The sequence below is a fragment of the Escherichia sp. XD33 genome, assembly GCF_019375075.1.
GTDB lineage: Bacteria > Pseudomonadota > Gammaproteobacteria > Enterobacterales > Enterobacteriaceae > Enterobacter > Enterobacter flexneri_A.
Genome location: NZ_JAENDM010000003.1, coordinates 57,672 through 173,014, shown reverse-complemented (window position 1 = coordinate 173,014; position 115,343 = coordinate 57,672). Strand labels below are relative to the sequence as shown.

The following is a 115,343-nucleotide window of genomic DNA, read 5'->3' as shown; positions in this document are numbered from 1 at the left end:
GTACGTCAGGTGGCTTCATTCCCGCGTCACAACGGTGCACCTGCATTCTCGCCAGACGGCAGCAAACTGGCATTCGCCTTGTCGAAAACCGGTAGTCTGAACCTGTACGTAATGGATTTGGCTTCTGGTCAGATCCGCCAGGTGACTGATGGTCGCAGTAACAATACCGAACCGACCTGGTTCCCGGATAGCCAGAACCTGGCATTTACTTCTGACCAGGCCGGTCGTCCGCAGGTTTATAAAGTGAATATCAACGGCGGTGCGCCACAACGTATTACCTGGGAAGGTTCGCAGAACCAGGATGCGGATGTCAGCAGCGACGGTAAATTTATGGTAATGGTCAGCTCCAATGGTGGGCAGCAGCACATTGCCAAACAAGATCTGGCAACGGGAGGCGTACAAGTTCTGTCGTCCACGTTCCTGGATGAAACGCCAAGTCTGGCACCTAACGGCACTATGGTAATCTACAGCTCTTCTCAGGGGATGGGATCCGTGCTGAATTTGGTTTCTACAGATGGGCGTTTCAAAGCGCGTCTTCCGGCAACTGATGGACAGGTCAAATTCCCTGCCTGGTCGCCGTATCTGTGATAATAATTAATTGAATAGTAAAGGAATCATTGAAATGCAACTGAACAAAGTGCTGAAAGGGCTGATGATTGCTCTGCCTGTTATGGCAATTGCGGCATGTTCTTCCAACAAGAACGCCAGCAATGACGGCAGCGAAGGCATGCTGGGTGCCGGCACTGGTATGGATGCGAACGGCGGCAACGGCAACATGTCTTCCGAAGAGCAGGCTCGTCTGCAAATGCAACAGCTGCAGCAGAACAACATCGTTTACTTCGATCTGGACAAGTACGATATCCGTTCTGACTTCGCTCAAATGCTGGATGCACATGCAAACTTCCTGCGTAGCAACCCGTCTTACAAAGTCACCGTAGAAGGTCACGCGGACGAACGTGGTACTCCGGAATACAACATCTCCCTGGGTGAACGTCGTGCGAACGCCGTTAAGATGTACCTGCAGGGTAAAGGCGTTTCTGCAGACCAGATCTCCATCGTTTCTTACGGTAAAGAAAAACCTGCAGTACTGGGTCATGACGAAGCGGCATACTCCAAAAACCGTCGTGCGGTACTGGTTTACTAAGAGAATTGCATGAGCAGTAACTTCAGACATCAACTATTGAGTCTGTCGTTACTGGTTGGTATAGCGGCCCCCTGGGCCGCTTTTGCTCAGGCACCAATCAGTAGTGTCGGCTCAGGCTCGGTCGAAGACCGCGTCACTCAACTTGAGCGTATTTCTAATGCTCACAGCCAGCTTTTAACCCAACTCCAGCAACAACTTTCTGATAATCAATCCGATATTGATTCCCTGCGTGGTCAGATTCAGGAAAATCAGTATCAACTGAATCAGGTCGTGGAGCGGCAAAAGCAGATCCTGTTGCAGATCGACAGCCTCAGCAGCGGTGGTGCAGCGGCGCAATCAACCAGCAGCGATCAAAGCGGTGCGGCGGCATCAACGACGCCGACAGCTGATGCTGGTACTGCGAATGCTGGCGCGCCGGTGAAAAGCGGCGATGCAAACACGGATTACAATGCAGCTATTGCGCTGGTGCAGGATAAATCCCGCCAGGATGACGCAATGGTGGCATTTCAGAATTTCATCAAAAATTACCCTGATTCAACTTACCTGCCAAACGCCAATTATTGGCTGGGTCAGTTAAACTACAACAAGGGTAAAAAAGATGATGCGGCGTACTATTTTGCTTCGGTAGTGAAAAACTATCCGAAGTCACCAAAGGCTGCTGATGCGATGTTTAAAGTCGGCGTCATCATGCAGGACAAAGGTGACACCGCAAAAGCGAAAGCCGTATACCAGCAGGTTATCAGTAAATACCCTGGTACTGATGGCGCTAAACAGGCACAAAAACGTCTGAACGCGATGTAATGCATAACACACGACCAGAAGTCGCATTATTTCTGGTCGTGTCGTGCGAATCATAAGCAGTTGAGTGATCTGCATCGAAATTTTTGTTGCGCTCAAGTCTGAAATCAGTAATATATGCCGCCGTTGCCACGGGATATCAAACAAACCGAAAGCAACGAAAAAGTGGGTCGTTAGCTCAGTTGGTAGAGCAGTTGACTTTTAATCAATTGGTCGCAGGTTCGAATCCTGCACGACCCACCAATCGCTAAGGTGGAAGCGGTAGTAAAACGTGAAGGATAACGTTGCATCAGCAACGGCCCGAAGGGCGAGACGAAGTCGAGTCATCCTGCACGACCAACCACTAACATAGTTAGTTGTAGTATCCAGCGTAGTATTGGGTGATTAGCTCAGCTGGGAGAGCACCTCCCTTACAAGGAGGGGGTCGGCGGTTCGATCCCGTCATCACCCACCACCGGGTCGTTAGCTCAGTTGGTAGAGCAGTTGACTTTTAATCAATTGGTCGCAGGTTCGAATCCTGCACGACCCACCACTAATTACGGTGGGTTCGGTGGAAGTAGTTTGTAGTATCCAGCGCAGTATCGGGTGATTAGCTCAGCTGGGAGAGCACCTCCCTTACAAGGAGGGGGTCGGCGGTTCGATCCCGTCATCACCCACCACTCGGGTCGTTAGCTCAGTTGGTAGAGCAGTTGACTTTTAATCAATTGGTCGCAGGTTCGAATCCTGCACGACCCACCAGTTTTAACATCAAACTCAGATGTTAAGCGTGAAGGATAACGTTACGCCAGCAACGGCCCGTAGGGCGAGCGAAGCGAGTCATCCTGCACGAGCCACCAATTTTAAAGATTGGTTCCGAGTAGAAATCTTTCAGGTAACACCCATATGGGTCGTTAGCTCAGTTGGTAGAGCAGTTGACTTTTAATCAATTGGTCGCAGGTTCGAATCCTGCACGACCCACCAATTTAAAGGTGGTTACTGGTAGAGAACGTGAAGGATAACGTTGCGTTAGCAACGGCCCGAAGGGCGAGACGAAGTCCAGTCATCCTGCACGACCCACCATCCTGAATGATTAAAGCAGCATAATCCCGCAAGGGGTCGTTAGCTCAGTTGGTAGAGCAGTTGACTTTTAATCAATTGGTCGCAGGTTCGAATCCTGCACGACCCACCAATGTAAAAAAGCGCCCTAAAGGCGCTTTTTTGCTATTCAGGCATCTCTCAATTTCAATTCTTGACCCTGATGACATACTCCGCGCTTGCTGCGTAAACAACTTTACGTCGGAGGAATAAGACGCAAAGTGTGGCATTCGGCATCTCATACGTAATTCGAGTGACTTTTCCCCACCATTCGACTATCTTGTTTAGCATATAAAACAAATTACACCGATAACAGCGAATATTACGCTAATGTCGGTTTTAACGTTAAGCCTGTAAAACGAGATGGTAAGATGAGCGTAATGTTTGATCCAGACACGGCGATTTATCCTTTCCCCCCGAAGCCGACGCCGTTAAGCATTGATGAAAAAGCGTATTACCGCGAGAAGATAAAACGTCTGCTAAAAGAACGTAATGCGGTGATGGTTGCCCACTACTATACCGATCCCGAAATTCAACAACTGGCAGAAGAAACCGGTGGCTGTATTTCTGATTCTCTGGAAATGGCGCGCTTCGGTGCAAAGCATCCCGCTTCTACTTTGTTAGTCGCTGGGGTGAGATTTATGGGAGAAACCGCCAAAATTCTCAGTCCGGAAAAAACAATTCTGATGCCGACACTTCAGGCTGAATGTTCACTGGATCTCGGCTGCCCTGTTGAAGAATTTAACGCATTTTGCGATGCCCATCCCGATCGTACTGTCGTCGTCTACGCCAACACTTCTGCTGCGGTAAAAGCGCGCGCAGATTGGGTGGTAACTTCAAGCATTGCCGTCGAACTTATTGATCATCTTGATAGTTTGGGTGAAAAAATCATCTGGGCACCCGACAAACATCTGGGGCGTTACGTGCAAAAACAGACGGGTGGAGACATTCTATGCTGGCAGGGTGCCTGTATTGTGCATGATGAATTTAAGACTCAGGCGTTAACCCGCTTGCAAGAAGAATACCCGGATGCTGCCATACTGGTGCATCCAGAATCACCACAAGCTATTGTCGATATGGCGGATGCGGTCGGTTCCACCAGTCAACTGATCGCTGCTGCGAAAACATTGCCACATCAGAGGCTTATTGTGGCAACCGATCGGGGTATTTTCTACAAAATGCAGCAGGCGGTGCCAGATAAAGAGTTACTGGAAGCACCAACCGCAGGTGAGGGTGCAACCTGCCGCAGCTGCGCGCATTGTCCGTGGATGGCCATGAATGGCCTTCAGGCCATCGCAGAGGCATTAGAACAGGAAGGAAGCAATCACGAGGTTCATGTTGATGAAAGGCTGCGAGAGAGGGCGCTGGTGCCGCTCAATCGTATGCTGGATTTTGCGGCTACACTACGTGGATAACGAATAATAAGGCGTAACGTTACGCTTTGGGGGAAAGATGGATTTTTTTAGTGTGCAGAATATCCTGGTACATATACCAATAGGGGCAGGCGGTTATGATCTCTCATGGATCGAAGCGGTAGGCACGATCGCCGGGTTGCTGTGTATTGGCCTTGCCAGTCTGGAGAAGATCAGCAACTACTTCTTTGGCCTGATCAACGTCACCTTGTTTGGCATTATTTTCTTTCAGATTCAGCTGTATGCCAGCCTGCTATTACAGGTGTTTTTCTTTGCCGCGAATATTTACGGCTGGTATGCGTGGTCGCGACAAACCAGTCAGAACGAGGCGGAGTTGAAAATTCGCTGGTTGCCATTGCCGAAGGCGCTAAGCTGGTTGGCGGTTTGCGTTGTTTCGATTGGTCTGATGACGGTATTTATCAATCCGGTGTTTGCATTTTTGACCCGCGTGGCAGTCATGATCATGCAAGCATTAGGATTACAGGTTGTGATGCCTGAACTGCAACCGGACGCTTTCCCGTTCTGGGATTCATGCATGATGGTGTTATCTATCGTGGCAATGATTCTGATGACGCGTAAGTATGTGGAAAACTGGCTGTTGTGGGTGATTATTAACGTGATTAGCGTCGTTATTTTTGCACTTCAGGGCGTTTACGCCATGTCTCTGGAGTACATCATCCTGACCTTTATTGCGCTCAACGGCAGCCGGATGTGGATCAACAGCGCACGCGAAAGAGGCTCACGCGCGCTGTCCCATTAATGGTGATGATGTGAATGGCCAGACACCCCTTCATTCAGGTGGCAGTCTGGCCCATGACAAGGTTGATATTCCATCTGAATGGTGGCGTGCTCAATCTGATAGTGATCCATCAGGTAGTGTTGGAGCTGATCCAACAAGGCATCGTGATCGTGTGGCGGGATCACCTGCACATGCAGCGTCATCACCGGCTTCTCGCCTACCATCCATACATGTACATGGTGCACATTGCGGACTTCCGGGATTTCCCGGCACATACGACGCTTCAGTTCAGCGATATCCAGCGATACCGGTGCACCTTCAAGTAATTCATTCACGCTATCTTTCAACAGTCGCCACGCGCTACGCAGAACCAGAAGCGACACCAGTATCGAGAGAATGGGGTCAGCAGGTGTCCAGCCAGTCCAGATAATAATCAACGCGGCAATAATAGCCCCAACCGAACCCAGCAGGTCCCCGAGCACATGCAGTGCCGCTGCTCGTACGTTGAGGTTTTTCTCTTCGCTGCCGTGATGAAGTAACCAGAAAGAAAGTATATTTGCCAGCAACCCAGCCACGGCAATTGCCATCATCATGCCGCCCTCGACCGGACGCGGCGTGCGGAAGCGTTCTATCGCCTCCCAGACAATCAAAATGGTAATTACCACGAGGGCTATGGCATTCACAAACGCCGCGAGCGTGGTCAGTCTTAGCCAACCGAAAGTGTGGCGAATGGTGGGAGGACGACGTGAAAATTGCACGGCGAGTAGGGCGAAAAGCAGGGCGGCAGTATCGGTCAACATATGACCCGCATCGGCCAGCAATGCCAGAGAACCAGAAAGAAAACCACCAACGACTTCTACCAGCATAAACCCGGCAGTCACGCCGAAAGCATACAACAAGCGACGAGCATTATTATCTTCTGGCAGGTGTGAGGACGTGTGTGAGTGTGAGTGCGCCATGACGAGTCATCCCTTAATTATTCTCACTTAACTTTATGACATCATACTGCTTTTAGAAGTGAAAAATTAAAAGGGAGAGACTCCGCTCTCCCATTATTGGCTATTTTGCAGGGTTACTGCGTGGTACCGTCGGTTTTGGTATCGACATCATTATTGATGCCATCACCGGTTTGTACCTTTTTATTGATATCCGGACAGCGACCATCTTTGCACATGGTGTTCTTGTGCTCTTCATCTTTGGTCATTCCGTCATTGTTCATTGAAGAACCATCCGAATGCAGCATTGTGCCGCCAGAACCGGTATTTACCCCGTTATTGTCGACGTTATTTGGCGCGACATTTTCACGGGCGTCAGGGGCTACCTGGCCCGCATCAGCTGCGGCGTTTGCCTGGCCGTTATTAGTTTGCGCTCCGCTATCGGCAGCCAGTGCGGCACCGCTGGCAAGGCTTAGAGTGGCAGTCAGAAATAATGTGGCCAGTTTTGTCATTTTCATAGGATGCTCCTGTTATGGTCGTTATGTCGGATAACCTCTTCCAACAGTGCATTTGCAGGTGAATATAAGGCATTGGTTTAAGATTTCAGCCAGGTTATGAAACGCAGCAGAGAATCTTGAAATAATTAACAAACAAAGGAGTTACAGTTAGAAATTGTAGGAGAGATCTCGTTTTTCGCGACAATCTGGCGTTTTTCTTGCTAATTCCAGGATTAATCCGTTCATAGTGTAAAACCCCGTTTACACATTCTGACGGAAGATATAGATTGGAAGTATTGCATTCACTAAGATAAGTATGGCAACACTGGAACAGACATGAATTATCAGAACGACGATTTACGCATCAAAGAAATCAAAGAGTTACTTCCTCCTGTCGCATTGCTGGAAAAATTCCCCGCTACTGAAAATGCCGCGAATACGGTTGCCCATGCCCGAAAAGCGATCCATAAGATCCTGAAAGGTAATGATGATCGCCTGTTGGTTGTGATTGGCCCATGCTCAATTCATGATCCTGTCGCGGCAAAAGAGTATGCCACTCGCTTGCTGGCGCTGCGTGAAGAGCTGAAAGATGAGCTGGAAATCGTAATGCGCGTCTATTTTGAAAAGCCGCGTACCACGGTGGGCTGGAAAGGGCTGATTAACGATCCGCATATGGATAATAGCTTCCAGATCAACGACGGTCTGCGTATAGCCCGTAAATTGCTGCTTGATATTAACGACAGCGGTCTGCCAGCGGCAGGTGAGTTTCTCGATATGATCACCCCACAATATCTCGCTGACCTGATGAGCTGGGGCGCAATTGGCGCACGTACCACCGAATCGCAGGTGCACCGCGAACTGGCATCAGGGCTTTCTTGTCCGGTCGGCTTCAAAAATGGCACCGACGGTACGATTAAAGTGGCTATCGATGCCATTAATGCCGCCGGTGCGCCGCACTGCTTCCTGTCCGTAACGAAATGGGGGCATTCGGCGATTGTGAATACCAGCGGTAACGGCGATTGCCATATCATTCTGCGCGGCGGTAAAGAGCCTAACTACAGCGCGAAGCACGTTGCTGAAGTGAAAGAAGGGCTGAACAAAGCAGGCCTGCCAGCACAGGTGATGATCGATTTCAGCCATGCTAACTCGTCCAAACAATTCAAAAAGCAGATGGATGTTTGTGCTGACGTTTGCCAGCAGATTGCCGGTGGCGAAAAGGCCATTATTGGCGTGATGGTGGAAAGCCATCTGGTGGAAGGCAATCAGAGCCTCGAGAGCGGGGAGCCGCTGGCCTACGGTAAGAGCATCACCGATGCCTGCATCGGCTGGGAAGATACCGATGCTCTGTTACGTCAACTGGCGAATGCAGTAAAAGCGCGTCGCGGGTAAGGTTTAATTGTCGGATGCGCCGTCAGAGTGGCGTATCCGATGAATCACCACAGGCCTGATAAGTCGCGCAGCGTCGCATCAGGCAATGTGCTCCATTGTTAGCAACAAAAAAGCCGACTCACTTGCAGTCGGCTTTCTCATTTTAAACGAATGACGTTTACTTCGCTTTACCCTGGTTTGCAACCGCCGCTGCTTTCGCTGCGATCTCGTCAGCATTACCCAGATAATAGCGTTTCAGCGGTTTGAAATTCTCGTCGAACTCATACACCAGCGGCACGCCAGTCGGGATATTAAGCTCAAGAATCTCTTCTTCGCTCATGTTATCAAGATATTTCACCAGCGCACGTAAAGAGTTACCGTGTGCAGCGATGATCACGCGCTCACCGCTCTTCATACGCGGCAGAATAGTTTCATTCCAGTAAGGGATCACGCGGTCAATGGTCAGCGCCAGGCTTTCCGTCAGCGGCAGTTCTTTCTCGCTCAGTTTCGCGTAACGCGGATCGTGACCCGGATAACGCTCATCATCTTTAGTCAGTTCCGGCGGAGTCACTGCAAAACCACGACGCCACTGTTTCACCTGCTCGTCGCCATACTTTTCAGCAGTTTCCGCTTTGTTCAGACCCTGCAATGCACCGTAGTGACGTTCGTTCAGTTTCCAGGATTTCTCAACGGGCAGCCATGCCTGATCCAGTTCGTCCAGCACATTCCACAGGGTATGGATAGCGCGTTTCAGCACAGAAGTGTAAGCAAAGTCAAAGCTGTAACCTTCCTCTTTCAGCAGCTTACCTGCTGCTTTTGCTTCGCTTACGCCTTTCTCAGACAGATCCACGTCGTACCAACCGGTGAAACGGTTTTCTTTGTTCCACTGACTTTCGCCATGACGAACCAGAACCAGCTTAGTTACAGCCATATACTTACTCCTCAAATCATCTTTTAATGATAATAATTCTCATTATATTGCCGCGACGAAGCAACAGCAATGCTTACGCATAACCATAGCGAAAATAGTGGCGCAGTGTAAGGTTGTTGTGAATATTGAGTTGCAAATATGTCGGTGTTTGCTGGTGATTTGAACAATATGAGATAAAGCCCTCATGACGAGGGCGTAACATTACTCAGCAATAAACTGATATTCCGTCAGGCTGGAATACTCTTCGCCAGGACGCAGGAAGCAGTCCGGTTGCGGCCATTCAGGGTGGTTCGGGCTGTCCGGTAGAAACTCGCTTTCCAGAGCCAGCCCTTGCCAGTCGGCGTAAGGTTCGGTTCCCCGCGACGGTGTGCCGCCGAGGAAGTTGCCGGAGTAGAATTGCAGAGCCGGAGCGGTGGTGTAGACCTTCAGCTGCAATTTTTCATCTGCTGACCAGACATGCGCCGCCACTTTCTTGCCATCGCCTTTGGCCTGTAACAAGAATGCGTGATCGTAACCTTTCACTTTGCGCTGATCGTCGTCGGCAAGAAACTCACTGGCGATGATTTTGGCGCTGCGGAAATCAAAAGACGTTCCGGCGACAGATTTCAGGCCGTCGTGCGGAATGCCGCCTTCATCAACCGGCAGATATTCGTCCGCCAGAATCTGCAACTTGTGATTGCGCACGTCAGACTGCTCGCCGTCAAGATTGAAATAGACGTGATTAGTCATATTCACCGGGCAAGGTTTATCAACTGTGGCGCGATAAGTAATGGAGATACGGTTATCGTCGGTCAGACGATATTGCACCGTCGCGCCGAGATTACCCGGGAAGCCCTGATCACCATCATCTGAACTCAGGGCAAACAGCACCTGACGATCGTTCTGGTTCACAATCTGCCAGCGACGTTTGTCGAACCCTTCCGGCCCGCCGTGCAGCTGGTTAACGCCCTGACTTGGCGAAAGCGTCACGGTTTCACCGTCAAAGGTATAACGGCTATTGGCGATACGGTTGGCATAACGACCAATAGAGGCCCCCAGAAACGCGGCCTGATCCTGATAGCATTCCGGGCTGGCACAGCCGAGCAGCGCCTCGCGGACGCTGCCATCGGAAAGCGGAATACGGGCGGAAAGTAAAGTCGCACCCCAGTCCATCAGCGTGACTACCATCCCTGCGTTGTTACGCAAAGTTAACAGTCGGTACGGCTGACCATCGGGTGCCAGTGCGGGAGTTTCGTTCAGCACTGTCCTGCTCCTTGTGATGGTTTACAAACGTAAAAAGTCTCTTTAATACCTGTTTTTGCTTCATATTGTTCAGCGACAGCTTGCTGTACGGCAGGCACCAGCTCTTCCGGGATCAGCGCGACGATACAGCCGCCAAATCCGCCGCCGGTCATGCGTACGCCACCTTTGTCGCCAATCACAGCTTTGACGATTTCTACCAGAGTGTCAATTTGCGGCACGGTGATTTCGAAATCATCGCGCATAGAGGCATGAGACTCCGCCATCAACTCGCCCATACGTTTCAGGTCGCCTTGCTCCAGCGCGCTGGCAGCTTCAACGGTGCGGGCGTTTTCAGTCAGTATATGACGCACGCGTTTTGCCACGATCGGGTCCAGTTCATGCGCAACAGCGTTGAACTCTTCAATGGTGACATCACGCAGGGCTGGCTGCTGGAAGAAACGCGCACCGGTTTCGCACTGTTCACGACGGGTGTTGTATTCGCTGCCAACCAGGGTACGTTTGAAGTTACTGTTGATGATGACGACAGCCACACCTTTGGGCATGGAAACTGCTTTGGTCCCCAGTGAGCGGCAATCGATCAGCAAGGCATGATCTTTCTTGCCGAGCGCGGAAATTAGCTGATCCATGATCCCGCAGTTACAGCCTACAAACTGGTTTTCTGCTTCCTGACCGTTAAGCGCGATTTGTGCGCCGTCCAGCGGCAGATGATAAAGCTGCTGCAATACGGTTCCGACCGCGACTTCCAGTGAAGCGGAAGAACTTAACCCGGCACCCTGCGGCACATTGCCGCTGATCACCATGTCCACGCCGCCGAAGCTGTTGTTACGCAGTTGCAGATGTTTCACCACGCCACGAACGTAGTTAGCCCATTGATAGTTTTCATGTGCGACAATGGGCGCATCGAGGGAAAACTCGTCGAGCTGATTTTCATAATCGGCTGCCATCACGCGAACTTTACGGTCATCGCGTGGTGCACAACTGATCACGGTTTGATAATCAATCGCGCAGGGCAGAACGAAACCGTCGTTGTAGTCGGTGTGTTCACCAATCAAATTCACGCGGCCAGGCGCCTGAATGGTGTGAGTGGCAGGGTAGCCAAATGCGTTGGCAAACAGAGATTGTGTTTTTTCTTTCAGACTCATTTCTTACACTCCGGATTCGCGAAAATGGATATCGCTGACTGCGCGCAAACGCTCTGCTGCCTGTTCTGCGGTCAGGTCTCGCTGGGTCTCTGCCAGCATTTCATAACCAACCATAAATTTACGTACGGTGGCGGAGCGCAGCAGAGGCGGATAAAAGTGCGCGTGCAGCTGCCAGTGTTGATTCTCTTCGCCATTAAATGGCGCGCCGTGCCAGCCCATAGAGTAGGGGAAGGAGCACTGGAAGAGGTTGTCATAACGACTGGTCAGCTTTTTCAACGCCAGCGCCAGATCGCTGTGCTGGGCGTCGGTCAAATCGGTGATCCGTAAAACGTGGGCTTTGGGCAGCAGTAGCGTTTCGAACGGCCAGGCAGCCCAGTAAGGCACGACGGCTAACCAGTGTTCGGTTTCGACAACGGTACGGCTACCGTCTGCCAGCTCGCGCTGAACATAATCCACCAGCATTGGTGATTTCTGTTCGGCAAAATATTCTTTTTGCAGGCGGTCTTCGCGCTCAGCTTCGTTAGGCAGGAAGCTATTTGCCCAAATCTGACCGTGCGGATGCGGGTTAGAGCAGCCCATCGCCGCGCCTTTGTTTTCAAAAACCTGCACCCATGGGTACGTTTTCCCCAGTTCTGCGGTTTGCTCCTGCCAGGTTTTGACGATTTCCGTCAATGCTGCAACGCTGAGCTCTGGCAGCGTTTTACTGTGATCCGGTGAAAAGCAGATCACCCGGCTGGTGCCGCGCGCGCTCTGGCAACGCATCAGCGGATCGTGACTTTCTGGCGCATCTGGCGTGTCAGACATCAAAGCCGCAAAGTCATTAGTGAAAACGTAAGTCCCGGTGTAATCGGGGTTTTTATCGCCTGTCACCCGCACATTACCTGCGCAGAGGAAGCAATCTGGATCGTGCGCAGGTAACACCTGTTTGGCTGGCGTTTCCTGCGCCCCCTGCCAGGGGCGCTTAGCGCGGTGCGGTGAAACCAGAATCCATTGCCCGGTGAGCGGGTTGTAGCGGCGATGTGGATGATCAACGGGATTAAATTGCGTCATGGTCGTTCCTTAATCGGGATATCCCTGTGGATGGCGTGACTGCCAGTGCCAGGTGTCCTGCGCCATTTCATCGAGTGTGCGCGTTACGCGCCAGTTCAGTTCACGGTCGGCTTTGCTGGCGTCCGCCCAGTAGGCCGGAAGGTCGCCCTCGCGACGCGGTGCAAAATGATAATTAACCGGTTTGCCGCAGGCTTTGCTGAAGGCATTAACCACGTCCAGCACGCTGTTGCCTACGCCAGCGCCGAGGTTGTAGATGTGTACGCCTGGCTTGTTCGCCAGTTTTTCCATCGCCACGACGTGACCGTCCGCCAGATCCATTACGTGGATGTAATCGCGTACGCCAGTACCATCTTCGGTCGGATAATCGTTACCAAAAATCGCCAGCGAGTCGCGACGGCCTACAGCAACCTGGGCGATGTATGGCATCAGGTTATTCGGAATGCCTTGCGGATCTTCGCCCATATCGCCCGACGGATGCGCGCCAACCGGGTTGAAGTAGCGCAGCAGGGCAATGCTCCAGTCCGGCTGGGCTTTTTGCAGATCGGTGAGGATCTGTTCCACCATCAGCTTGCTTTTGCCGTAAGGGCTTTGCGGTGTGCCGGTCGGGAAGCTTTCAACGTATGGAATTTTGGGCTGATCGCCATAAACGGTGGCGGAGGAGCTAAAAATAAAGTTTTTGACGTTAGCGGCGCGCATGGCGCTAATCAGGCGCAGAGTGCCGTTGACATTGTTGTCGTAATATTCCAGCGGTTTTTGTACCGATTCGCCCACGGCTTTCAGCCCGGCGAAGTGGATCACGGTGTCGATAGCGTGATCGTGCAGGATCTCGGTCATCAACGCTTCGTTACGAATATCGCCTTCAACAAACGTTGGATGTTTGCCGCCTAAACGCTCGATAACAGGCAGTACGCTGCGCTTACTGTTACAGAGGTTATCAAGAATGATGACATCATGACCGTTTTGCAGTAATTGCACACAGGTATGACTTCCAATGTAACCGCTACCACCGGTAACCAGAACTCTCATAATTCGCTCCATTAGGCTTATGGTATGAAATAACCATAGCATAACAAAGATGCGAAAAGTGTGACATGGAATAAATTAGTGGAATCGTTTACACAAGAATTTAGCCGTTTTTTATGCGCGATTAAGTGATTATAAAACAGAGGGTTTATGAATGATTGCGCTTTTTATCTGAAAAAAGACGCGGTTTCATGCCTGCATGCGTCGAACCGTTGGCCGGAGAGGGCGCTAAGGCCGCCTCCGGCAAGGTCAGCACTACCGACTCAATATATTTTTGTCAGCACATAGCGATAGAGTCCACCGTCCGGCACGAACTCAAGACGATGGGTAATACAGGCAGGCGCATCTTCAGCGTGGTGCGAAACAAACAACAATTGCGTTTCACCTTCGCTAATCAGCACATCAACAAAACGGCGGATAAGCTGGCGATTCAGCGGATCAAGCCCCTGTAGTGGTTCATCGAGAATAAGCAACGTCGGATGTTTCACCAGTGCGCGGACAATCAGCGCCAGACGCTGCTGTCCCCAGGAAAGACTATGGAACGGAGCGTCAGCCGTGCGTTTATCAATGCCGAGAATATCCAGCCACTGCTGCACCAGTTTTTGCTGGCGATCCGAAACGGCCTGATAAATGCCAATCGAATCAAAATAGCCAGAAAGAATCACATTACGCACGGTAGTGCTGACCCGGTAATCCAGATGCAAACTACTGCTGACGTAACCGATATGCTTTTTGATATCCCAGATGGTTTCGCCGCTGCCGCGACGTCGTCCGAAAAGCGTCAAATCGTTGCTGTAACCTTGCGGATGATCGCCAGTAACCAGGCTTAATAACGTCGATTTTCCTGCACCATTTGGCCCGACAATTTGCCAGTGTTCGCCTGGATTCACCTGCCAGCTAAGGTTATTAAGAATGGGGCGATCGTTATAAGAAACCACGCCATTGTTCAGCACAATGCGCGGTTCGTTGGCGGGTAAGGCGTGACGTGCTGAAGGTTCATCCGGCTCCGGCAGTTGCACACCTTCAAGCTGTTCACTATGCGCCAGTTGCGCGACGAGTGCTTGTTGGAGCAGTTCCTCTTTAGCGCCAGTTTCCGCTAACGTGCAATCCGCCAGCACGCCAGCAAACTGGACAAACTCCGGGATCTCATCGAAGCGATTGAGCACCAGTACCAGAGTAATACCGGACTGATGTAACGAGGCGAGTCGCTCAGCCAGCTGCTGACGTGAGGCAACATCCAGGCCATCGAACGGCTCATCAAGAATCAACAAGTCAGGCTCCGACATCAGCGCCTGACACAGCAGGGTTTTTCGCGTCTCGCCAGTGGAAAGGTATTTAAAGCGTCGGTCGAGGAGGGCGGTAATACCGAACTGCTGCGCCAGTTGCATGCAACGCGGTGCATCCTTTACTTCATCCTGAATGATCTCAGCCGTAGTGCGTCCGGTGTCATCTTCGCCAGGGCCGAGCATATCGGTGTTATTCCGCTGCCATTCGTCGCTGACGAGTTTTTGCAATTGCTCGAAGGAGAGACGAGTGATGTGGGAAAACTGGCTTTGCCGTTCACCTTTCAAAAGCGGAAGTTCCCCCGCCAGCGCGCGGGCCAGGGCCGATTTCCCGCTTCCATTCGAACCGACAAACGCCCAACTATCACCCGCGTTTAACGTTAGCTGAGGCAATTGCAGCGTTTTTGTGTCGCTAAGACGAAACGTGCCTTGCAAAATTTGCAACGATGACATTTTATATCCCACTTTGTGCAGCGATTACTGACAGGGATACGTGTTTCATAACAAATTGTCAACACGCTTAGCACAGCGTGGCGATAATCACGCTGTCGGCATTAAAGTAGGCCGTGACATTCTGTCCTTGCTGAAGAGAAGTCGCTTCATTTACCGGCACTGTGGCGCACAGTGTTTGCCCGTCGGGTAGCGCCATTAATACTTCGCACTGCTCTGCGCCGCGCTCAATATGACTAATAATACCCGGTAATTGGTTGTCAGCGTTTTGCGCGACCGCCTCGTCCTGAGTAATACCTACCCACGGCGCTTTTAGCAATATCAACACTTCTTTGCCTTCATCCAGCCCCAGACGCGCGCCGCTTTGTGCGGTAATTGCGACTTTCAGGCGTGTTTTTCCGTCAGCCAGTAAGACATCAACATGCTGTTGAACGTCATCATGATCGCGGGCGGTGATGGTACCGAACCACTGGTTACGGGCGCTGGTTTGCAGTGAAAAACGTGAGATCGCGGCCAGCAGGCTGTTCAGCGGCAGGGCGTCATCGTCACTTAACACATCAAAGGCTTTTTGCTGGATTTGCGCCAGTAAGTCATAGAGCTGAATCAGTCGCTGACCATAGCGGGTCAGTACTGCGCCGCCGCCACCTTTACCGCCTGTTGCGCGCTCGACCAGAATATGCTCACTTAACTGATTCATCTCGTTAATGGCATCCCAGGCGCTTTTATAGCTAATACCGGCATCTTTCGCTCCCTGGCTAATGGAACCGGAAAGCGCAATGTGTTTTAGTAGCGAAATGCGGCGCGGGTCGGCGAATAATTTTTGTTGGAGCTTAAGGGTGAGAAGGATTTCGGCCTGCATAACAATGTCCTGGCAAAAGTCTTATTGTGACGGAAAACGAACGCCACGCAAAGCTGACCGCACAAAAGGGGAGTGCTTTTCTGTGCTTAGCGGTTAGAATAGTCTCATGACTATATCTGGAGTTGACCATGTTAGAGTTATTAAAAAGTCTGGTATTCGCCGTAATCATGGTACCTGTCGTGATGGCCATCATCCTGGGTCTGATTTACGGTCTTGGTGAAGTATTCAACATCTTTTCTGGTGTTGGTAAAAAAGACCAGCCCGGACAAAATCATTGATTCCCTGAATGCCCGCTTAGTCGGGCATTTTCTTTTTCTCAACTTCCTGCTTTTCCTGCCGATATTTTTTCTTATCTACCTCACAAAGGTTAGCAATAACTGCTGGGAAAATTCCGAGTTAGTCGTTATATTGTCGCCTACATAACGTTACATTAAGGGGTTACCAATGGCTCGTAAATGGTTGAACTTGTTTGCCGGGGCGGCACTCTCTTTCGCTGTTGCTGGCAATGCACTGGCAGATGAAGGGAAAATCACGGTGTTCGCCGCCGCATCACTGACTAACGCAATGCAGGACATTGCTACGCAGTTTAAAAAAGAGAAAGGCGTGGATGTGGTTTCTTCTTTCGCTTCGTCATCTACTCTCGCCCGTCAGATTGAAGCGGGTGCGCCTGCGGATCTGTTTATTTCTGCCGATCAGAAATGGATGGATTATGCGGTTGATAAAAAAGCGATCGATACAGCTACGCGTCAGACACTGCTCGGCAATAGCCTGGTCGTTGTAGCACCGAAAGCCAGCGTGCAGAAAGATTTCACCATCGACAGCAAAACCAACTGGACTTCACTGCTGAATGGCGGTCGCCTGGCGGTTGGCGATCCGGAACATGTTCCCGCTGGCATTTATGCAAAAGAAGCACTGCAAAAACTGGGCGCATGGGATACGCTCTCTCCGAAACTGGCCCCAGCGGAAGATGTTCGTGGGGCGCTGGCGCTGGTCGAACGTAACGAAGCGCCTCTGGGCATTGTCTACGGTTCTGACGCAGTTGCCAGCAAAGGGGTAAAAGTGGTTGCCACCTTCCCGGAAGATTCACATAAAAAAGTGGAATATCCGGTTGCTGTTGTGGAAGGGCATAACAATGCGACAGTGAAAGCATTTTATGATTATCTGAAGGGACCGCAGGCAGCGGAAATCTTTAAACGTTACGGATTTACAATCAAGTAATGATACTGACCGATCCAGAATGGCAGGCAGTTTTATTAAGCCTGAAAGTTTCTTCCCTGGCTGTGCTGTTTAGCCTGCCGTTTGGGATCTTTTTTGCCTGGTTACTGGTGCGTTGCACGTTTCCGGGCAAAGCTCTGCTCGACAGCGTACTGCATCTACCGCTGGTGTTACCGCCCGTGGTCGTCGGTTACTTATTATTAGTTTCGATGGGACGGCGCGGATTTATCGGTGAACGTCTGTATGACTGGTTTGGTATTACCTTCGCCTTTAGCTGGCGCGGCGCGGTTCTCGCTGCCGCCGTCATGTCGTTTCCGCTGATGGTGCGGGCAATTCGTCTGGCGCTGGAAGGGGTTGATGTCAAACTGGAACAGGCCGCAAGAACACTGGGGGCCGGGCGCTGGCGCGTTTTCTTTACTATCACGTTACCGCTGACCTTACCGGGAATTATTGTTGGTACGGTACTGGCTTTTGCTCGTTCTCTCGGTGAGTTTGGTGCAACCATCACCTTTGTGTCGAACATTCCTGGTGAAACGCGAACCATTCCTTCTGCCATGTATACCCTGATCCAGACCCCCGGCGGGGAAAGTGGAGCGGCGAGACTGTGCATTATTTCTATTGCGCTGGCGATGATCTCCCTGTTGATTTCAGAATGGCTGGCCAGAATCAGCCGTGAACGGGCGGGGCGCTAATCATGCTGGAACTGAATTTTTCCCAGACGTTGGGCAACCATTGCCTGACTATTAATGAAACGCTGCCCGCCAATGGCATCACTGCTATCTTTGGCGTCTCCGGTGCCGGAAAAACTTCGCTGATTAACGCCATCAGTGGACTGACGCGCCCGCAAAAAGGGCGGATTGTCCTCAATGGGCGGGTACTAAATGATGCCGAAAAAGGTATCTGCCTGACGCCGGAAAAGCGTCGCGTTGGCTATGTTTTTCAGGATGCGCGGCTGTTCCCGCATTACAAAGTGCGTGGCAATCTGCGCTACGGCATGTCGAAAAGTATGGTCGATCAGTTCGATAAGCTGGTGGCGCTTTTAGGCATTGAACCGTTGCTTGACCGTTTACCAGGCAGCCTGTCCGGAGGCGAAAAACAGCGCGTGGCGATTGGTCGGGCTTTGCTGACAGCACCGGAATTGCTGTTGCTGGATGAACCGCTGGCGTCACTGGATATTCCGCGTAAACGCGAACTGTTGCCTTATCTGCAACGGCTGACACGGGAAATCAACATTCCGATGTTGTATGTCAGCCATTCGCTGGATGAGATCCTCCATCTGGCAGACAGAGTGATGGTACTGGAAAACGGTCAGGTGAAAGCCTTTGGCGCGCTGGAGGAAGTGTGGGGCAGTAGCGTGATGAATCCGTGGCTGCCGAAAGAGCAACAAAGTAGCATTCTGAAAGTGACGGTGCTTGAGCATCATCCGCATTACGCGATGACCGCGCTGGCGCTGGGCGATCAGCATTTGTGGGTCAATAAGCTGGACGAACCGCTGCAAGCTGCGCTACGTATCCGCATTCAGGCTTCCGATGTTTCTCTGGTTTTACAACCGCCGCAGCAAACCAGCATTCGTAACGTATTGCGGGCAAAAGTTGTTAATAGTTATGACGACAACGGCCAGGTGGAAGTGGAACTGGAAGTCGGCGGTAAAACGCTGTGGGCGCGTATCAGCCCGTGGGCCAGGGATGAACTGGCGATCAAACCTGGCCTGTGGCTGTACGCGCAAATTAAAAGTGTGTCGATAACCGCCTGATTAAATCAGGTGGCTATAAATGAACTGGGCAATGCTGTCGGTGGTGTTATCACCAATCACAATGTTGGCGCGCGCTTTTACCGCGTCATCGGCGTTGCCCATCGCCACGCCTGTACCAGCGGCTTCCAGCATACTGATATCATTAAAGTTATCGCCGAATGCCACGACGTTTTCCATCGACCAACCTTGCGCCTCAACCCATTTCGTCAAACGTTTACCTTTGCTGTTGCCGCCGCGTGCAATATCAACCTGATCGTGCCAGGACCATTCACACTCCAGTCCCAGTTCATGTTCGACATGCTTACCAAAATGCTGCAATTGCGGCAGGTCATCGTGCGTCAGGGCGAACTTCCATACGGCGTTAACTTGTTGCGCCGTTTCAGCCAGAGAAGCGACTTGTGTGAAAGTCGGACGCTGTTCCGGCGGCAGGGTTTGCGCCCAGTTAGATGTGCGAATGACATGCCCGGTCGGGTGCTCATAGACCATTGCATCATCGACATACATCAGACCGTGAATGTGGTGTTCATTCAGCATCTCAATGAGTTGCAGGGCTTTAATAACGGGCATTGGGTCCGCTTCCAGCACGGTTTTTGCATGATAATCATACAAATAGGTGCCATTACAGCAAATAGCAGGTGTATCCAGCGCCAGCGCCTGATAAAAAGGATGAATAGCGACGTGATGGCGACCTGTGACGATGATTAATTGATAGCCTGCTTCGCGAGCGCGGGCCAGGGCTTCTATCGATGAAGGAAGCAGGGTCTTTTTCGGGGTCAATAAGGTGCCGTCTAAGTCGAGAGCAATCACGCGTGTGGTCATGGCGTATTCCAGATTAAGGTTAAGAATTTTCGTCTGCGCGAATGGTACACCGATACCACTATCGGACAAAATTCTGCGTTTTAATTCAGCATTCACCGCCAAAAGCGACTAATTTTAGCTGTTACAGTCAGTTGCTAAATGCAAAGGAGCATTCATGAAGCAAACAGTTTATATCGCCAGCCCTGAGAGCCAGCAAATTCACGTCTGGAATCTGAATCATGAAGGCGCACTGACGCTGACACAGGTTGTCGATGTGCCGGGGCAGGTGCAGCCGATGGTGGTCAGCCCGGACAAACGTTATCTCTATGTTGGTGTTCGCCCTGAGTTTCGCGTCCTGGCGTATCGTATCGCCCCGGACGATGGCGCACTGACCTTTGCCGCAGAGTCTGCGCTGCCGGGTAGTCCGACGCATATTTCCACCGATCACCAGGGGCAGTTTGTCTTTGTAGGTTCTTACAATGCGGGTAACGTGAGCGTAACGCGTCTGGAAGATGGCCTGCCAGTGGGCGTCGTCGATGTGGTCGAGGGGCTGGACGGTTGCCATTCCGCCAATATCTCACCGGACAACCGTACGCTGTGGGTTCCGGCATTAAAGCAGGATCGCATTTGCCTGTTTACGGTCAGCGATGATGGTCATCTCGTGGCGCAGGACCCTGCGGAAGTGACCACCGTTGAAGGGGCCGGCCCGCGTCATATGGTATTCCATCCAAACGAACAATATGCGTATTGCGTCAATGAGTTAAACAGCTCAGTGGATGTCTGGGAACTGAAAGATCCGCACGGTAATATCGAATGTGTCCAGACGCTGGATATGATGCCGGAAAACTTCTCCGACACCCGTTGGGCGGCTGATATTCATATCACCCCGGATGGTCGCCATTTATACGCCTGCGACCGTACCGCCAGCCTGATTACCGTTTTCAGCGTTTCGGAAGATGGCAGCGTGTTGAGTAAAGAAGGCTTCCAGCCAACGGAAACCCAGCCGCGCGGCTTCAATGTTGATCACAGCGGCAAGTATCTGATTGCCGCCGGGCAAAAATCTCACCACATCTCGGTATACGAAATTGTTGGCGAGCAGGGGCTACTGCATGAAAAAGGCCGCTATGCGGTCGGGCAGGGACCAATGTGGGTGGTGGTTAACGCACACTAACCGCTGATTTACCCGGCGCAGTCTCTCCTGCGCCGGTGTATTAACCTATCTCCTGTAACGCGTGTCTCTGGCGTTCGACGATATTGGTCCACAAATTGTCTTTATCGTCAGTCCATAAATTAATCAGCAAGGCAAAAAAGCGTTCTGCTGCTGGAGAAAGTACGGCATCTTTACGGCGAATTATTCCCAATGTTCGACGTATAACGGGTTCCACCAATGGGATACCAATAATCGAAGAATAGGGCGCATGAGGCATTGCCAGGCCAGGAAGCGCCGAAATCCCCAGTCCCGCCTCCACCAGTCCTAATGACGTCGAAAGATGACGCACTTCGTAAAACCAGTCCAGCTTCCAGGGCTTGTCGGCCAGCTGTTGTTCTATCAACAGTCGGTTGCCGCTGGAGGAGCGTACGCCAATCATTTTGTAACCCACTAACTCCTGCCATTCTACAAGCTGCTTTTTGGCCAATGGATGGTCACGCCGACAGGCCAGCACGAACGGCTCGTTGACCAGTGGGGTAAAATCAATGGATGAATTTGTGACGTTGTTCATGTTTATGCCAAAGTCTGATTCGTTACACAGCACCGATTCCATGCAATTATTCGTGCCTTGTTCCAGAATCCGCACTTTAATATTGGGATACAGCTCATTAAATTTACCGATTGCCAGCGGTAAAAAATAAAATACTGCGGTCGGAATACACGCTAACGTCACCATACCACGATGATAAGCATTCATATCACGAATATTAAAAAGCGTTTCATCGAATTTCTTTATTAATTCCCGCGCCTCCGGGAGCAACCTTTTTCCTGCTTTTGTTAACGTAACCTTGCGAGTTGTACGCTCAAATAGTTGAATATGTAAATCTTCCTCCATCTTTTTTATTCTTCGCGTTAATGCAGGTTGCGTAATATTGAGTAATTTAGCGGCATTGTTAAACGAACTGGACTCTGCCAGTATGACAAATGCCTTCATACTTGATAATTCATGCTTCATTATTACTCCGGAAAATGGAAGCGACGATTTTGGGTGGCTGGCCGTTAAAAATTTTAACTGCATTTAGCCAACTTAAATTAATGAAAAAATGTTATTAATCGTTGAGCTAAAGTCATTAGAGATGCTTTGCCCTTAATGTAACCATATCGCAATAAGTTATGTTTTTAAATTGAGGGCATTATTATGAAAAAAATACCCTGCGTGATGATGCGAGGTGGAACCTCGAGGGGCGCGTTCCTGTTAGCGGAACATTTACCCGAAGATCAAACGCAGCGCGATAAAATATTGATGGCAATTATGGGTTCCGGTAACGATCTGGAAATTGACGGTATTGGCGGCGGTAATCCACTGACCAGTAAAGTCGCCATTATTAGCCGTTCCAGCGATCCGCGTGCTGATGTCGATTATCTGTTTGCGCAGGTAATCGTTCATGAGCAACGTGTCGATACCACGCCTAACTGCGGCAATATGCTGTCTGGTGTTGGGGCATTCGCCATTGAAAATGGTTTGATTGCAGCGACTTCGCCAGTTACTCGCGTACGTATCCGCAACGTCAATACGGGTACGTTCATCGAAGCTGATGTGCAAACGCCAAATGGTGTTGTCGAGTACGAGGGTAGCGCCAGAATTGACGGCGTACCGGGTACTGCCGCACCGGTTGCGCTCACTTTCCTGAATGCCGCTGGAACCAAAACCGGAAAAGTTTTCCCGACTGATAATCAGATTGATTATTTTGACGATGTCCCGGTGACCTGTATCGATATGGCGATGCCAGTCGTCATTATTCCGGCTGAATATCTGGGAAAAACAGGTTATGAATTACCGGCGGAACTGGATGCCGACAAAGCATTATTAGCCCGCATTGAATCTATCCGTCTACAAGCGGGTAAAGCAATGGGCTTAGGTGATGTCAGTAATATGGTTATCCCTAAACCTGTGCTTATTTCTCCAGCGCAGAAAGGCGGGGCAATTAATGTGCGTTATTTTATGCCGCATTCTTGCCATCGCGCGCTGGCGATAACCGGTGCTATTGCTATTTCCAGTAGTTGTGCATTGGAAGGCACCGTCACCCGACAAATCGTCCCTTCTGTAGGATACGGCAATATCAATATTGAACACCCCAGTGGTGCGCTCGACGTTCATTTAAGTAATGAAGGTCAGGATGCCACGACGTTACGCGCATCTGTTATTCGGACGACCAGAAAAATATTTTCCGGTGAAGTTTATCTTCCCTGAAAAAATTCGTTGTCAGGATAAGGACAATCAATAAAGGACTTCTGTATGAGTCATACAGAAAGAACAGGATTTTAAATGAATAAGAAATCGTTATGGAAGCTAATTCTGATATTAGCGATCCCATGTATTATTGGTTTTATGCCAGCTCCGGCAGGATTAAGCGAACTGGCGTGGGTGCTTTTTGGTATTTACCTGGCGGCCATTGTGGGGCTGGTTATCAAGCCTTTCCCGGAACCTGTCGTACTGTTAATTGCCGTTGCTGCCTCAATGGTGGTGGTCGGTAACTTATCCGACGGTGCGTTTAAAACCACCGCCGTATTAAGCGGTTACTCTTCAGGTACCACCTGGCTGGTGTTCTCGGCGTTTACCTTAAGCGCCGCATTTGTGACCACCGGTTTAGGTAAACGTATTGCCTATCTGCTGATTGGTAAAATCGGTAACACCACGCTGGGTCTGGGTTACGTTACGGTATTCCTCGATCTGGTACTGGCTCCGGCAACACCGTCTAACACCGCGCGTGCGGGCGGCATTGTGTTACCGATCATCAACAGCGTGGCGGTGGCTTTGGGGTCCGAACCGGAAAAAAGTCCGCGTCGTGTCGGACATTACCTGATGATGTCCATTTACATGGTCACCAAAACCACCAGCTATATGTTCTTTACCGCAATGGCGGGGAACATTCTGGCGCTGAAAATGATCAACGACATTCTGCACCTGCAAATTAGCTGGGGTGGATGGGCGCTGGCAGCCGGATTGCCGGGCATCATTATGCTGCTGGTCACCCCGCTGGTGATTTACACCATGTATCCACCAGAAATTAAGAAGGTGGATAACAAAACCATCGCTAAAGCGGGCCTTGCCGAACTAGGACCGATGAAAATCCGCGAAAAAATGCTGCTCGGTGTCTTTGTGCTGGCGCTGCTGGGCTGGATTTTCAGTAAGTCTCTGGGGGTTGATGAATCCACCGTGGCAATCGTTGTTATGGCAACCATGCTGCTGCTGGGTATCGTTACCTGGGAAGACGTGGTTAAAAATAAAGGCGGCTGGAATACCTTAATCTGGTACGGCGGTATTATCGGCTTAAGCTCCTTATTATCGAAAGTTAAATTCTTCGAATGGTTAGCTGAAGTCTTTAAAAATAACCTGGCATTTGATGGTCACGGTAACGTTGCTTTCTTCGTTATTATTTTCCTCAGCATTATCGTGCGTTATTTCTTCGCTTCCGGTAGTGCCTATATCGTTGCTATGTTACCGGTATTTGCCATGCTGGCGAACGTCTCCGGCGCACCGTTAATGTTAACCGCGCTGGCACTGTTGTTCTCCAACTCCTATGGCGGCATGGTTACTCACTATGGCGGCGCGGCAGGTCCGGTCATCTTTGGCGTGGGTTATAACGATATTAAATCCTGGTGGTTGGTCGGTGCGGTACTGACGATATTAACCTTCCTGGTGCATATCACCCTCGGCGTGTGGTGGTGGAATATGCTGATCGGCTGGAACATGCTGTAAATATTCTCGTCATACTTCAAGTTGCATGTGCTGCGTCTGCGTTCGCTCACCCCAGTCACTTACTTATGTAAGCTCCTGGGGATTCACTCGCTTGTCGCCTTCCTGCAACTCGAATTATTTAGAGTATATCCATTTATTATCTTTCTGCGCACTTCACGGTGCGCAGATATCTGGAGCATTTGATGATCAAGTTATCTGAAAAAGGCGTGTTTCTCGCCAGTAATAACGAAATAATTGCCGAAGAACATTTCACCGGCGAAATTAAAAAAGAAGAAGCCAAAAAAGGCACTATTGCCTGGTCTATTCTCTCTTCGCATAATACGTCCGGAAATATGGATAAACTTAAAATTAAGTTTGATTCATTAGCCTCTCACGATATTACCTTTGTTGGTATTGTACAGACCGCTAAAGCGTCCGGTATGGAACGTTTCCCGCTGCCGTATGTGCTGACCAACTGCCATAACTCACTCTGCGCCGTCGGCGGCACTATTAACGGTGATGACCATGTTTTTGGTTTATCGGCGGCCCAGCGTTATGGCGGTATTTTTGTGCCTCCGCATATTGCGGTCATCCATCAATATATGCGTGAGATGATGGCAGGCGGCGGCAAAATGATCCTCGGGTCAGACAGCCACACCCGTTACGGTGCATTAGGGACAATGGCAGTCGGTGAGGGCGGCGGTGAGTTGGTAAAACAGCTGCTTAATGACACCTGGGATATCGACTATCCGGGCGTGGTTGCGGTGCATCTGACCGGAAAACCTGCGCCGTATGTGGGGCCACAGGATGTGGCGCTGGCTATCATTGGCGCGGTGTTCAAAAACGGTTACGTCAAAAACAAAGTCATGGAGTTCGTTGGACCGGGCGTTAGCGCGCTCTCTACCGATTTCCGTAACAGCGTTGACGTGATGACCACTGAAACGACCTGTTTAAGTTCTGTCTGGCAAACCGATGAAGAAGTCCATAACTGGCTGGCGCTGCACGGTCGCGGCCAGGATTACTGCCAGCTTAACCCTCAACCGATGGCGTACTACGATGGCTGCATCAGCGTTGATTTAAGCGCCATCAAACCAATGATTGCGCTGCCGTTCCACCCGAGCAACGTGTATGAAATCGACACACTGAACCAGAACCTGACCGACATTCTGCGTGAGATTGAAATTGAGTCCGAACGCGTGGCGCACGGTAAAGCCAAACTCTCGCTGCTGGATAAAGTGGAAAATGGTCGCCTGAAAGTGCAGCAGGGGATTATCGCGGGCTGTTCTGGCGGTAACTACGAAAACGTCATCGCGGCGGCGAATGCACTGCGCGGTCAATCCTGTGGCAATGACACCTTCTCGCTGGCAGTTTACCCGTCATCACAGCCGGTGTTTATGGATCTCGCCAAAAAAGGTGTGGTAGCAGATTTGATTGGCGCAGGCGCAATCATCAGAACCGCGTTCTGCGGCCCATGCTTTGGCGCGGGCGATACGCCAATCAACAACGGTTTGAGTATTCGCCACACCACGCGTAACTTCCCGAACCGCGAAGGCTCTAAGCCAGCTAATGGGCAGATGTCAGCGGTGGCGTTGATGGACGCTCGTTCTATCGCTGCGACTGCGGCAAACGGTGGCTATTTAACCTCTGCCAGCGAACTTGATTGCTGGGACAACGTGCCGGAGTACGCCTTCGATGTAACGCCGTATAAAAACCGTGTTTATCAGGGCTTTGTGAAAGGGGCAACTCAGCAACCGCTGATTTACGGGCCGAACATTAAAGACTGGCCGGAATTGGGTGCGCTGACTGACAATATCGTCCTGAAAGTGTGCTCGAAGATCCTCGACGAAGTGACCACCACCGACGAACTGATTCCTTCCGGTGAAACCTCTTCTTATCGTTCAAATCCGATTGGTCTGGCGGAGTTTACCCTGTCTCGCCGCGATCCCGGTTATGTTAGCAGAAGTAAAGCGACTGCTGAGCTGGAAAATCAGCGTCTGGCGGGGAATGTCAGCGAGCTGACAGAGGTGTTTGCGCGCATTAAGCAGATTGCTGGTCAGGAGCATATTGATCCGCTGCAAACTGAAATTGGCAGCATGGTCTATGCGGTGAAACCAGGCGATGGTTCTGCGCGTGAACAGGCGGCGAGCTGCCAGCGTGTGATTGGCGGTCTGGCGAATATTGCCGAGGAGTACGCGACTAAACGCTATCGTTCTAACGTCATCAACTGGGGGATGTTACCGCTGCAAATGGCGGAAGTACCAACCTTTGAAGTGGGGGATTACATTTACATCCCTGGCATTAAAGCGGCGCTGGATAATCCGGGTACGACGTTTAAAGGTTATGTGATCCATGAAGATGCGCCGGTAACGGAAATTACGCTCTATATGGAAAGTCTGACTGCTGAAGAGCGCGAGATTATCAAGGCGGGTAGTTTGATTAACTTCAATAAAAACCGTCAGATGTAAAAAGCGCCATGTGAATGTAGGTCGCATTCGGCACTTATTGTCGGATGCGATGCTTGCGCATCTTATCCGACCTACGAATCGCATCGAATCTGTAGGCCAGATAAGGCATTTTCGCAGCATCCGGCACTTATTGTCGGATGCGATGCTTGCGCATCTTATCCGACCTACAAATCGCATCGAACCGTAGGCCGGATAAGGCGTTTACGCCGCATCCGGCAAATAGTTAATTGCTCTTACTTCTTCGCCTCTGCAACCACTTTACTACCCACGCCGCGGTTATTGTATTCCCACATGCGGTTGTAGTTAGTGTCATTCAGATTGCGCTGTATTTCGTCGTTATCATCTACGCTGCCGGTATTACCCGCAAACGGACGATTAGAGATCACCGCATCGGCCCACGGTTTAGCCGTGTTAAAACCTTCGTTGATGGCGCTATCACGGATCACCACCTGACCGTTGGTATTGGCATCAACATCCAGCGAGCGGCCCAGTTGCGCCACACCATCACCGAAAGCATTGAAACGGCTGTTTACGGCGAGGAAACCGTAGTAAATGTTGGACAGCGTAGCCGGTGCAAACACATACGCTTCTTGCTGAGTACGTGAGTTCACCACGCGGAATTCGGTGTTATCGAACACCACTGCGCCGCGACCAGAAACGATATCCACATCCCCTTCAATGTAGCTGTTGGTCACCAGCGTACGCGGCTGACGATTCGTTTCCAGACGGTTCTGCACACCGCTGTTGGTGACAAAGAAGGTGTTCTGACGACCGAGAATGTTAACGTTGTTAATCTGTACCTGGTCACCATCAGTACGCAGTGCCACCGCCGGATGGTTACCTGCATCTACGCTATCGCCCAGCGTGTTTTCGATGGTCAGATTTTGCAGTTGCAGGCCATTGTTTTGTGACCAGAAGACCGCAGAGCAGAGAACACCGATACTGTCGCTGCGTTTGCTCTGGCAGCTATCGTACATATACCACGCTGGTTTACCTGGCATATATTTGCCGCGCGGGTTGACGTCGTGACGCCAGTCGGCAGGGCTCATGCCACCATCAAGGGAAAGCCCAATCTTCACATCAATCGGTTTTTCACCTGTACCGTACAGAGTAATTCCACCCGGAGCGGCAGGGACATATACCGTTCCCTGATACTCACCAGGCATCACGGCAATATACTGGCGCTTGTTGGTACGCTTGATAATTGCCGCATCTACCGCCGCCTGAATCGTGGTATGCGTTACACCTTGAGTGCCCGCCGGGCCGACAACAAAGTCAGGTTGCGCAGGCAGGGTAATCGGGGAAGGATTCCACGCTGCAGCACCTGGTGTCAGGGATGCAAAATAGTGTTGAGCATCGAAATTCTGCGCTTCTTTTGCCGACAGAATCGGGCGAGAAGAGGTACCAGGCGCGGTTTGATCAGAAGGACGTTGATCGGGCGGGGTTGAGCTACAGGCGGTCAGCGTTACGCCAAAAGCCAATGCCAGCGCCAGACGGGAAACTGAAAATGTGTTCACAGGTTGCTCCGGGCTATGAAATAGAAAAATGAATCCGTTGAAGCCTGCTTTTTTATACTAACTTGAGCGAAACGGGAAGGTAAAAAGACAAAAAGTTGTTTTTAATACCTTTAAGTGATACCAGATGGCATTGCGCCATCTGGCAGAGTGATTAACTAAACATCGCAGTAATCGAGGCGCTTGCCAGAGAGTGGAAATGAACGTTAAACCCGACCATCGCGCCGCTGGCACCTTCATCGACATCAATACGTTCTATATCCAGCGCGTGAACGGTAAAAATGTAGCGATGAGTTTCGCCTTTCGGCGGTGCTGCGCCATCGTACCCGGTTTTACCAAAGTCGGTACGCGTCTGCAAAACGCCGTCTGGCATTGCTACCAGACCAGAGCCAAACCCTTGCGGTAATACGCGGGTATCAGCGGGTAAGTTAACAACTACCCAGTGCCACCAGCCGGAGCCGGTTGGCGCATCCGGGTCGTAGCAGGTGACAACAAAACTTTTCGTTCCCGCAGGAACATCATCCCACGCCAGATGCGGTGAAATATTATCGCCATCGTAACCCATGCCGTTAAAGACATGACGATGCGGCAATTTATCGCCATCGCGCAGATCGTTACTGATGAGTTTCATGAACCCTCCTTTCTTGTTTGCAGAAAGTGTAGCCAGAAACCCTCACGCGGACTTCTCGTTATTGGCAAAAAAATGTTTCATCCTGTACCGCGCGGTTAACCGCTGCGGTCAGACGCTGCAACTGTTGCGGGAGAATAATATAGGGCGGCATCAGGTAAATCAGTTTGCCAAAAGGCCGGATCCAGACACCCTGTTCGACAAAGAATTTTTGCAGCGCCGCCATATTCACCGGATGAGTGGTTTCGACCACGCCAATGGCCCCCAGTACGCGCACATCGGCAACCATTTCGGCATCACGGGCGGGGGCAAGTTGCTCGCGCAGCTGTACTTCAATATCCGCCACCTGTTGCTGCCAGTCGCCAGATTCGAGAATCGCCAGGCTGGCGTTTGCTGCCGCGCAGGCCAGCGGATTGCCCATAAAAGTTGGCCCATGCATAAAGCAACCGGCTTCACCGTTACTGATGGTTTCTGCAACCTCGCGCGTGGTGAGTGTGGCGGAAAGGGTCATTGTGCCGCCGGTTAAGGCTTTACCGAGGCACAAAATGTCCGGCGCGATTTCTGCATGTTCACAGGCAAACAGTTTCCCGGTACGACCAAATCCAGTGGCGATCTCGTCGGCAATCAGCAAGATACCTTCGCGATCGCATATTTTGCGGATTCGTTTTAACCATTCCGGATGGTACATGCGCATCCCGCCTGCGCCCTGGACAATCGGCTCAATGATCACCGCCGCGATTTCATGACGATGCGCCGCCATCAGGCGGGCAAAGCCCACCATATCGCGCTCATCCCATTCGCCATCCATGCGGCTTTGCGGGGCGGGAGCAAACAGGTTTTCTGGCAGGTAGCCTTTCCACAGACTGTGCATTGAGTTATCCGGATCGCACACCGACATCGCGCCAAAGGTATCGCCATGATAACCATTGCGGAAGGTCAGAAAACGCTGGCGCGCTTCGCCTTTGGCTTGCCAGTACTGCAACGCCATTTTCATCGCCACTTCCACCGCTACGGAACCGGAGTCCGCGAGAAAAACGCACTCCAGCGGTTGCGGCGTCATCGCCACCAGTTTGCGGCACAGCTCAATGGCTGGCGCATGGGTGATACCGCCAAACATCACATGCGACATGGCATCAATTTGCGACTTCATCGCCGCATTAAGCTGCGGGTGATTGTAGCCGTGGATCGCCGCCCACCAGGACGACATACCGTCAACCAGGCGTCTGCCGTCAGACAAAATCAGCTCGCAACCTTCGGCGCTCACCACCGGATAAACCGGCAGAGGGGAGGTCATGGATGTGTATGGGTGCCAGATATGGCGTTGGTCAAAGGCAAGATCGTCCGTTGTCATAATCGACTTGTAAACCAAATTGAAAAGATTTAGGTTTACAAGTCTACACCGAATTAACAACAAAAAACACGTTTTGGAGAAGCCCCATGGCTCACCGCCCACGCTGGACATTGTCGCAAGTCACAGAATTATTTGAAAAACCGTTGCTGGATCTGCTGTTTGAAGCGCAGCAGGTGCATCGCCAGCATTTCGATCCTCGTCAGGTGCAGGTCAGCACGTTGCTGTCGATTAAGACCGGAGCTTGTCCGGAAGATTGCAAATACTGCCCGCAAAGCTCGCGCTACAAAACCGGGCTGGAAGCCGAGCGGTTGATGGAAGTTGAACAGGTGCTGGAGTCGGCGCGCAAAGCGAAAGCGGCAGGATCGACGCGCTTCTGTATGGGCGCGGCGTGGAAGAATCCCCACGAACGCGATATGCCGTACCTGGAACAAATGGTGCAGGGGGTAAAAGCGATGGGGCTGGAGGCGTGTATGACGCTGGGCACGTTGAGTGAATCTCAGGCGCAGCGCCTCGCGAACGCCGGGCTGGATTACTACAACCACAACCTGGACACCTCGCCGGAGTTTTACGGCAATATCATCACCACACGCACTTATCAGGAACGCCTCGATACGCTGGAAAAAGTGCGCGATGCCGGGATCAAAGTCTGTTCTGGCGGCATTGTGGGCTTAGGCGAAACGGTAAAAGATCGCGCCGGATTATTGCTGCAACTGGCAAACCTGCCGACGCCGCCGGAAAGCGTGCCAATCAACATGCTGGTGAAGGTGAAAGGCACGCCGCTTGCCGATAACGATGATGTCGATGCCTTTGATTTTATTCGCACCATTGCGGTCGCGCGGATCATGATGCCAACCTCTTACGTGCGCCTTTCTGCCGGACGCGAGCAGATGAACGAACAGACTCAGGCGATGTGCTTTATGGCAGGCGCAAACTCGATTTTCTACGGTTGCAAACTGCTGACCACGCCGAATCCGGAAGAAGATAAAGACCTGCAACTGTTCCGCAAACTGGGGCTAAATCCGCAGCAAACTGCCGTGCTGGCAGGGGATAACGAACAACAGCAACGTCTTGAACAGGCGCTGATGACCCCGGACACCGACGAATATTACAACGCGGCAGCATTATGAGCTGGCAGGAGAAAATCAACGCGGCGCTCGATGCGCGGCGTGCTGCCGATGCCCTGCGTCGCCGTTATCCGGTGGCGCAAGGAGCCGGACGCTGGCTGGTGGCGGATGATCGCCAGTATCTGAACTTTTCCAGTAACGATTATTTAGGTTTAAGCCATCATCCGCAAATTATCCGTGCCTGGCAGCAGGGGGCGGAGCAATTTGGCATCGGTAGCGGCGGCTCCGGTCACGTCAGCGGTTATAGCGTGGTGCATCAGGCACTGGAAGAAGAGCTGGCCGAGTGGCTTGGCTATTCGCGGGCACTGCTGTTTATCTCTGGTTTCGCCGCTAATCAGGCAGTTATTGCCGCGATGATGGCGAAAGAGGACCGTATTGCTGCCGACCGGCTTAGCCATGCCTCATTGCTGGAAGCTGCCAGTTTAAGCCCGTCGCAGCTTCGCCGTTTTGCTCATAACGATGTCACTCATTTGGCGCGATTGCTTGCTTCCCCCTGTCCGGGGCAGCAAATGGTGGTGACAGAAGGCGTGTTCAGCATGGACGGCGATAGTGCGCCACTGGCGGAAATCCAGCAGGTAACGCAACAGCACAATGGCTGGTTGATGGTTGATGATGCCCACGGCACGGGCGTTATCGGGGAGCAGGGGCGCGGCAGCTGCTGGCTGCAAAAGGTAAAACCAGAATTGCTGGTAGTGACTTTTGGCAAAGGATTTGGCGTCAGCGGGGCAGCGGTGCTTTGCTCCAGTACGGTGGCGGATTATCTGCTGCAATTCGCCCGCCACCTTATCTACAGCACCAGTATGCCGCCCGCTCAGGCGCAGGCATTACGTGCGTCGCTGGCGGTCATTCGCAGTGATGAGGGTGATGCACGGCGCGAAAAACTGGCGGCACTCATTACGCGTTTTCGTGCCGGAGTACAGGATTTGCCGTTTACGCTTGCTGATTCATGCAGCGCCATCCAGCCATTGATTGTCGGTGATAACAGCCGTGCGTTACAACTGGCAGAAAAACTGCGCCAGCAAGGCTGCTGGGTCACGGCGATTCGCCCGCCAACCGTACCCGCTGGTACTGCGCGACTGCGCTTAACGCTAACCGCTGCGCATGAAATGCAGGATATCGACCGTCTGCTGGAGGTGCTGCATGGCAACGGTTAATAAACAAGCCATTGCAGCGGCATTTGGTCGGGCAGCCGCACACTATGAGCAACATGCAGATCTACAGCGCCAGAGTGCTGACGCCTTACTGGCAATGCTTCCACAGCGTAAATACACCCACGTACTGGACGCGGGTTGTGGACCTGGCTGGATGAGCCGCCACTGGCGGGAACGTCACGCGCAGGTGACGGCCTTAGATCTCTCGCCGCCAATGCTTGTTCAGGCACGCCAGAAGGATGCCGCAGACCATTATCTGGCGGGAGATATCGAATCCCTGCCGTTAGCGACTGCGACGTTCGATCTTGCATGGAGCAATCTCGCAGTGCAGTGGTGCGGTAATTTATCCACGGCACTCCGCGAGCTGTATCGGGTGGTGCGCCCCAAAGGCGTGGTCGCGTTTACCACGCTGGTGCAGGGATCGTTACCCGAACTGCATCAGGCGTGGCAGGCGGTGGACGAGCGTCCGCATGCTAATCGCTTTTTACCGCCAGATGAAATCGAACAGTCGCTGAACGGCGTGCATTATCAACATCATATTCAGCCCATCACGCTGTGGTTTGATGATGCGCTCAGTGCCATGCGTTCGCTGAAAGGCATCGGTGCCACGCATCTTCATGAAGGGCGCGACCCGCGAATATTAACGCGTTCGCAGTTGCAGCGATTGCAACTGGCCTGGCCGCAACAGCAGGGGCGATATCCTCTGACGTATCATCTTTTTTTGGGAGTGATTGCTCGTGAGTAAACGTTATTTTGTCACCGGAACGGATACCGAAGTGGGGAAAACTGTCGCCAGTTGTGCACTTTTACAAGCCGCAAAGGCAGCAGGCTACCGGACGGCAGGTTATAAACCGGTCGCCTCTGGCAGCGAAAAGACCCCGGAAGGTTTACGCAATAGCGACGCGCTGGCGTTACAGCGCAACAGCAGCCTGCAGCTGGATTACGCAACAGTAAATCCTTACACCTTCGCAGAACCCACTTCGCCGCACATCATCAGCGCGCAAGAGGGCAGACCGATAGAATCATTGGTAATGAGCGCCGGATTACGCGCGCTTGAACAACAGGCTGACTGGGTGTTAGTGGAAGGTGCTGGCGGCTGGTTTACGCCGCTTTCTGACACTTTCACTTTTGCAGATTGGGTAACACAGGAACAACTGCCGGTGATACTGGTAGTTGGTGTGAAACTCGGCTGTATTAATCACGCGATGTTGACTGCACAGGTAATACAACACGCCGGACTGACTCTGGCGGGTTGGGTGGCGAACGATGTTACGCCTCCGGGAAAACGTCACGCTGAATATATGACCACGCTCACCCGCATGATTCCCGCGCCGCTGCTGGGAGAGATCCCCTGGCTTGCAGAAAATCCAGAAAATGCGGCAACCGGAAAGTACATAAACCTTGCCTTGTTGTAGCCATTCTGTATTTGGTTAAATTGCGAGCGAGATCGCGTCTTCGATTGACTGCAATTTAACCAATTAAATTCTAAAATAATCACGAAAAAAATTTTACTTCCGCCTCATGCGGCGAATGTGGGAATTGCCCAGGCGGCGGGGGATAGGGGCTGGAGACAGTTATCCACTATTCCTGTGGATAACCATGTGTATTAGAGTTAGAAAACACGAGGCAAGCGAGAGAATACGCGGCTTGCACGCGAATTGGCGTTAAAGACGGCTCAAAGAAATATCTTTTATTTTTTAACTGGTTAGATAAATGCAATGGCAGTCACTGAACAGGCATCTCTTGCCATAAAACTGTCATCACTCATCTTGACAAATGTTAAAAAAGCCGTTGCTTTGGGGATAACCCGGTAAGGCCGGAGTTTTATCTCGCCACAGAGTAAATTTTGCTCATGATTGACAGCGGAGTTTACGCTGTATCAGAAATATTATGGTGATGAACTGTTTTTTTATCCAGTATAATTTGTTGGCATAATTAAGTACGACGAGTAAAATTACATACCTGCCCGCCCAACTCCTTCAGGTAGCGACTCATGAGTAAACCGTTCAAACTGAATTCCGCTTTTAAACCTTCTGGCGATCAGCCAGAGGCGATTCGACGTCTCGAAGAGGGGCTGGAAGATGGCCTGGCGCACCAGACGTTACTTGGCGTGACTGGCTCAGGGAAAACCTTCACCATTGCCAATGTCATTGCTGACCTTCAGCGCCCAACCATGGTACTTGCGCCCAACAAAACGCTGGCGGCCCAGCTGTATGGCGAAATGAAAGAGTTCTTCCCGGAAAACGCGGTGGAATATTTCGTTTCCTACTACGACTACTATCAGCCGGAAGCCTATGTACCGAGTTCCGACACTTTCATTGAGAAAGATGCCTCGGTTAACGAACATATTGAGCAGATGCGTTTGTCCGCCACCAAAGCGATGCTGGAGCGGCGTGATGTGGTTGTGGTGGCGTCTGTTTCCGCGATTTATGGTCTGGGCGATCCTGATTTATATCTCAAGATGATGCTCCATCTCACGGTCGGTATGATTATCGATCAGCGCGCGATTCTGCGCCGACTGGCGGAGCTGCAATACGCTCGTAATGATCAAGCATTCCAGCGTGGTACTTTCCGCGTTCGTGGCGAGGTGATAGATATCTTCCCGGCAGAATCGGATGACATTGCACTTCGCGTGGAACTGTTTGACGAGGAAGTGGAACGATTGTCGTTATTTGACCCGCTGACCGGGCAGATTGTTTCCACTATTCCACGTTTTACCATCTACCCGAAAACGCACTACGTCACACCGCGCGAGCGCATCGTACAGGCGATGGAGGAGATCAAAGAAGAGCTGGCCGCCAGACGCAAAGTGCTGTTGGAAAACAACAAACTGCTGGAAGAGCAGCGGCTGACCCAGCGTACCCAGTTTGATCTGGAGATGATGAACGAGCTGGGCTACTGTTCGGGGATTGAAAACTACTCGCGCTTCCTCTCCGGTCGTGGACCGGGTGAGCCACCGCCGACGCTGTTTGATTACCTGCCTGCCGATGGGCTGCTGGTCGTCGATGAATCTCACGTCACCATTCCACAAATTGGCGGCATGTATCGCGGTGACCGGGCGCGTAAAGAGACACTGGTGGAGTACGGCTTCCGCCTGCCATCAGCGCTGGATAACCGTCCGCTTAAGTTTGAAGAGTTCGAAGCATTAGCGCCGCAAACCATCTATGTTTCGGCGACGCCGGGTAATTACGAGCTGGAAAAATCCGGCGGCGATGTGGTGGATCAGGTGGTGCGTCCAACCGGATTGCTTGACCCGATTATCGAAGTGCGGCCGGTGGCGACACAGGTTGATGATCTTCTTTCGGAGATTCGTCAGCGAGCGGCAATTAACGAACGCGTACTGGTCACCACACTGACCAAGCGGATGGCGGAAGATCTTACCGAATATCTCGAAGAACATGGCGAGCGCGTGCGTTATCTTCACTCAGATATCGACACCGTCGAACGTATGGAGATTATCCGCGACTTGCGTCTGGGTGAGTTCGACGTGCTGGTAGGGATCAACTTACTGCGCGAAGGTCTGGATATGCCGGAAGTGTCGCTGGTGGCGATCCTCGACGCTGACAAAGAAGGCTTCCTGCGTTCCGAACGTTCGTTGATCCAGACCATTGGTCGTGCGGCACGTAACGTTAACGGTAAAGCGATTCTCTACGGCGATAAGATCACCCCATCAATGGCGAAAGCGATTGGCGAAACCGAACGTCGCCGTGAGAAACAGCAGAAGTACAACGAGGAACACGGAATTACGCCGCAAGGCTTGAACAAGAAAGTGGTCGATATCCTGGCGCTGGGGCAGAACATTGCCAAAACCAAAGCGAAGGGCAGAGGAAAATCGCGCCCGATTGTTGAGCCGGATAATGTGCCGATGGATATGTCGCCTAAAGCGTTGCAGCAGAAAATCCATGAGCTGGAAGGGTTGATGATGCAACACGCGCAGAATCTGGAGTTCGAAGAAGCGGCGCAAATTCGTGACCAGTTGCATCAGCTGCGTGAGCTGTTTATCGCGGCATCGTAACAGGATAGCGAAGAAGACTGATGACAAACGGAAAACAGCCTGATGCGCTACGCTTATCAGGCCTACATTTTCTCCGCAATATATTGAATTTGCGCGGTTTGTAGGCCGGATAAGGCGTTCACGCCGCATCCGGCATAAACAACGCGCACTTTGTCTTCAATAGGAAGCCGGAATTTTCCTTCGGATTTCCGTTAACCTAAAGCCTGTAACGCCTTTTCCAGCGCGTTATGTAACAACTGGCGGTCATGACGATACGGAATATCGCTGGCCTCCAGTACCTCCTGGATCACAATCCGCTCTTTCACCGCCGAGACATCCACTTTTGGCCCGACGATGACCGCATCAATGACCTTTTTACCAACATACTGCTCCATAATTGCCAGCTTGCTTTCCAGCTTCAAATTAGCCGCAGGTAAACTCAACTCACGCCCCAGATTGCCGATATAAACCATCGGCGCTGGCGTGCGGCGTAATGCCTGGGCGATTTCCTTCAGCAGCAGAATTGGCATCAGGCTGGTATAAAAACTGCCAGGCCCAATAATGATGAGATCCGCTTCATTGATAGCGTGAACCGCCTCACGCGTTGCGGGTACATTAGGCGTTAACAATAACTCTTGAATCGGCGTAGTTAACTGGTCGATATTGACCTCGCCGTAAACTTCATGTCCCTGATCGTCAATCGCCATCAGATCAACAGGATGCTCTGACATTGGAATCAAATGCGTATCCACTTTCAGCAGATTACGAATTAAATTGATGGCTTCCAGAGGCCGCACGCTAAGGTGATCCAGCGCCTTTAACATCAAGTTTCCGAGATTATGACCGGAAAGTTCGCCATTGCCACCAAAACGGTATTCAAACATCGCGGAGGCGACGCTCGGTTCCGTTATCAGCTGGTTGAGGCAGTTGCGCATATCGCCCCAGGCAATGCCGCCTTCTGAACGGCGAATACGCCCCGTCGAGCCACCATTATCGGTGGTGGTGACGATACCCGTTAAACGAGAACCCAAAGACGAAAGTGATGAGAGAACGCGTCCCAGTCCATGCCCTCCGCCGAGAGCAACGACACGATCAAGATCAGCCAGCGTACGATTGCGCATATAGTTTCCTGGAGTCAGATTATCCGCGCTACAGTAGCGCAAATTGCGGGGAAACAGCAATTAACCTGCCAATATTGAGGATACAAACTATTTTCTTCTACCTCTAAAGGACGATGCACGCTATGCCTCCCTGATGATGTATATCAAAGTAAAACCGCCATTTTCCCTTATTCTGTAGCGAAATAGCACGATCATGACGCTATATACATGATTACATAGCGAAAGTGTGGATGGTAAAAATCTCATTTACACGCTAGTATCGGCATAACCACTAAACACTCTAGCCTCTGCACCTGGGTCAACTGATACGGTGCTTTGGCCGTGACAATGCTCGTAAAGATTGCCACCAGGGCGAAGGAAGAAATGACTTCGCCTCCCGTATCTGGAAAGGTGTACATGGCTTCACAACTGACTGATGCATTTGCGCGTAAGTTTTACTACTTGCGCCTGTCGATTACCGATGTGTGTAACTTTCGTTGCACCTACTGCCTGCCGGATGGCTACAAACCGAGCGGCGTCACCAATAAAGGCTTTCTTACCGTCGATGAAATTCGCCGGGTTACGCGCGCCTTCGCCAGTCTGGGCACCGAAAAAGTGCGCCTGACAGGAGGAGAGCCGTCTTTACGCCGCGACTTTACCGATATCATCGCCGCTGTGCGGGAAAACGACGCTATCCGCCAGATTGCGGTCACAACCAATGGTTACCGTCTGGAACGCGATGTGGCGAGCTGGCGCGATGCGGGACTTACTGGCATTAACGTCAGTGTCGACAGTCTGGACGCCCGCCAGTTTCACGCTATTACCGGGCAGGATAAATTCAACCAGGTCATGGCAGGGATTGATGCTGCATTTGAGGCCGGTTTTGAGAAGGTCAAAGTCAATACCGTGCTGATGCGTGATGTTAATCATCACCAGCTCGACACCTTTCTGAACTGGATCCAGCATCGCCCTATCCAGCTGCGTTTCATCGAACTGATGGAAACGGGCGAGGGCAGCGAGCTCTTCCGTAAGCATCACATCTCTGGTCAGGTTCTGCGTGACGAGCTACTGCGTCGCGGCTGGATCCACCAATTACGTCAACGCAGCGACGGTCCCGCGCAAGTCTTTTGCCATCCAGATTACGCCGGAGAGATTGGCCTTATCATGCCGTATGAAAAAGACTTCTGCGCCACTTGCAACCGCCTGCGCGTTTCCTCCATTGGTAAACTCCATCTCTGCCTGTTTGGTGAAGGCGGCGTTAACCTGCGCGATCTGCTGGAAGACGATACCCAGCAACAGGCGCTGGAAGCGCGTATTTCAGCGGCGCTGCGGGAGAAGAAACAGACCCATTTCCTGCATCAAAACAACACCGGTATTACGCAAAACTTATCGTACATTGGCGGCTAAAACGTCAAAAGGAGAGATCAGATGAGTCAGGTAAGCACTGAATTTATCCCGACCCGTATTGCTATTCTTACGGTTTCTAATCGTCGCGGTGAAGAAGACGATACCTCCGGTCACTATCTGCGCGATTCGGCGCAAGAAGCGGGCCATCACGTTGTCGATAAAGCCATTGTGAAAGAAAACCGCTACGCTATTCGCGCTCAGGTATCTGCGTGGATCGCCAGCGACGATGTACAAGTGGTATTGATTACGGGTGGTACTGGCCTGACGGAAGGTGATCAGGCTCCCGAAGCATTGCTGCCGTTGTTCGACCGTGAAGTTGAAGGTTTTGGTGAAGTGTTCCGGATGTTGTCGTTTGAAGAGATTGGCACTTCCACGTTGCAATCTCGTGCGGTAGCGGGCGTCGCCAACAAAACGCTGATTTTCGCCATGCCGGGTTCGACCAAAGCGTGCCGTACCGCATGGGAAAATATCATCGCGCCGCAGCTGGATGCCCGTACGCGTCCGTGTAATTTCCATCCACATTTGAAGAAATAAGTATGTCGCAACTGACCCATATCAACGCCGCTGGCGAAGCGCACATGGTGGATGTCTCCGCCAAAGCGGAAACCGTGCGTGAAGCGCGGGCGGAAGCCTTTGTCACCATGCGCAGCGAGACGCTGGCGATGATTATTGATGGTCGCCACCACAAAGGCGACGTATTTGCCACTGCGCGTATTGCCGGTATTCAGGCGGCAAAACGCACCTGGGATCTGATCCCGCTCTGTCATCCGCTGATGCTCAGCAAAGTTGAAGTCAATTTACAGGCCGAGCCGGAGCACAATCGGGTGCGTATAGAAACCTTATGCCGCCTGACCGGGAAAACCGGTGTCGAAATGGAAGCATTAACCGCGGCCTCCGTGGCGGCGCTGACCATTTATGACATGTGCAAAGCGGTGCAAAAAGATATGGTGATTGGTCCGGTGCGTTTGCTGGCGAAGAGCGGCGGCAAGTCGGGTGACTTTAAGGTGGAAGCGGATGATTAAAGTTCTTTTTTTCGCCCAGGTGCGCGAGTTGGTGGGAACAGATGCAACCGAAGTGGCTGCGGATTTCCCAACTGTTGAAGCGTTACGCCAGCACATGGCTGCGCAGAGCGATCGCTGGGCGCTGGCGCTGGAAGATGGCAAATTACTGGCTGCCGTCAACCAGACGCTGGTGAGTTTTGACCATCCGCTGACTGACGGCGACGAAGTAGCTTTCTTCCCGCCGGTAACCGGAGGTTAAGATGGCAGAAACCAAAATTGTTGTTGGTCCGCAGCCGTTCAGCGTAGGAGAAGAGTACCCGTGGCTGGCGGAGCGTGACGAAGACGGTGCGGTAGTCACCTTTACTGGTAAGGTGCGCAACCATAACCTGGGCGACAGCGTCAACGCATTAACCCTCGAACACTATCCGGGGATGACTGAAAAAGCACTGGCAGAAATTGTTGATGAAGCGCGTAACCGCTGGCCGCTGGGGCGCGTCACTGTGATTCACCGCATCGGGGAATTATGGCCGGGCGATGAAATCGTTTTTGTCGGTGTCACCAGTGCGCATCGCAGCAGTGCGTTTGAAGCCGGGCAGTTTATTATGGATTATCTCAAAACCCGCGCACCGTTCTGGAAGCGCGAAGCCACGCCGGAAGGCGACCGCTGGGTTGAAGCTCGGGAGAGCGATCAGCAGGCGGCAAAACGCTGGTAGTTTTTTGTTAGCCGGATAAGGCACCGCTGCGTCCGGCAATTTCACCGCTCAGTACATACGTTTACGCTGCGTCGATGCACAGCCTCATCATTTTGCAGTATCCTTAAGATATTCCTTATATCTTCAGGAGATCGTCATGGACAGATTCCCACGTTCTGATTCAATCGTACAACCCCGGGCTGGCTTGCAAACTTATATGGCTCAAGTCTATGGCTGGATGACCGTTGGCTTGTTGCTGACCGCATTTGTTGCCTGGTATGCGGCTAATTCCGCGGCCGTGATGGAGCTGTTGTTCACTAACCGTGTCTTTTTAATCGGTCTGATCATCGCGCAATTAGCATTGGTTATTGTGTTATCAGCGATGATTCAAAAGCTGAGCGCAGGTGTAACGACGATGCTCTTTATGCTTTATTCGGCGCTGACGGGTCTTACGCTTTCCAGTATATTCATTGTCTATACCGCTGCTTCTATCGCCAGTACTTTCGTCGTTACTGCCGGGATGTTCGGCGCAATGAGCCTGTACGGTTACACCACGAAGCGCGATTTAAGTGGCTTTGGCAATATGCTGTTTATGGCGTTAATCGGCATTGTGCTGGCATCGCTGGTCAACTTCTGGTTGAAAAGCGAAGCATTGATGTGGGCAGTTACCTACATCGGCGTGATTGTCTTTGTCGGATTGACGGCGTATGACACGCAGAAACTGAAAAATATGGGTGAGCAGATTGATACCCGCGACACGTCGAACCTGCGCAAATATTCCATTCTTGGCGCGTTAACCTTGTATCTGGACTTCATCAACCTGTTCCTGATGTTGTTGCGGATCTTCGGCAACCGCCGTTAATTCTTTTTCACCATCACTATCCCGGCCATGTGTCGGGATTTTTTTCTTACTAAAAACGACACTTAACAAGTACCAGGTATAAAATATGCCTTATGGACGAGCGGAAGCGTTTTCTGTATCCATAAATGCAAAAGTATTTTGTATGCGTGGTTTTAAATTTATTGATGGTGAATATTAATATTTTTTCTAAGGATAACTAAAAGAATGGAATCATACTCGCAAAACAGCAATAAATTAGATTTTCAGCACGAGGCCAGGATATTAAACGGTATATGGCTCATTACCGCTTTAGGTTTGGTGGCAACCGCAGGACTAGCCTGGGGAGCTAAGTATCTCGAAATTACGGCAACCAAATATGATTCACCACCAATGTATGTCGCCATAGGGTTATTATTACTTTGTATGTATGGCTTAAGTAAGGATATCAACAAGATAAATGCCGCCATCGCGGGCGTAATATATCTGTTTTTACTCTCTTTGGTGGCGATTGTCGTTGCAAGTTTAGTTCCTGTATATGCCATTATCATCGTGTTCAGCACTGCGGGCGCGATGTTTTTAATCAGTATGCTGGCCGGTTTATTATTTAATGTTGATCCTGGTTCTCACCGTTTTATCATTATGATGACGTTGACAGGGTTGGCCCTGGTAATCATCGTGAATGCGGCATTAATGAGTGAACGGCCCATTTGGGTAATAAGTTGCTTAATGATTGTGTTATGGTCAGGCATTATCTCGCATGGACGAAATAAGCTCCTTGAATTGGCGGGGAAATGCCATAGTGAAGAGTTGTGGAGTCCGGTTCGTTGCGCTTTTACAGGTGCATTAACACTCTATTACTATTTTATCGGCTTCTTTGGGATACTTGCCGCGATAGCTATAACGCTTGTCTGGCAAAGGCATACGCGTTTTTTTCATTAGCCGTAAATGCACATACTAAAGAACTTAACTAAACTTCACATCGCCGCTTCATTTTTCGCCCGTAGCTTCTTCGCCTGGCTTTCCAGCAACAGGTAACAGATCAGCGCCAGCAGCAGTGGGATAAAGTAATACAGCACACGGTAAGCGAGTAGGGCGGCGATAATTGTACCTTTGGAGGTATGCTCCCCAGCCAGTAGTGCGATAAACACCGCTTCCAGCACACCGATCCCCGCCGGAATATGCACGATGACGCCAGCAATACTACTAACCAGTAACACGCCCAGTACAAAGAAATAGTTCACGCTTTGACCAAGTAACAGCCAGATAATCGCCCCCATTACCATCCAGTTAACGCTGGAAATCAGCATCTGAGCGAGGGCGAATTTCCATGAAGGCAGCACCAGCTTTTGCCCTTTGATGGTCATATGGCGGTGCTTCGCGAAAGCGCAAAACCACAAATAAACCGCGATAATCATCAGTAAGCCAATGCCGAGAATACGCAGCGTAGTTTGATCGACATACCAGTGATCCGGCAACTCCACCACGCCTGCGGTAAAGATAATCCCTGCCAGTAAAATGTAGCCCAGCCAGTTGGTGGTAATACTGAGCGAGAAAATCCGCGTAATAGTGCTACCGGGCAACCCCAGACGAGAGTACAAACGATAGCGCATACCAATGCCGCCGACCCAGGTACTGAGCGTCAGGTTGAAGGCGTAGCAGATAAACGACACCAGCATCACCTGGCGCTTCGCCAGTTTGTGACCGCAGTAAAAGCGGGCGAGCAGGTCATAGCAGCCGTAAATCAGATAGCTGACGACCACCAGCCCGACCGCACTAAGCAGCGCAACGCGATTGTAGTCGCGGATGACCTTCCAGACCTCTTCCCAGTCCACTTTTTTGGCGTAGACCACCAGCAACACAATCACCGCGATAAAAAACAGCCAGGTGAGGATCTTCTTTGCTAAGCGCCAGCGCGGGTGTGATTTACTCATCAGGGTTTTACCCCCGTGTTTTCAGTTTCTACCCGATCCTGCGTTTCCATTGTCGGTTGTGCGGGCGGATCAACCTGCGCCAGACGTGGCGTGTGTGCCGGAAGCCAGCCAACCAGCGCCGGGAAGTGGCGTAAAAAGTGGAACGCCAGCACGCTTTTGGTCAGGTTCCACCAGGTGCGTTTGGGCAGCATGGTTTCATCCACCTGCTGACAATCTGCGGCAATAATGCCGTTCAGATTATCGCGCAGCGTCTGGTTAAAATGACGATCGTGGATGATGACATTTGCTTCGAGATTCAGTGACAAACTGAGCGGATCGAGATTACTGGACCCTACTGTCGCCCAGTGATCGTCCATCAATGCCACTTTGCCGTGGAGCGGGCGGCGGCGGTACTCAAAAACCTGAACGCCGCCTTTAACCAGATAGTTATACAGCAAGCGCGCACCGACTCTGACAATCGGCATATCCGGTTCGCCCTGAATGATCAGTTTGATCCGCACCCCGCGCCGTGCCGCTTTACGCAAGGCGTGTAAAAATCGATAGCCGGGGAAGAAGTAGGCGTTGGCGATAATCACTTCCCGCCGCGCCTGAGTGAGCATTTTCAAATAATGGCGTTCAATATCATCGCGATGTTCTTCGTTATCGCGCCAGACCAGCAATACCTGCGCTTCTCCCGGCTGGCGGTTCTCTTCCGCTTTGTGATGACGTCGCCACCAGCGTCGTGCCGCGCTCTGTCCAGGCAGGTTTTCCAGCTCAAACTGGAGAATATCTTCGACAATCGGCCCTTCAAGGCGTACCGCGTAATCCTGTTTAGCCTCTGGACCGTAGCTGGACATATGCTCGGCGGAGTAATTCAGCCCGCCAATAAAGGCTATACGCGCGTCGATCACCACAATTTTGCGATGCATCCGGCGAAACACATTGGTGCGCATACCAAAAAGGCGAGGGCGGGGATCGTAGTAGCGGAACACTACGCCAGCTGCCGTCAGTTCATTGACAAACTCATCGCTGAGATCCGGCGAACCGTAGCCATCCAGCAAGACTTCCGCTTTAACCCCGCGTTGCGCTGCTGCCAGTAGTGCCGCATGCAGTTGTTTGCCGACGTCATCCTCAAACCAGATAAACGTTTCAAGAATGATGCGTTCTTGTGCCTCGCCAATCGCCTTAAACACCGCGGGATAATATTGCTCGCCGTTTTCCAGCAACTGGATCTTATTGCCTTCGCGCCAGCTACATTTCATAAATGAATCTCCGCACTTAAAGGGGCATGATCAGAAAGGTGTCGCCATGTCCGCAGCGGCAACGCGGTTGGCGCGCTGGCGCTGGCATTTTTGACGTAGATCCTGTCCAGTCGTAGTAGAGGAAATTGCACCGGAAACGTGCGCGCCGGGCGTCCGTGGGCGCGGGTAAAAATCTCATCCAGTCCGGCCTGCACTTTTAACGGATGATTAGCTTTTTGCCGCCAGTCATTGAAATCACCCGCCACCAATACCGGTTCGCCGTCCGGTAGCTCATTCACCCATTCGGCGAGCATCGCAAGCTGCGCCTGACGGTGCGCCTCACGCAGGCCCAGATGTACGCACATCACATGAATCGCTTTTCCGGTCATCGGCGGCACAATGCGGCAGTAGAGCACGCCGCGCTTTTCCGCACCATCGACCGAAACATCGCGATTCTCATAATGTTCAATGGGATAACGCGACAGTACGGCGTTGCCGTGATGCCCTTCCGGGTATACGGCATTGCGACCGTAGGCAAAATCGCTCCACATAGTGTCGGCGAGAAACTCGTAGTGCGAGGTATCGGGCCAGTTTTCCACATGCAGCGGATGAACTTCGTGCGCGCCCATCACTTCCTGCAGGCAAACAATATCGGCGCTGACGGTACGCACGGCGTCGCGAAGTTCCGGCAAAATGAAGCGTCGGTTAAACGCGGTAAAGCCTTTGTGAATATTGATGGTGAGCACCTTGAACGAAAATTGTTGTGTTTGATCGGGCATAATTTTCCTGTCTTTGCCTCTTATCTCATTGAAATAGTGTAGTCGGCGTCACAAAAAGGTGCGGTCTTACGGAATTTTCCGTAAAGTTCGGTACTCTGAGTAAGTAGAGATAAATTCTTCAGGAGAGAAGCCATGAAGTGGCAACAACGTGTTCGTGTCGCAACGGGTCTAAGTTGCTGGCAGATTATGTTGCATTTACTGGTAGTGGCGCTGCTGGTGGTGGGCTGGATGAGTAAGACTCTGGTTCACGTCGGCGTGGGATTATGCGCACTGTATTGTGTCACGGTAGTGATGATGCTGGTGTTTCAGCGCCACCCCGAGCAACGCTGGCGTGAGGTGGCAGACGTGCTGGAAGAGCTGACCACGACCTGGTATTTTGGCGCAGCGCTGATTGTGCTGTGGCTGTTGTCCCGCGTTCTGGAAAACAACTTTTTGCTGGCAATTGCAGGGCTGGCAATCCTTGCCGGCCCGGCGGTAGTGTCTTTGCTGGCGAAAGATAAGAAGTTACATCACCTTACGTCTAAACATCGCGTACGCCGCTGACCCTGTCGTGGCCGTTATCACCAGTAGCGGCCACAAACTATTCCACACAATATCCAGACTCGCATCCTTCAAATAAATCTGCTTGGTAATGTCCGTAAAGTGGCGAATAGGGTTAATCCACGTCAGGTTTTGCAGCCATACCGGCATGTTTTCCACCGGAGAAACGTAACCGGAAAGGAGAATGGCGGGCATCATAAAGACAAACACGCCGATAAACGCCTGCTGTTGTGTTGAACAGAGTGATGAAATCAACAGACCGAAACCCACCAGCGATAAACCATAAATCACCATCGTAAAGTAGAACAGCGCCAGCGATCCGGCGAAGGGGATTTGATACGCCCAGATACCAATCGCCAGCACAATGGTGGCCTGGAAGGTGGCGACAATTAACGCCGGTACGGCTTTGCCGATGAAGATCTGCCAGGTGGTGAGCGGCGAAACCAGTAGCTGATCGAGCGTACCTTGTTCACGTTCGCGGGCGACGGAAAGTGAAGTGACGATCATTACGCCGATAGTGGTGATCATGGCGATCAGTGACGGCACCACAAACCATTTGTAGTCGAGATTCGGGTTATACCAGTTGCGTACCACCAGCTCGCTGTTGTTAGGTTTCGGTTTTCCTTCCAGCAGCTCCTGCTGATAATTTTTGACGATCTGTTGCAGGTAGTTGGCGGCAATTTGCGCACTGTTGGAGTTACGCCCGTCGAGGATCAACTGCAAAGGCGCGGTCTGGAAGGTATCCAGTTTGCGCGAGAAGTCAGCCGGGAAACGCACCAGTAGTAACGCCTTTTGTGTGTCGATGGTTGGGCGGATCTCCTGTGGGCTTTTCAGCAGCAGCACATGAGTAAAGGCGCTGGCGCGGGCAAAACGTTGGGTCAGCTCCACCGAATGCTCGCCGTTATCTTCATCGTAGATGGCGATGGTGGCGTTAGTCACTTCCAGCGTGGCGGCGAACGGGAACAGGATCACCTGAATTAGCACGGGTAAAATCAGAATCGCGCGGGTTTGCGGTTCGCGCAGCAACGACTGCAACTCTTTGCGGATTAACGTCCATAAGCGATGAAACATGCTCTTCTCCCTAATCCAGCCGACGTTTGGTTTTCAGCCACGTCAGGCCGATAAACATCACCGCCGAAGCGATCAAAAACAGCACGTTTACCACCAGCACCACTGGAATATTCCCGGCGAGGAACAGGCTTTGCAGGGTGCTGACGAAATAACGAGCGGGAATAATGTACGTCACCGCGCGGATCACCGCGGGCATACTGTCGATCTGAAAAATAAAGCCGGAAAGCATAATCGACGGCAGAAAAGCGGCGTTCAGGGCGACCTGAGCGGCATTGAACTGGTTGCGGGTAATCGTGGAAATCAGCAGCCCCATCCCCAGGGTACTGAGTAAAAACAGGCTGGAGATAAAAAACAGAATCAGCAGCGACCCGCGATACGGCACGCCGAGAATAAACACTGACACCAGCATACACAGCAACATCGCCAGCATCCCGAGAAAGTAATAAGGGATCAGCTTACACAGCAGCAGTTCCGTGCGGGTAATCTCCGTAGAGAGCAGAGCCTCCATGGTGCCGCGTTCCCATTCTCGCGCCACCACCAGCGAGGTGAGAATCGCGCCGATGACCGTCATGATAATGGTCACCGCACCGGGGATAATGAAGTGCTGGCTAATCGCCGCCGGGTTAAACCAGTAGCGGGTTTGTACATCAATAAGCGGTTCAAAAGTCTGCCCGTTGTCCTCCGCTCGCTGCATTTGCCAGATCTGCCAGATCCCTTCGACATACCCCTGTACAAAGTTAGCGGTATTCGGCTCACTGCCGTCGGTGATCACCTGAATCGGTGCGGTGGCGTTGGCGCGCTCCATCTGTTCCGCAAAATCCACCGGAATAACCACCAGACCGCGAATTTTCCCCGCCTGCATTTTGGCGATCAGTTCCTGACGGTTATCGCTGATGGTGGCGTCGATGTAGGGCGAACCGGTCATGGTGTGGGTGAAATCCAGCGCCGCTTCGCTACGCTGTTCCAGTAAAATCCCGACCCGCAGCTTGCTGGAGTCGAGGTTAATGCCGTAACCAAAAATAAACAGCAGTAGCAGCGGGATCACTACCGCAATCAGCCAGCTACTCGGATCGCGAACGATCTGCCGCGTCTCTTTAACGCACAGCGCCCGTACGCGACGCCAGGACAGGATCGGGTTACTCATTGCTATGCTCCTTATCCCAGTCGTGGATCAACTGAATAAAGGCTTGCTCCATGGTGGGATCGGGTTGCTCATCGTTAGCCGACTGTGCTTTCAAATCGTCCGGCGTGCCGCTGGCGATTAATTTCCCGCGGTACACCAGGCCGATGCGGTCGCAATATTCCGCTTCATCCATAAAGTGGGTGGTGACCATCACCGTGACGCCTTTCTCTACCATGCTGTTGATGTGCAGCCAAAATTCACGGCGGGTGAGGGGGTCAACGCCGGAAGTCGGTTCGTCGAGAAACAGAATGTCCGGTTCATGCATCAGCGAACAGGCCAGCGCCAGCCGCTGTTTAAAACCTAATGGCAGTTCATCGGTGGCGTGGGAGGCGATACTTTTCAGGCCGAACGCCTCGCTCATGCGGGAGATTTTTTCGTTCTGCGCCCGACCGCGTAAGCCATACACACCAGAGAAAAAGCGTAAATTCTGTTCGACCGTCAGGTTACCGTAGAGCGAAAATTTTTGCGCCATATAGCCGAGATGCTGGCGCGCTTTACCGGAACTCTCTTTCAGATCCATCCCCAGCACCAGCGCCTGGCCGGAAGTCGGCACCAGCAAACCGCACATCATCTTAAAGGTGGTCGATTTACCCGCGCCGTTTGGCCCCAGCAAACCAAAAATCTCCCCACGTTTAACGGCAAAGTTGACGTGATCGGTGGCGGCAAAATCCCCAAATTTCTTGGTCAGTTCTTTCGCTTCGATCACCGTCTCGCCGGGTGTGCCTTCTACCGTATGTAATATTGCGCCCAGCGGCGATTCCGAGGTTCCGGCACCGCCCAGCAAATCAATAAACGCATCTTCAAAACGCGGCGTAGTTTCGTTGATGTTGATTTCCGGCATCCCGTCGGCATGGCGAATATCGTCTGGTGTGGCCTCTTTTTTGAGGATCAGACGTACCGATTTCCCCTGAATCATGCCGTCGCTGACCTGCGGCAGTTTCAAGGCGCGTTGCAACAGTTTGCGGTTGCCCTCGTGTGGACTGGTCATCAGAAAGCTGCGTCCGGCCATGGTTTGTGTCAGGGCTTTTGGTTCTCCCTGATACAGCAACTCGCCTTCGTTCATCAGTAACACGTCACGGCACTGCTCGGCTTCGTCGAGATACGAGGTACTCCAGAGGATTAACATCCCTTCGCCCGCCAGCTCATGCACCATCTGCCACAGTTCGCGCCGTGAGATAGGGTCAACGCCGACGCCGGGTTCATCGAGCAGCAACACTTTCGGTTCGCCCACCAGGGTACAGGCCAGGCCGAGTTTTTGTTTCATCCCACCGGAGAGCTTGCCCGCCAGGCGTCCGGTAAACGGCCCAAGAGACGTAAACTCCAGCAGGCGAGCAAAAGTTTGCTTACGTGCCTCGCCGGTGACGCTGCGCAAATCCGCGTACAGATTGAGGTTCTCCATCACCGTGAGATCTTCATACAGACCAAATTTCTGCGGCATATAACCGAGCACGGCGTGCAGCGCGCCGTCGTTTTTGATCGGACCAAAGCCAATCACCGTGGCACTGCCGCTGTCGGGTTTCAGTAATCCCGCCAACATCCGCATCAGCGTAGTTTTACCTGCACCGTCCGGCCCCACCAACCCCGTCACATAACCGGCGTGAATGGTACAATCGAGCGGCGCGACGGCGGGCTTGTCCATGCCCGGAAAGCGTTTTTCCAGGCCGTTCAGCGTGATAACGGCATCATTCATGTCCTGCCTCGTCACCGAATTGTACCGTCACTGGCATTCCCTGGCGTAACGCATCATCGGCGTCGGTCACCACAATACGCAGGCGATAGACGAGGTCGGTACGCAGATCCGGCGTTTCGACGGTTTTCGGGGTAAATTCAGCAGTCGGCGAAACGAAACCAATCTGCCCGTGATACGGCTTGTCCGGGCGACCATCGGTATAAAGCAGCACTTTGCGCCCCGGCTGGGCCTGGTCAAGATTACGTTCATCAACATAAGCGCGCACCCACACCGGACGCGTTAGTGAAACGGTAAACACCGTGCCACCTTCATTGAGGACCGTGCCTGGCTCCACCGCGCGCGTTAACAGCGTGCCATCAGACGGGGCTATCAACGTTGAGTCCTGTAAATTCAACTCCGCCTGCGCCAGTTGCGCCTGCGCCTGTTCGAGGCTGGCTTTCGCCTGAGCGATGTCCTGTTCACGGTTACCGGAACGGTACTGACGCAATTTATCCTGTGCTGATTTCAGCGTTGCCTGCGCCTGGTCGCGCGAGGAGCGGGCATTTTCCAGGTCATTTGCCGAAATAGTGCGGCTTTTCCACAACCCTTGCTGGCGGTTATAGAAGTTCTGCGCATAGTCATAGGCGGCTTGCGCCTGTTTCACCGCTGCGGCGGCCTGAGCGATTTCTTCATCGCGATACCCGGCAAGCATCAGGTCATACTGCGCCTGTGCCACCGAAACACCCGCTTTCGCCTGCATCAGGGCAATCTCATACGGCTTGTGATCCAGTTCGCCCAGCACCTGGCCCGCTTTGATAGCATCACCTTCGTCCACCGCCAGCGATTCAACGCGCCCCCCAACACGGAAACTAAGATTTACCGTACGAATATCCACGTTGCCATACAGCGTCAGGCCGTTATCCTGGCGGCTTTGATACCACCAGTAGCCTCCGGCAACCACGGCGGCAAGTACCACTACCGCCAATCCGATCACGACAGGTTTTTTCATCACTACAAACTCCTTTGCGATAATCCTTGCAAAATCAGGTCGATATGACAGGTCACCGTCTGGTTGATCAGTTCGGTCTTTTCTTCATCGAACGCGGTCCAGCCGGTACGTAACAGAATTGTTTCTTTGCCAAGACGGAACGCCAGAATCTCACCAATCAACGCATGGGTATGAAGGATCATGCGGGTGTCATTGGCGTCGCAGCCGGTCCAGGCGGCAATCAGGCGTGTCAGGTGGCTGTGTAGCGGACTAATCACCTGTTCGTGCACCAGGTGGTAGGCTGCCGTGGGAGAGAGCTGCTCACGGGAGATAAACTTGCTGAGGTTGACGGTGTCATCCTGGGTGAGCAGCTTAATCATGTTCCTGCAGGCGCGAAGGATCAGTTCACGGATGGCAGCCCGATCAGGCTGTGGTTGCGCGAACAAGCGTTCGGCTTCCTCGGCATGCGGACGGAACTGCTCGCCAATAAAATCGGCAATCCACTGGGCGCAGGCGAGGTACAAATCTTCTTTCGAACCGAAGTAGTAGGTGATGGCAGCGATATTCTGCCCGGCCTGGGCGGCTATCTCGCGAGTGGTGGCGTTCATTCCATATTCACCAAACTGCGCCAGTGCGGCAGCAATCAGCTGTTTTTTCGCCTGTTCACCCTTGATTGTCATGGCAGGATTATTCATCGCACAGTCCATTCTTAATCAAATGATTGATTAAGATTATGACTCCATAGGGGAGTTGTCCAGTATGGCTAAGAATTTTAGCAACGCCAGTCACAGGGATAATTTATGCGCTGCGTCACAAAAACTGCTACACTCCGCTCCCTCATGACATTGTGGTTTTTGTCATTTTCCTTTTCAGTATCTCCCTGAAAACTACACCGGTAACGGTCGGGGCGGTTCGGAGTAGTTATGTCTTTCGATTCTTTGGGTTTAAGCCCTGATATCCTGCGCGCCGTTGCCGAGCAGGGTTACCGTGAACCCACCCCTATTCAGCAGCAGGCGATCCCTGCGGTGCTGGAAGGCCGCGACCTGATGGCTAGCGCCCAGACCGGCACCGGCAAAACAGCGGGCTTTACGCTGCCGCTGTTGCAACACCTGATCACTCGCCAGCCGCACGCCAAAGGGCGTCGTCCGGTACGTGCGCTCATTCTTACCCCGACCCGTGAACTGGCGGCGCAGATTGGCGAAAACGTCCGTGATTACAGCAAATACCTGAACATTCGTTCGCTGGTGGTGTTTGGTGGTGTGAGTATTAACCCGCAGATGATGAAACTGCGTGGCGGCGTTGATGTGCTGGTGGCAACCCCGGGACGTTTGCTGGACCTGGAACATCAGAATGCAGTGAAGCTGGATCAGGTTGAAATCCTCGTCCTCGATGAAGCTGACCGCATGCTCGACATGGGCTTTATCCACGATATCCGTCGCGTGTTAACAAAACTACCTGCGAAGCGCCAGAACCTGTTATTCTCCGCGACCTTCTCTGACGATATTAAAGCCCTGGCGGAAAAACTGTTGCACAACCCGCTGGAAATCGAAGTGGCACGCCGCAATACCGCGTCTGATCAGGTGACCCAGCACGTTCACTTTGTCGATAAGAAACGCAAACGCGAATTGCTGTCGCACATGATTGGGAAAGGGAACTGGCAGCAGGTGCTGGTGTTTACCCGTACCAAACACGGCGCTAACCATCTGGCTGAACAGCTCAATAAAGATGGCATCCGTAGTGCGGCGATCCACGGCAATAAATCGCAAGGTGCGCGTACTCGTGCGCTGGCTGATTTTAAATCGGGCGATATTCGTGTACTGGTGGCAACTGACATCGCTGCGCGCGGCCTGGATATTGAAGAGCTGCCGCACGTCGTCAACTATGAACTGCCAAACGTACCTGAAGATTATGTCCACCGTATCGGGCGTACCGGTCGTGCGGCTGCTACCGGTGAAGCGTTGTCGCTGGTGTGTGTTGATGAACACAAACTGCTGCGTGATATCGAAAAACTGCTGAAAAAAGAGATCCCGCGCATTGCGATTCCGGGCTATGAGCCGGACCCGTCAATCAAAGCCGAACCGATCCAGAACGGTCGCCAGCAACGTGGCGGCGGCGGTCGTGGGCAAGGTGGTGGTCGCGGTCAACAGCAACCACGCCGTGGGGAAGGTGGCGCAAAATCTGCAAGCGCGAAACCTGCAGAAAAACCGTCTCGCCGCCTCGGCGATGCCAAACCGGCAGGCGAACAACAACGTCGCCGCCGTCCGCGTAAACCTGCCGCTGCGCAGTAATCTTTTATGCCGGGCTATGCCCGGCATCAGGCTGATGAACAAACGCAAAACTGCCTGATGCGCTACGCTTATCAGGCCTACGTGAACTCTGCAATATATTGAATTTGCATGCTTTTGTAGGCCGGATAAGGCGTTTACGCCGCATCCGGCATTTCACAACAAGCACTTGTCAGCAATTTGAGAACACGGGAAAAAATTTATCTGTTTTACCGCCCATAAGCCACCGAGACGTTACTTCTCTATAGCCAATTGTTCGCGCAACTCCATTAAAAGGTAGCCCAGTCGATTCTTGCCCTTACCATGACCACCGTCTCCCCAGTAAGCATCGTTTTCCGTATGCTCAACCAGTTTTGCGGGCGCGGTTGCCAGCAAGAGCGCACGCAGTTCTGCATGCTGTTCGAATTTAGCGCGAAGTGCTTTTCGCATCACCTGTTCTTTGACCGACTCCCAGTTTTTACGCAGAGGCTTAGAACGATCGCGCCCCATGCGTGCGGCGACCATAGGGGAAGAAACCCGACGGATCTCTTCGCGGTATTTTTCATCAAGGAATTTTTGTGCCTGAAAATAGTGTTCTGAGGTGGGCCAGGTTTTCCCGTCAACCTTGATGGGCCAGGCGGCAAAGTTAGAAAAATCACCGTAGTCATCGCTGGTGCTGTAGAAATTTATGATGGTGTCTTGCATGACGTGTTGGATCCTTTGTGCTCGAACGGGCATTAAACCGCATTATGTTGGTGGTTATTGCGAGCCGCTTTCCAGAAACAGAAAAACCATTACCCCTGAAAACCGAAAAATGCCACAATATTGGCTGTTTATACAGTATTTCAGGTTTTCTCATGGCATTAACCGCCGCGCTTAAAGCGCAAATTGCCGCCTGGTATAAGGCGCTTCAGGAACAGATCCCCGACTTTATTCCCCGTGCGCCGCAGCGGCAGATGATTGCGGACGTCGCCAAAACGCTGGCCGGAGAAGAAGGGCGACATCTGGCGATTGAAGCCCCCACCGGCGTTGGGAAAACGCTCTCTTATTTGATTCCCGGCATCGCCATTGCCCGCGAAGAGCAAAAAACGCTGGTGGTGAGTACCGCCAACGTGGCATTGCAGGATCAGATTTACAGCAAAGATTTACCGCTGCTGAAAAAGATCATTCCCGATCTTAAATTCACTGCCGCTTTTGGGCGTGGGCGCTACGTTTGTCCGCGTAATCTGACGGCGCTCGCCAGTACTGAACCCACGCAACAGGATCTGCTGGCGTTTCTTGACGACGAACTGACGCCGAACAATCAGGAAGAGCAAAAACGTTGTGCGAAGCTGAAGGGCGATCTCGATACTTATAAATGGGATGGTCTGCGCGATCATACTGATATCGCTATAGATGACGATCTCTGGCGTCGTTTAAGTACCGACAAAGCCAGCTGCCTCAACCGCAATTGTTACTACTATCGTGAATGCCCGTTTTTTGTCGCTCGTCGGGAGATTCAGGAAGCGGAAGTGGTGGTGGCAAACCATGCGCTGGTGATGGCGGCGATGGAAAGCGAAGCGGTATTGCCTGACCCGAAAAATTTACTGCTGGTGCTGGACGAAGGCCATCACCTGCCGGATGTGGCGCGGGATGCGCTTGAGATGAGCGCCGAAATCACCGCGCCGTGGTATCGGCTACAGCTGGACTTGTTCACGAAACTGGTCGCTACCTGCATGGAGCAGTTTCGCCCGAAGACCATCCCACCGCTGGCGATCCCTGAACGTTTGAATGCGCATTGTGAAGAGTTGTATGAGCTTATCGCCTCGTTAAACAACATTCTCAATCTCTACATGCCTGCCGGGCAGGAGGCAGAGCACCGTTTTGCGATGGGCGAACTGCCAGATGAAGTGCTGGAGATCTGCCAGCGGCTGGCAAAACTCACCGAGATGCTGCGTGGCCTGGCGGAGTTATTTCTTAACGATTTAAGTGAGAAAACCGGCAGCCATGACATTGTACGTCTGCATCGGTTGATTTTGCAGATGAACCGCGCGTTGGGGATGTTCGAGGCGCAAAGCAAACTCTGGCGGCTGGCTTCGCTGGCGCAATCTTCCGGTGCACCGGTGACCAAATGGGCGACGCGGGAAGAGCGCGAAGGGCAGCTACACCTCTGGTTTCACTGCGTGGGAATACGTGTCAGCGATCAGCTGGAAAGGCTGCTGTGGCGCAGTATTCCGCACATTATTGTCACCTCCGCAACCTTGCGTTCGCTGAACAGTTTTTCGCGTTTGCAGGAGATGAGTGGTCTGAAAGAGAAAGCGGGCGACCGTTTTGTGGCGCTGGATTCCCCCTTTAACCACTGCGAACAGGGCAAAATTGTTATTCCCCGGATGCGCGTTGAGCCTTCCATCGACAACGAAGAGCAGCATATTGCCGAAATGGCGGCCTTTTTCCGTAAGCAGGTGGAGAGCAAAAAACATCTCGGTATGTTGGTACTGTTTGCCAGCGGACGGGCGATGCAGCGCTTTCTCGACTATGTGACGGATTTACGTCTGATGTTGCTGGTTCAGGGCGATCAGCCGCGTTACCGTTTAGTTGAACTGCACCGCAAACGCGTCGCCAACGGTGAGCGCAGCGTGCTGGTGGGCTTACAGTCATTTGCCGAAGGGCTTGATTTGAAAGGTGATCTGCTCAGCCAGGTGCATATCCACAAAATCGCTTTTCCGCCCATCGACAGCCCGGTGGTGATCACCGAAGGGGAATGGCTGAAAAGCCTCAACCGCTATCCGTTTGAGGTGCAAAGCCTGCCGAGCGCCTCGTTTAACCTGATTCAGCAGGTTGGGCGACTGATTCGAAGCCACGGTTGCTGGGGCGAAGTGGTTATCTACGACAAACGCTTGCTGACCAAAAATTATGGCAAGCGACTACTGGATGCATTACCGGTATTTCCGATAGAGCAACCGGAAGTCCCTGAAGGTATAGTTAAAAAGAAAGAAAAAACGAAATCCCCACGCCGTCGGCGGCGTTAATGATGTGAGTCAGGTAAGGAGTCGTAAATGGACTATCGCAAAATCATTAAAGAGATCGGGCGCGGGAAAAACCACGCGCGCGATTTAGACCGGGATACTGCGCGCGGTCTGTATGCTCATATGCTCAATGGTGAAGTCCCTGACCTTGAGTTGGGCGGCGTATTGATTGCGCTGCGTATCAAAGGAGAAGGGGAAGCAGAGATGCTCGGCTTTTACGAAGCCATGCAAAATCACACCATCAAGCTGACGCCGCCAGCAGGCAAGCCGATGCCGATTGTCATCCCCAGTTACAACGGCGCGCGTAAACAGGCCAACCTGACGCCGTTGTTGGCGATTCTCCTGCACAAACTCGGTTTTCCTGTGGTGGTTCACGGGGTTAGCGAAGATCCAACCCGCGTGCTGACTGAAACCATTTTTGAATTGATGGGTATTACGCCAACGTTGCACGGCGGGCAGGCGCAGGCGAAGCTCGACGAACATCAACCGGTGTTTATGCCAGTCGGCGCGTTTTGCCCGCCGCTGGAAAAACAACTGGCGATGCGCTGGCGGATGGGCGTGCGTAACAGTGCACATACCCTGGCGAAACTGGCGACGCCATTTGCCGAAGGTGAGGCGCTGCGTCTTTCCAGCGTTTCGCATCCGGAATACATTGGACGCGTCGCGAAGTTCTTTAGCGATATCGGCGGGCGGGCGCTACTAATGCATGGTACTGAAGGTGAAGTGTATGCTAATCCGCAGCGCTGCCCGCAGATCAATCTCATTGACCGTGAAGGGATGCGGGTGCTGTATGAAAAACAGGACACTGCTGGTAGCGAGTTACTGCCACAAGCAAAAGATCCGGAAACCACGGCGCAGTGGATTGAGCGTTGCCTTGCTGGCAGCGAACCGATTCCCGAATCGCTGAAAATCCAGATGGCTTGCTGCCTGGTGGCTACGGGTGAAGCGGCAACTATCAGCGACGGCCTGGCGCGCGTTAATCAGGCATTTTAATTCTTTTCTCAGCCGGATGAGCCATGTCATCCGGCTTTTACCCCACCGCAATATGAAATTCCTGCATCTTTATTGACCTTCCCACGCCCGGCGTGCAGCATAAAAATACAACAAACACATAACATAAACAGGAGTTAACCATGGAAAGTGGTCATCGCTTTGATGCTCAGACGCTGCACAGTTTTATTCAGGCTGTATTTCGTCAGATGGGTAGCGAGGAACAAGAAGCGAAATTAGTTGCCGATCATTTAATCGCGGCAAACCTGGCAGGGCATGATTCACATGGTATTGGCATGATCCCAAGCTATGTACGCTCCTGGAGTCAGGGGCACCTGCAAATTAACCATCATGCCAAAACCGTTAAAGAGGCGGGGGCGGCGGTCACGCTCGATGGCGATCGCGCATTTGGTCAGGTCGCGGCACATGAAGCGATGGCGCTGGGGATTGAGAAAGCGCATCAGCACGGTATTGCCGCCGTGGCGCTACATAACTCGCATCATATCGGCCGTATCGGTTACTGGGCGGAGCAGTGTGCAGCGGCGGGGTTTGTCTCTATCCACTTTGTTAGCGTGGTCGGTATTCCAATGGTCGCGCCGTTCCACGGTCGCGACAGCCGCTTTGGCACCAATCCGTTCTGTGTGGTTTTCCCTCGTAAAGATAATTTCCCGCTGTTGCTTGATTACGCCACCAGCGCCATTGCATTTGGCAAAACCCGCGTCGCCTGGCATAAAGGCGTCCCCGTGCCGCCAGGTTGCCTGATTGACGTTAACGGCGTGCCGACGACCAATCCGGCGGTAATGCAGGAGTCGCCGTTGGGTTCGCTGTTGACCTTTGCCGAACATAAAGGCTACGCCCTTGCAGCGATGTGTGAAATTCTTGGCGGGGCGCTTTCCGGCGGTAAAACGACGCATCAGGAAACGTTACAAACCAGTCCCGATGCCATTCTTAACTGCATGACCACTATCATCATCAACCCGGAACTCTTCGGCGCGCCGGATTGTAACGCGCAGACCGAAGCCTTTGCCGAGTGGGTGAAAGCCTCGCCGCATGATGATGATAAGCCGATTTTGCTACCGGGCGAGTGGGAAGTGAACACGCGTCGCGAACGGCAGAAGCAGGGGATTCCACTGGATGCGGGAAGCTGGCAGGCCATTTGTGATGCAGCGCGGCAGATTGGTATGCCGGAAGAGACGTTGCAGGCTTTCTGTCAGCAGTTAGCCAGCTAAAAAAAAGCCCGTCCAGTGGCGGACGGGCAAACAAGGGTAACATAGGATCAATGAGGGTTAGAGCATATGCGTCTGTCGGCAAACAGACAGGGAAATACTTGTGCTGGACGTAGCGTAAACGCCTGATCCGTCCAACGGTTCGGATTTTGTAGGCCTGATAAGACGCGGTAGCGTCGCATCAGGCATCTGTTGCCGGATGCGGCGTAAACGCCTTATCCGTCCTACGAATTACTTATAAATTACCGCAGTACCGCTTAATTTATTGTTGTTGGTGGCGGAAGTGATGCTGTATCCACTGGCACCGGCTGCCGCGGCTTTCTCAGCCAGTTTCGCTTCCAGGGCATCGAGGGTGGATGCGCCATCGGCAGAAACCACGCCGATTTTATTCATGTTCTGTGCCTGGGATGCCGTTACCGGTTCCGCCGCGAACACGCCAAATGACAGAGTTGAAAGAGCCATAGCAGCAACAACAGTATTGATAGTTTTCATAATTAATCTCTCGCAGGTGATTTTTGTATAAGTGACGTTGTTTCGTCGATGTGATGAGTATCACGTTTTTTTACGAGAGATAAAATCGAAGAGAATTGACCGCCTTGTTCAAATAAATTGATTGATATCTAACCTACTGATAAACCATTTATTTGTTGTACTTATGAACTTGTTTTATACCGCGTGGCAGTCACAGCAGCGTTAAAGGCACGGAATGCCACGCAAAATACAAATTATACTCGCTATGCATCTCGCCAGTTGTAGTTAACGTAACTGGCTGTCTTTCGAACCTCTGCGATTATATCCTGTATAAGCTGGTTTTTGTAAATCTTTCTCCTGCTGACAATGAATACATAAGCGCACGCCAGGAATGGCTTCCCGACGGGCCTGCGGGATGGGGGCACCGCACTCTTCACATTCATCCAGGCTTTCGCCGCGCGGAATTTCACCCCGAGCGCGGGCAATCGCATCTTCAATTGTACTGTTGATCTGTTCGTTGACGGCGTCATCGTTAGCCCAACCGGATGCCATATCGACCTCCCCATATCAATACTTGTACAGTTAAGTGTAGCTAATCCAGGGACGAACTCGGGCAGTTCAAGCATCAGATCTCCGACCATTCCCGCAGCAGATTATGATAAAGATTAAGCAGCGACAGGATCTCTTCACTTTCGCCGTAGCGGCTTTTCAGCGACTGAATATTGTTGTCCAGTTCAAACAGCATGGCGCGCTTTTTATCATCGCGGATCATCGACTGGATCCACATAAATGATGCCACTCGTACGCCGCGGGTTACGGGTGTCACGCAATGCAGGCTGCTGGAGGGATACAACACGAGATCGCCTGCCGGGAGTTTTACCCGATGTTGTCCGAAGGTGTCATTAACGACCAGTTCGCCGCCGTCGTAGCTTTGTGGATCGCTTAAAAACAGCGTGGCAGAAAGGTCAGTACGCATCCAGCCGTTTTGTGGATGGCTGCGTACTGCGCCATCCACATGGAAACCATAGGTTTCATTGTTCTGATAGCGATTAAACAGCGGCGTGGAAAGGGTACGCGGCAAGGCCGCGGCAAAGAATAAAGCATGTTGGTTAACCGCGTTCAGCACCTCATTTTGCAGGGCGGCGTATAACGTGCTGCGGGTGTCGACCTGTTGATTGTTCTTAACTTGCGCACCTTGTGCGCCGGTGGTGACGCGTCCATCCACCCATTCGGCTTGTTCCAGTTGTTCGCGAAAACGAGCGACGTCCTGTGGCGATAACACGCCGGGAATGTGGTACATCATACAATTTCTCCAAAAAGTGGGGCCTGCGCCCCACATCTGATTCAGAAATGCATATTGGCTGTGAGCAAGAAGGTTCTTGGCTCGCCCGGGTGATAACGGTAGCCGCTCTTGTTGATTGAGGCGACGTAATCGGTATCAAACAGGTTGTAAACGTTTAGCTGGAAGTCGAGATTGCGATTAACTCGATACCCCAGTTTGGCATCGGCGACCCAGTAACCTTCGGTAAACGCTGGCGTTCCCACCGCGCCGTCTGAACCTTTATGCATACTGCCGATATAGCGTGCGCCCGCGCCAACAGAGATATCGTCGGTTGCCTGATATTGGCTCCATAAGGTGAAGGCGTGCTCCGGGGTATACGGCAGCGATGAGGAACCATCCTGGGCAACATCTTTGCCGTTTTTGATGGTTGCTTTTTGCTGGGTATAGCCGCCAATCACCTGCCACGCGGGAGTGATATTCCCGGCCACGGATATCTCATAGCCTTCGACGCGTTTCTTACCGTATTGCGAGTAAGTTCCGTCATCATTTTGCTCAACTTCATTTTCGATATCAGTGCGGAACAGCGCGGCGGTGAGCAACAGACGTTTATCCAGAACCTGCCATTTGGTGCCAATCTCGCTGGTGTTGGCTTTTTGCGGTTTAAAATCGGTGCGGTTGGCACTGTTACCGCTGCCAGACTGCGCAAGGGCGAAGTTGTTGCCGCCCGGAGGCTGCTGGGAAACGGCATAGTTAATATAGACATTGCCGTTTTCCGTCAGGTGATACAGCGCCCCGGCTTTCCAGTTCATCAGATTGCCCGACTTGGCGGTGTCGACGGTGGTGACCGGAGAACCTTTTGCCACACCAGTTGGGCAGGTGATGGCACCGCGTCCGCTGCCGCCGCAGGCGGTGGCACTGTCATATTCAGTATGATAATTATCCAGACGGATCCCGCCGTTCAGCTCAAAATCACGGGTGATTTGCAGCGTATCAAAGGCGTAAATTGCGAAGGTATCCGTCTGACCATTGGCGTTTGCGCCGTTGCGCGTCAGGCCGCCGGGATGAATGCTGCTGTCAGGATGATAAATATTTACCGCGGGTAACGTCACCGGATTAACGCCGTAGTTAGTCTGCGTTTCACGGGTAAATTCCACGCCGGTACTGACATCATGACCGATAGAACCGGTATAGAACGTCGAGGTCAGGTTGGTCTGGTTGGTGAGAATTTTATTACTCACATCTTTGGTATTCGCCGTGCGTGACCAGGTCCAGCTATTCACATCGCTGGTGGGCTGAGTAATATTCGACGCCCCGCCCATAATCGCCGTCATCAGGTAATCCTGCTTTACGCGCGACCAACGGGTAGTATTGCGAATGGTGGTGTTATCGTTGATGTCGTGCTCAAAACGCATGGTGGCGGTGTCGGTGGTCGAATCGTCGTAATCGGAATCCGTGCCGTAAAAGTTATGAGTATCAACTTTTCCGGAATGATTCAGGGCCGCCGTTCCCGCAGATGGGGCAGAATAGCCCGGCAAACCGATGGTCGGAATGCCGCCGTCTGGCGTGTTGTGCTGGGTGACATGCATATAATTAAGATACAAACGATTCGCTGTACCAAGGCCAAAAGCGACAGAAGGGGCGACGCCGTAACGCTCATTTTTGACTTTGTCGCGTCCGGCATCGTGCGTTTTTTCGCCCATTACATTCAGGCGCACCGCGGTGGTATCACCAATGACCTGATTGACGTCCAGCGTGCCGCGGCGGAACCAGGCGCTGCCAATACTGGCGGAGGCGTCAATGCCGGAATCATTGCGCGGCTGCTTGCTGATCATATTGATCGAGCCTGTCGGTGCGCTGCGCCCGTAGTCGGTGCCGGACGGCCCTTTAATCACTTCGACCTGCTCGGTATTGAAGGTGTCGCGCGAGACGCTGCCGATATCGCGAATGCCATCAATATAAATACTGTTAGAGGTATCGGCACCACGCATATAAATGGCGTCGCCAGTGGTGGAGTTACCGTTCTCACCCGCAAAAAACGCACCCACGCCGGGGACGTTTTTGAGCGCGTCGGTAAGGTTGGTTGCGCCCTGATCTTTAATCACTTGTTCAGAAATTACCGTCATCGTGCGGGTAGTATCCGCTACCGGACGCGAGAATTTCGGATCGGCAGATTGTTGTGGCGCATAAAGCGAAGGCGTTGATGCTTCGACAACCAGCGTGTCATCCGCGTTAGTTTGCCCTTCGGCGGCGAGTGCCTGAGCCACAGGCGTGATGCCAATACAAAGACCGGCAAAGAACGTGAGCGAATGAAATTGTCTGGCAGGGAAATTGCGATTGTTTTCCATTTTGCAGGTGACTTTTTCTTATATGTTGAAATTTTCACTGCCACGAGAAAGCCTCTCTGCGGATGCGATGCCACTGTTAATCCCGTGATAGTGCTCGTGAAAGTGATAATAATTTTGATAAGCATTATCACTTGGAGCGATTTTCTATCACCCATTGCGCGAAAAAGAAATACATTTATTTACATTGAGTTCATATTTGATGTTTTTTGATTACAAAACAGACGAAAACTGCATCCAGAGGCGAATGCAGTTACGTTGGTGGGGTTATTTGTAGATGGTTGCAGTACCGAACATCTGGTCATTTCCGCCTGCGGAATTAATGACATAACCTTTCGCGCCTTGTTCGCGCGCTTTTTCTGCCAGTTTATCCTCCAGATCGCTTAGGTTTGATGCGCCAGTTGCCGAAACGGTACCGGCGGGCCGTAGCTGACCGCTGTCCAGGTTACTCATCGGTTGCGCGGCATAAGCCGTGAGAGAGATTCCGCTCAGGACGGTGGCAATCAGTAGTGTGAGGCACTTTTTCATAATGACATCCTCATAAATACAACGGGTAGTGCCTGATAAGTGTAGGTCGCCTGCGCGATGCAAATGACGCAAAAAATTGACAGAGATGTGCTTATTTTTTGAACGATATATTTTTACAAAATAAGACAAATCAATGACATGCATAATGCTGATTTTTATGATGAATTGCCATAAACCATAGCCATGTTAAGGTTTTGGGGAATGATAAACGCAGCCAGATATTTACCCTGTCGCGTTATGCGGGTATCTTACGCCGCTGCTTAAAGGAGAATGCTATGTCCGCCCAGAAACCGGGGTTGCATCCGCGCAACCGTCATCACAGCCGCTACGATCTCGCCACGCTTTGTCAGGTCAATCCTGAACTCAGGCAATTCCTCACGCTTACACCCGCCGGGGAGCAAAGCGTAGACTTTGCCAATCCGCTGGCGGTGAAGGCGCTCAATAAGGCGTTGCTGGCCCATTTTTACGCCGTAGCGAACTGGGATATCCCCGACGGTTTTCTCTGCCCACCAGTACCGGGCCGGGCGGATTATATTCATCACCTTGCCGATTTACTGGCAGAAGCAAGCGGAACAATTCCAGCGAATGCCAGCATTCTGGATATCGGCGTTGGTGCGAACTGTATTTATCCGCTGATTGGCGTACATGAATATGGCTGGCGTTTTACCGGTAGTGAAACCAGCAGCCAGGCGTTAAGCAGTGCGCAGGCGATTATCAGTTCTAATCCGGGGCTTAACCGCGCCATTCGTCTGCGTCGGCAAAAAGAGAGTGGGGCGATTTTTAACGGCATCATCCATAAAAACGAGCAATACGACGCGACCTTGTGTAACCCGCCATTCCACGATTCCGCCGCTGCGGCACGGGCAGGTAGTGAGCGTAAACGCCGTAACCTGGGGCTGAACAAAGACGATGCACTGAACTTTGGCGGCCAGCAACAGGAGTTGTGGTGTGAAGGCGGTGAAGTCACCTTTATCAAAAAGATGATTGAAGAGAGCAAAGGCTTCGCGAAGCAGGTGATGTGGTTTACATCACTGGTATCTCGTGGTGAAAACTTACCGCCGTTGTATCGTGCCCTGACGGACGTGGGCGCGGTGAAGGTGGTTAAAAAAGAGATGGCCCAGGGGCAAAAGCAGAGTCGCTTTATTGCCTGGACCTTTATGAACGACGAGCAGCGCCGCCGTTTTGTCAATCGCCAGCGTTAAAGCGTTGGTTCCCCCGGCGGTAACGGTTCAGCCGGGGTCGCGCCCGGAGCAGGCAGCACCTGATAAGTCTGCACTGGCGCGCGAACGCCCGCCAGGTCGAAATGTTTTTTCACCTGGCTGTCGAGGGCAAAGCGTACCGTCCACTGTTTGAGTGGCAGCGTGGTGAACGAAACACGCAGTGTAAACGCGGTATTGCTTAAGCCGACAATCCCGGCAAAATTCGGTTCACCAATAATCAGCCCGCGAATTTCTTCGTTTTCCATTAATTCCGCTACCGCATCTTTCAGTGCCTGATTGGCTTTATCAGCATCTTCATGGCGATCAACATCATAATTTGCCACCACCGAACCAATGCCGCGGACAAAGTTAGCAAAGGTGGTTATCGAAGACCACGGAATGATGTGATACGCCCCGGTATCCTGTCGTACGCCCACGGAGCGAATCGACATCCGTTCCACTGTGCCGGTCAACGGCCCGATAGTCACCAAATCTCCAGTGTTCATGCCGTTTTCAAACTGAATAAATACCCCGGTGATAATATCTTTCACCAGCGTTTGCGAACCAAACGAGATAGCCAGACCTAATGCCCCGGCACCTGCCAGCAATGGCGCGATATTGACGCCGATTTCCGACAACACAATCATGATGGTGATGGTACTGATAATCACCGCCAGCGCGTTACGAAACAGCGTAAGCAGGGTACGCGTGCGGGCGCTGGGTAGCGGGCGGCCATGAATATCCGAAGCCAGCCGGTTTTCGATCAAACTGGCGAGCACCGTCCAGCCAACCGCCGAGAAGAAAAGAATGAGTGCGATACGGATCAGGATATCTACGGTTTTCTGCCCCGCGCCGTTTTGCAGCCAGTTCCAGAAATCGAACAATCCCCATGCGCTCAACAGCAACATTACCGCCACGCAGACTGTCAGAATACGCGCCGTTTTCAGCGCCGCCGACAGCCAGCCATTCAACCGTTTTTGCAGCTCCGGATAGTTACGCTGAGTATGTGGCGAGAGAGTGATGGTTTTCGCCAGCCAGCGGGAAAACATACCGGAAACAAACGCTGCGATACCAATAATCGCCAGGCTGCGCACCGTTGCACCCATCATAAATTTCAGGCTGTTGCCCGGATCGAACAACGAAAAGAAAAACAGCACGATAAAATAGGCGCTTGCCAGCCAGTGCCACACCAGCGCAAAGGCGCGGATAAACAGGCTGAAAAAGGCCAGCGAATGCTCCGCGAAGTTGAGCAAATGCTGGGTAATCTCTTTTTTATTACGAAAGATCAGGTACAACGCCCAGACGGTCATGCACAGCATAATGATGACGTTCGCCAGCGCACCTATCTGTACATTCACCTGATTAGAGATAATCGGCACGGCCACAATCAGGCCATAACCTATCAAACTGCTTAACCAGCTCAGGCGACGACTCCAGTAACGGGCGCTCTCGTCCTGAATCGTGAACGGGCGCAGCTCCGCCACGTTTGGGCAAAAAATCAGGCGTAGTACGGCTTTGAAAAATTCAATGAGGGCAAAGGCGTTGAGAAACAAACTTTGTTGGAAAGCGATGGTGCGACTGCCTGCATTCAGGTTGTCGCTTAATACCTGGCCGACAAATAATGTCAGGGCCAGTAACAGCAGGTCGATAATAAACGCCCCGATAATCATCGCCGGAAGCTGCAACCAGTTGCTGCGCTCACGATTTTTTTGCCGCGCCCACTGACCCATTTTGCGATACAGCGGCAGTGCGCACAGGCGAATCAGCCAGTAAAAACCAAACACTAATACCGCTAACATTGAAAAATGGGTCAGCGCATTGCTGAAGGTTTGTGGATTAAACGGCTTATGCGGGGAGCCGGTGATATTGCGATAAAGTTGCCCGAAGCGGGCGGAAAGGGCTTCACCATAATGGCGGCTGACTTCGGTGACCTTTTGCAGCACGGTTTGCTCTTCGACCAGCGTCGGCGGCACTATTTTTGGTACCGGTTCAGCAGGGGGCGTAGCGGCAACGGTGCGCAACTGGTCGATCAACTCTTTACGCGAGGTGTCATTATCCAGCACATCCGCCAGTGCGCCATAGGCCGCTTTTTTTTGTTCGATATCCGGTTCCGGGGCCGGTTCAGTCGTTGAGTCCGTTGTCGTTGTGGTTGTAACGCCGGGTATGGATACCGCGTGGGCAGGTGCGCCCAGCAGGCAGAAGAGGATGAACAGGATCCACCGCATGACTCCTCCAGTGAGAAAATAGAGCAAAAAGATAAGTATAGATGCTGGAGGAGGGGCGATTTTAAATGAGAGGAATCTGGTGTGCCTCCCTTTCGGGTGAAAGGGAGGAAGGGATATTAAGCAGGTTGCTGACAACGTGCGGGCTTTTTTGCCGGATGCGGCGTGAACGCCTTATCCGTCCTACAAGTTCATGCAATTTTAATAAGTTGCCAGATATCCTGTAGGCCTGATAAGCGTAGCGCATCAGGCAATGTGTCTTATTAAGAGACGTGCTGCAAAAATTCCTGCAAGCGCTGGCTCGGCGGGTTCTTGATCAACACCTGCGGATTGCCATCTTCCGCAATCCGGCCTTTGTCGATAAAGATCAGCCGCGAAGCTACTTTCTCGGCAAAACCGATTTCGTGGGTCACGATCACCATCGTCATCCCTTCTTCAGCCAGATCCTGCATAACCTTCAGCACTTCATGGCGCAGTTCCGGGTCAAGAGCGGAAGTCGGTTCATCAAACAGCATCATTTTCGGCTTCACCGCCAGCGCGCGGGCAATCGCCACACGCTGCTGTTGACCACCAGAAAGTTCGGAAGGGTAGTGATGTGCACGTTCTGCCAGACCGACTTTCGCCAGCAGCTCACGTGCCAGTTTTTCCGCCTCTTCTTTGTTCGCGCCACGCACGCGTAGCGGGCCAAACATGACGTTTTCCAGCGCCGTCAGATGCGGGAAGAGGTAAAACTGCTGGAACACCATACCTGCTTCCTGGCGAATCAGGCGCTCGTCAACTTTCGGATCGTTAACCTTCAGGCCATCGACAATCAGATCGCCGGAGGTGATTTCTTCCAGTTTGTTGATGCAGCGCAGCAGGGTCGATTTACCGGAACCGGACGGCCCGATAATCACCACGACTTCGCCCTGGGCAATGTTCAAATCGATATTGTGCAGCACCTGGGTTGGGCCAAAGTGCTTGGAGACGTTTTTAAATTCAATCACAGGATTTTCATCCTTCTTTCCAGACGACGCAGAATAAAGCTCAGCACCAGGGTAATAATCAGATAGAACACCGCCACGGCGCTCCAGATCTCAAGGGCGCGGAAGTTACCGGCAATAATTTCTTGCCCCTGACGGGTCAGTTCCGCCACGCCGATCACAATAAACAGCGAGGTGTCTTTAATGCTGATGATCCACTGGTTACCCAGCGGCGGCAGCATACGACGCAGTGCCAGCGGTAAAATGACGTAGCGAATGGTTTCCCAACGTGAAAGACCGAGCGCCAGTCCTGCTTCACGAAAACCTTTGTGGATAGACAGCACCGCACCACGCGTGATTTCCGCAATATACGCGCCGGAGTTGATCATGATGGTGACCACCGCCGCAGTAAATGGGTCGATGCGTAAGTCGTTAAACGCCATCGGCAGGGCGAAATAAATAAACATCACCTGGACGACGATAGGTGTGCCGCGGATCACTTCAATAAAGACCAGCGCGACGTGGTTGGCTATCCAACCTCCGAAGGTGCGTGCAAAACCTGCCAGCAATCCGATTACCAGACCGCCTGCCAGACCGAGGACCGAAATCCACAGGGTCATTTTGGCACCTTCAATCAGAAGCGGAATGGCAGGCCAGATGGCACTCCAGTCAAACTGCATATGTTGTTCCTGTTACCGTGGTGTAAATAATCAAATTCAGGGTAATTAATGGCCCCGGAGCGGGTTTGCGCCCCTCACCCTAATCCTCTCCCCATAGGGGAGAGGGAACTGCCAGTGCGTTTTACAGGTGTAGCGTTATTATTTCGGTTCAGTACCGAACCATTTTTTGTAGATTTCGTTGTAAGTTCCGTTCTCGCGCAGGGTTTTCAACGCGCCGTTGACTTTGTCACGCAGCTCGTCGCTACCTTTCGGGAACGCAATACCGTATTGCTGCGCTTCCAGAGAGTCACCTACCGCTTTGAACTGACCGTTACCGGCGGTTTTGATGAAGTACAGAATGTTTGGCGTATCGTGCAGAACGGCGTCTGCGCGGTTGGTGCCCAGTTCCATATAGGCGTTATCGATGTTCGGGAACTGACGCAGATCTTTAGTTTTGATGTTTGCTTTCGCGTAATCAACGGAGCCAGTACCGCTCTTCACAGCAACCACTTTCCCGTCGAGATCTTTCACGCTTTTCACATCGTTATTGTTAGCTTTCACCATCACTAACAGGCCGCTTTTGTAGTAGCCGTCAGAGAAATCGATCGCTTTTTTACGCTCGTCGGTGATGGTAATGCCCGCCAGCGCCAGATCGACGTTTTTGGTTTGCAGTGCCGGAATGATCCCACTGAAATCCATCGGCTTCAGTTCGTAATCCAGCTTCAGCTCTTTAGCGATGGCAGCCCACAGATCAACGTCAAAGCCCACATATTTATCGCCCTGTTTAAATTCAAACGGAACGAAGGCGGTATCCGTCGCGACAACTAATTTTTTATCCGCGGCATGAGAAGAAACCGCAAAAGCCAGGGTCAGTGCAGCCAGTGAAACTTTTAATACAGACTTCATAGCATTTCCTTTTTTCTATCCACGGGACGATCCCCTGCGTGACATTCACATATATGAAAAAATCGTGCCAGTTTTGCAACTCCTTGATTTTTCGAGATGCGGCAAAAACGTGATGCACGATTTATAGGGCAATACCCTGAAGATGCACCATTCTGGGGCACCAATCTGGTGCGCTAAAATTGTGCACTCAACACAGTGATTATTTAGCGTAAAACCTGATGAAAAAACAATCTTTATGTAACGATTGTGTGATGATGTGGATACAAAAAATTTACTTAATCAACTGGAGATAGCAGATGGATGCACTAAATAAGTGCGTTGAGGTGGGCTGCAAAACAAAACGGCCTCCTGTCAGGAAGCCGCTTTTATCGGGTACTAAAGTTCTGCACCATCAGCGATGGATTTATTCGATGTTAGACTCGATAAACCACAGGAATTTATCCAGGTCGCGAGACGCGGCGGTCAGGATATCTGCGGTGTCGTCATCTTTCGCTTCGCCAATCGCTTTGCGTACGTCATTAGCGACGATTGCGTAACGGTCAGCCAGTTCTTTCAGGTGATCCTGAACGTTGTGGATGTCCAGCGGGTAACTTTTCAGCGGGGTTTTGCTGTTGATAACTTGAGTGGTCCCCAGAGCTACACCGCCCAGCTGCACTGCACGTTCTGCCATGGTATCCAGATGATCGATCAGTGCGGTGCGGAAGCCATCCAGCATTTCATGTACGGCAATGAAGTTAGCGCCGCGCATGTTCCAGTGCGCTTGTTTGGTAATCAAAGAAAGATCAATAAACTGGATAACCTGGCGATTCAGCAACTCTACTGTTGCTTTTTTCTCGCTGTCGGAGACATCGTTGCGGGTATAAAGCAGATTGGTCGCTTTTGATTTAACTAATTTAGCGGTACTCATAATTTCATATCCTCTTGATGTTATGTCCCAGTAATTAACGAGACTAAGTATAGCACCGGCTATGTGTTCCGCTATTCTGGCTGTTCCTATCACACTAATAGTGGTAACAAGCGTGAAAAACAAAACTAATAAAGATTCAATGAGTTAGATATATTGATAAGAACAATTCTTATTTATCTGCTCGCCAGGAGTTTTCGGAATAAATATGCTTTTGCATAATTCGATATATAAAGACGGTGTAGAGGAAAAGTAGCGAGAAATTCTGCATGGTTATGCATAACCATGCAGAAATGTAAATTTAATTAATGTCTAATTCTTTTATTTTGCTCTCTTTGCGTACTGTCAGCGTAGACCCCATTGAAGCGGCGATGATAGCGCCGAGCGCCAGTAGCTGTATGGGTGTCAGTGTTTCTCCGAGGAAAATCATCCCGGAAACGGCAGCCAGCGCCGGTTCCATGCTCATCAGCGTACCAAATGTCCGTGTTGGCAAACGGGTGAGGGCAATCATTTCCAGCGAATAAGGCAGAGCGGTCGAGAGAATAGCGACAGCCAGACCCAATGGAATAACCGACCAGTGCCAGAGTGCTTCACCAGCCTGAAGCGCTCCAATTGGCACGAAAATTAACGCTGCAATCAACGAACCAATTGCCACCGTCGCAGGGCCATGTTCCGCTCCTGCGCGTTGCCCACTTAAAATGTAAATAGCCCAACAAGCCCCGGCCCCCAGTGCCAGCGCACAGCCGGTTAAATCGACATGGGAAACGTCTTGCCCCAGCGGTAGCAGGAACCACAGACCAAGAACCGCCAGCACAACCCAGACGAAATCTACCGGGCGACGAGAAGAGAACAGCGCCACCGCCAGTGGTCCGGTGAACTCCAGCGCCACCGCAATACCCAGCGGTACTGTCTGAATAGAAAGATAAAAAAGATAATTCATCCCACCCAGCGAAACGCCGTAAAACAACAGCGGTAACCGTTGCTCTTTGGCAAAGCGCAGTCGCCATGGCTTAAAGAACGCGATGAGGATCAGCGTTCCTAATGCCAGACGCAGCGCAGTGACACCCGGTGCGCCCACCAGAGGAAAAAGTGACTTAGCTAACGAGGCTCCACCCTGAATAGACGCCATGGCAACGAGCAATATGACTATTGGTAACCAGACCGGCATTTTACGTAATGAACCAGGCATCCTTTCTCCCACAAATATCTAGACTTAAGTAAAGCGTGGAGTGTACTGGATATACCCAATGCTGGTTGAGCATTTGTTGAAAAAATTTTCCCCCGTTTTGACTAAAATGCGCCAGGATTGATGGAATCATTAGTCTGGTGATTAGGAATAATCTGGATGAATGACAGGGAAAACATGCGTAATACTTACGCAGTTCTCTGAAAAAGTGATTTAAATTTAGATGGATAGCGGTGTATGGAAACGTTCTGTTACATGAAATGGCCCGTTAGACATCACAAATCGCGAAGAGTTTCCCATTAATTTTTGATATATTTAAAACTTAGGACTTATTTGAATCACATTTGAGGTGGTTATGAAAAAAATTGCATGTCTTTCAGCACTGGCCGCAGTTCTGGCTTTCACCGCAGGTACTTCCGTAGCTGCGACTTCTACTGTAACTGGCGGTTACGCACAGAGCGACGCTCAGGGCCAAATGAACAAAATGGGCGGTTTCAACCTGAAATACCGCTATGAAGAAGACAACAGCCCGCTGGGTGTGATCGGTTCTTTCACTTACACCGAGAAAAGCCGTACTGCAAGCTCTGGTGACTACAACAAAAACCAGTACTACGGCATCACTGCTGGTCCGGCTTACCGCATTAACGACTGGGCAAGCATCTACGGTGTAGTGGGTGTGGGTTATGGTAAATTCCAGACCACTGAATACCCGACCTACAAACACGACACCAGCGACTACGGTTTCTCCTACGGTGCGGGTCTGCAGTTCAACCCGATGGAAAACGTTGCTCTGGACTTCTCTTACGAGCAGAGCCGTATTCGTAGCGTTGACGTAGGCACCTGGATTGCCGGTGTTGGTTACCGCTTCTAATCACTTTGGTGATATAAAAAATCCGCCTCTCGGGGCGGATTTTTGTTTTTAAGGTTTCGGGTCGAAAATATCGGTTCCGAGATGGTTGTAATCCACCTTCTGTAACTGGAAGTTGGTGATGTATATCGGCCCGGCTTTCTTCTCAGATATAAACGGGTATTTGATGTTAATTTCCTTCGCTTTAATCCCCGTCCACTGGGAGAAAAAGCCTAAGAAGTCATTGGCTGAGCGGCGGGCTTTAATCACACGATGCGCTTTATCGTCGCTGGAAATGACCATAAAAGGCACCTGGAAATTTTGCTGATATTTATCATCATGGGCAAGGTATTGCACGTCTTTACCGCGCTCTTTAAAGGCCAGACCGTGGTCAGAAAAGTAAACCAGCGAGAAGCTGCTGCCGCTGTTGCGTAACTGATCGTACAGCTTGCGCAGTAAATCGTCCGTTTGCGTCATGGTATAGAGATAGCACGACGTTTCTTTCGATTGCACAAAGGTTTCGTATTTTCCTTGTGTCCTGTCGCAGGCCTGCGGATGTGAGCCCATCAGATGTAGAACAATCAGCTGCGGTTGCGAGTGCTCTTGCGCCAGCACTTGAGCGGTCATATCCAGTAACGCTTCGTCTTTGGTGTTTTTATCTGCTTCAAAATTACCTTCTTTCAGGAAGTACACTTCATCTGCTCGTTTGGCGATGCTGGCGATAGCGGTATCGTATTCGCCGATTTGACCCTGGTTGGAAAACCACCAGGTCTGGAAGCCCGCGCGATTTGCCAGGGTGACAAAGTTATCCTGAAACTGTGGTTTGCCATCGACAACGCGATTGAGCGTTAAGCCAAGCGATTTCTGCGTGGAGCCACTGGCGGCAATGTAGTCAGCAAATATCAAACCGTTAACGCTGCTGGCAAACGGGGTATTGTCCCAGTGACCGCCAAAGGCACCGAGGGCATCGCGACGCGCGCTTTCACCGATCACCACCACATAGGTCTGATACTTCGGCTTAACGGCAGTGACCGTCCAGGTATCTTTCATTCCGGAAAGTTTTGCCATCCGTTCTTGCTCTTCAATCACCTCGTTATTATTGACGATGACATCCTTAGCAAAACGAAATACCGGATAGCCAGTATCTTTCAGTTTAAATACGCCACCCCAGGCCAGGTTTTGCACGGGAGCAACAAAAAATGTCGCCACACTGAATACCAGACACAGGCTGTCGAAGGTATTCCAGCGCGCTTTTTCATTCTCTTTTTTTCGCCTGATTGCTATTACGCCGAGCGCAAAAATAAATAAGCCGACCAGGTAGCTGTACCACGGAAAAATCGTCAGGATTTCGGTCGACTCTTCCATATTGGTGGAGTGCAATGCCAGCAATGTATTGAAATTAGGCGCGCCGTAGGCCTGAGCAAAAGGGAAATAACAAGCCGCCACCAGCGAACTGACACCGACCAGAACTTTTTGTACGCGAGGCAATGTTCGCCATAGCAAAAGCAAAATAGCCGTAAACGCAGCGGTGTAGAGCAAACTGAAGGGGTAACCTAAGCCGAGGTTAATTAATAGCGACTGTAAAAAGTAGAACGCAGTCCACGGGCTAAATACCCGGCTACGGGTAACAAGCGATTCTTTGAGGGTTAAATTCATATGCCACTATCGTAACAAACGCCATGTGCTTACCCTGGCGTCAAGGGTCAATACCTGCAAGAGTGCGTGAAGAGTGGAAAGGGGTCCGCATCCGCGAGCCGCAATATACGCAGGGCTGCAAGAAGATAGAGCGAGCCGCCGTTCAGGTCAACTACTGACGAACAAATCTTTTGCGAAGGGGATTGCAAATCCGACAAAAAGTGGGGTTTTTCAGACCAAAACGCGTTATGCCTGCATGAAAGCAGGAGTGAAGCGGCGTACCGCGACGCCGCTATTTATCGGAAGGTTTATCTTGCTGCGGTTTGTTGTTGACCATATCGCACAACATAGAGAGCAGCATTAACCGTACTTTAAAGGGAGAATGACTAAACACGCGCATACACCTCTTGAACTCATTCATAAGACCTCCTGACTTGCTAATCCCGTCGATCCTTGAGGGATGATTGCATTACATACAGATATAGCACAGGCTATATTATATAGCTATTGCTAAAACGTTAATTTTTTGTACCTTCGCAACTCTGGTTTACAATGTGCGCACGAAATGAGAACGCTATGTATGCGTCACCATAATGAGGAAGCACAATGAGTCGTCGCGCAGGTACGCCAACAGCAAAAAAAGTGACGCAGTTAGTGAACGTGGAAGAGCACGTTGAAGGGTTCCGCCAGGTCAGAGAGGCGCATCGGCGCGAGCTTATTGATGATTACGTTGAGCTGATTTCTGACTTGATCAGGGAAGTGGGGGAAGCTCGTCAGGTGGACATGGCTGCTCGTCTGGGAGTTTCGCAACCGACGGTGGCTAAAATGCTTAAGCGGCTGGCAACCATGGGGCTGATTGAAATGATCCCCTGGCGTGGCGTGTTTTTAACGGCAGAAGGAGAGAAGCTGGCGCAGGAAAGCCGCGAGCGACATCAGATAGTCGAAAATTTCTTGTTGGTGTTGGGCGTCAGTCCGGAAATCGCCCGTCGCGACGCGGAAGGCATGGAGCACCATGTTAGTGAAGAGACGCTCGACGCTTTTCGTTTGTTTACCCAGAAACACGGTGCCAAATGAGCCTGCCTTTTTTACGCACGCTGCAAGGCGATCGTTTTTTTCAGTTATTAATTCTTGTTGGTATCGGATTAAGCTTTTTCGTGCCCTTTGCACCGAAATCCTGGCCTGCTGCTATCGACTGGCACACCATCATCACCTTAAGCGGCCTGATGCTGCTGACCAAAGGTGTGGAGTTAAGCGGTTATTTTGATGTGCTGGGGCGCAAAATGGTGCGCCGCTTTGCTACGGAGCGTCGGCTGGCGATGTTTATGGTGCTGGCGGCGGCGCTGCTTTCTACCTTTCTGACCAACGATGTCGCGCTGTTTATTGTTGTTCCGCTGACTATCACGCTAAAAAGACTGTGTGAGATCCCGGTTAATCGGCTGATTATTTTTGAGGCGCTGGCAGTCAACGCTGGTTCGCTACTGACGCCAATTGGCAACCCGCAAAATATTCTTATCTGGGGACGTTCTGGTCTTTCGTTTGCCGGATTTATTGCCCAAATGGCACCGCTGGCTGGCGCAATGATGCTGACGCTCCTGCTCCTGTGCTGGTGTTGTTTCCCTGGAAAGGCGCTGCAATACCATACGGGGGTGCAAACACCGGAGTGGAAACCGCGGCTGGTGTGGAGTTGTCTGGGGCTGTATATCGTCTTTCTGACGGCGCTGGAGTTCAAACAAGAGCTGTGGGGACTGGTGATTGTGGCGGCAGGCTTTGCGCTGCTGGCACGTCGCGTGGTGCTCAGTGTGGACTGGACGCTGCTGCTGGTGTTTATGGCGATGTTTATCGACGTCCATTTACTGACCCAGCTTCCAGCGTTGCAAGGCGTGTTGGGTAACGTGAGTCATCTATCTGAACCCGGGTTATGGTTAACGGCAATCGGTTTATCGCAGGTGATCAGTAACGTGCCGAGTACCATATTGTTGCTGAACTATGTGCCGCCGTCTTTATTACTGGTATGGGCGGTAAACGTAGGTGGCTTTGGGTTATTACCCGGATCGCTGGCAAATTTGATTGCGCTACGTATGGCGAACGATCGCCGCATCTGGTGGCGTTTCCATCTCTATTCAATACCGATGCTGTTGTGGGCGGCGTTGGTGGGATATGTTTTGTTAGTTATACTCCCGGCCAACTAGGGTCTGGCAAATAAAAAAGGCGGATTATGAGTCCGCCTTTTGCTTTAAGTTTTGAAGATTAATTCAGACGAACCGGCATCCCGGAGCGGTTTTTAATCGCTTCATCAAGAACAACCTGGTCAACATCTGGCTGACCGGTCACTGTCTGCACGCTCTTCGTCAGGGTAATTGGCACAATTTCCTGACCTTCAAACTGGGCTTCGGTGGTAGACAGCGGGTTATGGACTTCAATATAACGGCTGCCGTCTGGCTCGGTGGTCGCTTTTACCGGCTCATCAATAAACTGTACGCGGGTACCGACCGGTACTTTCTCGAACAGGAATTTGATGTCTTCGTTACGCAGACGCACACAACCATGACTTACACGCAGGCCGATACCGAAGTTGGCGTTGGTGCCATGGATAGCATACAGGCGACCGATATAGAGTGCATACAGCCCCATCGGGTTATCCGGACCTGCCGGAACGACAGCCGGAAGCGGTTCGCCCGCAGCGCGGTACTCTGCGTGCATTTTGGCGGTCGGCGTCCAGGTCGGGCCTGCTTTTTTACGCTCAACTTTGGTGGTCCAGTTGATAGGCGTATCTTTGCCTAACTGACCAATGCCGATCGGCAGCACGATAACGGTGTTGGTCCCTTTCGGATAGTAATAAAGACGCATCTCAGCACTGTTAATGACGATGCCTTCATGAACGGTATCCGGCAGGATCAGCTGCTGCGGAATGTTCAGTACAGTACCGCCTTTCGGCAGGAAGGTATCCACACCCGGGTTCGCTTCCATCATATTGGAAAGCCCCATCTGGTACTCGGCGGCAAAATACTCCAGCGGCTGAGTGTTACCTTCAGGAATGGTGATCACCTGATTCTGACCAACCAGGCGACTCCCGTCGGTTGGCAGAGGATAAGTTACCGCAGAGGCGGTACTGCAAAAGCCGACAACAGCGAAGGCCGCTGCGAATAATGTTTTCAATTTCATATTCATGTTAAGCGAGATTTTGTGCCTGGCAGGCCATTGGGTTGAGAATATTAGAGTATTGGAAGCGCATTATAAGTTCATTCCAGCTCACAGTGAAATCAGATGTGTACGAAATCACATTTTTTGCCTTTGGCTTGAGTGTAGACCTTAAACGAGGAGCAGGATCTTCTTTCAGACTTATGGCATAATGCGCGGTTTGTCATATCTCTTTTCAGGATACGCCTGTGTTAGTTTCCAGTAACGTCACCATGCAGTTCGGCAGTAAGCCGTTGTTTGAAAACATTTCCGTCAAATTTGGCGGCGGCAACCGTTACGGCCTGATTGGCGCGAACGGTAGTGGTAAATCCACCTTTATGAAGATCCTCGGCGGCGACTTAGAGCCGACTTTGGGTAACGTTTCCCTCGATCCCAACGAGCGCATTGGTAAGCTGCGTCAGGATCAGTTTGCCTTTGAAGAGTTCACTGTGCTGGATACGGTGATCATGGGGCATAAAGAGTTGTGGGAAGTGAAGCAGGAGCGTGACCGCATCTATGCTTTGCCGGAAATGAGTGAGGAAGACGGCTATAAAGTGGCCGATCTGGAAGTTAAATACGGCGAAATGGACGGTTACTCTGCGGAAGCTCGCGCCGGTGAATTGTTGCTTGGCGTGGGAATTCCAGTGGAACAGCACTACGGCCCGATGAGTGAAGTTGCTCCTGGCTGGAAGCTGCGTGTGCTTCTGGCGCAGGCGCTGTTTGCTGATCCGGATATTCTCCTGCTCGACGAACCGACCAATAACCTCGACATCGACACCATTCGCTGGCTGGAACAGGTGCTGAACGAGCGTGACAGCACCATGATCATCATCTCGCACGACCGTCACTTCCTTAACATGGTTTGTACCCACATGGCGGATCTGGATTACGGCGAGCTGCGCGTTTATCCGGGTAACTACGATGAGTACATGACGGCGGCGACCCAGGCGCGTGAACGTCTGCTGGCCGATAACGCCAAGAAGAAAGCGCAGATTGCTGAGTTGCAATCTTTCGTTAGCCGCTTTAGCGCCAACGCCTCGAAATCTCGCCAGGCAACTTCGCGCGCGCGCCAGATTGATAAAATCAAACTGGAAGAGGTGAAAGCCTCCAGCCGTCAGAACCCGTTCATCCGTTTTGAACAGGATAAGAAACTGTTCCGTAACGCGCTGGAAGTGGAAGGTCTGACCAAAGGGTTTGATAACGGTCCACTGTTTAAAAATCTCAACCTGCTGCTGGAGGTCGGTGAAAAACTGGCGGTACTGGGTACCAACGGCGTCGGTAAATCAACGCTGCTGAAAACGCTGGTGGGCGATCTGCAACCGGACAGCGGCACCGTAAAATGGTCTGAAAACGCGCGCATTGGTTACTATGCTCAGGACCACGAATATGAGTTTGAAAATGATCTGACCGTGTTCGAATGGATGAGCCAGTGGAAGCAGGAAGGCGATGACGAGCAGGCGGTACGCAGCATTCTCGGTCGTTTGCTGTTCAGCCAGGACGACATCAAAAAGCCAGCTAAAGTGCTTTCCGGTGGGGAAAAAGGGCGGATGCTGTTTGGTAAGTTAATGATGCAGAAGCCGAACATTCTGATCATGGACGAACCGACCAACCACCTGGATATGGAATCCATTGAGTCGCTGAACATGGCACTGGAACTGTATCAGGGCACGCTGATCTTTGTTTCACACGACCGTGAGTTCGTAAGCTCCCTGGCGACCCGCATTCTGGAAATCACCCCGGAACGCGTGATCGACTTTAGCGGTAATTACGAAGATTACCTGCGTAGTAAAGGGATCGAGTAAGTGATTATCCGTCACCCCGATACTGTCGGGGTGACGGCGGCTGATGACAAATGCAAAATAGCCTGATGCGCTACGCTTATCAGGCCTACGCAGTACCTGCAATATATTGAATCTGCAGGACTTTGTAGGCCGGATAAGGCGTTAACGCCGCATCAGGCATTAACAAAGCGCATTTGTCAGCAATCTGAGTAACGTCGAATCGATTTTCTTAATCCCACATCAATTCACTTCCATTAATTCTCAAACATCCATGCCCAACGCTCGCTTACCGTGAATGTTGAGGTCGGCAAGCGTAAAGCGTCCTTCCCAGTTTGTTTCATAGTCCTCGCGCGGGAAGTCGCCCGGCGATGCGCCTTTTTCCAGTGCGGCCTTCACCTTGTGCGCGTAGGCAAGATTTTTCTCGCACATCGGTGCCGCAGGAATGTACATCACGTTGCCCCAACCTTGTTGATTTTCAACGGGGGCAACGGAATGGATGACGTCGCAGTGCCACCAGACGGAGTCTCCGGCTTCGAGTTTTGGAATGCTGGTTAACGCCTCAATCAACAGTGGATGCCATTGCTCTGATACCGGCAATACTCTTCCGGGCGCTACGCCGCACAGTTCATCCTCCGGCACATCATCAAGCAGCGGACGTAACAGTACGTACGCCATAGCTTCAGGAATGGGCACGACGTGCAGCAGCCCCTGACCAGGCAGCATATCAGAGAGCGCTGTCCAGCCCTGGAATGTCCGAAACACGGAACATTTGGTGGTGTTGTCCACCGTGTACTCTTCAACTTCCGTACGATGTGCCGCATGCCAGGGATCATATTGCGCCAGATTGCCATTAAAGACGTTGGCGAAAACGCGCTGATACGCTGGAAGCAGCCAGCGTTCCAGTGCCCCGGAGTCGGTATGCGCTCCAAGACCTTTGGAGGTCGTTCCGGGCGGACGGCGGCGGATACGGTCAGGGTAGATGACGCTCACATCCGGGTTAAACCATTGCTTTCCATCACTTTCAAATGTCCACAGACGATTGAGAAACGACTGCGCATTCGCCATTTCTTCACTCTGGCGGGCCTGCATTTGCGCCTGCGACCAGTAGATGGGGTAAATCTCGGGACGTGAAGCGCTGAGCGTCCCGAAGAAATTATCGCCGGGGCCTTTGTAGACCTCGTCAAAGCGGTTGCGGTCCAGATAGTCCAGCATCGACTGATCCCAGCCTAGCGCTTGTTCGCGGGGGAAATGGCCTTTTATCACCGCACAACCGCGACGTTTAATCTGTTCGCGCTGCTCTGCAGTAACATGACCTGCTTTGATATCGGCATAAGACAGCACCGGCCAGACGGCATCGCCCTGTGCTTTGAGTGCGTTGATTTCAGCCACTCGCGTGGCAATGTCATCGCTTAGCTGATTAAAGATCTGCTGGACGCCGCCAAGCTGCGCCCGCAGCGCGTGCTTCATCTGACGGATAGCTGCTTTGTGATCGGCAGGCAATGTGTCGCTGGTAAAAGTAGAAGCCATAACCACCTCTCATTAACTTTCATTCGAAACCATTCTGATTTGCATGTGACAATATAAGTTATAAATAAGTTAATGCAAGTTTAATGATTTGATGTGATGTACAGGATGTAAAAAGAAGGGAAAACCGGAGCGCACGGCTCCGGTAGAGAGGTCAGCTGTTAAAAGGGGATGTGTTATCCAGCACCGCCTGAATCACATTCAGCGCGCCTTCATGATTATTATCATCGGTAGCGTAACGGGCGATTTGTTTAATGTTTTCCGCAGCATTGCCCATCGCAAAGGAATAACGCGCCATTTTCAGCATCTCCGCATCGTTACCGCTGTCGCCAATCGCTACCACATTTTGCGGTGACAGATCCCAGCGTTTCAGTAACCGCGAAATACCGTTTGCTTTATGTAGACCGGGAATAATCAGGTCGATAAAGCCAAAACCACTGGTAACGGGTTTCATAATGCCATCGAGCGCTACGTGCAGTTTGTCGATCACTAACGGGATTTGTTCATCCGGCAGGTTGAGCGAAAACTTGAACAGTACGTCGTCAATCTCCTGATAATCTTTTACAGGTTTCAGGCGATGGTAGTGTTTTGCCATCAGTGCGACAAATGCTTCGGGGGCATTTTCGCTGACATATGCACTTTGCAGACCGCAGGCGACAAAATTGAGTTGCTTATCTTTTAGCAACTCGCCAATAACAATCCGCGATTCATGTCGGGTCAGTTCGCCGTGGAACAACTGCTTGCCATGTTCGTAAACCAGTGCGCCGTTTTCCGCGACAAAAGAGATCTCATCCTTTAGCTCAGGAAAGAATGAAATAAGCTGGTAATACTGATTACCGCTGGCAACAACGAACTTAATGCCGCGCTTTTTCAGTTCCTGATATTGCGCCATAAAACGTGGTTGGTTGTACGTTTTGGCGTCGTTAAGAAAAGTACCGTCCATGTCTGTGACGATAACTTTTACGCTCATAGGTGTGCTCCTGGCTCGAAAATGAAACCGTAACAGTGTAATAACAATGTGACGCAGAGCACAAATTATATTTCGAATGAAAGTAAGGATGAAATTGATGATGTGAATGATTTAGCCCGGCGACGACGCCGCCGGGCCGAGGAGATTACAGCATATGTTCAGTACGGGCGATGATATCGTCCTGAGCGTCTGGAGAGAGCGCGGTGAAGAACGCGGAATAGCCCGCGACACGCACTACCAGATCGCGATACTGATCGGGATGTTTTTTCGCATCCAGCAGCGTTTCGCGGGAAACGATGTTGTACTGAATATGCCAGCCTTTATGCACTTCAAAGAAGGTACGCAGCAGGATCATCAGTTTCTGCTTGTCAGATTCGTTCTCCAGCGTTGCCGGATTCAGTTTCTGGTTGAGCAACACGCCGCCGAGAATCGCTGCCGTAGGCAGTTTACCCACTGAGCCAATGACCGCAGTAGGGCCAAGATGGTCAGTACCGGAGGCCGGGCTTGCGCCTTCTGCCAGCGGGGTGTGGGCTTTACGCCCGTCCGGTGTTGCCATAGTCTGCGCGCCAAACGGTACGTTAGCGGAGATTGATGACGTACCCGCGTAATAGTTGCCGCCAACCGGACCACGACCGTAGCGCGGATTATGGTACTGTTTCAGTTCGTCGATATAGGTCTGATAAGCGCGAGCCAGCAGCGTATCGACAGTATCATCGTCGTTACCGTACTTCGGCGCACCGTTAATCAGCCGCTGACGCAGTTGCTCATGAGTCAGGCCGTCGAAGTCATCCGCCAGTGCGGCAGCCAGCTGTTGCTGACCAATCGCGCCCTGTTCAAACACCAGTTTCTTCACTGCCGCCAGGCTGTTGCCGAGGTTGGCAATGCCGACCTGCAGGCCAGAAACCCAGTCATATTTCGCGCCGCCTTGCTTGATACTTTTTGCTCGCTCAATACAGTCATCCACCAGCGCCGAGCAGAGAATATCGTGCACGTTCTCTTCCAGCATGGTGTCGACGACATATTCGATTTCGATTGATTTGCGGGTGTAGTAACGGATTTGCGTATCCCACGCGTCCATTACTTCATCGAAGTTGTTGAAGTTACCTGCCGACAACGCTTTTTCTTGTGCCAGGAACACTTTGCCGCTGGTGGCATCACGACCGCCTTCCAGCGCAGCCAGCATCACGCGGGCGAAGTTGATAAAGCTCATGCCGGTACAGCGATAGCCCCATTTGCCACCGACGGCGGTTTCGATACAACCAATCGCTGCGTAGTCGTAAGCGTCCTGCGGTTCAATACCGAGTTTAATAAATTCCGGGATCACGATTTCGTCGTTGTTGAACGCCGGCATCCCGAAGCCGCAACGGATCACCTGTACGCAGGCGTCGAGGAAATCGTTGCTCATTCCTGCATGGTAACGCACGCTGAGGTTAGGCTGAGTGGAACGCAGGCGACCGCAGGATTCGAGGATCGCGTAAGAGAGTGGATTCACCGCGTCCATTGGTTGACCATCAACCAGATTTTGCCCGCCAATAGTGACGTTCTGATACAGCGGACTTCCCGCAGAGGCTTTTGAGTGTGAGCCGGAGCGGATCTTGTTCACTTCCAGCAGTTTCAGCCAGCAGCTATGCAGCATCTCGATGGCGTGTTCGCGATCCAGCGTCTGGTTGAGTTCAACGTCGCGGCGATAGTACGGGTAGAGATACTGGTCCATACGACCAAACGATACTGAGTGACCGTTAGATTCGATCTGCAAAATCAACTGGATGAAGTAACACAGTTGCAGCGCCTGCCAGAAAGTCTGCGGCGGCTGGTGGGCGATAAGATCGCAGTTTTCTGCCATCGCCAGCAGTTCATCGCGACGGCTTTCGCGGGTTTCGGTCGCGGCCATTTCACGCGCCAGGGCAGCGAAACGTTCAATGTGTTCACTGACTGCCACCAGCACGATATCAATCGCTTTCAGGAATTGCTCACCGTGTAAATCTTCCAGCACCGTCAGGTTGATGCGCGAGCGACGTTCCGCTACTTTCTCGCGCAGACCATCAAGCCCTTTTTCCAGCAGCAGCGGGAAATTCACCGCCAGGTGCGCATCGCCGGAAGTCATATTGCCCTCCGCTTTAATGATTCCGGTCGCCAGCAGACCTTTTTGCTCATCGGTAAACATGCCGTAGCAACGATCCTGTACCGTCTGACCGCGCCACCAAGGGCACACTTCATGCAGAACACGTTTGTTCTCTTCGCTCACCGCAAAACCAGCACCCGGACGATCTGCCAGATCATCAATCTCTTTTTCGATCCAGGAGACGGTATATTCCGGGAAGATCGGCGCGGCGCGAACTTCGCTTGCCTGGTTGCCAATGATCAACTCATCGTGCTTGATCCAGATAGTGCGATTCGCCAGGTGATGCGCCAGTGCCAGCGCGCGACGTACCGGGATCGGCTTATCGAGATGTTGTTGATACATCTCGGTATAGTGCTGCGCGCGCTCGGTACAGACTGGCGGTTTCACAATATGCACCAGCGCATTTTTGTGCGCTTTAATGCGGTCGCTGAGCGTGTCCAGTTTCAGTGTGGTCATGGTTGTTATCCTCGTAAGGTCGCGGTTAACCCTTTCTGGCAGGCATACTGCTGGGCAAAATCGAGCAGTTCTGGCGCATCAAGCGGTTTTTCCGGGGCGTCATAGGGCAGATTAAGTAAGTGATATTTGTTGATGCCCAGCGTGTGGTAGGGCAGGAAATGAATTTCGCCAACGTGCAGCTCGTCGGCGGCAAAATCGGTAATGGCTTTTACAGAGGTTTCGTCGGCATTAAAGCCCTGAATCAGCGGCACGCGGATAATGATTTTTTTGCCCGCTGCGGCGAGTTTTTTCAGGTTATCCAGCACTCTGGCGGCGTTACCGTCGGTCCACTGTTTAAACGGCGCGTCGGCAACGTGTTTTAAATCGGCAAGAAACAGATCGATATAGGGCAGAGAAGGGGCGATATATTTCCACGGCACATGCAGACAGGTTTCTACTGCAGTATGAATGCCTGCCTCGTGGCTGGCTTGCAGTAGCGCCGTCGCCATCTCCGGCTGCATAAAGGGTTCACCACCCGAAAGCGTTAAGCCGCCGCCGCTGCGATCGTAAAACGGTTTATCGCGCAAAACGGTCGCCATGATCTCCTCAACGCTTTTCACTTCACCACACACGGTTAACGCCTGTGTCGGACAGCAGTCGGTTAACGCCGTCAGATGCTCCGGGGTTAACTTTTCCCGATGAATAAGCAAACCATTCAGCGCGCGCTCAATCACTTCCGGCGCGGCCTTAGCGCACAGCTCGCAGCCTTCCAGACACAGTCGTGCGTCATACAGCAGATCCTGCGTGCGGGCGCGGCTTTCCGGGTTCTGACACCAGCGGCAGCCCAGCGAACAGCCTTTAAGAAATACGACCGTGCGGATACCGGGGCCATCATGGGTCGAGTAGCGCTGAATATTGAAAATCATAGTTGCCTCTCTGTTTCGTTCAAACATTAAAATACTTTCGAATGAAAGTTAGATTGATGTGCGTCAACTGTTCAGAGAGTTTTCCCGTGATAGTCTACATTCAGACAAAAAGTACATTTTGAGGATGGTTATGGAACTGTATCTGGATACTTCAGACGTTGTTGCGGTGAAGGCGCTGTCACGTATTTTTCCGCTGGCGGGTGTGACCACTAACCCAAGCATTATCGCCGCGGGTAAAAAACCGCTGGATGTTGTGCTTCCGGAACTTCATGAAGCGATGGGCGGTCAGGGGCGTCTGTTTGCCCAGGTAATGGCTACCACTGCCGAAGGGATGGTTAATGACGCGCTTAAGCTGCGTTCTATTATTGCGGATATCGTGGTGAAAGTTCCGGTGACCGCCGAGGGGCTGGCAGCGATTAAGATGTTAAAAGCGGAAGGGATTACGACGCTGGGAACCGCGGTATATGGCGCGGCACAAGGGCTGCTGTCGGCGCTGGCAGGTGCGGAATATGTTGCGCCTTACGTCAACCGTATTGATGCTCAGGGCGGTAGCGGCATTCAGACTGTGACCGACTTACACCAGTTATTGAAAATGCATGCGCCGCAGGCGAAAGTGCTGGCAGCGAGTTTCAAAACCCCGCGTCAGGCGCTGGACTGCTTACTGGCAGGATGTGAATCAATTACTCTGCCACTGGATGTGGCACAACAGATGATTAGCTATCCGGCTGTCGATGCCGCGGTGGCGAAGTTTGAGCAGGACTGGCTGGGGGCGTTTGGCAGAACGTCGATTTAACCGGACGTTCTGCATCCTCATAAATTGCTGATGACGTGGCGGAGTGCCGCGTCTTATCAGGCCTGGAGGTGGCAATTACTGCCCGCACACCTCACACCCCGGATTGCGCATCAGTTTCATTTCGCGAAACTGACAGGTCATCGCATCGTACATGACGATTTTCCCGCTGGCCGGTTTGCCATAACCTGCCAGCAGTTTGATCGCTTCCATTGCCTGCAACGAACCAATTACGCCGATCAACGGTGCCATCACGCCTGCTTCTACGCAGGTTAACGCGTTCTCGCCAAACAAACGGCTGAGGCAGCGATAGCAAGGCTCGCCGTCCTGATAAGTGAAGACCGTGATTTGACCTTCCATACGAATTGCCGCGCCGGAAACCAGCGGCACCTTCGCGGCAAAACAGCCTGCGTTCAGTTGATTACGTACCGCAACGTTATCCGTACAGTCGAGCACCAGATCGTGTTCAGCAATCAATGCTGCAAGTTCTGCGTCATCCAGCAGTGCATTGACTGGCGTAATCGCGATATGTGGGTTGATCCGCGCCAGGGCGTCACGGGCGGATTCCACCTTCGGTTGCCCGACCGTAGCATCACTGTGCAGCGTCTGGCGTTGCAGATTCGAGAGCGAAACCGTGTCGAAGTCGAGCAGCGTCAGGTTGCCGACACCGGCGCTTGCCAGATACTGCGAGGCTGCGCAGCCGAGTCCACCGAGGCCGACTACCAGCACACGAGAATCTTTTAGTGCCTCCTGACCGTCAAAATCAAAACCGCGCAGAATGATTTGCCGGTTGTAGCGCAGCATCTCCTGATCGCTGAGTTCCGCCATTACCGGCCTCCGAACAACGCGTTAAACGGTTCTACTTCCACCCATTCGCCCACGTCCACATTGCCGCGATCGCGTTCCAGCACGATAAAGCAGTTGCCGAGGCTAAAGGAGCTGAATATATGTGAACCCTGATGTCCGGTGGTCGTCACTTCCAGTTCGCCATCGGCGTTGCGTTGCAGCACGCCGCGCTGGAAATCAAGACGTCCTGGCGTTTTTTTCAGGCGGGACGCTGTGCGTACGCGCTGGCGCGCGGGCAGGCCGCTGGCGGTGTTACCGCTTAGTTTTGCCAGCAAAGGCTGTACCAGTTGATAGAAGGTCAGCGTCGCTGAAACCGGGTTGCCCGGCAGGCCGCAGAACCAGCTATTGCTGAGTTTACCAAACGCGAACGGTTTGCCCGGTTTAATCGCCAGTTTCCAGAAAGCAATTTCGCCCAGTTCTTCGAGAATGGTTTTGGTGTAATCCGCCTCACCAACCGAAACACCACCGGAACTGATCACCACATCCGCCTGGCTGTCGGCTTCAATAAATGCGGCGCGCAGGGCATGTGGATCGTCGCGGATAATCCCTAAGTTGATTACCTCGCATCCCAGCTGTTCTAACATCAGGTGTACGGCGAGACGGTTGGTATCGTAGATTTGGCCGTCGCCCAGCGGCTGGCCTGGCAACTGGAGTTCATCACCGGTAGAAAAAAGCGCTACACGCACTTTACGAATCACCGGAACTTCGGCAATCCCCAGTGAAGCAATTACTGGCAGCTCTGCGGTAGTCAGGCGAGTTCCCGCCGGGAAAACAACCGCACCCGCAGAGATATCTTCACCGCGACGGCGAATATTTTGCCCGCTACGCACTTCAACAGTAAAACGCACGCCATTGTCCGTTTGTTCAGTCTGCTCCTGCATCACCACCGCTTCGCAGACTTCCGGCACCGGCGCACCGGTCATAATACGAATGCAGGTGCCCGCAGGCCATTCACCATGATACGGCTGACCGGCAAACGATTTCCCGGCAACGGGCAGCGGTTGCCCGGAGGCAATATCGGCTAAACGCACCGCGTAGCCGTCCATAGCGGAGTTATCAAACCCCGGGACATCCAGTGGCGAAACGACATCGCTCGCCAGAATACGACCAAAACACTGTACCAGTGGCAGCGTTTCCTGGGCGGTCAGTGGGGTGACGCGAGAAAGCATCTCATTAAGCGCGGTGTCGAGCGACATCAATCCGGTGGTAAATTCCATGAAAACACTCCTGCGGAGGCAAAATCGAATTTGCCTATTATGTCAGAAAAACGCCACAGACTGTATGCCACCTCGGGCGTAGCGCTGGGTCCTGCCTTTACATGCCATATCCATCTTTCTATATTCAAAAATTGAATGAGTAATTCATAAAAATTCTGATATTTATAGCAAAAGTGGCGAGCCACCCTTAATGGACGAATACTATGGGCAAAGCAGTCATTGCAATTCATGGTGGCGCAGGTGCAATTAGCCGCGCGCAGATGAGTCTGCAACAGGAATTACGCTACATTGAGGCGTTGTCTGCCATTGTTGAAACCGGGCAGAAAATGCTGGAAGCGGGCGAAAGTGCGCTGGATGTGGTGACGGAAGCGGTGCGTCTGCTGGAAGAGTGTCCACTGTTTAACGCCGGAATTGGCGCTGTCTTTACGCGTGATGAAACCCATGAACTGGACGCCAGTGTGATGGATGGTAACACCCTGAAAGCCGGTGCGGTGGCGGGCGTTAGTCATCTGCGTAATCCGGTTCTTGCCGCCCGGCTGGTGATGGAGCAAAGCCCGCATGTGATGATGATTGGCGAAGGGGCAGAAAATTTTGCGTTTGCTCATGGCATGGAGCGCGTCTCACCGGAGATTTTCTCCACGCCTTTGCGTTATGAACAACTACTGGCAGCGCGCGAGGAAGGGGCAACAGTCCTCGACCATAGCGGTGCGCCACTGGATGAAAAACAGAAAATGGGCACCGTGGGGGCCGTGGCGTTGGATTTAGACGGCAATCTGGCGGCAGCCACGTCCACAGGCGGAATGACCAATAAATTACCCGGACGAGTTGGCGATAGTCCCTTAGTGGGTGCCGGATGCTACGCCAATAACGCCAGTGTGGCGGTTTCTTGTACCGGCACGGGCGAAGTCTTCATCCGCGCGCTGGCGGCATATGACATCGCCGCGTTAATGGATTACGGCGGATTAAGTCTCGCGGAAGCCTGCGAGCGGGTAGTAATGGAAAAACTCCCTGCGCTTGGCGGTAGCGGTGGCTTAATCGCTATCGACCATGAAGGGAATGTCGCGCTACCGTTTAACACCGAAGGAATGTATCGCGCCTGGGGCTACGCAGGCGATACGCCAACCACCGGTATCTACCGTGAAAAAGGGGACACCGTTGCCACACAGTGATGAACTTGATGCCGGTGATGTGCTGGCGGTTGAAAATCTGAAAATTGCCTTTATGCAGGACCAGCAGAAAATAGCTGCGGTCCGCAATCTCTCTTTTAGCCTTCAACGCGGTGAGACGCTGGCCATTGTTGGCGAATCCGGCTCCGGTAAGTCAGTGACTGCGCTGGCATTGATGCGTCTGTTGGAACAGGCGGGCGGTTTAGTACAGTGCGATAAAATGCTGTTGCGGCGGCGCAGTCGTGAAGTGATTGAACTTAGCGAGCAGAGCGCTGCACAAATGCGCCATGTGCGCGGTGCGGATATGGCGATGATATTTCAGGAGCCGATGACATCGCTGAACCCGGTATTTACTGTGGGTGAACAGATTGCCGAATCAATTCGTCTGCATCAGAACGCCAGTCGTGAAGAAGCGATGGTCGAGGCGAAGCGGATGCTGGATCAGGTACGCATTCCGGAGGCACAAACCATTCTTTCACGTTATCCGCATCAACTCTCTGGCGGGATGCGCCAGCGAGTGATGATTGCGATGGCGCTGTCATGCCGCCCGGCGGTGCTGATTGCCGATGAGCCAACCACCGCGCTGGATGTCACTATTCAGGCGCAGATCCTGCAATTAATCAAAGTATTGCAAAAAGAGATGTCGATGGGCGTTATCTTTATCACTCACGATATGGGCGTGGTGGCAGAGATTGCCGATCGGGTACTGGTGATGTATCAGGGCGAGGCGGTGGAAACGGGTACCGTCGAACAGATTTTTCATGCACCGCAACATCCTTACACCCGTGCGCTGTTAGCTGCTGTTCCGCAACTTGGTGCGATGAAAGGGTTAGATTATCCCCGACGTTTCCCATTGATATCGCTTGAACATCCAGCGAAACAGGAACCCCCCATCGAGCAGAAAACGGTGGTGGATGGCGAACCTGTTTTACGGGTGCGTAATCTTGTCACCCGTTTCCCTTTGCGCAGCGGTTTGTTGAATCGCGTAACGCGGGAAGTGCATGCCGTTGAGAAAGTCAGTTTTGATCTCTGGCCTGGCGAAACGCTATCGCTGGTGGGCGAGTCTGGCAGCGGTAAATCCACTACCGGGCGGGCGTTGCTGCGCCTGGTCGAATCGCAGGGCGGCGAAATTATCTTTAACGGTCAGCGAATCGATACCTTGTCACCCGGCAAACTTCAGGCATTACGCCGGGATATTCAGTTTATTTTTCAGGACCCTTACGCTTCGCTGGACCCACGTCAGACCATCGGTGATTCGATTATCGAACCGCTGCGCGTACACGGTTTATTGCCAGGTAAAGACGCGGCTGCACGCGTTGCGTGGTTGCTGGAGCGCGTGGGCCTGTTACCTGAACATGCCTGGCGTTACCCGCATGAGTTTTCCGGCGGTCAGCGCCAGCGCATCTGCATTGCTCGCGCGTTGGCATTGAATCCAAAAGTGATCATTGCCGACGAAGCCGTTTCGGCGCTGGATGTTTCTATTCGCGGGCAGATTATCAACTTGTTGCTCGATCTCCAGCGTGATTTCGGCATTGCGTATCTGTTTATCTCCCACGATATGGCCGTGGTAGAGCGGATTAGTCATCGTGTGGCGGTGATGTATCTCGGGCATATTGTTGAAATTGGCCCACGGCGCGCGGTCTTCGAAAACCCGCAGCATCCTTATACGCGTAAATTACTGGCGGCAGTTCCGGTCGCTGAACCGTCCCGACAACGACCGCAGCGTGTACTGCTGTCGGACGATCTTCCCAGCAATATTCATCTGCGTGGCGAAGAGGTGGCAGGCGTCTCGTTGCAATGCGTCGGGCCGGGGCATTACGTCGCACAACCACAATCAGAATACGCATTCATGCGTAGATAACATTCAGGCGGAGAATAAAATGGCAAGAGCTGTACACCGTAGTGGGTTAGTGGCGCTGGGCATTGCGACAGCGTTGATGGCATCTTGTGCATTCGCTGCCAAAGATGTGGTGGTGGCGGTAGGATCGAACTTCACCACGCTCGATCCGTATGACGCAAATGACACGTTATCTCAGGCCGTAGCGAAATCGTTTTACCAGGGGCTGTTTGGTCTGGATAAAGAGATGAAACTGAAAAACGTGCTGGCGGAGAGTTATACCGTTTCCGATGACGGCATTACTTACACCGTGAAATTGCGGGAAGGCATTAAATTCCAGGATGGCACCGATTTCAACGCCGCGGCGGTGAAAGCGAATCTGGACCGGGCCAGCGATCCGGCGAATCATCTTAAACGCTATAACCTGTATAAGAATATTGCTAAAACGGAAGCGATCGATCCGACAACGGTAAAGATTACCCTCAAACAGCCGTTCTCAGCGTTTATTAATATTCTTGCCCATCCGGCGACCGCGATGATTTCACCGGCAGCGCTGGAAAAATATGGCAAGGAGATTGGTTTTTATCCGGTGGGAACCGGACCGTATGAACTGGATACCTGGAATCAGACCGATTTTGTGAAGGTGAAAAAATTCGCGGGTTACTGGCAGCCAGGATTGCCCAAACTGGACAGCATAACCTGGCGTCCGGTGGCGGATAACAACACCCGCGCGGCAATGCTGCAAACCGGTGAAGCGCAGTTTGCTTTCCCCATTCCTTACGAGCAGGCCACACTGCTGGAGAAAAACAAAAATATCGAGTTGATGGCCAGTCCGTCAATTATGCAGCGTTATATCAGTATGAACGTGACGCAAAAGCCGTTCGATAACCCGAAGGTCCGTGAGGCGCTGAATTACGCCATTAACCGTCCGGCGCTGGTGAAAGTTGCCTTTGCGGGCTATGCAACGCCAGCTACTGGTGTGGTACCGCCAAGTATCGCCTACGCGCAAAGTTATAAACCGTGGCCTTACGATCCAGTGAAAGCGCGCGAATTACTGAAAGAGGCGGGATATCCCAACGGTTTCAGTACCACGCTGTGGTCGTCACATAACCACAGCACCGCGCAGAAAGTGCTGCAATTTACCCAGCAGCAGTTAGCGCAGGTCGGGATTAAAGCCCAGGTGACTGCGATGGATGCCGGACAGCGGGCGGCAGAAGTTGAAGGTAAAGGGCAAAAAGAGAGCGGCGTGCGGATGTTCTACACTGGCTGGTCGGCTTCAACCGGCGAAGCGGACTGGGCACTATCGCCGCTGTTTGCCTCGCAGAACTGGCCACCGACGCTGTTTAATACCGCGTTTTACAGCAATAAACAGGTGGATGACTTCCTGGCTCAGGCACTGAAAACTAATGATCCGGCGGAAAAGACCCGCTTATATAAGGCGGCGCAGGATATCATCTGGCAAGAATCGCCGTGGATCCCGCTGGTGGTAGAAAAACTGGTGTCGGCACACAGTAAAAACCTGACCGGTTTTTGGATCATGCCAGACACCGGCTTCAGCTTTGAAGACGCGGATTTGCAATAAGCAACGCAGGGAGTGGAATGCTTAATTACGTTATCAAACGCTTACTGGGGTTGATTCCGACGCTGTTTATCGTCTCGGTGCTGGTGTTTTTATTTGTCCATATGCTGCCCGGCGATCCGGCGCGATTGATTGCCGGGCCCGAAGCTGATGCGCAGGTTATAGAACTGGTGCGTCAGCAGCTGGGGTTGGATCAGCCGCTGTATCACCAGTTCTGGCACTATATCAGCAATGCTGTGCAGGGGGATTTTGGCCTGTCGATGGTGTCGCGTCGTCCGGTTGCCGATGAGATTGCCAGCCGCTTTATGCCAACGCTGTGGCTGACCATAACCAGTATGGTCTGGGCGGTTATATTTGGTATGGCGGCGGGAATTATCGCCGCCGTCTGGCGTAACCGTTGGCCGGATCGATTGAGTATGACCATTGCGGTGTCGGGGATCTCGTTTCCGGCATTTGCTCTGGGGATGCTTTTAATTCAGGTATTCTCCGTTGAACTGGGCTGGCTGCCTACCGTGGGAGCAGACAGTTGGCAGCACTACATTTTACCCTCCCTGACGCTCGGCGCGGCAGTGGCCGCCGTGATGGCGCGCTTTACCCGCGCGTCGTTTGTCGATGTTTTAAGCGAAGATTATATGCGTACCGCGAGGGCGAAAGGGGTGAGCGAAACCTGGGTTGTCCTCAAACACGGGCTACGTAACGCGATGATCCCGGTAGTGACCATGATGGGCTTACAGTTTGGCTTTTTGCTCGGTGGTTCCATCGTTGTGGAGAAAGTTTTCAACTGGCCGGGACTTGGACGCTTACTCGTTGACTCCGTAGAAATGCGTGATTACCCGGTGATTCAGGCGGAAATTCTGCTTTTCTCGCTGGAATTTATTCTTATCAACTTAGTGGTGGATGTGCTTTACGCCGCCATTAACTCGGCTATCAGGTACAAGTAAGGATGCGACTATTTAACTGGCGACGTCAGGCGGTGTTAAACGCCATGCCACTGGTCAAACCTGACCAGGTACGTACACCGTGGCATGAATTCTGGCGACGATTTCGCCGTCAGCATATGGCGATGACCGCCGCATTATTCGTTATTTTATTGATTGTGGTGGCCATTTTTGCACGCTGGATCGCTCCCTATGACGCCGAAAATTATTTTGATTATGACAATCTGAATAACGGACCTTCTTTGCAGCACTGGTTTGGCGTCGATTCACTGGGGCGTGACATTTTCAGCCGTGTCCTGGTTGGTGCGCAAATCTCGCTGGCGGCGGGCGTGTTTGCCGTGTTTATCGGTGCGGCGATCGGGACGTTGCTGGGCTTGCTCGCTGGATATTATGAAGGCTGGTGGGATCGGCTGATCATGCGCATTTGCGATGTGCTGTTTGCCTTCCCGGGTATTTTACTGGCGATCGCTGTTGTTGCGGTGTTGGGAAGCGGCATTGCTAACGTGATTATTGCAGTCGCCATTTTTTCCATCCCCGCGTTTGCCCGCCTGGTGCGCGGCAACACGCTGGTGTTGAAACAGCAAACCTTTATTGAGTCAGCACGCAGTATTGGTGCCAGCGATATGACCGTTTTGTTGCGTCATATCCTGCCTGGGACCGTCTCTTCTATCGTGGTGTTTTTCACCATGCGCATTGGTACCTCGATTATCTCTGCCGCCAGCCTCTCATTTCTCGGCCTCGGTGCGCAGCCGCCGACACCAGAGTGGGGAGCAATGCTCAATGAGGCTCGAGCGGATATGGTTATCGCGCCGCATGTCGCTGTTTTTCCGGCCCTGGCTATTTTTCTGACCGTACTGGCGTTCAATTTGTTGGGCGATGGTTTACGCGATGCGCTGGATCCGAAAATTAAAGGATAGTTACGTTTGAATATTGCTTGAAAGGGTAATCACCTCACAGGAAATTATTGCCCTAAGCAAGTGTTGTAACTTTCTGCTGATTTTGTAGAATCGGGTAATTCGGTTAAAAAGCCGCAGCAAGGGACAATTTTTGCAGCGGCACAGCGTTCAGATAGTTATTTTGTTAAATGTATTAACATGCTGAGTTTATACGAAAAGATAAAGATAAGGCTGATAATTTTATTTTTATTGGCAGCACTGTCATTTATTGGTCTTTTTTTCATCATTAACTATCAACTGGTATCGGAGCGCGCGGTAAAACGTGCCGATAGCCGCTTTGAACTTATTCAGAAAAACGTTGGCTATTTCTTTAAAGATATTGAACGTTCGGCCCTGACATTAAAGGACTCACTGTATTTATTAAAAAATACAGAGGAGATTCAACGCGCCGTGATTCTTAAAATGGAAATGATGCCATTTTTAGACTCGGTGGGACTGGTACTTGATGATAATAAATATTATCTTTTTTCGCGGAGGGCGAATGATAAAATCGTTGTTTATCATCAGGAACAAGTAAATGGACCGCTTGTCGACGAGTCAGGGCGGGTTATTTTTGCCGATTTTAACCCATCGAAACGACCGTGGTCGGTGGCTTCAGATGACTCTAACAACAGCTGGAATCCGGCATACAATTGCTTTGATCGTCCGGGTAAAAAATGTATCTCTTTTACGCTACACATCAACGGCAAAGATCACGATTTGTTAGCGGTGGATAAAATTCATGTCGATTTAAACTGGCGATATCTGAACGAGTATCTTGATCAAATCAGCGCTAATGATGAAGTTCTATTTTTGAAACAAGGCCATGAGATCATTGCCAAGAATCAACTCGCTCGTGAAAAACTGATTATTTATAATAGCGAAGGTAATTATAATATTATTGATTCTGTCGATACTGAATATATCGAAAAAACATCAGCGGTGCCAAACAACGCATTATTCGAAATCTATTTTTATTATCCTGGCGGTAATTTATTGAACGCATCAGATAAACTTTTTTATCTGCCGTTTGCGTTCATTATTATCGTATTGCTGGTGGTTTATTTAATGACCACTCGTGTGTTCCGTCGGCAATTTTCTGAAATGACAGAGCTGGTTAATACGCTGGCATTTTTGCCCGACTCAACGGATCAAATCGAGGCTCTGAAAATTCGCGAAGGCGATGCGAAAGAGATTATCAGCATTAAAAATTCGATCGCGGAAATGAAAGATGCCGAAATTGAACGGTCAAATAAATTGCTCTCACTGATCTCTTACGATCAGGAAAGCGGTTTTATTAAAAATATGGCGATTATTGAGTCCAACAATAATCAGTATCTGGCTGTGGGGATCATCAAACTGTGTGGTCTGGAAGCCGTGGAAGCGGTGTTTGGTGTTGATGAACGCAATAAAATCGTCAGGAAATTGTGTCAGCGAATTGCCGAGAAATATGCGCAATGCTGCGATATCGTGACATTCAATGCCGATCTCTATTTACTTCTGTGTCGGGAAAATGTACAGACATTTACCCGTAAAATAGCGATGGTAAACGATTTTGACAGCAGCTTTGGCTACCGCAATCTGCGCATCCATAAGTCTGCCATTTGTGAACCTTTGCAGGGGGAAAACGCCTGGAGTTACGCAGAAAAACTGAAACTGGCGATTTCCAGTATCCGTGACCATATGTTCTCCGAGTTTATTTTCTGTGATGACGCGAAACTCAACGAAATAGAAGAGAATATCTGGATTGCGCGTAATATTCGCCATGCAATGGAAATTGGCGAACTATTCCTCGTCTATCAACCGATCGTTGATATTAACACCCGCGCCATTCTGGGCGCGGAGGCGTTGTGCCGTTGGGTTTCTGCGGAGCGGGGGATCATTTCACCGCTGAAGTTCATTACCATTGCTGAAGATATCGGGTTTATCAATGAGCTGGGTTATCAGATTATTAAAACGGCAATGGGTGAATTCAGACATTTTAGTCAGCGTGCGTCGCTGAAGGATGATTTCTTACTGCATATTAATGTTTCGCCCTGGCAGTTAAACGAACCGCACTTTCATGAGTGTTTTACCACCATCATGAAAGAAAATGGCCTGAAGGCGAACAGCCTCTGTGTTGAGATCACTGAAACCGTGATCGAGCGAATTAATGAACATTTTTATCTCAATATTGAACAACTGCGTAAACAAGGGGTACGGATATCGATTGATGACTTTGGCACCGGTTTGTCAAACCTGAAACGTTTTTATGAAATTAATCCAGACAGCATAAAGGTGGACTCGCAATTTACCGGCGATATTTTCGGTACTGCGGGAAAAATTGTGCGCATTATTTTCGATCTGGCACGCTATAACCGGATCCCGGTGATTGCGGAAGGCGTAGAGAGCGAAGACGTTGCGCGCGAATTAATTAAATTAGGATGTGTTCAGGCTCAGGGGTATCTGTACCAGAAACCCATGCCATTCTCCGCCTGGGATAAAAGTGGAAAATTAGTAAAAGAGTAGTTTACGTATGTCCAGAATCAATAAGTTCGTACTTACAGTCAGTCTGCTGATTTTTATCATGATTTCAGCAGTTGCCTGCGGGATCTACACTCAAATGGTAAAGGAACGGGTGTATAGCCTGAAACAGTCCGTTATTGATACTGCTTTTGCGGTGGCAAATATTGCTGAATATCGGCGTAGCGTGGCAATTGATCTTATCAACACGCTAAATCCCACGGAGGAACAGCTGTTGGTTGGTTTGCGCACAGCTTACGCCGACTCGGTTTCCCCCTCTTATTTGTACGATGTCGGTCCTTATCTGATTTCCAGTGACGAATGTATTCAGGTAAAGGAGTTCGAGAAAAATTATTGTGCAGATATTATGCAGGTTGTGAAGTATCGACATGTCAAAAATACAGGGTTTATCTCTTTTGACGGTAAAACCTTCGTCTATTACCTCTATCCGGTAACTCACAATCGTAGTCTGATATTTTTGCTTGGTCTGGAGCGTTTTTCTTTACTGTCAAAATCGCTGGCGATGGACAGCGAGAACCTGATGTTCTCTCTATTTAAGAACGGTAAACCGGTGACCGGTGATGAATATAATGCTAAAAACGCCATCTTCACCGTTTCGGAAGCGATGGAGCACTTCGCCTATTTGCCGACCGGATTGTATGTATTTGCGTATAAAAAAGATGTTTATTTGCGGGTTTGTACATTGATTATTTTCTTTGCCGCATTGGTGGCAGTGATATCGGGTGCCAGTTGCCTCTATCTGGTACGCAGAGTGATTAATCGTGGTATTGTGGAGAAAGAAGCCATCATTAATAACCATTTTGAACGCGTACTGGATGGCGGGCTTTTCTTTTCGGCTGCCGATGTCAAAAAACTCTACAGTATGTATAACTCGGCGTTCCTGGACGACCTGACCAAAGCAATGGGCAGAAAATCCTTTGACGAAGATTTAAAAGCGCTGCCGGAAAAAGGCGGTTATTTGTGCCTGTTTGACGTCGATAAATTCAAAAACATTAACGACACCTTCGGTCATTTGCTGGGCGATGAAGTGTTGATGAAAGTGGTGAAAATCCTTAAATCACAGATCCCGGTAGATAAAGGTAAAGTCTACCGCTTCGGCGGTGACGAATTTGCGGTGATTTATACGGGTGGAACGCTGGAAGAGTTGCTATCGATTCTAAAAGAAATCGTTCATTTCCAGGTGGGAAGCATTAATTTAAGTACCAGTATCGGTGTAGCACATTCAAATGAATGTCCTACCGTCGAACGCTTGAAAATGCTGGCGGATGAGCGGCTGTATAAGAGTAAGAAAAACGGCAGGGCACAGATTAGCTGGCAGTAATCATTATTCGCAGGCCGGACAAATGATTTTGCCCGGCCTGAATTAATTAAACCCGGCTACCCCACAAATCGTACTCATCGGCGTGCTCGACTTTCACACGCAGGATATCACCCGGTTTAACGTTGGTTTCACCATTGAGATAAACCGCGCCGTCGATTTCCGGTGCATCTGCCATGCTGCGACCAATTGCGCCTTCTTCGTCCACTTCGTCGATAATCACCAGAATTTCACGGCCCACTTTCTCTTGCAGGCGCTCGGCGGAAATCTGCTGCTGCAGCTGCATGAAACGGTTCCAGCGTTCTTCTTTCACTTCTTCCGGAACCTGGTCAGGCAGGGCATTGGCGTCTGCACCTTCAACCGGGCTGTATTTAAAGCAGCCAACGCGATCCAGACGCGCTTCTTTCAGGAAGTCGAGTAGCATCTGGAAATCTTCTTCCGTCTCGCCAGGGAAGCCGACAATAAAGGTTGAGCGTAGGGTCAGTTCCGGGCAGATTTCGCGCCACTGTTTGATGCGCGCCAGTTGGCGATCTACAGAACCCGGACGCTTCATCAGTTTGAGAATGCGCGGGCTGGCGTGCTGCAACGGAATGTCCAGATACGGCAGGATTTTGCCTTCTGCCATCAGTGGGATGACGTCGTCCACATGCGGATAAGGGTAAACGTAGTGCAGACGTGTCCAGATCCCCAGTTTCGATAACTGTTCGCACAGGCTGACCATGCTGGTTTTTACCGGCTCGCCGTTGTGGAAGCCAGTACGATGTTTAACATCAACGCCATAGGCGGAAGTATCCTGCGAGATCACCAGAATCTCTTTAACGCCCGCATCTACCAGACGTTTCGCTTCACTTAACACTTCGCCAATCGGACGGCTCACCAGGTCGCCGCGCATAGACGGAATAATGCAGAAGGTGCAGCGGTGATTACAGCCTTCAGAAATTTTCAGATAGGCATAATGACGCGGCGTCAGTTTCACACCTTGTTCTGGCACCAGGCTCAGGAATGGGTTGTGTTTCGGTTTCGGCACGTAGTGATGAACGTGCTCCAGAACCTGCTCATAGCTATGAGGCCCGGTGATTTCCAGCACTTTCGGGTGGACTTCGCGGATCTGATCTTCTTTTGCCCCCAGACAACCGGTCACAATAACCTTGCCGTTTTCATTCAACGCTTCACCAATGGCTTCCAGTGATTCTTGTACCGCGCTGTCAATAAAGCCGCAGGTGTTGACGATCACCATGTCCGCATCGTCATAGCTCGGTACCACGTCATAACCTTCAGTGCGGAGTTCGGTGAGAATACGCTCTGAATCAACAAGGTTTTTCGGACAGCCAAGGGAAACAAAGCCGATTTTCGGCTGGGGAGTTACTTTGCTCATAGCTTAAAAAATATTCAGTTACAGGAAAGGTCAGGGCAGGGATTCTACAGAGTTCTGGATAAAATTTGTATCGCAATCTCATTCGCTGGCGGAGGCGAAGGAAATGTAAATTTTGTTAATTCGGCGTGAAGAATTGATCCTGGACAGCATTTTGCTCAAAAAATAGCCATACTATTTAATTGCAACAAGGCTGGAAAGAGGAGGATCGAAGTATGTTCGTTGACAGACAGCGAATCGATCTGCTGAACCGGTTGATCGACGCACGCGTTGACCTCGCCGCATACGTGCAACTGAGGAAGGCAAAAGGATACATGTCCGTCAGCGAAAGCAATCATCTACGAGATAACTTTTTTAAACTGAATCGCGAACTGCACGATAAATCGCTGCGGTTGAATCTTCATCTGGATCAGGAAGAGTGGAGTGCTCTTCATCATGCTGAAGAAGCATTAGCGACAGCCGCAGTATGTTTGATGAGTGGGCACCATGATTGCCCGACTGTTATTACCGTCAACGCCGATAAGCTTGAAAATTGTCTGATGAGCTTAACGCTGAGTATCCAGAGCCTGCAGAAGCACGCCATGCTTGAGAAGGCCTGAAAACTAAGGGGGAGAAAGCGTCTCCCCCTTCATGTTTAAGTTTTTGTAAAAATGAATTTGTTATCTCCTCCACTGACTACGCTTTAAGCCAGAGTCAATCCGGAGGCGTTATGCATCGACCATTCTTTTTCCTTGTGCCCCTTATTTGTCTTTCTTCCGCTCTCTGGGCGGCTCCTGCAACGGTAAATGTCGAAGTACTGCAAGACAAACTCGACCATCCCTGGTCACTGGCCTTTTTACCCGATAATCACGGTATGTTAATCACTCTGCGCGGCGGCGAGTTGCGTCACTGGCAAGCAGGAAAAGGATTATCTGCGCCGCTTTCCGGAGTGCCGGACGTTTGGGCGCACGGGCAGGGCGGCCTGCTGGACGTGGTTTTAGCGCCTGATTTTGCTCAGTCTCGCCGCATCTGGTTAAGTTATTCCGAAGTTGGCGATGATGGCAAAGCCGGAACTGCTGTGGGTTATGGCCGCTTAAGTGATGATCTCTCAAAAGTGACCGACTTCCGCACCGTCTTTCGCCAGATGCCAAAACTGTCTACCGGCAACCATTTTGGCGGGCGGCTGGTATTCGACGGTAAAGGTTATCTTTTTATTGCTCTGGGCGAAAACAATCAGCGCCCGACGGCGCAGGATCTGGATAAATTACAGGGCAAACTGGTGCGTCTGACCGACCAGGGCGAAATCCCGGATGATAATCCTTTTATAAAGGAATCCGGTGCGCGCGCCGAGATCTGGTCTTATGGCATTCGTAATCCGCAAGGAATGGCGATGAATCCGTGGAGTAATGCACTGTGGCTGAATGAACATGGCCCGCGCGGTGGTGATGAAATTAATATCCCGCAAAAAGGCAAAAACTACGGCTGGCCGCTGGCAACCTGGGGAATCAACTATTCAGGCTTTAAGATACCGGAAGCGAAAGGGGAGATCGTCGCCGGGACCGAGCAACCTGTTTTTTACTGGAAAGATTCGCCCGCTGTGAGCGGCATGGCCTTCTATAACAGCGATAAATTCCCCCAGTGGCAGCAAAAATTATTTATTGGCGCGCTGAAAGATAAAGATGTCATTGTGATGAGCGTCAACGGCGACAAAGTGACAGAAGATGGCCGTATTTTAACGGACAGAGGGCAGCGAATTCGTGATGTTCGCACTGGACCCGACGGTTATTTATACGTTCTCACCGACGAGTCCAGTGGGGAATTACTTAAAGTTAGCCCACGCAATTAGCTAACGGGAATCATCACCACTTTGCGCACTGCGGGGCGTTCAGTGAGTTGCTGATACCAGCGTTGCAGATTTGGACGCGGTGTCCAGGTCAGGCCAACGTTAAACAAATTGTAGATGAACGGTGCGATAGCGATATCGCCCACACCAAACTCGTCGCCAGAGAACCATTTTACTTTTGCCAGTTCCGCATCGAGCAGGGCAAACAGGGCGTCGCACTCTTTGCAACTGGCATCAATGGCGGCCTGATCGCGCTCTTCCGGTGGTGTTCTGACTAATCCCATCAGGATCCCGCGATGAGCATTACTGAGCGTCTGGTTTGCCCAGTCCATCCATTTTTCCGCTTCCGCACGACGTGCCGGTGAGTCGATCCACAGGCGTTTTTGCCCGTACTGTGCCGCCAGATAGCGGACAATGGCGTTTGATTCCCAAAGAATGAGATCACTTTCGTCGTCACGCAACAACGGCACCAGCCCGTTAGGGTTCATCGCCAGAAAATCAGCATCGTGATTTATCCCAAACTCACGGCCCGCGAGAATTTGCTCATAAGGTAGTTCCAGTTCTTCGAGCGTCAGCAATACTTTTTTTACGTTAGTTGAATTATTCCGACCCCACAGCGTAATCATACTCACCCCTTTTCCGACAGGCAGCCACAGGCTGAACAGGACTCCGATGGTGAAGTAAAGTTAACTTTTAAGCAACAGCTGGCAAAAAAATGACACCAGAAGCAGCGAAGCGGCAGGATATTGCATAAACTTTAAAAACTTTACCAACTTACGGTTTCTTTAAGTTTGTGTGTGCGTTATTAATCACCAAACTTATCATACGGCGATATAACGTATTTTTTTTGAATGGATACTCGGGTGGCATTTATGACGCAATACTCCTCTCTCCTTCGTGGTCTTGCAGCGGGTTCTGCATTTTTATTCCTTTTTGCCCCAACGGCATTCGCGGCGGAACAAACCGTTGAAGCGCCGAGCGTGGATGCGCGTGCATGGATTTTAATGGATTACGCCAGCGGTAAAGTGCTGGCAGAAGGCAACGCGGATGAGAAACTGGATCCCGCGAGCCTGACTAAAATCATGACCAGCTATGTGGTTGGGCAGGCGCTTAAGGCCGATAAGATTAAACTCACCGATATGGTGACGGTCGGTAAAGATGCCTGGGCGACGGGAAATCCGACACTGCGTGGTTCATCGGTAATGTTCCTCAAACCGGGCGATCAGGTTTCGGTGGCAGACTTGAACAAAGGTGTGATTATCCAGTCCGGTAATGACGCCTGTATTGCGCTGGCCGATTACGTTGCCGGGAGCCAGGAGTCATTTATTGGTTTGATGAATGGTTATGCCAAAAAACTGGGTCTGACCAACACTACCTTCCAGACGGTGCACGGTCTGGATGCGCCGGGGCAGTTCAGTACCGCGCGCGATATGGCATTGCTGGGTAAAGCATTGATCCACGATGTGCCGGAAGAGTACGCCATTCATAAAGAGAAAGAGTTCACCTTCAACAAAATTCGTCAGCCTAACCGTAACCGTCTGCTGTGGAGCAGCAATCTGAATGTTGATGGCATGAAGACAGGAACCACGGCAGGTGCGGGATATAATCTGGTTGCTTCGGCTACCCAGGGTGATATGCGTTTAATCTCCGTAGTGCTGGGGGCGAAAACTGACCGTATCCGTTTTAATGAGTCTGAGAAATTATTGACCTGGGGTTTCCGCTTCTTTGAAACCGTGACGCCAATTAAACCTGATGCCACCTTTGTGACTCAGCGCGTCTGGTTTGGTGATAAGAGCGAAGTGAATCTCGGGGCAGGTGAAGCGGGCTCAGTGACCATACCGCGTGGGCAGCTGAAAAACCTGAAAGCGAGTTATACGTTAACGGAACCGCAGCTTACCGCACCGCTGAAAAAAGGTCAGGTTGTCGGGACCATTGATTTCCAGCTTAACGGTAAATCCATTGAGCAGCGTCCGCTGATCGTGATGGAAAATGTGGAAGAGGGCGGATTCTTTGGTCGGGTGTGGGATTTCGTGATGATGAAATTCCATCAGTGGTTCGGCAGCTGGTTCTCTTAATCTTCTGATAACCGGATGGCGCGAAACGTCATCCGGTTATACGTCATTAATACATCAACTTAATGCGCTGCGTCTGCGCGTACTTCACATACTCATCTTCCGGGCAACAATCGCTCACCACAATATCAAAGCGTTTCAGGTCACCCATGCGCGCCGGACGTACCTTGCCAAATTTACTGTGGTCGACAACCAGCACATGCTTTTGCGCCATCGACATGGCCCAGTGTTTTACCGGCAACTCTTCAAGATTAAAACAGGTAGCGCCTTTACTGACATGCACGCCCGCCGCAGAATAGAAAGCGATATCCGGGCAAAAATTATTCAGCGTTTGCTGAAAATCGATGGGTTTGAAAATGGCGTTGCTGGCGTGAAATTCACCACCGCAAAGAAACGCGCGGCAATGGGGTTTCTCTTTCAGCGCCAGAAAGGTATTTAGCGAATAACAAACGGCGGTAAAAGGGATTTCATTATCAATCGCTTCAATAATCCACGGCGTGGTGGTGCCACAGTCAAAAAAGAGGGTCTGATCGGGTTCTACCAGCGTCGCAGCCAGTTTTGCCGCCCGGCGTTTTTCTTCCACCAGGCGGGATTTTTGATCGCTTAACAGGTAATGGCTGGCACTGCGCGGTTCCAGAACAATATAGCCGCCGAGCAAAACGACGGGCGCACTGTGGTTGTTCAGATCGCGACGAATCGTCATCTCCGAAACCCCAAGCAGGGCGGCGGCGTCTTTAAGATGTAACTTATCGCTGCGTTTTAATTCTTGCAGCAGCTGCCCGATACGCTCTTCGCGACGTGTTTCCATAATCCCTCTGAATAGTTATTGAAGCGAGCCGCTCAATACTACACTTTTTAGCAGAGATCAGTCACGCACCCAGCCTTTGCGGATCGGTAATGCAAAACAGACGCGATACCACGATTGCAGACGTTGATAGAGTTTATGCCCCATCGCTTGCCAGATAATCTGGGCACTAAGGCAGCCAATCATACCTGCCAGCAATCCACCGAGCATATCCAGCGGCCAGTGGACGCCAAGATAAACGCGCGACCAGGCAATGACGACGGCCAGCACCATTAAAAGTGAGCCGGACCACAGGCGATGCCAGCATAAAAATGCCAGTGCAAAGGTGAAAATCACCGTACCGTGATCGCTTGGGAATGAGTCATCCGCCGCATGATGCAGGAAGTTATAGCCGATATTTTCGACAAAGGGTCGGTCGTGCGGAAAAAGATGTCCCATCGTCCAGGACACAAACAGGCTGACCGCCAGCGCGATAGCGATTTTTATCACCAGTTGCCGTTGTGCTGTAAGCCCCCACAACCAAAGTACCACGGCCAGCAACGGCACCACGGTAATCAAATCTTTAGCAATAAAAATCGCCAACGAGATCATCCACGGAGCCGAGTCTGGCGTCGCGTTAATAAGAGAGAATAGAGAGAGATTCAAATTTTCCAGCATAACTTCCCGACGCAAAGTGATTAAAAGGGAGCCAATACAGGCAAGTCGTTGAGAATAAAGTGCAGGTTAAACTGGGTAAAGCGGCATCGTCTTATTTCCCTCAAGCGGCCTGTTTACGGTGGGTGATTGTAACGGGCATAGGTTAAATAAAACTTAAAGAAAGCGTAGCTATACTCGCAATAATGTAAGAATGTGCTTAACCGTGGTTTCAGCTACAAAATTCGCTTTCTCGTTAGCTGCGCTTTTATTAAACTCTGCGCGATTATTATTGGCGAAGAAATTGCATGCAAAATAAATTAGCTTCCGGTGCCAGGCTTGGACGTCAGGCGTTACTTTTCCCTCTCTGTCTGGTGCTTTACGAATTTTCAACCTATATCGGCAACGATATGATTCAACCCGGTATGTTGGCCGTGGTGGAACAATATCAGGCGGGCATTGATTGGGTTCCTACTTCGATGACCGCGTATCTGGCGGGCGGGATGTTTTTACAATGGCTGCTGGGGCCGCTGTCGGATCGTATTGGTCGCCGTCCGGTGATGCTGGCGGGAGTGGTGTGGTTTATCGTCACCTGTCTGGCAATATTGCTGGCGCAAAACATTGAACAATTCACCCTGTTGCGCTTCTTGCAGGGCATAAGCCTCTGTTTCATTGGCGCTGTGGGATACGCCGCAATTCAGGAATCCTTCGAAGAGGCGGTTTGTATCAAGATCACCGCGCTGATGGCGAACGTGGCGCTGATTGCTCCGCTACTTGGTCCGCTGGTGGGCGCGGCGTGGATCCATGTGCTGCCCTGGGAAGGGATGTTCGTCTTGTTTGCCGCATTGGCAGCGATCTCCTTTTTCGGTCTGCAACGAGCCATGCCTGAAACCGCCACGCGTATAGGCGAGAAACTGTCACTGAAAGAACTCGGTCGTGACTATAAGCTGGTGCTGAAGAACGGCCGCTTTGTGGCGGGGGCGCTGGCGCTGGGATTCGTTAGCCTGCCATTGCTGGCGTGGATCGCCCAGTCGCCGATTATCATCATTACTGGCGAGCAGTTGAGCAGCTATGAATATGGCTTGCTGCAGGTGCCTATTTTCGGGGCGTTAATTGCGGGTAACTTGCTGTTAGCGCGTCTGACCTCGCGCCGCACCGTACGTTCGCTGATAATTATGGGCGGCTGGCCGATTATGATTGGTCTGTTGGTCGCTGCTGCGGCAACGGTTATCTCATCGCACGCGTATTTATGGATGACTGCCGGGTTAAGTATTTATGCTTTCGGTATTGGTCTGGCGAATGCGGGACTGGTGCGATTAACCCTGTTTGCCAGCGATATGAGTAAAGGTACGGTTTCTGCGGCGATGGGAATGCTGCAAATGCTGATTTTTACCGTCGGTATTGAAATCAGCAAACATGCCTGGCTGAACGGGGGCAACGGACTGTTTAATCTCTTCAACCTTGTAAACGGAATTTTGTGGCTGTCGCTGATGGTTATCTTTTTAAAAGATAAACAGATGGGAAATTCTCACGAAGGGTAAAAAAATGCCTGATTGCTTTGTGCGATCAGGTATTCTCGAATTAATGGTGATGGTCGTCAATCTGGTGTTCGATAACCATCCCTTCACCTACGCTGGCAAGATGGCGAACATAAGGATGCGGGCGGTAAGCCGGAGCTGGCGCAGGAGCCACATAGACGGTTTGCGGCACAGTCGCGACGCTGACCGCTTGTGGAACGCTGACTGAATCAGGAACCACAACCACTTTGTATCCACTCGGCACATCGACGGTGACACTTTGCGCCATCGCCACACCAGTAAAGCCCATTAAAAGCGCGCCCAACAGTAGACAATTTTTCATAAACATTTCGCCTGAAATAATGCAGCGGGTTAATTTCCGCGAATTATGCAGCCTTCATTCAGGTATTGTGTTGCCGGGCGTGCTGCCGTTTTTATTGGTCAAATGGCGCTTCGTGTTTAAGAACTTTATCGATCACATCCAGTACGCCTTCACGGTTATTGGAGCCTGCCCGGTATTTTGCCGCTGCGACGACCGCGTTGCCGGCATTTTCCATTGCAAAACTAAAGCCTGCCTGACGCAGCATCTCAATATCGTTACCGCCATCGCCAAAGACCACCACTTCGCTGTCGTCTATTCCCCATAATTTCTGCAGTTGGCGAAGGCCATTGGCTTTATGTACGCCGGGGATAATCAGATCGATGCTGCCGTTGCCGGTGTGGACCGACACCATAATATCGCCGATGGCCTCATGTAATGCTTTTTGTACTTGTGGAATCAGTTCATCGGAAAGATTCAGGCCAAACTTAAAGAAGATATCCTCTAAGTTGTCAAAGTTATCGACGTATTCCAGACGGTGATAATACATTTCCGCCACCGTTTTCATGGCATCGTCATATTTTTTGAGTGTATAGGCACTATTTTTTCCGCAGGCAATAATTTCCACTTCCGGGCGCGTCAGCAAATGTTCCACGACAGTAGCAAACGCATCCTTCGATAGCTCGCCATTAAAAACATCTTTGCCTTCGCTCACTACCCAGCCGCCGTTTTCAGCCACAAAGGCAATTTCATTAGCAATTTCAGGGAAGAAAGAGATCAACTGATAATATTGATTCCCGCTGGCGACTACAAAGCGAATTCCTTGTGCTTTCATTTGCTGATACTGAGCCATAAACCGCTCACGGTTATAGGTTTTTTGATCGCTTAAGAAAGTACCATCCATGTCTACCGCAATTAATTTAATGCTCATCAACTATTCTCCATCGCCGTCTGCGTTTTGGTATCGGGTTTGGCGACGGCTTTCGCGACAATAGCCGCGAGAATAACCAGCGCCAGTACAACCAGCATTGCACTACGTAATCCATAATGTTCGCCGAGATAGCCCAGCAGCGGCGGCCCGACGAGGAAAGCCAGATAACCGGTCGTTGCTACCACACTGACGCGGGTTGGTGCATCGGGGCCGGTATCGCTGGCGGCAGAAATGGTCAGCGGGAAGCCCAGCGAGGCACCCAGTCCCCAGAGTACAACAGACACCCCAGCGACCCAGGCGCTATCGACAAAAATAATCAGCCCAATACCCAACGCCCCCATTAGTGCACTGGCCCGAACCACGGCAACGCGACTGTAACGGTCGATGAACCAACCGCCGGTGAAGCGTCCAACGGTCATCCCCAGGGTAAAACCGGCATAAATCAGCGAGCCGGAAGTAGGGCTAAAACCGTGACCGTCAACCATTAATAAGGGTAACCAGTCGTTGGCAGAACCTTCGGCAAAGGCCATCGCCAGCACCACAACACCTATCAGCAGCAACTGGATATCGCGATAAAAAGGTACGCCTTTTTCGCCATGCTGGGTGCCATCGGCAGCATTTTTGCCCGTACCGTCAGGGATTGCCTGAATGGCGATATAAATAGGTGCGATACCTACCAGCGCCGCCAATAAAATGTGCACCGTTGCCGGAACGCCAAAGGCCGTCAGTGCCATCCCGACACCTGCGCCTGCCAGCGTGCCCAGGCTATAAAAACCGTGCATCATCGGCAAAACCGTCTTATTCATTTCTCGCTCAACGGCAGCACCTTCAACGTTTATCGCCACTTCCGCAGAACCAAAACTTGCCCCAAAGACGCCGAGACCAACGGCAAAGAGCAGGGGCGATGTCAGCCAGAGTGCCAGACTTAATATCATCATCCCGATCAATGCGCAGGACATCGTGACCAGGATGACATTACGTGTCCCAAAGCGTTTCACTAACCACGCCGAGCAGAGAATACCGCTCATCGAACCGATCGACAGACCAAAGAGAACACCGCCCATTTCAGCGATCGAGACAGAGAGAATATCGCGGATAGCAGGCGTACGGGTTGCCCAGGACGCCATTAACAGGCCTGGCAAAAAGAAGAACATAAACAGCGCCCAGGTTCGGCGTTTCAATGCATTACGTGAAGAATTTACGGTCATAGATCACGTCAAAATAAGAAGAGGGAAGACAACATTAGCAAGGTTGTGTACATTTGTACACAATTGCAGAGAGAGGAAATGACATGCGTCGCGCTAACGATCCGCAACGGCGAGAAAAAATTATCCAGGCCACGCTGGAGGCGGTGAAACTTTACGGAATACATGCTGTTACGCACCGCAAAATTGCTACCCTTGCCGGGGTACCGTTGGGATCGATGACCTACTATTTTTCAGGAATTGATGAGTTGTTACTGGAGGCGTTCAGCAGTTTTACTGAGATCATGTCCCGGCAATATCAGGCATTTTTTAGCGATGTTAGTGATGCTCCGGGCGCATGCCAGGCTATCACCGATATGATCTACAGCTCACAGGTTGCAACGCCGGATAACATGGAGCTGATGTACCAGCTCTACGCGCTGGCTAGCCGAAAACCGCTATTAAAAACGGTAATGCAAAACTGGATGCAGCGCAGTCAGCAAACGCTCGAACAATGGTTTGAACCCGGAACCGCCCGCGCGCTTGATGCGTTTATTGAGGGGATGACGCTGCATTTTGTCACCGACCGTAAGCCGCTATCGCGCGAGGAGATTTTGAGGATGGTTGAGAGGGTTGCAGGGTAGTAGGTAAGTTTTAGATAACAAAAAACCCATCAACCTTGAACCGAAATGGCGGGGTTGATGGGCTCCACAAAATGGGGACATCAAAGAAAAGCAGTGGCACTAATTAAGACTGATGCCCTGCGGAAAAGTTCTGCGGTTGTGCAAAAAAATTTCATTTTCAGGGCAACTTCAGTTTTATCCTAATCCTGGCCATACCATGACGATGATTGTCCCTGCCAGCGTCAGCAGGACGTTGGCGATTGCATAGGTGCCCGCATAGCCCAGCGCCGGGATGTTACTGCGAGCTGTATCACTGATGATCTCCATTGCCGGCGCGCAGGTACGTGCGCCCATCATTGCGCCGAACAACAGCGCGCGGTTCATTCGCAATACATAAGCACCGAACAAGAAACAGATAACCACGGGCACCAGACTGACAATCAATCCGGCAATCAACATCTGACCGCCAATCGCGCCCAGGCCGTTATTAATACCGCTACCGGCGCTCAGACCAACGCCTGCCATAAACACCATCAAGCCGAACTCTTTCACCATGCTTAATGCACCCTGCGGAATGTAACCGAAGGTCGGGTGGTTAGCACGCATAAAGCCCAGCATAATTCCGGCGAATAACAACCCGGCAGCGTTCCCCATGCCGAAACTGAATGTGCTGAACTGGAAGGTGATCATCCCGATCATCAGCCCAATAACAAAGAAGGCGCAGAATGCCAGCAGGTCAGTGACCTGGCTGTGAATCGAGATAAAGCCGATGCGATCGGCGATGGTTTTTACGCGGCGGGCATCGCCGCTGACTTGTAAAACGTCACCTTTGTTAAGCACGACGTTGTCATCTATCGGCATCTCAATCTGGCTACGAATGACGCGGTTAAGGAAGCAACCGTGATCGGTCAACTTCAGTTGTGCGAGACGTTTACCTACAGCGTTATGGTTTTTAACGACCACTTCTTCAGTGACGATACGCATGTCGAGAAGGTCACGATCGAAAACTTCTTTACCGTTACGGAAGCTGGGATCGAGTCGGGCATGGGCGTCGGGATAGCCTACCAACGCTATTTCATCGCCCATTTGTAGCACGGCATCACCGTCTGGATTTGCCAGAATCCCGTTACGTCGAATACGTTCAATGTAGCAGCCGGTTTGTCGATAAATACCCAGTTCACGCAGATTTTTGCCGTCGGTCCAGGCCACCAGTTCCGGGCCGACGCGATAGGCGCGGATCACCGGTAAATAAACCTTACGGTTGGCATCAGTGTCCAGGCCACGTTCGCGGGCGATTTGCTGGGCGCTGGTCTGTAAGTCCTGATGCTGCAATTTCGGCAAGTAACGCGCACCAACAATCAAACTCACCAGACCGATTAAATAGGTTAAGGCATACCCGAGGCTCAGATTATCCAGTGCCAGTGAGAGCTGCCTGCTTTCCATGCCGGAATGACGCAGTGTATCGCCAGCACCGACCAGAACCGGTGTCGACGTCATAGAGCCTGCTAACATACCGGCCGTCAGGCCAATATCCCAGCCAAACAGCTTACCTAACCCTAAGGCGATCACCAGCGCACTGCCAACCATCACCAGTGCTAACATTAGGTAATTTTTCCCATCGCGAAAAAAAATGGAAAAAAAGTTCGGTCCGGCTTCGACCCCGACGCAGAAAATAAACAGCATAAAGCCAAGATTAAGCGCATCGGTGTTAATGCTGAAATGTTGTTGGCCTAATAACAGCGATACGACTAAAACGCCAATGGAATTACCCAGTTGGATCGAACCAAGTCGTAACTTTCCGAGACATAGCCCAAGCGCGAGGACCACAAATAATAACAGAATGTAATTCCCATTTAACAATTCGGCGACGTTTATATTCACGGAGGCTAACTTCTTGTTTACTAGTAAGCTGTTGAAAGAAATGGTAATTTACGATAATGTTTTTTACCAGAATTCAGGGCGCAGATTCATTCAGCGCACCTAAACGATAGTAAAGTAACAATATATTTTACTAGTGTAATCACATTAGGTATCAACGGCTATATGAATTGCGTTGGCCTATATTAGCATGGAATGCGAAGCGGCTTTATCTTACTGAACGCCACACTGGCGAAAAATGTGTTCGATAGACGCAGTGTCAGGAGGAACGAGTGAAACATAAACAACGTTGGGCGGGGGCAATCTGCTGTTTTGTCCTCTTCATTGTGGTGTGCCTTTTTCTGGCGACGCACATGAAAGGCGCTTTTCGGGCTGCCGGGCATCCTGAAATCGGCTTGCTATTTTTCATTCTTCCTGGAGCAGTCGCCAGCTTCTTTTCACAGCGTAGAGAAGTCCTGAAACCTCTGTTTGGCGCAATGCTGGCGGCACCCTGTTCGATGCTCATTATGCGGCTGTTTTTTTCACCGACGCGCTCATTCTGGCAAGAGCTGGCATGGTTACTAAGCGCGGTGTTCTGGTGTGCGCTGGGGGCACTGTGTTTCTTATTTATCAGTAGTTTGTTTAAACCACAGCACAGAAAAAATCAGTAAAGCCCTCAACGCGAGGGCTTGTCAGACGATCAGGCGTCCAGATTTTCTTTCACCCATGCAGCAAAATCGGTATAGCCGCCGATATGTTGCTGATCGACAAAAATCTGCGGCACGGTTTCTACGGGTTTACCTGCCTTTTGTTGTAGATCTTCTTTAGTGATCCCTTCCGCACGAATATCTACATACTGATACTGAAAATCATCGCGTTCATTGCTCAATTTCTCAGCCAGATCTTTTGCACGCACACAGTAAGGGCAACCCGAACGACCAAAAATAACGGTTTGCATTATTTCTCTCCTCATAGATTTATGCCTGTAATGATCACGCTAAAATGTATTCGCTGAAAGTAGGTTTAACCTGTTGCATTAATTGCTAAAAGCTATAACTGTTAAACACAATACAGTGAAAAGTTTTAGACTGAAGGCTCACTTTGCAGAGGGAAGCGTATGCGCGCGATCGGTAAATTGCCTAAAGGCGTGTTGATACTGGAATTTATCGGAATGATGCTACTGGCGGTGGCGCTGCTGTCGGTAAGCGACTCCCTGTCGCTGCCTGAGCCATTTTCTCGGCCAGAAGTGCAGATTCTGATGATTTTTCTCGGTGTTTTGCTCATGCTTCCCGCTGCGGTGGTGGTTATTCTTCAGGTGGCAAAACGTCTTGCCCCACAGCTGATGAACCGTCCACCGCAATATTCACGTTCAGAAAGAGAAAAAGATAATGACGCCAACCATTGAACTTATTTGTGGCCATCGCTCCATTCGCCATTTCACTGATGAACCCATTTCCGAAGCGCAGCGTGAGGCGATTATTAACAGCGCCCGTGCGACGTCCAGTTCCAGTTTTTTGCAGTGCAGTAGCATTATTCGCATTACCGACAAAGCGTTACGTGAAGAACTGGTGACGCTGACCGGCGGGCAAAAACACGTAGCGCAAGCGGCGGAGTTCTGGGTGTTCTGTGCCGACTTTAACCGCCATTTACAGATCTGTCCGGATGCTCAGCTCGGCCTGGCGGAACAACTGTTGCTCGGTGTCGTTGATACGGCAATGATGGCGCAGAATGCATTAATCGCAGCGGAATCGCTGGGATTGGGCGGGGTATATATCGGCGGCCTGCGCAATAATATTGAAGCGGTGACGAAACTGCTTAAATTACCGCAGCATGTTCTGCCGCTGTTTGGGCTGTGCCTTGGCTGGCCTGCGGATAATCCGGATCTTAAGCCGCGTTTACCGGCCTCCATTTTGGTGCATGAAAACAGCTATCAACCGCTGGATAAAGGCGCACTGGCGCAGTATGACGAGCAACTGGCGGAATATTACCTCACCCGTGGCAGCAATAATCGCCGGGATACCTGGAGCGATCATATCCGCCGAACAATCATTAAAGAAAGCCGCCCATTTATTCTGGATTATTTGCACAAACAGGGTTGGGCGACGCGCTAAAACCGCCACGTCGATGTATGATACGCGGGCTTTTGACCAGGTCTGACAGAGAGGTGCAGGGTGAAAATTGCCATATTGTCCCGGGATGGAACGCTCTATTCGTGTAAGCGGCTGCGTGAAGCCGCTATACAGCGCGGTCACCTGGTTGAAATTCTTGATCCGCTTTCTTGCTACATGAACATAAATCCTGCGGCGTCTTCTATTCACTACAAAGGCCGCAAGTTACCCCATTTTGACGCAGTGATCCCGCGTATTGGCACCGCCATTACCTTTTATGGGACGGCGGCACTGCGCCAGTTCGAGATGCTGGGGAGCTATCCGCTCAATGAGTCGGTCGCCATTGCCCGGGCGCGTGACAAATTGCGTTCCATGCAACTGCTGGCGCGTCAGGGCATCGACCTGCCTGTCACGGGCATTGCGCATTCGCCGGATGATACCAGCGATTTAATCGACATGGTCGGTGGTGCGCCGCTGGTGGTCAAGTTGGTTGAAGGCACGCAGGGAATTGGCGTCGTGCTGGCGGAGACGCGTCAGGCGGCGGAAAGCGTGATTGACGCTTTCCGCGGTCTGAACGCGCATATTCTGGTGCAGGAATATATCAAAGAGGCGCAAGGGTGCGATATCCGCTGTCTGGTTGTTGGCGATGAAGTGGTCGCTGCGATTGAACGGCGGGCGAAAGAGGGCGATTTTCGTTCCAATTTGCATCGTGGCGGCGCGGCAAGCGTCGCCAGTATCACACCACAGGAGCGTGAAATCGCGATAAAAGCCGCGCGAACGATGGCGCTGGACGTTGCTGGTGTGGATATTCTGCGTGCTAATCGCGGGCCGTTGGTGATGGAGGTGAATGCGTCGCCGGGGCTGGAAGGAATAGAAAAAACCACCGGTATCGACATCGCGGGTAAAATGATCCGCTGGATCGAACGCCACGCTACGACAGAATATTGCCTGAAAACGGGTGGTTAGTCGCAATCACATTACTGATCATGGTTTTGCCTGCGCTTTTTGCGTAAGCTGTGCCGGTCTTTTTATCGAAAGAGGTTGTACAAAATTATGACATCGCTGGTCGTTCCTGGTCTGGATACGCTGCGTCAATGGCTCGATGACCTGGGGATGAGTTTTTTTGAATGTGATAACTGTCAGGCTCTGCATCTGCCCCATATGCAGAATTTCGACGGTGTCTTTGATGCCAAAATCGATCTGATCGATAACACGATCCTGTTTTCTGCCATGGCGGAAGTCCGACCTTCAGCCGTATTGCCGCTGGCGGCGGATTTATCTGCCATCAATGCCAGTTCGCTGACCGTGAAAGCATTTCTTGATATGCAGGATGATAATCTGCCAAAGCTGGTGGTTTGCCAGTCTTTATCCGTTATGCAGGGCGTAACCTATGAGCAGTTTGCATGGTTCGTGCGTCAGAGCGAAGAGCAGATTTCGATGGTCATTCTTGAAGCTAATGCCCATCAACTGCTGTTACCGACTGATGATGAAGGGCAAAACAACGTTACCGAAAACTATTTCCTCCACTGATAACTCCTTTCGAGCACGCAGTCGCTGGTGCAGTGGCTGCGCGCTGCAAAATTATCTGCTGTTTTTAACCTTTTCTTAAAGATTATTTCACTTCTCTTGTGTCGATTTGGCTTTATCACATAGAGCAAATATGCATAAAAATTTGTTAAATACCGTTTTTTAATCCGAGCTATAGTCTCAAACCCTGGCTAAAGTTATTCTTGCGATGCTTTTATATAGCGAGCAGTGCTGGCCGGGAGAAAGTTCTCTTTTCTTACACCGCGCCGATAAAAAATATGCACGTTTATTGCATATCTTTCAGTGTGACAACTTTTGTTCGTTTGTTAACGAACTTTCAGAAGGAAAGAGATATGACCGCCTTAAATAAAAAATGGCTATCGGGTCTGGTTGCGGGTGCTCTGATGGCCGTCTCTGTCGGCACGCTCGCGGCTGAACAAAAAACACTCCACATTTATAACTGGTCTGATTATATCGCCCCGGACACGGTGGCCAATTTTGAAAAAGAAACCGGTATTAAAGTCGTCTACGATGTTTTCGACTCTAACGAAGTACTGGAAGGCAAATTAATGGCCGGGAGTACCGGCTTTGATCTGGTGGTTCCATCTGC

Annotated in this window: 110 protein-coding genes, 7 tRNA genes, 1 pseudogene and 1 riboswitch (2 of these 119 cut by a window edge); of the genes and pseudogenes, 64 read left to right on the top strand and 54 right to left on the bottom strand. The window is 51.4% G+C overall.

All coding sequences use genetic code 11. The features are described from left to right. From tolB to pnuC, 12 genes are all read left to right on the top strand, one after another. Positions 1–588, top strand: partial view of a Tol-Pal system beta propeller repeat protein TolB gene (gene tolB / locus K0778_RS03725; protein ID WP_001295307.1) — the end only. Its footprint begins 705 nt before the window's first position; only the last 588 of its 1,293 coding nucleotides appear in the window; its start codon lies beyond the left edge, outside the window; the stop codon is at positions 586–588. Between the two features lie 34 nt (positions 589–622). Beyond that, entirely contained in the window at positions 623–1,144 is a 522-nt protein-coding gene (gene pal, locus K0778_RS03720) for a peptidoglycan-associated lipoprotein Pal (RefSeq protein ID WP_001295306.1), read from the top strand. A 9-nt stretch (positions 1,145–1,153) separates the two neighbouring features. Further along, complete coding sequence (cpoB, locus tag K0778_RS03715; protein WP_000097580.1) at positions 1,154–1,945, top strand: cell division protein CpoB; 792 nt, start codon at positions 1,154–1,156, stop codon at positions 1,943–1,945. Positions 1,946–2,109: 164 nt separating this feature from the next. Further along, positions 2,110–2,185 (top strand) — tRNA-Lys (locus K0778_RS03710). A 135-nt stretch (positions 2,186–2,320) separates the two neighbouring features. Next, positions 2,321–2,396: transfer RNA gene (locus K0778_RS03705), tRNA-Val, on the top strand. Between the two features lie 2 nt (positions 2,397–2,398). After that, positions 2,399–2,474: transfer RNA gene (locus tag K0778_RS03700), tRNA-Lys, on the top strand. 51 nt (positions 2,475–2,525) lie between these two features. Then, a tRNA-Val gene (locus tag K0778_RS03695) sits at positions 2,526–2,601 on the top strand. A 3-nt stretch (positions 2,602–2,604) separates the two neighbouring features. Further along, positions 2,605–2,680: transfer RNA gene (locus tag K0778_RS03690), tRNA-Lys, on the top strand. Positions 2,681–2,826: 146 nt separating this feature from the next. Continuing rightward, positions 2,827–2,902, top strand: a tRNA-Lys gene (locus K0778_RS03685). A 132-nt stretch (positions 2,903–3,034) separates the two neighbouring features. Then, positions 3,035–3,110, top strand: a tRNA-Lys gene (locus K0778_RS03680). A gap of 277 nt (positions 3,111–3,387) precedes the next feature. Beyond that, on the top strand, positions 3,388–4,431 hold the full coding sequence (gene nadA, locus K0778_RS03675) for a quinolinate synthase NadA (RefSeq protein ID WP_000115290.1): 1,044 nt from the start codon (positions 3,388–3,390) through the stop codon (positions 4,429–4,431). Positions 4,432–4,468: 37 nt separating this feature from the next. Then, complete coding sequence (gene pnuC, locus K0778_RS03670) at positions 4,469–5,188, top strand: nicotinamide riboside transporter PnuC (protein WP_000345410.1); 720 nt, start codon at positions 4,469–4,471, stop codon at positions 5,186–5,188. Here the strand turns inward: pnuC and zitB are convergent. Together zitB and K0778_RS03660 are read right to left on the bottom strand one after the other, a co-directional pair. After that, a complete protein-coding gene (gene zitB, locus K0778_RS03665; protein ID WP_000951295.1) occupies positions 5,185–6,126 on the bottom strand; it encodes a CDF family zinc transporter ZitB in 942 nt (313 codons plus the stop codon). The genes pnuC and zitB overlap by 4 nt on opposite strands. A gap of 113 nt (positions 6,127–6,239) precedes the next feature. Beyond that, positions 6,240–6,620, bottom strand: a complete 381-nt coding sequence (locus K0778_RS03660) for a YbgS-like family protein (protein WP_000784351.1) — start codon at positions 6,618–6,620, stop codon at positions 6,240–6,242. A gap of 315 nt (positions 6,621–6,935) precedes the next feature. Between K0778_RS03660 and aroG the strand changes: the two genes are divergently transcribed. Then, on the top strand, positions 6,936–7,988 hold the full coding sequence (aroG, locus tag K0778_RS03655; RefSeq protein WP_001109196.1) for a 3-deoxy-7-phosphoheptulonate synthase AroG: 1,053 nt from the start codon (positions 6,936–6,938) through the stop codon (positions 7,986–7,988). A 157-nt stretch (positions 7,989–8,145) separates the two neighbouring features. Here aroG and gpmA read toward each other — a convergent pair whose 3' ends face one another. The 7 genes from gpmA to modE form a co-directional block, all read right to left on the bottom strand. Next, entirely contained in the window at positions 8,146–8,898 is a 753-nt protein-coding gene (gene gpmA, locus K0778_RS03650) for a 2,3-diphosphoglycerate-dependent phosphoglycerate mutase (RefSeq protein WP_001295305.1), read from the bottom strand. Between the two features lie 201 nt (positions 8,899–9,099). After that, entirely contained in the window at positions 9,100–10,140 is a 1,041-nt protein-coding gene (gene galM / locus K0778_RS03645; protein WP_000931389.1) for a galactose-1-epimerase, read from the bottom strand. After that, a complete protein-coding gene (gene galK, locus K0778_RS03640; RefSeq protein WP_000053415.1) occupies positions 10,134–11,282 on the bottom strand; it encodes a galactokinase in 1,149 nt (382 codons plus the stop codon). The genes galM and galK overlap by 7 nt, the downstream gene beginning before the upstream one ends. Positions 11,283–11,285: 3 nt before the next feature. Further along, on the bottom strand, positions 11,286–12,332 hold the full coding sequence (galT, locus tag K0778_RS03635; protein WP_000191496.1) for a galactose-1-phosphate uridylyltransferase: 1,047 nt from the start codon (positions 12,330–12,332) through the stop codon (positions 11,286–11,288). A gap of 9 nt (positions 12,333–12,341) precedes the next feature. Further along, positions 12,342–13,358 carry a UDP-glucose 4-epimerase GalE gene (gene galE, locus K0778_RS03630; protein WP_001265438.1) on the bottom strand — a complete coding sequence of 339 codons (1,017 nt, stop codon included), beginning with the start codon at positions 13,356–13,358 and terminating at the stop codon, positions 12,342–12,344. Between the two features lie 260 nt (positions 13,359–13,618). Further along, positions 13,619–15,091: a molybdate ABC transporter ATP-binding protein ModF gene (gene modF, locus K0778_RS03625; RefSeq protein ID WP_000096869.1), complete on the bottom strand. Its 1,473-nt coding sequence runs from the start codon at positions 15,089–15,091 to the stop codon at positions 13,619–13,621. A 67-nt stretch (positions 15,092–15,158) separates the two neighbouring features. Next, positions 15,159–15,947: a molybdenum-dependent transcriptional regulator gene (gene modE / locus K0778_RS03620; RefSeq protein WP_001147439.1), complete on the bottom strand. Its 789-nt coding sequence runs from the start codon at positions 15,945–15,947 to the stop codon at positions 15,159–15,161. Positions 15,948–16,075: 128 nt separating this feature from the next. On the opposite strand from modE, the gene acrZ reads away from it, so the two are divergent. The 4 genes from acrZ (at position 16,076) to modC (ending at position 18,915) form a co-directional block, all read left to right on the top strand. Continuing rightward, positions 16,076–16,225: a multidrug efflux pump accessory protein AcrZ gene (gene acrZ / locus K0778_RS03615; protein WP_000891515.1), complete on the top strand. Its 150-nt coding sequence runs from the start codon at positions 16,076–16,078 to the stop codon at positions 16,223–16,225. A 166-nt stretch (positions 16,226–16,391) separates the two neighbouring features. Next, positions 16,392–17,165: a molybdate ABC transporter substrate-binding protein gene (gene modA, locus K0778_RS03610; protein WP_000101984.1), complete on the top strand. Its 774-nt coding sequence runs from the start codon at positions 16,392–16,394 to the stop codon at positions 17,163–17,165. Continuing rightward, positions 17,165–17,854: a molybdate ABC transporter permease subunit gene (gene modB / locus K0778_RS03605; RefSeq protein WP_000604034.1), complete on the top strand. Its 690-nt coding sequence runs from the start codon at positions 17,165–17,167 to the stop codon at positions 17,852–17,854. The genes modA and modB overlap by 1 nt, the downstream gene beginning before the upstream one ends. Positions 17,855–17,856: 2 nt before the next feature. Further along, on the top strand, positions 17,857–18,915 hold the full coding sequence (gene modC / locus K0778_RS03600; RefSeq protein WP_000891692.1) for a molybdenum ABC transporter ATP-binding protein ModC: 1,059 nt from the start codon (positions 17,857–17,859) through the stop codon (positions 18,913–18,915). Here the strand turns inward: modC and ybhA are convergent, their stop codons facing one another. Then, positions 18,916–19,734, bottom strand: coding sequence for a bifunctional pyridoxal phosphate/fructose-1,6-bisphosphate phosphatase (gene ybhA, locus K0778_RS03595; protein WP_001300666.1), 819 nt, complete (start codon positions 19,732–19,734; stop codon positions 18,916–18,918). A 154-nt stretch (positions 19,735–19,888) separates the two neighbouring features. Between ybhA and pgl the strand changes: the two genes are divergently transcribed. Further along, on the top strand, positions 19,889–20,884 hold the full coding sequence (gene pgl, locus K0778_RS03590; protein ID WP_000815435.1) for a 6-phosphogluconolactonase: 996 nt from the start codon (positions 19,889–19,891) through the stop codon (positions 20,882–20,884). Positions 20,885–20,924: 40 nt separating this feature from the next. Here the strand turns inward: pgl and K0778_RS03585 are convergent, their stop codons facing one another. After that, on the bottom strand, positions 20,925–21,878 hold the full coding sequence (locus K0778_RS03585; RefSeq protein WP_000679972.1) for a LysR family transcriptional regulator: 954 nt from the start codon (positions 21,876–21,878) through the stop codon (positions 20,925–20,927). A gap of 183 nt (positions 21,879–22,061) precedes the next feature. On the opposite strand from K0778_RS03585, the gene K0778_RS03580 reads away from it, so the two are divergent. The 3 genes from K0778_RS03580 to K0778_RS03570 all read left to right on the top strand — a co-directional run bounded on the left by K0778_RS03580 (position 22,062) and on the right by K0778_RS03570 (position 27,067). Next, positions 22,062–23,114: a 4-oxalomesaconate tautomerase gene (locus K0778_RS03580; protein ID WP_000723652.1), complete on the top strand. Its 1,053-nt coding sequence runs from the start codon at positions 22,062–22,064 to the stop codon at positions 23,112–23,114. Between the two features lie 75 nt (positions 23,115–23,189). Further along, the gene (locus K0778_RS03575; protein WP_001036475.1) at positions 23,190–24,623 is read left to right on the top strand and encodes an anion permease; all 1,434 of its coding nucleotides are present in this window, start codon (positions 23,190–23,192) and stop codon (positions 24,621–24,623) included. A 182-nt stretch (positions 24,624–24,805) separates the two neighbouring features. After that, the gene (locus K0778_RS03570; RefSeq protein WP_000593938.1) at positions 24,806–27,067 is read left to right on the top strand and encodes a hydratase; all 2,262 of its coding nucleotides are present in this window, start codon (positions 24,806–24,808) and stop codon (positions 27,065–27,067) included. A gap of 233 nt (positions 27,068–27,300) precedes the next feature. Here the strand turns inward: K0778_RS03570 and K0778_RS03565 are convergent, their stop codons facing one another. The 3 genes from K0778_RS03565 to bioA all read right to left on the bottom strand — a co-directional run bounded on the left by K0778_RS03565 (position 27,301) and on the right by bioA (position 30,560). Next, complete coding sequence (locus K0778_RS03565) at positions 27,301–28,584, bottom strand: putative acyl-CoA thioester hydrolase (RefSeq protein ID WP_001091569.1); 1,284 nt, start codon at positions 28,582–28,584, stop codon at positions 27,301–27,303. 151 nt (positions 28,585–28,735) lie between these two features. Next, on the bottom strand, positions 28,736–29,212 hold the full coding sequence (locus K0778_RS03560) for a kinase inhibitor (protein WP_000767389.1): 477 nt from the start codon (positions 29,210–29,212) through the stop codon (positions 28,736–28,738). Positions 29,213–29,270: 58 nt separating this feature from the next. Continuing rightward, positions 29,271–30,560 carry an adenosylmethionine--8-amino-7-oxononanoate transaminase gene (bioA, locus tag K0778_RS03555; protein ID WP_001295303.1) on the bottom strand — a complete coding sequence of 430 codons (1,290 nt, stop codon included), beginning with the start codon at positions 30,558–30,560 and terminating at the stop codon, positions 29,271–29,273. Positions 30,561–30,646: 86 nt separating this feature from the next. On the opposite strand from bioA, the gene bioB reads away from it, so the two are divergent. The 5 genes from bioB (at position 30,647) to uvrB (ending at position 36,850) form a co-directional block, all read left to right on the top strand. Further along, the gene (gene bioB, locus K0778_RS03550; protein WP_000951213.1) at positions 30,647–31,687 is read left to right on the top strand and encodes a biotin synthase BioB; all 1,041 of its coding nucleotides are present in this window, start codon (positions 30,647–30,649) and stop codon (positions 31,685–31,687) included. Beyond that, positions 31,684–32,838: an 8-amino-7-oxononanoate synthase gene (gene bioF / locus K0778_RS03545; protein ID WP_000118826.1), complete on the top strand. Its 1,155-nt coding sequence runs from the start codon at positions 31,684–31,686 to the stop codon at positions 32,836–32,838. Before bioB ends, bioF begins: the two co-directional genes overlap by 4 nt. Continuing rightward, the gene (gene bioC / locus K0778_RS03540; RefSeq protein ID WP_000246761.1) at positions 32,825–33,580 is read left to right on the top strand and encodes a malonyl-ACP O-methyltransferase BioC; all 756 of its coding nucleotides are present in this window, start codon (positions 32,825–32,827) and stop codon (positions 33,578–33,580) included. Before bioF ends, bioC begins: the two co-directional genes overlap by 14 nt. After that, positions 33,573–34,250 (top strand): dethiobiotin synthase, encoded by a 678-nt coding sequence (gene bioD / locus K0778_RS03535; RefSeq protein WP_000044843.1) that lies wholly within the window; start codon positions 33,573–33,575, stop codon positions 34,248–34,250. The genes bioC and bioD overlap by 8 nt, the downstream gene beginning before the upstream one ends. A gap of 578 nt (positions 34,251–34,828) precedes the next feature. Next, a complete protein-coding gene (uvrB, locus tag K0778_RS03530) occupies positions 34,829–36,850 on the top strand; it encodes an excinuclease ABC subunit UvrB (RefSeq protein ID WP_000042533.1) in 2,022 nt (673 codons plus the stop codon). Between the two features lie 36 nt (positions 36,851–36,886). Here the strand turns inward: uvrB and K0778_RS28530 are convergent. Further along, a pseudogene (locus K0778_RS28530) lies at positions 36,887–36,984 on the bottom strand (hypothetical protein); the annotation flags it as partial. Between the two features lie 57 nt (positions 36,985–37,041). Next, entirely contained in the window at positions 37,042–37,950 is a 909-nt protein-coding gene (gene yvcK / locus K0778_RS03525) for a uridine diphosphate-N-acetylglucosamine-binding protein YvcK (RefSeq protein WP_001295302.1), read from the bottom strand. 264 nt (positions 37,951–38,214) lie between these two features. Beyond that, positions 38,215–38,359: riboswitch (molybdenum cofactor riboswitch) on the top strand. On the opposite strand from yvcK, the gene moaA reads away from it, so the two are divergent. From moaA to K0778_RS03490, 7 genes are all read left to right on the top strand, one after another. Continuing rightward, on the top strand, positions 38,347–39,336 hold the full coding sequence (moaA, locus tag K0778_RS03520) for a GTP 3',8-cyclase MoaA (protein WP_001340186.1): 990 nt from the start codon (positions 38,347–38,349) through the stop codon (positions 39,334–39,336). (Overlaps the previous riboswitch by 13 nt.) 21 nt (positions 39,337–39,357) lie before the next feature. Further along, on the top strand, positions 39,358–39,870 hold the full coding sequence (moaB, locus tag K0778_RS03515) for a molybdenum cofactor biosynthesis protein B (RefSeq protein ID WP_000084639.1): 513 nt from the start codon (positions 39,358–39,360) through the stop codon (positions 39,868–39,870). 2 nt (positions 39,871–39,872) lie between these two features. Next, the gene (gene moaC, locus K0778_RS03510; protein WP_000080885.1) at positions 39,873–40,358 is read left to right on the top strand and encodes a cyclic pyranopterin monophosphate synthase MoaC; all 486 of its coding nucleotides are present in this window, start codon (positions 39,873–39,875) and stop codon (positions 40,356–40,358) included. Then, positions 40,351–40,596: a molybdopterin synthase sulfur carrier subunit gene (moaD, locus tag K0778_RS03505; protein ID WP_000598619.1), complete on the top strand. Its 246-nt coding sequence runs from the start codon at positions 40,351–40,353 to the stop codon at positions 40,594–40,596. Before moaC ends, moaD begins: the two co-directional genes overlap by 8 nt. A 1-nt stretch (position 40,597) precedes the next feature. Further along, positions 40,598–41,050, top strand: coding sequence for a molybdopterin synthase catalytic subunit MoaE (gene moaE / locus K0778_RS03500; protein WP_000852296.1), 453 nt, complete (start codon positions 40,598–40,600; stop codon positions 41,048–41,050). A gap of 136 nt (positions 41,051–41,186) precedes the next feature. Further along, complete coding sequence (locus tag K0778_RS03495) at positions 41,187–41,891, top strand: Bax inhibitor-1/YccA family protein (protein WP_000373624.1); 705 nt, start codon at positions 41,187–41,189, stop codon at positions 41,889–41,891. A gap of 204 nt (positions 41,892–42,095) precedes the next feature. Then, positions 42,096–42,809, top strand: coding sequence for a Bax inhibitor-1/YccA family protein (locus K0778_RS03490; protein ID WP_000446917.1), 714 nt, complete (start codon positions 42,096–42,098; stop codon positions 42,807–42,809). Between the two features lie 35 nt (positions 42,810–42,844). Here the strand turns inward: K0778_RS03490 and K0778_RS03485 are convergent, their stop codons facing one another. From K0778_RS03485 to K0778_RS03475, 3 genes are read right to left on the bottom strand one after another with little or no spacing between them, the layout of a single operon-like run. Next, on the bottom strand, positions 42,845–43,801 hold the full coding sequence (locus K0778_RS03485; RefSeq protein ID WP_000045450.1) for a YbhN family protein: 957 nt from the start codon (positions 43,799–43,801) through the stop codon (positions 42,845–42,847). Beyond that, positions 43,801–45,042 carry a cardiolipin synthase ClsB gene (gene clsB / locus K0778_RS03480; protein WP_000650337.1) on the bottom strand — a complete coding sequence of 414 codons (1,242 nt, stop codon included), beginning with the start codon at positions 45,040–45,042 and terminating at the stop codon, positions 43,801–43,803. The genes K0778_RS03485 and clsB overlap by 1 nt, the downstream gene beginning before the upstream one ends. Then, positions 45,039–45,800, bottom strand: coding sequence for an endonuclease/exonuclease/phosphatase family protein (locus K0778_RS03475; RefSeq protein ID WP_001113348.1), 762 nt, complete (start codon positions 45,798–45,800; stop codon positions 45,039–45,041). The genes clsB and K0778_RS03475 overlap by 4 nt, the downstream gene beginning before the upstream one ends. Positions 45,801–45,932: 132 nt before the next feature. Here K0778_RS03475 and K0778_RS03470 point away from each other — a divergent pair, with 132 nt between their 5' ends. Continuing rightward, positions 45,933–46,343, top strand: coding sequence for a YbhQ family protein (locus tag K0778_RS03470; protein ID WP_000871982.1), 411 nt, complete (start codon positions 45,933–45,935; stop codon positions 46,341–46,343). Here the strand turns inward: K0778_RS03470 and K0778_RS03465 are convergent. Genes K0778_RS03465 through cecR form a run of 5 tightly spaced genes read right to left on the bottom strand, consistent with a single transcriptional unit; the run spans position 46,305 to position 51,946 of the window. Next, complete coding sequence (locus K0778_RS03465; RefSeq protein WP_000469031.1) at positions 46,305–47,411, bottom strand: ABC transporter permease; 1,107 nt, start codon at positions 47,409–47,411, stop codon at positions 46,305–46,307. The two genes, K0778_RS03470 and K0778_RS03465, sit on opposite strands and share 39 nt — an antisense overlap. 10 nt (positions 47,412–47,421) lie before the next feature. Beyond that, positions 47,422–48,555, bottom strand: coding sequence for an ABC transporter permease (locus K0778_RS03460; RefSeq protein ID WP_000070131.1), 1,134 nt, complete (start codon positions 48,553–48,555; stop codon positions 47,422–47,424). After that, positions 48,548–50,284, bottom strand: a complete 1,737-nt coding sequence (locus K0778_RS03455) for an ATP-binding cassette domain-containing protein (protein WP_001459597.1) — start codon at positions 50,282–50,284, stop codon at positions 48,548–48,550. Before K0778_RS03455 ends, K0778_RS03460 begins: the two co-directional genes overlap by 8 nt. Beyond that, a complete protein-coding gene (hlyD, locus tag K0778_RS03450; RefSeq protein WP_000743444.1) occupies positions 50,277–51,272 on the bottom strand; it encodes a secretion protein HlyD in 996 nt (331 codons plus the stop codon). The genes K0778_RS03455 and hlyD overlap by 8 nt, the downstream gene beginning before the upstream one ends. Positions 51,273–51,274: 2 nt before the next feature. Further along, positions 51,275–51,946, bottom strand: a complete 672-nt coding sequence (gene cecR / locus K0778_RS03445; RefSeq protein WP_001296991.1) for a DNA-binding transcriptional regulator CecR — start codon at positions 51,944–51,946, stop codon at positions 51,275–51,277. Between the two features lie 228 nt (positions 51,947–52,174). Between cecR and rhlE the strand changes: the two genes are divergently transcribed. Further along, positions 52,175–53,539, top strand: a complete 1,365-nt coding sequence (gene rhlE, locus K0778_RS03440) for an ATP-dependent RNA helicase RhlE (protein WP_000007101.1) — start codon at positions 52,175–52,177, stop codon at positions 53,537–53,539. A gap of 231 nt (positions 53,540–53,770) precedes the next feature. Here rhlE and ybiA read toward each other — a convergent pair whose 3' ends face one another. Next, entirely contained in the window at positions 53,771–54,253 is a 483-nt protein-coding gene (gene ybiA, locus K0778_RS03435) for an N-glycosidase YbiA (protein WP_001145126.1), read from the bottom strand. Between the two features lie 119 nt (positions 54,254–54,372). Between ybiA and dinG the strand changes: the two genes are divergently transcribed. From dinG to ybiE, 4 genes are all read left to right on the top strand, one after another. Next, a complete protein-coding gene (dinG, locus tag K0778_RS03430; RefSeq protein ID WP_001340191.1) occupies positions 54,373–56,523 on the top strand; it encodes an ATP-dependent DNA helicase DinG in 2,151 nt (716 codons plus the stop codon). 27 nt (positions 56,524–56,550) lie between these two features. Then, positions 56,551–57,513: a DNA-binding protein YbiB gene (gene ybiB / locus K0778_RS03425; RefSeq protein WP_000386551.1), complete on the top strand. Its 963-nt coding sequence runs from the start codon at positions 56,551–56,553 to the stop codon at positions 57,511–57,513. A gap of 140 nt (positions 57,514–57,653) precedes the next feature. Then, positions 57,654–58,739 carry a hydroxycarboxylate dehydrogenase HcXB gene (gene hcxB / locus K0778_RS03420; protein WP_000443530.1) on the top strand — a complete coding sequence of 362 codons (1,086 nt, stop codon included), beginning with the start codon at positions 57,654–57,656 and terminating at the stop codon, positions 58,737–58,739. Between the two features lie 66 nt (positions 58,740–58,805). Beyond that, positions 58,806–58,865 (top strand): protein YbiE, encoded by a 60-nt coding sequence (gene ybiE, locus K0778_RS03415; RefSeq protein ID WP_211180490.1) that lies wholly within the window; start codon positions 58,806–58,808, stop codon positions 58,863–58,865. Positions 58,866–58,967: 102 nt separating this feature from the next. On the opposite strand, the gene ybiJ is transcribed toward ybiE, so the two are convergent. The 5 genes from ybiJ to mcbA all read right to left on the bottom strand — a co-directional run bounded on the left by ybiJ (position 58,968) and on the right by mcbA (position 63,359). Continuing rightward, positions 58,968–59,228: a DUF1471 family protein YbiJ gene (ybiJ, locus tag K0778_RS03410; RefSeq protein ID WP_000849301.1), complete on the bottom strand. Its 261-nt coding sequence runs from the start codon at positions 59,226–59,228 to the stop codon at positions 58,968–58,970. A gap of 264 nt (positions 59,229–59,492) precedes the next feature. Beyond that, positions 59,493–59,759 (bottom strand): C4-type zinc finger protein YbiI, encoded by a 267-nt coding sequence (ybiI, locus tag K0778_RS03405; RefSeq protein ID WP_000146343.1) that lies wholly within the window; start codon positions 59,757–59,759, stop codon positions 59,493–59,495. Positions 59,760–59,832: 73 nt separating this feature from the next. Further along, entirely contained in the window at positions 59,833–60,510 is a 678-nt protein-coding gene (gene ybiX / locus K0778_RS03400; RefSeq protein ID WP_000990177.1) for a PKHD-type hydroxylase YbiX, read from the bottom strand. Between the two features lie 41 nt (positions 60,511–60,551). Then, positions 60,552–62,834: a catecholate siderophore receptor Fiu gene (locus tag K0778_RS03395; RefSeq protein ID WP_153449055.1), complete on the bottom strand. Its 2,283-nt coding sequence runs from the start codon at positions 62,832–62,834 to the stop codon at positions 60,552–60,554. A gap of 264 nt (positions 62,835–63,098) precedes the next feature. Continuing rightward, positions 63,099–63,359, bottom strand: a complete 261-nt coding sequence (gene mcbA, locus K0778_RS03390) for a DUF1471 family periplasmic protein McbA (protein WP_000710619.1) — start codon at positions 63,357–63,359, stop codon at positions 63,099–63,101. 275 nt (positions 63,360–63,634) lie between these two features. On the opposite strand from mcbA, the gene rlmF reads away from it, so the two are divergent. Next, positions 63,635–64,561: a 23S rRNA (adenine(1618)-N(6))-methyltransferase RlmF gene (rlmF, locus tag K0778_RS03385; RefSeq protein ID WP_001295299.1), complete on the top strand. Its 927-nt coding sequence runs from the start codon at positions 63,635–63,637 to the stop codon at positions 64,559–64,561. Here rlmF and ybiO read toward each other — a convergent pair. The 6 genes from ybiO to rhtA form a co-directional block, all read right to left on the bottom strand. Beyond that, complete coding sequence (gene ybiO / locus K0778_RS03380) at positions 64,558–66,783, bottom strand: mechanosensitive channel protein (RefSeq protein ID WP_001267253.1); 2,226 nt, start codon at positions 66,781–66,783, stop codon at positions 64,558–64,560. The two genes, rlmF and ybiO, sit on opposite strands and share 4 nt — an antisense overlap. A 260-nt stretch (positions 66,784–67,043) precedes the next feature. Continuing rightward, a complete protein-coding gene (gene glnQ / locus K0778_RS03375) occupies positions 67,044–67,766 on the bottom strand; it encodes a glutamine ABC transporter ATP-binding protein GlnQ (RefSeq protein ID WP_000569083.1) in 723 nt (240 codons plus the stop codon). Continuing rightward, positions 67,763–68,422, bottom strand: coding sequence for a glutamine ABC transporter permease GlnP (gene glnP / locus K0778_RS03370; RefSeq protein WP_001159065.1), 660 nt, complete (start codon positions 68,420–68,422; stop codon positions 67,763–67,765). The genes glnQ and glnP overlap by 4 nt, the downstream gene beginning before the upstream one ends. A 138-nt stretch (positions 68,423–68,560) precedes the next feature. Next, on the bottom strand, positions 68,561–69,307 hold the full coding sequence (gene glnH / locus K0778_RS03365) for a glutamine ABC transporter substrate-binding protein GlnH (protein ID WP_000843866.1): 747 nt from the start codon (positions 69,305–69,307) through the stop codon (positions 68,561–68,563). A 403-nt stretch (positions 69,308–69,710) separates the two neighbouring features. Further along, positions 69,711–70,214 carry a DNA starvation/stationary phase protection protein Dps gene (dps, locus tag K0778_RS03360; RefSeq protein ID WP_000100800.1) on the bottom strand — a complete coding sequence of 168 codons (504 nt, stop codon included), beginning with the start codon at positions 70,212–70,214 and terminating at the stop codon, positions 69,711–69,713. A gap of 298 nt (positions 70,215–70,512) precedes the next feature. Next, positions 70,513–71,400, bottom strand: coding sequence for a threonine/homoserine exporter RhtA (gene rhtA / locus K0778_RS03355; RefSeq protein WP_001295297.1), 888 nt, complete (start codon positions 71,398–71,400; stop codon positions 70,513–70,515). A 234-nt stretch (positions 71,401–71,634) separates the two neighbouring features. On the opposite strand from rhtA, the gene K0778_RS03350 reads away from it, so the two are divergent. Both K0778_RS03350 and ompX read left to right on the top strand, forming a co-directional pair. Next, on the top strand, positions 71,635–71,700 hold the full coding sequence (locus K0778_RS03350) for a protein YliM (protein WP_120795379.1): 66 nt from the start codon (positions 71,635–71,637) through the stop codon (positions 71,698–71,700). A 52-nt stretch (positions 71,701–71,752) separates the two neighbouring features. Next, positions 71,753–72,268 carry an outer membrane protein OmpX gene (ompX, locus tag K0778_RS03345; protein WP_001295296.1) on the top strand — a complete coding sequence of 172 codons (516 nt, stop codon included), beginning with the start codon at positions 71,753–71,755 and terminating at the stop codon, positions 72,266–72,268. Between the two features lie 48 nt (positions 72,269–72,316). Here ompX and opgE read toward each other — a convergent pair whose 3' ends face one another. Together opgE and mntS are read right to left on the bottom strand one after the other, a co-directional pair. After that, the gene (gene opgE, locus K0778_RS03340) at positions 72,317–73,900 is read right to left on the bottom strand and encodes a phosphoethanolamine transferase (RefSeq protein ID WP_001054678.1); all 1,584 of its coding nucleotides are present in this window, start codon (positions 73,898–73,900) and stop codon (positions 72,317–72,319) included. Between the two features lie 271 nt (positions 73,901–74,171). Next, a complete protein-coding gene (gene mntS, locus K0778_RS03335) occupies positions 74,172–74,300 on the bottom strand; it encodes a manganase accumulation protein MntS (protein WP_001001761.1) in 129 nt (42 codons plus the stop codon). Between the two features lie 185 nt (positions 74,301–74,485). Here mntS and mntR point away from each other — a divergent pair, with 185 nt between their 5' ends. Together mntR and K0778_RS03325 are read left to right on the top strand one after the other, a co-directional pair. Beyond that, positions 74,486–74,953, top strand: a complete 468-nt coding sequence (mntR, locus tag K0778_RS03330; RefSeq protein ID WP_000091016.1) for a manganese-binding transcriptional regulator MntR — start codon at positions 74,486–74,488, stop codon at positions 74,951–74,953. Continuing rightward, entirely contained in the window at positions 74,950–76,068 is a 1,119-nt protein-coding gene (locus K0778_RS03325; protein ID WP_000056442.1) for an anion transporter, read from the top strand. The genes mntR and K0778_RS03325 overlap by 4 nt, the downstream gene beginning before the upstream one ends. Before the next feature lie 58 nt (positions 76,069–76,126). Here K0778_RS03325 and ldtB read toward each other — a convergent pair whose 3' ends face one another. Continuing rightward, a complete protein-coding gene (ldtB, locus tag K0778_RS03320) occupies positions 76,127–77,047 on the bottom strand; it encodes a L,D-transpeptidase (RefSeq protein WP_001056384.1) in 921 nt (306 codons plus the stop codon). Positions 77,048–77,265: 218 nt separating this feature from the next. On the opposite strand from ldtB, the gene K0778_RS03315 reads away from it, so the two are divergent. Then, on the top strand, positions 77,266–78,858 hold the full coding sequence (locus K0778_RS03315; protein WP_000961458.1) for an ABC-F family ATPase: 1,593 nt from the start codon (positions 77,266–77,268) through the stop codon (positions 78,856–78,858). Positions 78,859–79,098: 240 nt separating this feature from the next. Here the strand turns inward: K0778_RS03315 and K0778_RS03310 are convergent, their stop codons facing one another. The 4 genes from K0778_RS03310 to K0778_RS03295 form a co-directional block, all read right to left on the bottom strand. After that, positions 79,099–80,364, bottom strand: coding sequence for a DUF1479 domain-containing protein (locus K0778_RS03310; protein WP_063084852.1), 1,266 nt, complete (start codon positions 80,362–80,364; stop codon positions 79,099–79,101). 151 nt (positions 80,365–80,515) lie between these two features. Beyond that, positions 80,516–81,331 carry a sugar-phosphatase YbiV gene (ybiV, locus tag K0778_RS03305; RefSeq protein WP_000114272.1) on the bottom strand — a complete coding sequence of 272 codons (816 nt, stop codon included), beginning with the start codon at positions 81,329–81,331 and terminating at the stop codon, positions 80,516–80,518. A 145-nt stretch (positions 81,332–81,476) separates the two neighbouring features. Continuing rightward, complete coding sequence (locus tag K0778_RS03300; protein WP_000209344.1) at positions 81,477–83,909, bottom strand: glycyl radical protein; 2,433 nt, start codon at positions 83,907–83,909, stop codon at positions 81,477–81,479. Between the two features lie 5 nt (positions 83,910–83,914). Beyond that, positions 83,915–84,814 carry a glycyl-radical enzyme activating protein gene (locus K0778_RS03295; RefSeq protein ID WP_001338400.1) on the bottom strand — a complete coding sequence of 300 codons (900 nt, stop codon included), beginning with the start codon at positions 84,812–84,814 and terminating at the stop codon, positions 83,915–83,917. Positions 84,815–84,944: 130 nt separating this feature from the next. On the opposite strand from K0778_RS03295, the gene fsa reads away from it, so the two are divergent. Then, positions 84,945–85,607: a fructose-6-phosphate aldolase gene (gene fsa, locus K0778_RS03290; protein ID WP_001301278.1), complete on the top strand. Its 663-nt coding sequence runs from the start codon at positions 84,945–84,947 to the stop codon at positions 85,605–85,607. A 75-nt stretch (positions 85,608–85,682) separates the two neighbouring features. Here the strand turns inward: fsa and moeB are convergent, their stop codons facing one another. Both moeB and moeA read right to left on the bottom strand, forming a co-directional pair. Further along, positions 85,683–86,432, bottom strand: a complete 750-nt coding sequence (gene moeB / locus K0778_RS03285; protein ID WP_000829242.1) for a molybdopterin-synthase adenylyltransferase MoeB — start codon at positions 86,430–86,432, stop codon at positions 85,683–85,685. Beyond that, a complete protein-coding gene (gene moeA, locus K0778_RS03280) occupies positions 86,432–87,667 on the bottom strand; it encodes a molybdopterin molybdotransferase MoeA (protein ID WP_000397372.1) in 1,236 nt (411 codons plus the stop codon). Before moeA ends, moeB begins: the two co-directional genes overlap by 1 nt. A gap of 203 nt (positions 87,668–87,870) precedes the next feature. Between moeA and iaaA the strand changes: the two genes are divergently transcribed. The 7 genes from iaaA to K0778_RS03245 all read left to right on the top strand — a co-directional run bounded on the left by iaaA (position 87,871) and on the right by K0778_RS03245 (position 97,966). After that, a complete protein-coding gene (gene iaaA / locus K0778_RS03275) occupies positions 87,871–88,836 on the top strand; it encodes a beta-aspartyl-peptidase (protein WP_000513788.1) in 966 nt (321 codons plus the stop codon). Further along, complete coding sequence (gene gsiA / locus K0778_RS03270; RefSeq protein ID WP_001400149.1) at positions 88,823–90,694, top strand: glutathione ABC transporter ATP-binding protein GsiA; 1,872 nt, start codon at positions 88,823–88,825, stop codon at positions 90,692–90,694. Before iaaA ends, gsiA begins: the two co-directional genes overlap by 14 nt. Before the next feature lie 19 nt (positions 90,695–90,713). After that, positions 90,714–92,252, top strand: a complete 1,539-nt coding sequence (gene gsiB, locus K0778_RS03265) for a glutathione ABC transporter substrate-binding protein GsiB (protein ID WP_000090140.1) — start codon at positions 90,714–90,716, stop codon at positions 92,250–92,252. Between the two features lie 17 nt (positions 92,253–92,269). Beyond that, positions 92,270–93,190 (top strand): glutathione ABC transporter permease GsiC, encoded by a 921-nt coding sequence (gsiC, locus tag K0778_RS03260; protein WP_062873282.1) that lies wholly within the window; start codon positions 92,270–92,272, stop codon positions 93,188–93,190. Positions 93,191–93,192: 2 nt separating this feature from the next. After that, positions 93,193–94,104 (top strand): glutathione ABC transporter permease GsiD, encoded by a 912-nt coding sequence (gene gsiD, locus K0778_RS03255; protein WP_001236051.1) that lies wholly within the window; start codon positions 93,193–93,195, stop codon positions 94,102–94,104. 177 nt (positions 94,105–94,281) lie between these two features. Beyond that, a complete protein-coding gene (locus tag K0778_RS03250) occupies positions 94,282–96,630 on the top strand; it encodes an EAL domain-containing protein (RefSeq protein WP_001459603.1) in 2,349 nt (782 codons plus the stop codon). Between the two features lie 7 nt (positions 96,631–96,637). Continuing rightward, complete coding sequence (locus K0778_RS03245; RefSeq protein ID WP_000086904.1) at positions 96,638–97,966, top strand: GGDEF domain-containing protein; 1,329 nt, start codon at positions 96,638–96,640, stop codon at positions 97,964–97,966. Between the two features lie 46 nt (positions 97,967–98,012). Here the strand turns inward: K0778_RS03245 and rimO are convergent, their stop codons facing one another. Continuing rightward, complete coding sequence (rimO, locus tag K0778_RS03240) at positions 98,013–99,338, bottom strand: 30S ribosomal protein S12 methylthiotransferase RimO (RefSeq protein WP_000049367.1); 1,326 nt, start codon at positions 99,336–99,338, stop codon at positions 98,013–98,015. A gap of 212 nt (positions 99,339–99,550) precedes the next feature. On the opposite strand from rimO, the gene bssR reads away from it, so the two are divergent. Then, the gene (gene bssR, locus K0778_RS03235; protein WP_000497137.1) at positions 99,551–99,934 is read left to right on the top strand and encodes a biofilm formation regulator BssR; all 384 of its coding nucleotides are present in this window, start codon (positions 99,551–99,553) and stop codon (positions 99,932–99,934) included. A 110-nt stretch (positions 99,935–100,044) separates the two neighbouring features. Beyond that, entirely contained in the window at positions 100,045–101,160 is a 1,116-nt protein-coding gene (gene yliI / locus K0778_RS03230) for an aldose sugar dehydrogenase YliI (RefSeq protein ID WP_000554946.1), read from the top strand. Here yliI and gstB read toward each other — a convergent pair. Further along, complete coding sequence (gene gstB, locus K0778_RS03225) at positions 101,157–101,783, bottom strand: glutathione S-transferase GstB (RefSeq protein ID WP_001295292.1); 627 nt, start codon at positions 101,781–101,783, stop codon at positions 101,157–101,159. The genes yliI and gstB overlap by 4 nt on opposite strands. 246 nt (positions 101,784–102,029) lie before the next feature. Between gstB and dacC the strand changes: the two genes are divergently transcribed. Next, positions 102,030–103,232, top strand: a complete 1,203-nt coding sequence (gene dacC, locus K0778_RS03220; RefSeq protein WP_063084860.1) for a serine-type D-Ala-D-Ala carboxypeptidase — start codon at positions 102,030–102,032, stop codon at positions 103,230–103,232. A 46-nt stretch (positions 103,233–103,278) separates the two neighbouring features. On the opposite strand, the gene deoR is transcribed toward dacC, so the two are convergent. Together deoR and ybjG are read right to left on the bottom strand one after the other, a co-directional pair. Beyond that, complete coding sequence (deoR, locus tag K0778_RS03215) at positions 103,279–104,037, bottom strand: DNA-binding transcriptional repressor DeoR (RefSeq protein ID WP_000450121.1); 759 nt, start codon at positions 104,035–104,037, stop codon at positions 103,279–103,281. A 57-nt stretch (positions 104,038–104,094) separates the two neighbouring features. Continuing rightward, a complete protein-coding gene (gene ybjG / locus K0778_RS03210; RefSeq protein WP_001295291.1) occupies positions 104,095–104,691 on the bottom strand; it encodes an undecaprenyl-diphosphate phosphatase in 597 nt (198 codons plus the stop codon). Positions 104,692–104,975: 284 nt separating this feature from the next. Between ybjG and mdfA the strand changes: the two genes are divergently transcribed. Then, positions 104,976–106,208, top strand: a complete 1,233-nt coding sequence (mdfA, locus tag K0778_RS03205; RefSeq protein WP_001180089.1) for a multidrug efflux MFS transporter MdfA — start codon at positions 104,976–104,978, stop codon at positions 106,206–106,208. 40 nt (positions 106,209–106,248) lie between these two features. On the opposite strand, the gene ybjH is transcribed toward mdfA, so the two are convergent. The 3 genes from ybjH to K0778_RS03190 form a co-directional block, all read right to left on the bottom strand. After that, on the bottom strand, positions 106,249–106,533 hold the full coding sequence (gene ybjH / locus K0778_RS03200; RefSeq protein ID WP_000480892.1) for a protein YbjH: 285 nt from the start codon (positions 106,531–106,533) through the stop codon (positions 106,249–106,251). Positions 106,534–106,618: 85 nt separating this feature from the next. Further along, positions 106,619–107,434 (bottom strand): 5-amino-6-(5-phospho-D-ribitylamino)uracil phosphatase, encoded by an 816-nt coding sequence (ybjI, locus tag K0778_RS03195; RefSeq protein ID WP_000023564.1) that lies wholly within the window; start codon positions 107,432–107,434, stop codon positions 106,619–106,621. After that, a complete protein-coding gene (locus K0778_RS03190) occupies positions 107,434–108,642 on the bottom strand; it encodes an MFS transporter (RefSeq protein WP_000217859.1) in 1,209 nt (402 codons plus the stop codon). The genes ybjI and K0778_RS03190 overlap by 1 nt, the downstream gene beginning before the upstream one ends. 83 nt (positions 108,643–108,725) lie before the next feature. On the opposite strand from K0778_RS03190, the gene rcdA reads away from it, so the two are divergent. Continuing rightward, complete coding sequence (rcdA, locus tag K0778_RS03185) at positions 108,726–109,262, top strand: DNA-binding transcriptional regulator RcdA (protein ID WP_001295289.1); 537 nt, start codon at positions 108,726–108,728, stop codon at positions 109,260–109,262. Positions 109,263–109,436: 174 nt separating this feature from the next. On the opposite strand, the gene K0778_RS03180 is transcribed toward rcdA, so the two are convergent. Then, the gene (locus K0778_RS03180; protein ID WP_001024876.1) at positions 109,437–111,122 is read right to left on the bottom strand and encodes an aspartate:alanine antiporter; all 1,686 of its coding nucleotides are present in this window, start codon (positions 111,120–111,122) and stop codon (positions 109,437–109,439) included. A gap of 269 nt (positions 111,123–111,391) precedes the next feature. Here K0778_RS03180 and K0778_RS03175 point away from each other — a divergent pair, with 269 nt between their 5' ends. Next, a complete protein-coding gene (locus K0778_RS03175) occupies positions 111,392–111,769 on the top strand; it encodes an inner membrane protein YbjM (protein ID WP_000681108.1) in 378 nt (125 codons plus the stop codon). A gap of 29 nt (positions 111,770–111,798) precedes the next feature. Here the strand turns inward: K0778_RS03175 and grxA are convergent, their stop codons facing one another. Beyond that, complete coding sequence (grxA, locus tag K0778_RS03170; protein WP_001195240.1) at positions 111,799–112,056, bottom strand: glutaredoxin 1; 258 nt, start codon at positions 112,054–112,056, stop codon at positions 111,799–111,801. A 159-nt stretch (positions 112,057–112,215) separates the two neighbouring features. Here grxA and K0778_RS03165 point away from each other — a divergent pair, with 159 nt between their 5' ends. From K0778_RS03165 to potF, 5 genes are all read left to right on the top strand, one after another. Beyond that, entirely contained in the window at positions 112,216–112,503 is a 288-nt protein-coding gene (locus tag K0778_RS03165; protein ID WP_001201560.1) for a DUF1418 family protein, read from the top strand. Further along, a complete protein-coding gene (gene nfsA / locus K0778_RS03160; RefSeq protein WP_000189159.1) occupies positions 112,487–113,209 on the top strand; it encodes a nitroreductase NfsA in 723 nt (240 codons plus the stop codon). The genes K0778_RS03165 and nfsA overlap by 17 nt, the downstream gene beginning before the upstream one ends. A 60-nt stretch (positions 113,210–113,269) precedes the next feature. Next, positions 113,270–114,172 carry a 30S ribosomal protein S6--L-glutamate ligase gene (gene rimK / locus K0778_RS03155; RefSeq protein WP_000684321.1) on the top strand — a complete coding sequence of 301 codons (903 nt, stop codon included), beginning with the start codon at positions 113,270–113,272 and terminating at the stop codon, positions 114,170–114,172. Positions 114,173–114,259: 87 nt separating this feature from the next. Beyond that, positions 114,260–114,736: a YbjN domain-containing protein gene (locus K0778_RS03150; protein ID WP_000203025.1), complete on the top strand. Its 477-nt coding sequence runs from the start codon at positions 114,260–114,262 to the stop codon at positions 114,734–114,736. A 350-nt stretch (positions 114,737–115,086) separates the two neighbouring features. Beyond that, positions 115,087–115,343, top strand: the start of a protein-coding gene (potF, locus tag K0778_RS03145; RefSeq protein ID WP_000126073.1) for a spermidine/putrescine ABC transporter substrate-binding protein PotF. The gene runs 856 nt beyond the window's last position; the window shows 257 of its 1,113 coding nt (coding positions 1–257); the start codon lies at positions 115,087–115,089; its stop codon lies beyond the right edge, outside the window.

Excerpts from the sequence above, each read along its gene's own strand:
- mntS (WP_001001761.1), bottom strand. The coding sequence starts at position 74,300 with ATGAATGAGTTCAAGAGGTGTATGCGCGTGTTTAGTCATTCTCCCTTT.
- moeB (WP_000829242.1), bottom strand. The coding sequence starts at position 86,432 with ATGGCGGAACTCAGCGATCAGGAGATGCTGCGCTACAACCGGCAAATC.
- rhlE (WP_000007101.1), top strand. The coding sequence starts at position 52,175 with ATGTCTTTCGATTCTTTGGGTTTAAGCCCTGATATCCTGCGCGCCGTT.
- moaB (WP_000084639.1), top strand. The coding sequence starts at position 39,358 with ATGAGTCAGGTAAGCACTGAATTTATCCCGACCCGTATTGCTATTCTT.
- acrZ (WP_000891515.1), top strand. The coding sequence starts at position 16,076 with ATGTTAGAGTTATTAAAAAGTCTGGTATTCGCCGTAATCATGGTACCT.
- ybiX (WP_000990177.1), bottom strand. The coding sequence starts at position 60,510 with ATGATGTACCACATTCCCGGCGTGTTATCGCCACAGGACGTCGCTCGT.
- ldtB (WP_001056384.1), bottom strand. The coding sequence starts at position 77,047 with ATGAATATGAAATTGAAAACATTATTCGCAGCGGCCTTCGCTGTTGTC.
- dacC (WP_063084860.1), top strand. The coding sequence starts at position 102,030 with ATGACGCAATACTCCTCTCTCCTTCGTGGTCTTGCAGCGGGTTCTGCA.
- grxA (WP_001195240.1), bottom strand. The coding sequence starts at position 112,056 with ATGCAAACCGTTATTTTTGGTCGTTCGGGTTGCCCTTACTGTGTGCGT.
- K0778_RS03465 (WP_000469031.1), bottom strand. The coding sequence starts at position 47,411 with ATGTTTCATCGCTTATGGACGTTAATCCGCAAAGAGTTGCAGTCGTTG.
- aroG (WP_001109196.1), top strand. The coding sequence starts at position 6,936 with ATGAATTATCAGAACGACGATTTACGCATCAAAGAAATCAAAGAGTTA.
- pnuC (WP_000345410.1), top strand. The coding sequence starts at position 4,469 with ATGGATTTTTTTAGTGTGCAGAATATCCTGGTACATATACCAATAGGG.
- hcxB (WP_000443530.1), top strand. The coding sequence starts at position 57,654 with ATGGAAAGTGGTCATCGCTTTGATGCTCAGACGCTGCACAGTTTTATT.
- zitB (WP_000951295.1), bottom strand. The coding sequence starts at position 6,126 with ATGGCGCACTCACACTCACACACGTCCTCACACCTGCCAGAAGATAAT.
- K0778_RS03190 (WP_000217859.1), bottom strand. The coding sequence starts at position 108,642 with ATGACCGTAAATTCTTCACGTAATGCATTGAAACGCCGAACCTGGGCG.
- moaA (WP_001340186.1), top strand. The coding sequence starts at position 38,347 with ATGGCTTCACAACTGACTGATGCATTTGCGCGTAAGTTTTACTACTTG.
- yliI (WP_000554946.1), top strand. The coding sequence starts at position 100,045 with ATGCATCGACCATTCTTTTTCCTTGTGCCCCTTATTTGTCTTTCTTCC.
- ybiI (WP_000146343.1), bottom strand. The coding sequence starts at position 59,759 with ATGGCATCCGGTTGGGCTAACGATGACGCCGTCAACGAACAGATCAAC.
- glnP (WP_001159065.1), bottom strand. The coding sequence starts at position 68,422 with ATGCAGTTTGACTGGAGTGCCATCTGGCCTGCCATTCCGCTTCTGATT.
- K0778_RS03490 (WP_000446917.1), top strand. The coding sequence starts at position 42,096 with ATGGAATCATACTCGCAAAACAGCAATAAATTAGATTTTCAGCACGAG.
- nfsA (WP_000189159.1), top strand. The coding sequence starts at position 112,487 with ATGACGCCAACCATTGAACTTATTTGTGGCCATCGCTCCATTCGCCAT.
- gsiD (WP_001236051.1), top strand. The coding sequence starts at position 93,193 with ATGCGACTATTTAACTGGCGACGTCAGGCGGTGTTAAACGCCATGCCA.
- K0778_RS03475 (WP_001113348.1), bottom strand. The coding sequence starts at position 45,800 with ATGCCCGATCAAACACAACAATTTTCGTTCAAGGTGCTCACCATCAAT.
- mcbA (WP_000710619.1), bottom strand. The coding sequence starts at position 63,359 with ATGAAAAAGTGCCTCACACTACTGATTGCCACCGTCCTGAGCGGAATC.
- galK (WP_000053415.1), bottom strand. The coding sequence starts at position 11,282 with ATGAGTCTGAAAGAAAAAACACAATCTCTGTTTGCCAACGCATTTGGC.
- moaC (WP_000080885.1), top strand. The coding sequence starts at position 39,873 with ATGTCGCAACTGACCCATATCAACGCCGCTGGCGAAGCGCACATGGTG.
- K0778_RS03485 (WP_000045450.1), bottom strand. The coding sequence starts at position 43,801 with ATGAGTAAATCACACCCGCGCTGGCGCTTAGCAAAGAAGATCCTCACC.
- K0778_RS03150 (WP_000203025.1), top strand. The coding sequence starts at position 114,260 with ATGACATCGCTGGTCGTTCCTGGTCTGGATACGCTGCGTCAATGGCTC.
- modF (WP_000096869.1), bottom strand. The coding sequence starts at position 15,091 with ATGTCATCGTTGCAAATTTTGCAAGGCACGTTTCGTCTTAGCGACACA.
- cpoB (WP_000097580.1), top strand. The coding sequence starts at position 1,154 with ATGAGCAGTAACTTCAGACATCAACTATTGAGTCTGTCGTTACTGGTT.
- K0778_RS03325 (WP_000056442.1), top strand. The coding sequence starts at position 74,950 with ATGAGCCTGCCTTTTTTACGCACGCTGCAAGGCGATCGTTTTTTTCAG.
- K0778_RS03470 (WP_000871982.1), top strand. The coding sequence starts at position 45,933 with ATGAAGTGGCAACAACGTGTTCGTGTCGCAACGGGTCTAAGTTGCTGG.
- modA (WP_000101984.1), top strand. The coding sequence starts at position 16,392 with ATGGCTCGTAAATGGTTGAACTTGTTTGCCGGGGCGGCACTCTCTTTC.
- bioF (WP_000118826.1), top strand. The coding sequence starts at position 31,684 with ATGAGCTGGCAGGAGAAAATCAACGCGGCGCTCGATGCGCGGCGTGCT.
- yvcK (WP_001295302.1), bottom strand. The coding sequence starts at position 37,950 with ATGCGCAATCGTACGCTGGCTGATCTTGATCGTGTCGTTGCTCTCGGC.
- modC (WP_000891692.1), top strand. The coding sequence starts at position 17,857 with ATGCTGGAACTGAATTTTTCCCAGACGTTGGGCAACCATTGCCTGACT.
- mdfA (WP_001180089.1), top strand. The coding sequence starts at position 104,976 with ATGCAAAATAAATTAGCTTCCGGTGCCAGGCTTGGACGTCAGGCGTTA.
- pgl (WP_000815435.1), top strand. The coding sequence starts at position 19,889 with ATGAAGCAAACAGTTTATATCGCCAGCCCTGAGAGCCAGCAAATTCAC.
- pal (WP_001295306.1), top strand. The coding sequence starts at position 623 with ATGCAACTGAACAAAGTGCTGAAAGGGCTGATGATTGCTCTGCCTGTT.
- ompX (WP_001295296.1), top strand. The coding sequence starts at position 71,753 with ATGAAAAAAATTGCATGTCTTTCAGCACTGGCCGCAGTTCTGGCTTTC.
- hlyD (WP_000743444.1), bottom strand. The coding sequence starts at position 51,272 with ATGAAAAAACCTGTCGTGATCGGATTGGCGGTAGTGGTACTTGCCGCC.
- bioB (WP_000951213.1), top strand. The coding sequence starts at position 30,647 with ATGGCTCACCGCCCACGCTGGACATTGTCGCAAGTCACAGAATTATTT.
- opgE (WP_001054678.1), bottom strand. The coding sequence starts at position 73,900 with ATGAATTTAACCCTCAAAGAATCGCTTGTTACCCGTAGCCGGGTATTT.
- rcdA (WP_001295289.1), top strand. The coding sequence starts at position 108,726 with ATGCGTCGCGCTAACGATCCGCAACGGCGAGAAAAAATTATCCAGGCC.
- K0778_RS03495 (WP_000373624.1), top strand. The coding sequence starts at position 41,187 with ATGGACAGATTCCCACGTTCTGATTCAATCGTACAACCCCGGGCTGGC.
- ybiB (WP_000386551.1), top strand. The coding sequence starts at position 56,551 with ATGGACTATCGCAAAATCATTAAAGAGATCGGGCGCGGGAAAAACCAC.
- mntR (WP_000091016.1), top strand. The coding sequence starts at position 74,486 with ATGAGTCGTCGCGCAGGTACGCCAACAGCAAAAAAAGTGACGCAGTTA.
- K0778_RS03585 (WP_000679972.1), bottom strand. The coding sequence starts at position 21,878 with ATGAAGCATGAATTATCAAGTATGAAGGCATTTGTCATACTGGCAGAG.
- K0778_RS03660 (WP_000784351.1), bottom strand. The coding sequence starts at position 6,620 with ATGAAAATGACAAAACTGGCCACATTATTTCTGACTGCCACTCTAAGC.
- ybiO (WP_001267253.1), bottom strand. The coding sequence starts at position 66,783 with ATGCGGTGGATCCTGTTCATCCTCTTCTGCCTGCTGGGCGCACCTGCC.
- clsB (WP_000650337.1), bottom strand. The coding sequence starts at position 45,042 with ATGAAATGTAGCTGGCGCGAAGGCAATAAGATCCAGTTGCTGGAAAAC.
- gsiC (WP_062873282.1), top strand. The coding sequence starts at position 92,270 with ATGCTTAATTACGTTATCAAACGCTTACTGGGGTTGATTCCGACGCTG.
- modB (WP_000604034.1), top strand. The coding sequence starts at position 17,165 with ATGATACTGACCGATCCAGAATGGCAGGCAGTTTTATTAAGCCTGAAA.
- gpmA (WP_001295305.1), bottom strand. The coding sequence starts at position 8,898 with ATGGCTGTAACTAAGCTGGTTCTGGTTCGTCATGGCGAAAGTCAGTGG.
- K0778_RS03295 (WP_001338400.1), bottom strand. The coding sequence starts at position 84,814 with ATGATTTTCAATATTCAGCGCTACTCGACCCATGATGGCCCCGGTATC.
- ybjH (WP_000480892.1), bottom strand. The coding sequence starts at position 106,533 with ATGTTTATGAAAAATTGTCTACTGTTGGGCGCGCTTTTAATGGGCTTT.
- ybjG (WP_001295291.1), bottom strand. The coding sequence starts at position 104,691 with ATGCTGGAAAATTTGAATCTCTCTCTATTCTCTCTTATTAACGCGACG.
- ybhA (WP_001300666.1), bottom strand. The coding sequence starts at position 19,734 with ATGACCACACGCGTGATTGCTCTCGACTTAGACGGCACCTTATTGACC.
- deoR (WP_000450121.1), bottom strand. The coding sequence starts at position 104,037 with ATGGAAACACGTCGCGAAGAGCGTATCGGGCAGCTGCTGCAAGAATTA.
- K0778_RS03245 (WP_000086904.1), top strand. The coding sequence starts at position 96,638 with ATGTCCAGAATCAATAAGTTCGTACTTACAGTCAGTCTGCTGATTTTT.
- bioC (WP_000246761.1), top strand. The coding sequence starts at position 32,825 with ATGGCAACGGTTAATAAACAAGCCATTGCAGCGGCATTTGGTCGGGCA.
- K0778_RS03570 (WP_000593938.1), top strand. The coding sequence starts at position 24,806 with ATGATCAAGTTATCTGAAAAAGGCGTGTTTCTCGCCAGTAATAACGAA.
- K0778_RS03395 (WP_153449055.1), bottom strand. The coding sequence starts at position 62,834 with ATGGAAAACAATCGCAATTTCCCTGCCAGACAATTTCATTCGCTCACG.
- K0778_RS03300 (WP_000209344.1), bottom strand. The coding sequence starts at position 83,909 with ATGACCACACTGAAACTGGACACGCTCAGCGACCGCATTAAAGCGCAC.
- glnH (WP_000843866.1), bottom strand. The coding sequence starts at position 69,307 with ATGAAGTCTGTATTAAAAGTTTCACTGGCTGCACTGACCCTGGCTTTT.
- bssR (WP_000497137.1), top strand. The coding sequence starts at position 99,551 with ATGTTCGTTGACAGACAGCGAATCGATCTGCTGAACCGGTTGATCGAC.
- K0778_RS03575 (WP_001036475.1), top strand. The coding sequence starts at position 23,190 with ATGAATAAGAAATCGTTATGGAAGCTAATTCTGATATTAGCGATCCCA.
- dinG (WP_001340191.1), top strand. The coding sequence starts at position 54,373 with ATGGCATTAACCGCCGCGCTTAAAGCGCAAATTGCCGCCTGGTATAAG.
- moaE (WP_000852296.1), top strand. The coding sequence starts at position 40,598 with ATGGCAGAAACCAAAATTGTTGTTGGTCCGCAGCCGTTCAGCGTAGGA.
- K0778_RS03310 (WP_063084852.1), bottom strand. The coding sequence starts at position 80,364 with ATGGCTTCTACTTTTACCAGCGACACATTGCCTGCCGATCACAAAGCA.
- gsiB (WP_000090140.1), top strand. The coding sequence starts at position 90,714 with ATGGCAAGAGCTGTACACCGTAGTGGGTTAGTGGCGCTGGGCATTGCG.
- rhtA (WP_001295297.1), bottom strand. The coding sequence starts at position 71,400 with ATGCCTGGTTCATTACGTAAAATGCCGGTCTGGTTACCAATAGTCATA.
- K0778_RS03250 (WP_001459603.1), top strand. The coding sequence starts at position 94,282 with ATGCTGAGTTTATACGAAAAGATAAAGATAAGGCTGATAATTTTATTT.
- gstB (WP_001295292.1), bottom strand. The coding sequence starts at position 101,783 with ATGATTACGCTGTGGGGTCGGAATAATTCAACTAACGTAAAAAAAGTA.
- dps (WP_000100800.1), bottom strand. The coding sequence starts at position 70,214 with ATGAGTACCGCTAAATTAGTTAAATCAAAAGCGACCAATCTGCTTTAT.
- modE (WP_001147439.1), bottom strand. The coding sequence starts at position 15,947 with ATGCAGGCCGAAATCCTTCTCACCCTTAAGCTCCAACAAAAATTATTC.
- uvrB (WP_000042533.1), top strand. The coding sequence starts at position 34,829 with ATGAGTAAACCGTTCAAACTGAATTCCGCTTTTAAACCTTCTGGCGAT.
- ybiV (WP_000114272.1), bottom strand. The coding sequence starts at position 81,331 with ATGAGCGTAAAAGTTATCGTCACAGACATGGACGGTACTTTTCTTAAC.
- ybiA (WP_001145126.1), bottom strand. The coding sequence starts at position 54,253 with ATGCCCGTTCGAGCACAAAGGATCCAACACGTCATGCAAGACACCATC.
- moeA (WP_000397372.1), bottom strand. The coding sequence starts at position 87,667 with ATGGAATTTACCACCGGATTGATGTCGCTCGACACCGCGCTTAATGAG.
- K0778_RS03455 (WP_001459597.1), bottom strand. The coding sequence starts at position 50,284 with ATGAATGATGCCGTTATCACGCTGAACGGCCTGGAAAAACGCTTTCCG.
- fsa (WP_001301278.1), top strand. The coding sequence starts at position 84,945 with ATGGAACTGTATCTGGATACTTCAGACGTTGTTGCGGTGAAGGCGCTG.
- moaD (WP_000598619.1), top strand. The coding sequence starts at position 40,351 with ATGATTAAAGTTCTTTTTTTCGCCCAGGTGCGCGAGTTGGTGGGAACA.
- K0778_RS03560 (WP_000767389.1), bottom strand. The coding sequence starts at position 29,212 with ATGAAACTCATCAGTAACGATCTGCGCGATGGCGATAAATTGCCGCAT.
- ybjI (WP_000023564.1), bottom strand. The coding sequence starts at position 107,434 with ATGAGCATTAAATTAATTGCGGTAGACATGGATGGTACTTTCTTAAGC.
- galE (WP_001265438.1), bottom strand. The coding sequence starts at position 13,358 with ATGAGAGTTCTGGTTACCGGTGGTAGCGGTTACATTGGAAGTCATACC.
- iaaA (WP_000513788.1), top strand. The coding sequence starts at position 87,871 with ATGGGCAAAGCAGTCATTGCAATTCATGGTGGCGCAGGTGCAATTAGC.
- nadA (WP_000115290.1), top strand. The coding sequence starts at position 3,388 with ATGAGCGTAATGTTTGATCCAGACACGGCGATTTATCCTTTCCCCCCG.
- K0778_RS03165 (WP_001201560.1), top strand. The coding sequence starts at position 112,216 with ATGCGCGCGATCGGTAAATTGCCTAAAGGCGTGTTGATACTGGAATTT.
- K0778_RS03580 (WP_000723652.1), top strand. The coding sequence starts at position 22,062 with ATGAAAAAAATACCCTGCGTGATGATGCGAGGTGGAACCTCGAGGGGC.
- ybiJ (WP_000849301.1), bottom strand. The coding sequence starts at position 59,228 with ATGAAAACTATCAATACTGTTGTTGCTGCTATGGCTCTTTCAACTCTG.
- bioA (WP_001295303.1), bottom strand. The coding sequence starts at position 30,560 with ATGACAACGGACGATCTTGCCTTTGACCAACGCCATATCTGGCACCCA.
- cecR (WP_001296991.1), bottom strand. The coding sequence starts at position 51,946 with ATGAATAATCCTGCCATGACAATCAAGGGTGAACAGGCGAAAAAACAG.
- rimO (WP_000049367.1), bottom strand. The coding sequence starts at position 99,338 with ATGAGCAAAGTAACTCCCCAGCCGAAAATCGGCTTTGTTTCCCTTGGC.
- rlmF (WP_001295299.1), top strand. The coding sequence starts at position 63,635 with ATGTCCGCCCAGAAACCGGGGTTGCATCCGCGCAACCGTCATCACAGC.
- galT (WP_000191496.1), bottom strand. The coding sequence starts at position 12,332 with ATGACGCAATTTAATCCCGTTGATCATCCACATCGCCGCTACAACCCG.
- K0778_RS03460 (WP_000070131.1), bottom strand. The coding sequence starts at position 48,555 with ATGAGTAACCCGATCCTGTCCTGGCGTCGCGTACGGGCGCTGTGCGTT.